General features: G+C 43.0%; 46 protein-coding genes and 3 pseudogenes. 35 read left to right on the forward strand and 14 right to left on the reverse strand.

Going from position 1 to position 93,655, the window contains the following annotated elements:
- The 4 genes from RM049_RS20085 to RM049_RS20100 form a co-directional block, all read left to right on the forward strand.
- Nucleotides 1-196 (forward strand): hypothetical protein (locus RM049_RS20085; RefSeq protein ID WP_322705400.1); only part of this gene is annotated, 196 nt, incomplete at its 5' end.
- 40 nt (nt 197-236) lie between these two features.
- Nucleotides 237-476 carry a hypothetical protein gene (locus RM049_RS20090; protein ID WP_322699613.1) on the forward strand — a complete coding sequence of 80 codons (240 nt, stop codon included), beginning with the start codon at nt 237-239 and terminating at the stop codon, nt 474-476.
- Nucleotides 477-598: 122 nt separating this feature from the next.
- Complete coding sequence (locus RM049_RS20095; RefSeq protein ID WP_322705401.1) at nt 599-7,531, forward strand: protein kinase domain-containing protein; 6,933 nt, start codon at nt 599-601, stop codon at nt 7,529-7,531.
- Nucleotides 7,518-8,147, forward strand: a complete 630-nt coding sequence (locus RM049_RS20100) for a response regulator transcription factor (RefSeq protein WP_322705402.1) — start codon at nt 7,518-7,520, stop codon at nt 8,145-8,147. Before RM049_RS20095 ends, RM049_RS20100 begins: the two co-directional genes overlap by 14 nt.
- A 66-nt stretch (nt 8,148-8,213) precedes the next feature.
- On the opposite strand, the gene RM049_RS20105 is transcribed toward RM049_RS20100, so the two are convergent.
- On the reverse strand, nt 8,214-8,633 hold the full coding sequence (locus RM049_RS20105; protein WP_322705403.1) for a hypothetical protein: 420 nt from the start codon (nt 8,631-8,633) through the stop codon (nt 8,214-8,216).
- A 527-nt stretch (nt 8,634-9,160) separates the two neighbouring features.
- Here RM049_RS20105 and RM049_RS20110 point away from each other — a divergent pair.
- From RM049_RS20110 to RM049_RS20200, 19 genes are all read left to right on the forward strand, one after another.
- Complete coding sequence (locus RM049_RS20110; RefSeq protein WP_322705404.1) at nt 9,161-9,766, forward strand: DsbA family protein; 606 nt, start codon at nt 9,161-9,163, stop codon at nt 9,764-9,766.
- 281 nt (nt 9,767-10,047) lie between these two features.
- On the forward strand, nt 10,048-12,825 hold the full coding sequence (locus tag RM049_RS20115) for a PAS domain-containing protein (protein ID WP_322705405.1): 2,778 nt from the start codon (nt 10,048-10,050) through the stop codon (nt 12,823-12,825).
- An 8-nt stretch (nt 12,826-12,833) separates the two neighbouring features.
- Nucleotides 12,834-13,463: a response regulator transcription factor gene (locus tag RM049_RS20120; RefSeq protein WP_322705406.1), complete on the forward strand. Its 630-nt coding sequence runs from the start codon at nt 12,834-12,836 to the stop codon at nt 13,461-13,463.
- A gap of 271 nt (nt 13,464-13,734) precedes the next feature.
- A complete protein-coding gene (locus RM049_RS20125; protein WP_322705407.1) occupies nt 13,735-14,016 on the forward strand; it encodes a hypothetical protein in 282 nt (93 codons plus the stop codon).
- Nucleotides 14,017-14,303: 287 nt separating this feature from the next.
- Complete coding sequence (locus tag RM049_RS20130; RefSeq protein WP_322705408.1) at nt 14,304-14,861, forward strand: DsbA family protein; 558 nt, start codon at nt 14,304-14,306, stop codon at nt 14,859-14,861.
- A gap of 114 nt (nt 14,862-14,975) precedes the next feature.
- A complete protein-coding gene (locus RM049_RS20135; RefSeq protein ID WP_322705409.1) occupies nt 14,976-15,788 on the forward strand; it encodes an alpha/beta hydrolase in 813 nt (270 codons plus the stop codon).
- A gap of 145 nt (nt 15,789-15,933) precedes the next feature.
- Nucleotides 15,934-17,511, forward strand: a complete 1,578-nt coding sequence (locus tag RM049_RS20140; protein WP_322705410.1) for a GMC family oxidoreductase — start codon at nt 15,934-15,936, stop codon at nt 17,509-17,511.
- Nucleotides 17,512-17,634: 123 nt separating this feature from the next.
- The gene (locus tag RM049_RS20145) at nt 17,635-18,096 is read left to right on the forward strand and encodes a cupin domain-containing protein (protein ID WP_322674599.1); all 462 of its coding nucleotides are present in this window, start codon (nt 17,635-17,637) and stop codon (nt 18,094-18,096) included.
- Between the two features lie 31 nt (nt 18,097-18,127).
- Nucleotides 18,128-18,256 carry a hypothetical protein gene (locus tag RM049_RS20150; RefSeq protein ID WP_322674598.1) on the forward strand — a complete coding sequence of 43 codons (129 nt, stop codon included), beginning with the start codon at nt 18,128-18,130 and terminating at the stop codon, nt 18,254-18,256.
- 41 nt (nt 18,257-18,297) lie between these two features.
- Nucleotides 18,298-19,047 carry a glucose 1-dehydrogenase gene (locus RM049_RS20155; RefSeq protein WP_322705411.1) on the forward strand — a complete coding sequence of 250 codons (750 nt, stop codon included), beginning with the start codon at nt 18,298-18,300 and terminating at the stop codon, nt 19,045-19,047.
- Between the two features lie 37 nt (nt 19,048-19,084).
- The gene (locus RM049_RS20160; protein ID WP_322705412.1) at nt 19,085-19,939 is read left to right on the forward strand and encodes an alpha/beta hydrolase; all 855 of its coding nucleotides are present in this window, start codon (nt 19,085-19,087) and stop codon (nt 19,937-19,939) included.
- A 659-nt stretch (nt 19,940-20,598) separates the two neighbouring features.
- Nucleotides 20,599-22,038, forward strand: a complete 1,440-nt coding sequence (locus tag RM049_RS20165; RefSeq protein WP_322705413.1) for an NAD(P)/FAD-dependent oxidoreductase — start codon at nt 20,599-20,601, stop codon at nt 22,036-22,038.
- A gap of 165 nt (nt 22,039-22,203) precedes the next feature.
- On the forward strand, nt 22,204-23,196 hold the full coding sequence (locus RM049_RS20170) for an alpha/beta hydrolase (RefSeq protein WP_322705414.1): 993 nt from the start codon (nt 22,204-22,206) through the stop codon (nt 23,194-23,196).
- Nucleotides 23,197-23,535: 339 nt separating this feature from the next.
- The gene (locus RM049_RS20175; RefSeq protein ID WP_322705415.1) at nt 23,536-23,931 is read left to right on the forward strand and encodes a DUF6130 family protein; all 396 of its coding nucleotides are present in this window, start codon (nt 23,536-23,538) and stop codon (nt 23,929-23,931) included.
- A gap of 227 nt (nt 23,932-24,158) precedes the next feature.
- Complete coding sequence (locus RM049_RS20180) at nt 24,159-24,698, forward strand: nuclear transport factor 2 family protein (protein WP_322705416.1); 540 nt, start codon at nt 24,159-24,161, stop codon at nt 24,696-24,698.
- Between the two features lie 86 nt (nt 24,699-24,784).
- Complete coding sequence (locus tag RM049_RS20185; protein ID WP_322705417.1) at nt 24,785-25,189, forward strand: DUF302 domain-containing protein; 405 nt, start codon at nt 24,785-24,787, stop codon at nt 25,187-25,189.
- 221 nt (nt 25,190-25,410) lie between these two features.
- On the forward strand, nt 25,411-25,902 hold the full coding sequence (locus RM049_RS20190; RefSeq protein WP_322705418.1) for a hypothetical protein: 492 nt from the start codon (nt 25,411-25,413) through the stop codon (nt 25,900-25,902).
- Nucleotides 25,903-26,051: 149 nt separating this feature from the next.
- On the forward strand, nt 26,052-27,446 hold the full coding sequence (locus RM049_RS20195; protein ID WP_322705419.1) for a mercuric reductase: 1,395 nt from the start codon (nt 26,052-26,054) through the stop codon (nt 27,444-27,446).
- Between the two features lie 77 nt (nt 27,447-27,523).
- Entirely contained in the window at nt 27,524-28,474 is a 951-nt protein-coding gene (locus RM049_RS20200) for an L-lactate dehydrogenase (protein ID WP_322705420.1), read from the forward strand.
- A gap of 456 nt (nt 28,475-28,930) precedes the next feature.
- Here the strand turns inward: RM049_RS20200 and tehA are convergent, their stop codons facing one another.
- From tehA to RM049_RS20230, 6 genes are all read right to left on the reverse strand, one after another.
- Nucleotides 28,931-29,908 (reverse strand): dicarboxylate transporter/tellurite-resistance protein TehA, encoded by a 978-nt coding sequence (tehA, locus tag RM049_RS20205; protein WP_322705421.1) that lies wholly within the window; start codon nt 29,906-29,908, stop codon nt 28,931-28,933.
- A gap of 180 nt (nt 29,909-30,088) precedes the next feature.
- Entirely contained in the window at nt 30,089-31,036 is a 948-nt protein-coding gene (locus RM049_RS20210) for a class I fructose-bisphosphate aldolase (protein ID WP_322705422.1), read from the reverse strand.
- A gap of 134 nt (nt 31,037-31,170) precedes the next feature.
- The gene (gnd, locus tag RM049_RS20215; RefSeq protein ID WP_322705423.1) at nt 31,171-32,199 is read right to left on the reverse strand and encodes a phosphogluconate dehydrogenase (NAD(+)-dependent, decarboxylating); all 1,029 of its coding nucleotides are present in this window, start codon (nt 32,197-32,199) and stop codon (nt 31,171-31,173) included.
- 81 nt (nt 32,200-32,280) lie between these two features.
- Complete coding sequence (locus RM049_RS20220; protein WP_322705424.1) at nt 32,281-32,748, reverse strand: hypothetical protein; 468 nt, start codon at nt 32,746-32,748, stop codon at nt 32,281-32,283.
- Between the two features lie 194 nt (nt 32,749-32,942).
- Nucleotides 32,943-34,232, reverse strand: a complete 1,290-nt coding sequence (locus tag RM049_RS20225) for an NAD(P)/FAD-dependent oxidoreductase (RefSeq protein WP_322705425.1) — start codon at nt 34,230-34,232, stop codon at nt 32,943-32,945.
- A gap of 130 nt (nt 34,233-34,362) precedes the next feature.
- Nucleotides 34,363-34,650: a hypothetical protein gene (locus tag RM049_RS20230; RefSeq protein WP_322705426.1), complete on the reverse strand. Its 288-nt coding sequence runs from the start codon at nt 34,648-34,650 to the stop codon at nt 34,363-34,365.
- Between the two features lie 773 nt (nt 34,651-35,423).
- On the opposite strand from RM049_RS20230, the pseudogene RM049_RS20235 reads away from it, so the two are divergent.
- The 10 genes and pseudogenes from RM049_RS20235 to RM049_RS39345 form a co-directional block, all read left to right on the forward strand.
- Nucleotides 35,424-35,546: pseudogene (locus tag RM049_RS20235) on the forward strand (IS630 family transposase); the annotation flags it as partial.
- 418 nt (nt 35,547-35,964) lie between these two features.
- A complete protein-coding gene (locus RM049_RS20240) occupies nt 35,965-37,638 on the forward strand; it encodes an efflux RND transporter periplasmic adaptor subunit (protein WP_322705427.1) in 1,674 nt (557 codons plus the stop codon).
- Between the two features lie 50 nt (nt 37,639-37,688).
- Entirely contained in the window at nt 37,689-40,865 is a 3,177-nt protein-coding gene (locus RM049_RS20245) for an efflux RND transporter permease subunit (protein WP_322705428.1), read from the forward strand.
- A gap of 166 nt (nt 40,866-41,031) precedes the next feature.
- Nucleotides 41,032-41,148: pseudogene (locus RM049_RS20250) on the forward strand (CemA family protein); the annotation flags it as partial.
- A gap of 369 nt (nt 41,149-41,517) precedes the next feature.
- The gene (locus RM049_RS20255) at nt 41,518-42,003 is read left to right on the forward strand and encodes a hypothetical protein (RefSeq protein ID WP_322705429.1); all 486 of its coding nucleotides are present in this window, start codon (nt 41,518-41,520) and stop codon (nt 42,001-42,003) included.
- Nucleotides 42,004-42,034: 31 nt separating this feature from the next.
- A complete protein-coding gene (rppA, locus tag RM049_RS20260) occupies nt 42,035-42,772 on the forward strand; it encodes a two-component system response regulator RppA (protein WP_322705430.1) in 738 nt (245 codons plus the stop codon).
- The gene (rppB, locus tag RM049_RS20265) at nt 42,750-44,147 is read left to right on the forward strand and encodes a two-component system sensor histidine kinase RppB (RefSeq protein ID WP_322705431.1); all 1,398 of its coding nucleotides are present in this window, start codon (nt 42,750-42,752) and stop codon (nt 44,145-44,147) included. Before rppA ends, rppB begins: the two co-directional genes overlap by 23 nt.
- A gap of 391 nt (nt 44,148-44,538) precedes the next feature.
- Nucleotides 44,539-44,772, forward strand: coding sequence for a hypothetical protein (locus RM049_RS20270; protein ID WP_322705432.1), 234 nt, complete (start codon nt 44,539-44,541; stop codon nt 44,770-44,772).
- A gap of 133 nt (nt 44,773-44,905) precedes the next feature.
- On the forward strand, nt 44,906-45,130 hold the full coding sequence (locus tag RM049_RS20275) for a hypothetical protein (protein ID WP_322705433.1): 225 nt from the start codon (nt 44,906-44,908) through the stop codon (nt 45,128-45,130).
- Nucleotides 45,131-45,639: 509 nt separating this feature from the next.
- Nucleotides 45,640-45,756: pseudogene (locus tag RM049_RS39345) on the forward strand (ATP-binding protein); the annotation flags it as partial.
- A gap of 214 nt (nt 45,757-45,970) precedes the next feature.
- On the opposite strand, the gene RM049_RS20280 reads toward RM049_RS39345, so the two are convergent.
- The 7 genes from RM049_RS20280 to RM049_RS20310 form a co-directional block, all read right to left on the reverse strand.
- Nucleotides 45,971-48,007: an ABC transporter ATP-binding protein/permease gene (locus RM049_RS20280; protein WP_322705434.1), complete on the reverse strand. Its 2,037-nt coding sequence runs from the start codon at nt 48,005-48,007 to the stop codon at nt 45,971-45,973.
- A gap of 180 nt (nt 48,008-48,187) precedes the next feature.
- Complete coding sequence (locus RM049_RS20285; RefSeq protein WP_322705435.1) at nt 48,188-49,027, reverse strand: phytanoyl-CoA dioxygenase family protein; 840 nt, start codon at nt 49,025-49,027, stop codon at nt 48,188-48,190.
- 66 nt (nt 49,028-49,093) lie between these two features.
- Nucleotides 49,094-57,829 carry a non-ribosomal peptide synthetase gene (locus tag RM049_RS20290; RefSeq protein WP_322705436.1) on the reverse strand — a complete coding sequence of 2,912 codons (8,736 nt, stop codon included), beginning with the start codon at nt 57,827-57,829 and terminating at the stop codon, nt 49,094-49,096.
- On the reverse strand, nt 57,826-67,746 hold the full coding sequence (locus tag RM049_RS20295; protein WP_322705437.1) for a non-ribosomal peptide synthetase: 9,921 nt from the start codon (nt 67,744-67,746) through the stop codon (nt 57,826-57,828). The genes RM049_RS20290 and RM049_RS20295 overlap by 4 nt, the downstream gene beginning before the upstream one ends.
- Before the next feature lie 58 nt (nt 67,747-67,804).
- The gene (locus RM049_RS20300) at nt 67,805-72,055 is read right to left on the reverse strand and encodes a beta-ketoacyl synthase N-terminal-like domain-containing protein (protein WP_322705438.1); all 4,251 of its coding nucleotides are present in this window, start codon (nt 72,053-72,055) and stop codon (nt 67,805-67,807) included.
- Between the two features lie 2 nt (nt 72,056-72,057).
- Complete coding sequence (locus RM049_RS20305; RefSeq protein WP_322705439.1) at nt 72,058-83,097, reverse strand: non-ribosomal peptide synthetase; 11,040 nt, start codon at nt 83,095-83,097, stop codon at nt 72,058-72,060.
- Nucleotides 83,094-89,822, reverse strand: coding sequence for a type I polyketide synthase (locus tag RM049_RS20310; protein WP_322705440.1), 6,729 nt, complete (start codon nt 89,820-89,822; stop codon nt 83,094-83,096). Before RM049_RS20310 ends, RM049_RS20305 begins: the two co-directional genes overlap by 4 nt.
- 893 nt (nt 89,823-90,715) lie before the next feature.
- Between RM049_RS20310 and RM049_RS20315 the strand changes: the two genes are divergently transcribed.
- Nucleotides 90,716-92,422 carry a CheR family methyltransferase gene (locus RM049_RS20315; RefSeq protein WP_322705441.1) on the forward strand — a complete coding sequence of 569 codons (1,707 nt, stop codon included), beginning with the start codon at nt 90,716-90,718 and terminating at the stop codon, nt 92,420-92,422.
- Nucleotides 92,412-93,497 carry a chemotaxis protein CheW gene (locus RM049_RS20320; RefSeq protein ID WP_322705442.1) on the forward strand — a complete coding sequence of 362 codons (1,086 nt, stop codon included), beginning with the start codon at nt 92,412-92,414 and terminating at the stop codon, nt 93,495-93,497. The genes RM049_RS20315 and RM049_RS20320 overlap by 11 nt, the downstream gene beginning before the upstream one ends.
- Nucleotides 93,498-93,655: the final 158 nt, after the last annotated feature.

Here is a 93,655-nt window from a genome sequence, read left to right on the forward strand (position 1 = left end):
GAATAAAGCTGTACTGAGTTTTTTTCACGCAATCAAATATGAGTCCTATATAAAAATTACGTGTATTTCCGGGCTGATGGGGCTGGGTGGGGGGAAGGTGAAAAGCTGCGGACGCGTAAATGCCTTGATTGTAGCAATGTTCAGCTATTTACATAAGTTGAAAAAACAATCGCTAATAAATGTTCAGTGCGGTTAAAATTGTGATTTCTTAATATTGCAACAATTATTGTTGCAACATGAAGCCATTGTGGAGAATTCCCATAATCTTAACTGCGATCGCTGGAGCTATCATCACTGACGTTGGTAATTGCGATGCCTGCGGCGGGCTACGCCTACGCATCAATCGGGTGTATTCTAGTGGGCTGGAGGAATCGGTACAGAAGTTTTTGGAGTCGTTAGGAAAGCTGAATCGGGCTTATTTGACGGCGTTGGAAGAAAAAGTGTTGAATGTTTTGAAGTCAAAAATTAAAGTTTAGTTATCAATCTCTTATTTCATCAAACTTATTCTCGATGGGAGCAAACAGCAAGTAATAATTCTCAGAATAAGAATTGCTGTATAGTTTAAGTTATGCCAGATCATACTCTCAAGAGTTGCTCTATGATTGCTCTACCTGGTATTGCCATTCAAAACAAGATATATGAAAGTTCTAACTCTCTAGTTTATCGGGGCATCAGAGACGATGGAGTAGCGATCGCCGTAAAAATGCTAAAGCTTGATTATCCTTCTCCTCAAGAACTAACCCGCTACAGACAGGAATATAAAATTACCCGTTCCCTGACAGTGGAGGGAGTGGTGAAGGCATACAGTCAGCAAGACTATCAACGCACTCTGGTGATTATCTTAGAAGATTTTGGGGGAGAGTCCCTAGAGAAATGGATGCAAAAGCGTCCAGATATTTTCTGCCCCATGCCTTTATCGACTTTTCTTGATCTTGCGATCGCTCTCACCGACATTCTAGGCAGAATCCATGCAGCCAATATCATTCATAAAGATATCAACCCTGGAAACATAGTCCTTAATCTAGATACTGGAGTTGTCAAAATTATTGACTTTGGAATTGCTACCCAATTTAACCGCACGAATCCGACTTTCAAAAGTCCTCATGTTTTAGAAGGGACACTCGCATACCTATCTCCAGAGCAAACCGGGCGGATGAACCGTTTACTCGATTACCGCACCGATTTTTACTCCCTTGGTGTGACATTTTACGAACTGCTCACCGGACAACTACCATTTCCCACCACAGACGTGCTGGAGCTAGTCCATTGTCATATTGCCAAACATCCTATTCCGCCTCATGAAATAAATACAACAATTCCCAAGCCAGTTTCAGATATCATTCTCAAACTGATGGCGAAAAATGCAGAAAATCGCTATCAAAGTGCTTGGGGAATCAAAGCGGATTTAGAAATCTGTGCTGAACAATTAGCAGAAATCGGTCAAATCTCTAGTATTCAACTGGCGCTTCAAGACGTTTCGGGTCAGTTTCAAATTTCCCAAAAACTGTATGGACGGGATAAGGAAGTTGCAATGTTACTGGCGGCGTTTGATCGTGTAGCCTGTCCAGAGTCAAATCGCGTTGCTTCTTTACCAAACAATTCAGAAACAACTTCACAAAGGGAACAAACAGGCAAATCAAAATTCCAAGTCGAAATGATGTTGGTATCTGGCTATGCGGGAGTAGGTAAATCTGCGTTAGTGCAAGAAATCTATAAACCAATCACCCAAAAGCGCGGCTATTTTATCTCTGGGAAGTTCGATCAATTTGGGCGCAATATTCCCTACAGTGCGATCGCAGATGCTCTGCAAAAATTGGTACAGCAATTGCTCAGTGAACCAGACGAACAAGTGCAACAGTGGCGATCGCTCTTACTTACAGCTTTGGGAAACAACGCACAAATCATCATTGATGCGATCCCCGAAGTTGAATTAATTATCGGCAAGCAGTCGCCTGTACCAGAAGTGGGAGCAACCGAAGCTCAAAATCGCTTTCATCGGATTTTTGGGCAATTTGTGCGGGTGTTTTGTTCAAAAAAACATCCCCTTACGATCTTCTTAGATGATTTGCAGTGGATAGACTCAACAACGCTGAAGTTAATCGAGTTGATGCTACTGGATGAGCAAACCAAATCACTATTTTTAATTGGAGCCTATCGAGATAATGAAGTAAATCCAACGCATCCATTAGCATTAATGCTAGAGAGAGTGCGAAAACAAGGGGCAGTGCTTCAAGAAATTATCTTAGCACCCTTAACTCTTGAGCCGTTGAGTCAGTTGATTGCCGAGACGCTACATCGAAATGCAGACATCGTTCGTCCATTAGCTGAGTTGATGTTGCGTAAAACTGAGGGCAATCCCTTCTTTGTCAGTGAATTTTTGAGAATGCTGCATAGCGAAAATCTGCTGACATTTGATGCACAAAACTTATGCTGGCAATGGAACATAGCTGATATTCAAGCCCAGGATATTACCGATAATGTGGTGGAGTTACTACTGATTCAGTTAAATAAATTACCAAAAAACACACAGCAAATTCTCCAGTTAGCAGCTTGTATCGGTGCTGAATTTAATTTAGATACGTTGTCGATTGTTTGCGATCGACCACATGAAACGGTTTTTCAAGATTTACTAACAGCCATACAAGGTGGATTAATTCAACCACTATCTGAATTAGATGAAAACTTGTTAATTCAAGAGTATAAGTTCTTGCACGATCGCGTGCAACAAGCCTCATACACCTTAATCGATGAGTCGCAAAAGCAAATTGTTCATTTACAAATTGGTCGCAATCTCCTCCAAAAAACTTTGCTAGAGAGACTATCAGACCGACTGTTTGAAATTGTCGATCATCTTAATCATGGAATTGAGCTTGTCACAGATCGACTAGAACGCAATGAAATTGCTAGATTAAATTTAATCGCAGGACAAAAAGCAAAAGCTGCGATCGCCTATAGTGTGGCTCAAAACTATTTAGCCAGAGGTAGAGCATGGCTGGCAGACTCCAGTTGGCAAACTAACTATGAACTGACCTTAGAATTATATACCCAAACAACAGAAGTCGCGTATTTGTGTGGCGAGTTTGAGCAGGTAGAATCCTGGGCGGCGATCGTTCTGCAAGCAGCCAAAACGGTTCTCGACATCGTGAAAGTTTACGAAGTCAAAATTCAAACTGACATCGCGCAGAACCAGCCATTAGAAGCAATCAACACTGGATTGCAAGTTTTACAGCAACTGGGAATCAGTTTTCCTGAAACGCCAACTCAGTCAGACATTCAGCTTGAGCTAGATGCGATCGCATCACTCATTGGCGAGAAGCCAATCGAGGAATTGCTCCATTTGCCGGAAATGACCGAACCGGAGAAGTTGGCGGCGATGCGAATCTTATCAAGCATCACGATCGCTGCCTATGTTGCGGCTCCTGATTTGATGCCTCTGCTTGTGTCTAAACAAGTAAACTTATCAATTCAATCTGGTAATGCTGTTGTATCTCCCTTTGCCTATGCTTTTTACGGATTAATTCTTTGTGGAACGAGTGGGAACATTGAGATTGGGTACGAGTTTGGACAACTTGCTCTAAATCTATTGTCACACCTTAATGTTCATTCTCTCAGAGCTAGAACATTACTCATTGTGAATAACTTTATTATTCATTGGAAAAAGCATATTAAAAACACAATCCAGCCCTTGCTAGAAGCCTACCAAAAAGGTTTAGAAGTTGGAGATTTAGAGTTTGCTGCTTATTGTGCTCATTGTTATTGCTTCCAATTCTACGCAGTTGGAAATGAACTCGTAGAAGTTGAGCGCGAGATGACGAAATACAATCAAGCAATTCGTCAAATCAAACAGAAAACGGCGCTAACCTGGAACCAAATATATCATCAGGCGATCGCAAATTTGATGGGCTTTTCGGTCAGCCCAACTCGCCTAGTTGGCGAATTCTACAATGAAGAAAATGGATTGCCACAACATGAAACAGCAAATGATGGAACGTCAACCTTTGATGTCTATTTCAATAAACTTATCCTGTGTTACCTATTTTCTGAATACGCTCAGGCAGTTGAAAACTCAACCATAGCAGAACGTTATTTAATCCGAATAACAGGCACACCTGTTGCTCCTTTTTACTATCTATATGATGCGCTGGCAAGACTCGCCATATACTCTGAAAGCGGCACTCAAGTGCAGGCAGAAATCTTGAAAAAAGTTACGGTTAGTCAGGAGAAAATGAAGCAATGGGCACAGTATGCGCCAATGAATTGTTTGCATAAATATCATCTGGTGCAAGCAGAGACTGCACGAGTTCTCAGTCAGTGGTTTGAAGCAGAGGAATTCTATGAACAAGCAATTCAAGGAGCCAGGGAAAATGAATATATCCAGGAAGAGGCGTTAGCATACGAGTTAGCTGCTAAACATTATCTGGTGCGAGGTCGGCAAAAGATCGCCCAAACCTACATGAAAGAAGCTCACTACTGCTATGAACGGTGGGGAGCAACTGCGAAAGTGAGAGATTTAGAAGCTCGCTATCCGCAGTTCTTTCCTCATTTATCCAGCGTGGCTTCCACACCAATCTGCACTACTGCTGAAACCACTTCTAATACCTCACACATCGCTTTTGATTTAACGGCAGTAATGAAGGCAACTCAGGCGATTTCGAGCGAAATTGAACTAGATCGGCTGCTCCGTTCCTTGATGAAGATATTAATCGAAAATGCTGGCGCACAAACAGGATTTTTGATTTTAGAGAACTCAGGAAAATGGGTGATTGAAGCTTCTAGTGAACTTAATGAGGGTGAGAATGTCTATGCTACACAAGTGCTGCAATCTATCCCACCTGCAAATCATCTACCTGAATCAATTATTAATTATGTTATTCGTACTCATGAATCTGTCATCTTAAATGATGCTACTCGTGAAGGTAATTTTATTAATGAGCCATATATTCAACAGAATCAAACTCAATCAATTTTATGTTTACCTCTGCTCAATCAAGGTAAGCTAGTGGGCGTGTTGTATCTAGAAAATAAATTAGCGGCTGGAGCATTTACACCAGATCGAGTCTCCGTTCGCGCAAGCGTGCCGGAGGCATTAGGAGACGCTACGCGATCGCAAGTTCTGAATCTACTTTCTACTCAAGCAGCGATCGCAATTGAGAATGCCAAACTCTACTCAAAGCTCCGCGCTAGCGAAAGTCAGATGACTCAATTTTTAGAAGCGATTCCAGTGGGAATTGGCATTATTGACGCGACAGGTCGCCCTTACTATGTCAATCAGCGGGGAATTGAGCTTATGGGTAAAGGCGTCGATCCTGCTGCGACACCGGAACAACTTTCAGAAATTTATCAATTTTACGTGACGGGAACGGATAAAATCTATCCGTCAGAGAGACTGCCAATTATCCGGGCGTTGAGTGGCGAACGCACCAGGACTGACGATATAGATATTCGCCAAAACAACGCAACTATTTCATCTGAGGCATGGGGAACTCCAGTCTTTGACGAACAGGGCAATGTGGTTTATGCGATCGCAGCCTTTCAAGATATCACAGAGCGCAAACAAACCGAACATCTCTTAGCCAATTACAATCGTACCCTGGAGCAACAAGTAGCCCAACGAACGGCAGCTTTACAGCAAAGTGAAGCAGAATTGCGCCATCGGGAACAGGAATTACGACTGATTGCCAATGCTCTACCAGTGCTGATCGGCTATGTAGATGCCAATCGATGTTATCAATTCATCAACCATACCTATGAGGTCTGGTTTAATCGTAGCCGCAATGAAATTCTGGGCAACCCTGTTCGCCAACTTCTCGGTGAGGCGGTTTATCAACGAGTTGAGCCGTACATTAATCTGGTGTTTACAGGGCAAACGGTATCTCTAGAAACAGAGATCCCTTTTCCACTTGGCAAGCGATGCCTCAACGCGACCTTGATCCCTGATTTCGATGACAATGCTCAAGTGAGAGGCTTCTACAGCCTCATGACAGATATTAGCGAACGCAAACACGCAGAAGAAGTGTTGCGTCAGTCCGAGGCTCAATTTCGGGAACAGGCAATCCTCTCCGATTTTCGCGCCGATGTGGATAGTGCCTTGGCTCAAAGTGCTAGTTTGCCCTTGATACTGCATCGCTGTGCCCAAGCCGTTGTTAAGCACTTTAATGCGGCATTTGCTCGGATTTGGACGCTAAATAAAGACAATAATGTTTTGGAGTTACAAGCCAGTGTGGGGATGTATACCCGTCTTGACGGTGAATACAGTCGAATTCCTGTAGGTAGCCTCAAAGTTGGACGAATTGCTCAAGAACGCAGTCCTCTGTTGACTAACAATGTGTTTGATGAATCATCCATTGATAAAGAATGGGCAAAACGAGAAGGCATGGTGGCATTTGCGGGCTATCCGATACTGCTGGATGAGCAGCTTGTTGGCGTGATAGGGATGTTTACTCGACATCCCATTCCGTCGTCCAACTTTGAGGCGTTGGAGTTTTCAGCCCGCGAGATTGCATTAGGAATTAGACGCAAACAGGCAGAAGAAGCGTTGCAAGCCTCCGAAGCAGAACTTCGGGCGCTCTTTTGTGCAATGCCCGATCCGCTTTTGGTAGTAAATGCAGAAGGGCGGATTTTGAGAGCAAGCCTGATCGAGTCAGAGAAATTATCTAACCCGATTGACGAACAGGTGGGTCGAACATTTTCCGAGATTTTTGAGCGATCGCAAGCCGATACATTTCTTGCCTGTATTCGGCAAGCATTAAGCACTCAGCAGCCCCTAACGGTTGAGTATAGCTCGATCGTGGGAGGGTGGAAAACCTGGTTTGCAACTCGCATCTCGCCCATCTCAGAACATTCTGTCATTTGGCTGGCAAGAGATATCAGCGATCGCAAACGAGCTGAAGAAGCCTCGATTCTAGAAGAACGCAATCACATGGCACGGGAAATTCACGACACTTTAGCCCAAGCGTTTACAGGTATTATCATTCATGCTCGCTCTGCCGCCAATAAGGTAACGGCAGACCCAGAAAAAGCGCAAACTCTCCTGACTCAGATCCTCGACTTAGCCCGTTCTGGGCTTGCGGAGGCACGTCGTTCAGTAGAGGCACTACACCGCCCATACCTTTTAGAGAGCAGTAACTTACAGGATGCCTTAAGCCATCTTACTGCTCAATTAGACTCCTCGATCGCAACCCAAATCGTCTACGAAGTCATGGGTACGCCCTATCCCCTATCCTCCGATCTGGAAAATAATCTGTTTCGGATTGGGCAGGAAGCTTTGACAAATGCAATCAAACATGCTATTGCAAGTAAAATCCACATTGAACTGATCTATGAACCGACCCAATGCAGCTTGCGAATTAAAGACGATGGGCAGGGATTTAATGTAGAAAACCAGGCGATGCGGAATGGCTTTGGTCTACTGGGGATGGCAGAACGGGCTGAACGCATTAGAGCTAAATTAAAGATTCAAAGTGACTTAGAGCAAGGGACAGAAATCGCGGTATCCATTAATCGGGGATTAAGTCAGCATGAATCAGCCTAGTAGCATTCGCGTTCTGGTTGTGGACGATCATCCTGTTGTCCGCCAGGGTTTGATCGGAATGTTAGAGGAGGCTCCAGATATTGTCATTGTTGGTCAGGGGCGAAATGGGCATGAGGCGATCGCAGTTTTTCAGCAACAGCAACCTGATGTGACTTTGATGGATTTACGGATGCCTGAGATGGGAGGTGTTCAGGCGATTACTGTTATTTGCAATGAATTTCCCAATGCCCGAATTATTGTGCTGACCACGTATGACACCGATGAAGAGATTTACCGAGGATTACGAGCCGGGGCAAAGGGGTATTTACTGAAGGACTCTGAGCCAGAGGAACTATTGACAGCAATTCGGACAGTGACCAAGGGACAACAGTATATTCCCATCAACGTGGCTGCCAAGCTAGTCCAACGGATGACTGCTCCAGAACTGAGCGATCGTGAGTTAGAAGTTCTCCAGTTAGTCGGGCAGGGAATGAGCAACCAGGAAATTAGCACTGCTCTCAATATTAGTGAAAGTACAGTGAAAACTCATATCAACCGAATTTTAAGCAAGCTAGATGTCAAAGATCGCACCCAAGCAGCCATTATTGCGTTGAAACGCGGAATTGCTAGCTTGTGAACTACCTACACCGACCTTATGGCTGCCTAACGAACCGACGTTCAGCGGCCGGTTAGCCGCAGCAAGTCATGCCACCTGATAGAACTCCTGCGCCTGTCGGAGGGCGGGCCCGACCGAGAAGTCGGCGAAGTCGCAGTCACATCGGGCGATGTACTCCAACGCATCCTGTGCCGGGTCACTGCCGTGGGCGCGGAGGAACTCCTTGGTCTGCTTCAAACCCGCTCCACATAGGAACTGGACATCAATCCCGCAGTGTGTATCGAAGTTGCAGGACTTCGCCTCCCAAACCAACAGGGAGTCTTCGACCACACCCAGCGAGAAAAGCTGGGCGCACAGGAGGCGCATCAGGAACTGGTCGCCGACCTCATTGGCCTCAAGTCGGATCTGCTCACGCAGTGCCGCGACAATCGCCGGGCGGTCGGCGTGCTTCGCCGGAAGCCCAAAGCGCCTCAGCGCCTCGTTGACACCTTTCCAACCGTCATCCATCACGCTGCCTAACTATTTATTATGCGGAAACTTTCTATATAACATTCATATTCGGGTATTATAGGGAATTTTCCGTATAACTATTTTAAGAGGGTGTTTAAAAAATTATGTAGGGTGCAAAAAAGCTCTCTAGGTATAAGCTGTGAATGGATAATAAACTTTTCTCTGTTTCCCCTGCGGGGAAATTTGGTCAAAGGACTGTCTTCAACTCACAGGCAATTCATCTCATCACTTCCGCTTTGCGGTAAGTGAGAGCCTTCTCGCTCTTTAAGGTAAAAGCAAAGATGGTACTTCTGCCTGGGTTAACCATCATATTTTAGTCTGTGAGGCAATCAAACCTGAGTTTGATTCGTTTTACTCCCTCAAATTGACTCATCCTCAATCATTTTGTTGATTAAAATACAGACCCTGAATTGACGACAAGTCTAAGCAAGTCTCATACATTAAACTCATACAAACGATTATAGGCTTGAAGGAAAGAAATTTCAGAGTGCACACGATGAATCTCTTTTCCTCAAAGATTTAGAATGAGCGATGTTATTCCTGACGACACACCTGGCGACCCTTGCGGTAACTGCGAAGCAGAGCGCAATCAATTAGTTGTACCTCCTTCTGAGCAAGACCATCGACAAGGATCGTTGAATGCTCGCGTTGTGCTTGTTGAGTATGGGGATTATCAGTGTCCCCAATGTAGTGAACTTTATACCTCAATTCAGGCAATTCAACGCCACCTTGAGGCGACCTTATCCGGGAGAGATTCTCTATGCTTTGTATTCCGACATTTTCCTCAACCTCAAATCCATCCTCAAGCTCAAAAAGCAGCAGCAGCGACAGAAGCAGCAGCAGCACAAGGGCAGTTTTGGCAGATGCACGAGATGTTATTGAAGCATCATCAAGAGCTAGAAGATGGGTATTTAGCAGAATACGCTGACAATTTAGGGCTTGATGTAACTCAGTTTATTCGAGAGATTGCCCAAAAAGTGCATGTCGATCGCATCAATCAAGACATTGCTAGCGGAATGGATAGTGGGGTAGTTAACACTCCAGCTTTATTTATCAATGGTGTGCGTTATAGAGACGCTTTAGAGCTTGAGCCGCTACTTGTTGCGATCATTGGAGCTTCTCATGGCTAGTATTTTCTTAAGAAGGCAGAAGTACAAAGGCAGAGGGCAGAAGGGAATCCCCATAAATAAATTTAGGGGATTTAACTTTTGACACAGTAAATATGCGCTGCGCCACTCGTTATACAAATTTATTTATTTTTTCATAAATAAATTTAGGGGCTTGTGTCCCTTGATTGCAGAGGGCAAAAATTGTATTTCTTCCTTCTGCCTCCTGCCTCCTGCCCTCTGCCTTTCTTTGGTCAATAAATGGACTAACGTGCGCGAACTGCCATAAATGAGGAATCTGATTGATGAGCAGTCTTCTCAAGCAAGTTGTAGCTCAAGTTTCCAGAACGGTGCCATTACAGACGGTTTTGATTGTGCCGTTTGTGCTGCAAACTTTGGTGACAGTCGGCTTAGTGGGGTATTTTTCCTTCCAAAATAGACAGGAAGCCATCAACGATCTCGCCAGTCAACTGCGGCGCGAACTGACGAACCGGATCGAAGGCAAACTACAAACCTATACCGAGATACCCCATAACATCAATCGGCTCAATGCCAGCACCTTCGCTCAGGGAAAAATTGACCCTAGCGCAGTCAAAGGTGAGTTTCCACTCTGGCAGCAAATTCAGATTTATCCAATGGTGAGTGATATCTACTGTGGCGATCGCAAAGGTTCTCTTCTAGGGGTGCGACGTAGCCCTGGCGATCGCTCAATTGAACTGCGGTCGAGTAATGTTGCTACAGATCGTCAACTCTACGGCTACAGCCTCGATCGCAATGGTCAGCGAGACCAGTTAATCAGTCAAGGCAACAAAGCTTTCGATGCGCGGGTTCGTCCCTGGTATAAAGCAGCAGTGACGGCAGGCGAACCAATCTGGAGTGGAATTTATGCCGACTTTGCTAGCCAGTTGCCAACGATCACCGCCAGTACGCCTGTCTATAGCACTGCCGATCGAGCGCTGTTGGGAGTCTGCGCCACCGATGTATTTCTGCCTAATGAGATGAGCCGTTTTTTGGCTAGCCTGCAAATTGGCAAGAAAGGCATCGCCTTTATTCTAGAGCGATCGGGGCAACTGGTTGCCACCTCCACCGGAGAGGCGATCATAAGTGGTGGGGCGGCAGCAAATCGATTGTCCGCAGTTGAGAGCCGTAACCCAACCGTCCGAGCTACTGCTGCCTATTTGCGCGAGCATTTCAGCGATTTGTGGCAGATCCAGACTGCGGAACAGCTTGATTTTAATTTTGATGGTAGGCGGCAGTTGCTTCAGGTGATGCCATTTAAAGATACTCGTGGGCTAGACTGGCTGATTGTCACGGTGTTGCCTGAATCCGATTTCATGGCCAAGATTAATCAAAGCATCCGCACGACGATTCTGCTTTGTGTTGCGGTTTTGCTGCTTGGCATTGCAATCTGCATTTTGATTGCCCGATGGATCGCTAAACCGATTGTCAGCGTCAGTCAATCGGCAAAAGCGCTAGCAGACGGTGCATGGAATCAGACGGTAGAAATTGAGCGATCGGGGGATTTGGGCGAACTGGCTCGATCGTTCAACCAGATGGCACAGCAGCTTCAAATCGCATTTGCCAAAATGGAGTCTTTAAATCAGACCCTCGCCCAAAGTGAAACCCGCCTCCAGAAAATTTTAGAGTCGGTTCCGGTAGGAATTGTAGTTATGGATGCAACAGGCCGCCCTTATTACGCAAATCAGAAGGCAATCCAACTCTTGGGCAAGGGCGTGCTGCCGTCTGTCACCCCAGAGCAAATTGCCGAGGTCTATCAACTCTATGTGGCAGGAACCGATCGCCCCTACCCAACCGAACAACTGATGATTAGGCGAGCGCTAAACGGCGAACAGGGCAGTGTGGATGATATCGAAATTCGCCAGGGGAATCGCATCATTCCGATCGAAAGTTGGGGAACTCCAATTTTTGATGAGTCTGGTAACATTCTGTATGCGATCGCAGCCTTTCAAGACATCACCGAACGTAAACAAGCAGAGAAGCTTTTAGCAGAATACAATCGCACCCTAGAGCAACAAGTTGCCCAACGAACGACAGCATTGCAGGCAAACGAAGCAGAGCTACGCGGTGTCTACGAGGAGCTTCGCTTACAGGAGCAGGAATTAAGACTGATTGCCGACGCTCTACCCGTTCTGATTAGCTACGTCGATGCCAATCGCTGCTTTCAATTTATCAACCGTACATACGAGGTTTGGTTCAACCGTAGCCGCGATCAAATTTTGGGCAACCCTGTTCGTCAACTGCTCGGTGAGGCGGTTTATGAACGGGTTGAGCCGTATATTAATCAGGTTTTTGCAGGGCAAACTGTCCCTCTAGAAGCAGAAATCCCTTTTCCTGATGATAAGCGGTGCATCAGCGCCACCTTTATTCCTGATTTCGATGACAATGCTCAGGTAAGAGGTTTCTACAGTCTCATGACAGACATTAGCGATCGCAAACGAGCTGAACACACTTCTATCTTAGAAGAACGCAACCGGATAGCGCGAGAAATTCATGATACACTAGCTCAATCTTTCACAGGTATTCTGCTTCAAGTTGGAGCAGCAACACAAGTGCTGGCGGATGACCCGGAAGCAACCCAAGTACATCTGGAAATGATTGAGGAACTAGCACGCGCTGGGCTAGCAGGGACACGGCGATCCGTATCAGCACTCCGTCCGCGGCTACTAGAAGAAGGTAATTTAGAGAGTGCCTTGCATCGTATTGTGGCTCAAATGCGAGCAACGACCGACACGGCTCTGATTTGCGAAACTCAGGGTATAGCCTATTCCTTACCAATTGAAGTGGAGAATAACTTACTCAGAATTGGGCAGGAAGCATTAACCAATGCGGTTAAATACGCAAGTGCTGGCGAAATTCTGGTTGAGTTAGTGTACAACGAGACACAGTGTATCTTACAGATTAAAGACGATGGCAGGGGCTTTGGAGTAGGTAGCACTCCTTTGAGCGGTGGGTTTGGCTTATTAGGAATGAGCGAACGGGCAGAGCGCATTGGCGCACAACTAACGATTCAAAGCCAACCGGGTCAAGGAACAGAAATTATTGTCACTATCAATCGAGGGTGAGAGTTACAATGAGCCAATCCACTACGATTCGGGTGCTGATTGTTGACGACCATGCCATAGTCAGAAAGGGTCTAGCAACCATCATTAACCGCGATCCAGAAATGACAGCGATCGCTCAAGCTGAAGATGGGCAACAGGCGATCGCCTTGTTTCGAGAATACCAACCTGATGTCACACTAATGGATTTACGAATGCCCAAAATGGGAGGTGTTGAAGCCATTATGGCGATTTGTGCTGAATTTAAGCAGGCTCGGATCGCGGTACTCACAACCTACGATGGCGATGAAGATATCTATCGCGGTTTACAGGCGGGCGCTCAAGGCTATCTGCTTAAGGATGCTAAACCTGGCGAGCTTTTGAATGCGATTCGCGCCATTCATAATGGTCAGAAATACATTCCGCCAGAAGTGGGCGCAAAATTATTGCAGCGAATCAGCAATCCAGAACTGAGTGAACGAGAGTTGGAAGTGTTGCGTTTGATGGCACAAGGAATGGGTAATCAGGAAATTGGGACTGCTTTGATTATTGGTGAAAGTACCGTCAAATCTCATGTGAATCGGATTTTAAGCAAACTGGGCGTGAGCGATCGCACACAAGCTGTGATTACTGCTGTTAAGCGTGGGATTGTCAATTTGTAAATAAGTTGTACTCAAGTTGAAATTTGGATTCCAACTTTAGTTGGAGGCAACCTTCCATTTTGAGATGGACTGATTTATCAATCACTCTATTGAGCAAAAGTTTCAACTTTTAGAGGACGACAAGTTAGAGTTAATTGCATATATTTGTACACAAAGCCGCCAAAGCTTCAACAAAAGTATGTAAACGTTTAGTTGCTCACTGGCGGCGAAATCCTCTAGTTAATTGATGCCAAAGAATATTTAGAATTGGTAAAAAAGGCGGAATACAATTATGCATGTTTGGAATTTGGCTAAAGGTTTAGGAGTCGTAATCGTTGGCGCAATAGCTTTCTCTGGAAACTCTGCTATTGCCAAAATCAATCAGGGTGTGACTCTAGAGAATAATCTGAATGCACCTACCTTAAACACAGCGATTAAAAAGCACAATACATTAGGAGACGATGCCCTAAAAATTAATTACAGCATCAAACAAACTCAATCTCAAAATAGAAATGCTGCTCTAGATAAGAAAAAAACTTTGCTAGCAGGCTGCCGGCCATGGTGGTGTATTTAAGCCTTAGAGGATGTTTGAAAAGTATTTTTGGTAACTTCTGAGGCTCGGAAACCTAACCCCCCTAGCCCCCTTCCCTACAAGGGAATGGGAATTTCAAAGCCTCTCCTCGAAGTAGAAAGAGGCTTTGAAGAGAGGTTTCTGGTATACCTTATTACATTTCGTTAACGCACCATCTAATTTTCTTCTGAATGATTTAGACCTTTCCAAAAACTAGATTTTAGCTCAGGTAGTACAAGGATTTCAGAAGAGATCGCTGGCGATGAGCATTTTCTTTTTCGGAGGTCTCAGTGAGTTTTGAGAGCGATCGCAGTTTGTTATTCGTCCCACCTTCAACACAAGATCGCATAAAAGGTGTACTGAATGCGATTGTAGTGTTGGTGATGTATGGGGACTATCAATCTCAAGAGAGTGCAAATGTTGACAGGCTGATTAAAGTCATTGGGCGACAACTTAGTGTTTCTTTAGGGGAGAATTATTTATGTTTTATCTTCCGTCATTTTCCACAAATTCAGATTCATCCACATGCTCAAAGGGCAGCACAAGCCGCAGAAGCAGCAGCGGCTCAAGGGCAGTTTTGGCAAATGCATGAGATGCTGTTTATCTATCAACAGGAATTGGGAAATGGCTATCTAGTGGAGTATGCCAATCGTTTAGGACTTGATATTTCTCAATTTTTGCAGGATTTATCCAGGGGAAGGTATGTCAATCGGATCAATGCGGACATCGAAGGTGGACTGCGAAGTGGAGTGGAGGCTGCGCCCGCTTTGTTTATTAATGGAATTCGCTATCTCGATCGCTGGACTGTTAAGCAGATAATGGCAGCCATTGTTGCTGCAAATGATTAATGTTTTTAGTGCTTATCTTAATAAGTATTTCGGCAGAGAGTATTTCCTAACTTCTATACGGACAACAAGAACCAAAGATTTCAGCAATTTAGCAAGAATACAGAGGCGATCGCAATGATAGTTTTTACATGGAAAAAAGTTCAAAAATTGTTGCTGTGGTTATTTGCATTAAGTGTTGTCGTTGTCATATCAATGCATCCAACACCAGCCACCTCCAAGGAATTACCTCAAGCATCCAACTCTAAACCTGCGATCGTTCTCGTTCATGGGGCTTATGCTGACGGTACATCATGGCAACACGTTATTCCATTGTTGGAGAAAGATGGCTATAGAGTAACTGCTGTGCAGATTCCGCTGACCTCGCTTGCTGATGATGTGGCAACGACGAAGCGGGTGATTGATGCTCAAAAGGGTTCTGTTGTTGTAGTCGGACATTCCTATGGTGGAAATGTAATCACGGGTGCGGCGGCTGGCAATTCACAGGTGAAAGCTTTGGTTTATGTTAATGCTTTCGCACCAGATGTCGGTGAAAAGACGAGTGATTTGAATAAAAGGTACGCAGCACCTCCGATTAGTACGGCGATCGTATCTGATGCTGCAAACTTTCTCTATGTAGATCGCGGGAAGTTTCACGAATTTTTTGCCCAAGACGTATCAAAAGCTGAGGCGCGAGTAATGGCAGCAACCCAAAAGCCGATCGCCAGCGCAGCCTTTGAGCAATCAGTGAATGAAATCGCTTGGAAAACGATTCCTTCCTGGTTTATCGTGACTCAAAGCGATCGGGCCATCAATCCTGAACTTCAACGATTTATGGCTAAACGGATTAATGCTAAGACAACCGAAGTTAACTCCAGTCATGTTCCTTTTATCTCTCATCCAAAAGAAGTTACCAAAGTGATTGAAGCAGCAAGCACTGCTGTAAAGTAATCGCAATTGTAAGAGAAGCAGTTTCTCAGTACAAATAAATAGAACAGACCTAGTTATTGACTAACAGGATTTCAGCGATCGCTCTTTAAATCAGTTCATTCTTGACTCCATTTATCCATTGTAGATAACAGAGGAAGAGAACTTTATGACTAATTATGACTACATTGTAATTGGTGCAGGTTCGGCTGGTTGTGTGGTTGCCAATCGTCTAACCGAAGACTGTGACACAACCGTGTTACTCCTCGAAGCGGGCAACCCAGCTACAAAACCAGAAATTCAAATTCCGGCGCAGTGCTTTAGCCTAATAGGCTCTGAAGTAGATTGGGGTTACGTTTCTGAGCCGGAACCCTACCTGAATTACCGCAAAATGTTTTGTTCCCGTGGCAAAGTCTTGGGGGGCAGCAGTTCGATTAATTTCATGATGTATGTCCGGGGCAATCCTCAAGATTACGATCGCTGGCAGGAATTAGGAAATCCCGGTTGGTCGTACCTTGATGTCTTGCCCTATTTCAAGAAATCGGAGCAGCAGCAGCGAGGCGCGTCAGAATTTCACGGGGTTGATGGGGAGTTGAGCGTTACCGATTTGATGTCCCCTGCTGTGGTTTCCCAACGCTTTGTAGATGCCTGTGTATCAATGGGATACAACTACAATCCTGATTTTAATGGTGTACAGCAACAAGGGGTAGGACTTTATCAGTTGACGGTCAAAGATGGTAAACGGCACAGTGCTGCTGCTGCTTTTCTTCTACCCATTTTCCATCGTCCCAATTTGACTGTAACGACTGGGGCATTGGTGACGCGATTGCTGTTTGAAGGCACTCGCTGTGTGGGAGTAGAATATCTGCATGAAGGTAGGCTCCACCAGGTCAGAGTCAACCAAGAAGTGATTTTAAGTGCGGGTGCGTTTGATTCGCCCAAACTGCTAATGCTTTCTGGTATTGGGGATGCAGAATATCTGCAAGCGATGGGAATTTCTGTGATTGCAGATTTGCCGGGTGTCGGTCAAAACCTTCAGGATCACATTCTCACTTGTGTCGTTCAAGCAGCTACTCAAGATATACACCCTGCCATTACCAGTAATGGAGTTGAAGCCGGATTATTTTTGCATAGCAAAGGGAATGTGGAGGCTGCACCCGATTTGCAGTTCTTTTTCGGCCCGATTCAATTCTTGTCACCTGGTTATACTCCTGCTGATTTTGGATTTACAGGTGCAGTCTCTCTTACCCGTCTCCAAAATGTTGGCAGCGTTCGTTTGCGTTCATCTAATTTCAACGATCCACCAACCATACGGATGAATTATCTACAAAGTCAAGCTGATGTGCAGAAGTTGGTTGAGGGAGTGAAATTAATCCGCCAATTGTTTCAGAACAGTGCCTTTGATGAGTTTCGTGGCAAAGAAATTGCTCCGGGTTCCCAAATTCAGATTGATGCAGCACTCGAAGCTTACATTCGGGACACTTGCAGCACTGTATGGCATCCGGTTGGCACTTGCAAAATGGGCATTGACCCAATGGCAGTGGTAAACCCTGAACTACGGATACATGGAATTCAAGGTCTTCGTGTGGTTGATGCATCAATCATGCCAACAATTACCACAGGCAACACAAACGCACCCACTATCATGATTTCTGAGAAGGCAGCAGATTTAATTAAAGCGGAGCGTACTTCGCAAAGTGTTCTTAACAAGCTTAATGTTCAAAATCTGACACACTCATCTATTTAGGAGTTCGGAAATCTCTTTTTTCAAGAGTTTATCGGACGCTTCGCTTTAGCGCTCGGTTTCTATGACGTACTGGCATTGACGGTATGAACGCCTGCTTTATTTGAGTCGCAAGCTTGAGCATTCATGACACAATTCATTAGAAATATCTATTCCATGACACAATCGTTCTGGCTTCTTGGTTCTCGCCTCACTATCCTCGCCGATCGCACCACGACTGATGGTAAATACGACCTGATTGAAGGCTATTCTCCTCCTGGTATGCAGACTCCACCCCATCGCCATACACGCTATTCCGAACAACTTTATGTGCTCCAAGGAGAGTACACTGTCTGGCTTGGTAAAAACAAGGTTGTGCTAGGCATAGGTGAAAGTGTTCTGATTCCTATGGGCATACCCCATGTTGTTGCTACACTCGGCGATCGACCAGCTCGTGCGTTAGTCGTTTCTGCCCCCAGTGCCTTTGCTCAACTAATTGCTGCAACAGGGACGCTAAACGAGAATGAGGCACCTGATTTGGAATTGTTCATTCGCATCTCTACCGAAATTGGCGACGAAATTCTGGGTGTACCTGGAGATATCCCTTAGAGATTAGTTAGTATTCAATAAGCCTCGCATCGTGGAGACTCCAGCGAACGATCCCACTGCACCCCTACCCCCAATTACAGATGCAGATATTCAAAAGACGATCGCCCTTACTCCCCAATACGGACTGACCATTCTTCCTTCTGACTCCGCTCTCTATTAGCAACTGACTGCTTTAAACCCAACAATCGAAGGATTAGCATAATGAAAAAACTAGAAGGAAAAATCGCCCTTGTCACGGGTGGCAACAGTGGTATCGGTCTTGCCACAGCCAAACAGTTTGTTGCTGAAGGTGCCTATGTCTACATCACAGGTCGTCGCCAAGCCGAACTGGATGCTGCTGTAGAAGCCATCGGTAAAAATGTTACGGCTGTGCAGAGCGATGTTTCTAATCTAGCAGACCTCGATCGTCTGTTTGCCACCATTAAGCTTGAACTTGGACACCTCGATATCATCTTCGCTAATGCTGGCGGTGGACAAATTGCCCCACTTGGAGCAATCACTGAGGAACACTTTGACAAAACATTCAACGTAAACGTCAAAGGTTTGCTGTTCACCGTACAAAAGGCGCTGCCACTGTTACCAGAGGGCGCTTCTATTATCCTGAATGCTTCGATTACTTCTATAAAAGGTACGCCAGCTTTCAGTGTTTACAGCGCCACCAAAGCCGCCGTGAGATCGTTTGCTCGGAATTGGATACTCGATCTCAGAGAACGCAAGATCCGAGTGAATGCCATTAGCCCTGGTGTGGTTCCGACTCCTGGTTACGATCATTTGGGACTGAATGACCAGCAGTTGCAAGAATTTGTGGACAGCCAAGCCAGCACCATCCCACTGGGGCGAGTCGGCACACCCGATGAGATTGCCAAAGCTGTTGTCTTTCTCGCTTCAGATGACAGCAGCTTTGTGAACGGCATTGAGTTGTTTGTCGATGGCGGTATGGCACAGATTTGAAGTCAAAAGGTTTTGATCGCTTACAAAGAGTAATCCCATGACTACATATCGCACAGTTTCAATCGATGGTTTAGATATCTTCTACCGTGAAGCTGGTTCTCGTAATAATCCGACGATTCTGTTATTGCATGGCTTTCCAACCTCGTCCCACATGTTCCGCAATCTTATACCTGCCCTCGCTGATAAATTCCATCTCGTTGCTCCTGACTACCCTGGCTACGGCAACAGTTCGATGCCAACTGTAAATGAATTTGATTACACGTTCGATCGCTTGGCTGAGATTGTAGAGAAATTCATTGCTGCGATCGCTCTCAAAAAGTACAGCCTTTATGTGATGGATTATGGTGCGCCGATTGGCTATCGGATTGCCGCTAAATATCCAGAGCGCGTGCAATCTCTGATTGTTCAAAATGGCAATGCTTACGAGGAAGGTCTACGCGAATTCTGGGAGCCGATTAAAGCATACTGGCAAGAGCGATCGCCTGAAAATGCTGAAAAGCTCAAATATCTTGTCAGCTTAGAAGCGACGAAGTGGCAATATACCAATGGTGTTCGCAATTTAGAAGCAATTAGTCCCGATACCTGGACTATCGATCAACATTTCCTTGACCGCCCCGGCAACGGTGAGATTCAACTGGCACTGCTGTATAGCTATGGTACGAATCCACCGCTCTATCCCCAATGGCAAGAGTATTTCCGCAAACATCAACCCCCTACCCTGATTGTTTGGGGCAAGAACGACTACATTTTTCCTGCTGACGGTGCTTATCCCTACCAGCGTGACTTGAAAGACGTTGAGTTCCATCTACTCGATAGCGGACATTTTGCCCTGGAAGAGGATGGAGATGCGATCGCAAACTATATCGATCAATTTCTCACATCACGGCTGTAATCCGTTCTCACCCGATCGGTGGCAATGATGGATTATACCAATTCTCTAAAAAAATAAAAAATACCTACCTTTGTAAGGGCTTTTAGTGAAAAATTAAGGAGGATTGGTCATGGCAGCAATCGATACAGCACCGTTAGAAAACAGCCTGGGATTTCTAGCTTTAAACGATGTGGTAGCAACACGAACCCTTTTCTAGCTTCTGGCAGTTGTTCATAACACGCTTTAGCGAATCCAAACTTGCGAATAAGAACCTAGTGGTCTGCCAACCCAAAAATGCGCTTGTGAGGTTGGGTAAAGGGAAAAGGGACGAATGGCACGCTTGTAAAGCTGAAAGCTCGTCTGGGCAGGGTGTTGGGGGTAGGGTGTTGGGTGTAGAGAAAAATCAAGAAAAGTAAATATGAGTGGGGATACAAATAAATTTCTGACTTACTACACCCACTCAGCCACACCCCACACCCAAAAGCCTTATATATAATGGGTTTGCCGTTAACAAGCGTGCCATTCGGTAAAGGGACTCATGGTAAGGGATAAAAAACATGAGTCCCTTTCACCCTTCCCCTTTACCCCGCTTGCGTTGCCTTGGCGTACTACTAGTAACAGCTTAATTGTCTACTATTCCGATTTTTTCATCCATCGCAACGATATCTGAGGAGATCGACATGACAACAACGAGCAATTTCGATTTTGCTGCCCGCGAGGCACTACGCCTGCTCGGTCCCGATCCCGAAAACTGGGTACCCGATCGCCCTGGCATCGATCATAATGTCACTATCATAGGTGGCAGCGGTAGCGGTAGCACCTTTGTATTTGCGCTACGACGTGCTGGGATCGGTCGCGTGACGGAGATTGATGCAGCCGATGACGAGGATCATGCAGGCGTGTGGTTGACGCGAGCGCGGATGAGAACGCTCCGCACACCGAAACATCTGCCTGGCCCAGAACTAGGCATCCCAGAATTGTCCTTTCAAGCCTGGTACGAAGCGCGGCACGGTGCGGCAGCCTACGCGAAGATCGATCGCATTGGGCGAGTGACTTGGGCTGAGTACCTCAGTTGGTATCGGCACTTCCTGGGTATTCAGGTTCGTTACCAGACGAAGTTGGTGCGGATTGAACCAGTCGCAGGTTTCTTCCGCCTACACCTTGAGGTAAACGGTGTCCCACAGGTAGAGACTACACGCAAAATTATCTTCGCCAATGGCGTGGCTGGCACGGGTGGCCCGAACATACCTCCAATACTGGCTGACTTACCCCGCACGTTGTACGCACATACCGCCGATGCCATCGATTTTGAAGCACTGCGCGGTAAGACTGTGGCGGTGCTAGGTGCGGCGGCTTCAGCTTTCGATGCAGCAGGAGTGGCGCTGGAATCGGGAGCTAAGGCAGTACATCTATTTGTACGGCGATCGGCGATCGCATCTCTGTCAGTCCTTCGGATACGGGATTACCCTGGTGCTTACGACAACTATCCTCAACTACCCGATGCAGCCCGTTGGCTCCAGGCTTGGCGCTTTCATCAAGCAGGCACCGCGCCACCCCCGAACTCGATTGAGCGAGCGATCGCTTTCCCGAACTTTCACATCCATCTATCTGCACCTTGGAAATCGGCACGGAAACTGGGCGAACGCATTGCCATCCAGGTGAACGATGATGTTTTCGAGTTTGATTTTGCGATCGCTGGCACTGGTTACTTCGTTGACCCAACCAAGCGTCCCGAACTAGCCGACTTTGCCCAGCATATTGCCCTCTGGCGCGATCGCTACCAGCCACCAGAAGGCCTACGCGACGACGGTTTGGGGGCACATCCTTACCTTGGTAGCGCCCACGAATACCAAGAAAAAGTACCTGGCACTGCCCCTTATCTGAAAGACATTCACGTATTTAATCCTGCTGGTTTGGTCAGCTTCGGATTGCCAGTTGGTGACATCCATAGCATCCGCCGCGACGTACCTGCAATAGTATCGCGCATCAGTCACGACTTGTTCTTTGAGGACTGGGCGCATCATGAGGCACGTATCACAGGCGATATTGCCCCCGATTTTGAGGACTCGCTCTATGCTGCTGCGGTGTGGAAACAACCGATCGAGGCAGCGACCCGCTAGGTCGACAACCTTTTCACCAGTAACAAATAATTCCGGCTCTTAAACGATGTCAGTAGAAAGCGATCGCCATTTCACGATCGCTGCCGGTCGAGCATCACTGTTAAACCAATTCACTTAACAGTGTCATTCCAACAGATTGTTTACTAATTATCAAAGGAGAATGTCATGGTTGCTCAAGTAAATTCACAAGCAAAGATTTTGGAAGTTGCAGACGATCCACGTCTTTCTAAAGGAGTGAAGGCATTTTTGAAAGTGCTGAACTCAGGAGGTGTGCCTCTAGAGACATTACCTCCACTCGAAGCGCGTCAAGTTCTCGTGGATGCACAGGCTTCCGTTCCAGTAGACCTTTCAGGTATTGAAGAATCTGAGAAAACAATTACTGCTGACGGTTATTCGATTACGCTCAATATCGTGCGACCGGAAGGCGTCAAAGGTACATTGCCTGTTTTCATCTTTATTCATGGTGGGGGTTGGATACTGGGTGATTACCCAACACATAAGCGCATGGTGCGCGATCTGGTTGTGCTTTCAGGGTTTGCAGGGGTCTTTGTCAACTACACGCGCACGCCAGATGCTCAATATCCACAGGCGATCAATGAGATTTATGCTGCGACCAAATGGGTTGCCGAGCATGGTGAGGAAATTGGGGTGGATGGCAAGAATTTGGCAGTGGTCGGCAACAGTGTCGGCGGAAATATGACAGCTGTCACTGCTTTGAAGGCAAAAGAAAACGGAGGGCCACACATCAAGCTACACATCATGATGTGGCCGATCGTCGATGCCGATTTTGAAACGAATTCTTATCATCAATTCGGCGACAAACGATACCTAACCGTACCCACGATGAAGTGGATGTATGACCTGTACATCCCTGACCCAGAAAAGCGCAAAGACATTTACGCATCTCCCTTACAAGCGACGGTTGAGCAACTCAAAGGCTTGCCTCCAGCATTAATTGCGGTTGCGGAGAGCGATATTTTGCATGACGAAGGCACAGCCTACGGACGCAAGCTCGATGAAGCTGGGGTAGAGGTGACAACAGTGCAGTACAACGGCATGATTCATGACTTTGGACTGCTCAATGGTTTAGCCGAGCTGCCAGAAGTCCGCTCTCTGTTTGTTCAAGCTGCTGCTGAATTGAAGAAACATCTGCAATAGGATGCGATCGATGTTTTTGGGGAAAGGAAAAGACGCTCTTCCATCGCTTTGCTGCTTACCGAGTTAGCGCAGGGGAAAAGGGTAAAGCAGAATGGCACTAAGTTAAGACACAGCCCTTGCTGTAACTGGTTCCCAGCCTGGAGGCTGGGAACCCATTCTGGGAGGCTCTGCCTCCTCTTTCTTGACGAGAGGCAGCAGCCCATTCTGAATACATTCCCAGTCTTCAGACTGGGAACGAGACTAAACAAGCCTTTGGGCTTTTCTTTGTACCATTCGACTCTGCGCCGTTTCACCTTTAAATGGATCGTAATACAAACTACTCTCAGGTAATTACCTGCTATGAACAGCCACACACCGAGCGCTAGGGACATTATTGGATCATCACCGTTGATTGCGATTGAAAACGAAGCACCACCCAAGCTGATTGTCGATCCACCGCTTCCCGAACCACTGGCACAGGGACGCGTCTTTATCCAGTACCGGACGGAGAATTTGCGCGTGTTGCCGGTGTTCGGCAAAGGTGCCCTCGAAGTATCGCCGCGCATCGGTCATATCCATATCACCGTTGACGATGCGCCGTGGCACTTTGTAGATTCCAGTGGGGAAACGATCATCCTAGTCGGACTAGAACCTGGCGTACACAAGGTGCTGATCGAACTAGCTGACCCCACGCACAAAGTAATCACTAGCGAAACTGTAGAGTTCACGCTGCCCGATTTTAAGAAATCATCATGAAAAAACTAGAGGGAAAAATCGCAGTTGTGACGGGGGCTTCTGCAGAAACGCTGCACATTGCGGGTGGTAGTCGTCGATCTGTATTAAACTGCTTTTGAGGTAATTCGGCCGGCACGTACTTACAGCAAAATTCAGAATCCAGAATTAAAACAGGATTCATACCTGACTTTGGGACGCGAGTTTGTGTACTCCACCAACTTGAAATCTGCTGTAATTTTAATCTAATCATGCTGAGACGTTGGCAAAGCCTCTCGGAACGAGAATCGCCATCATATCACTTACATACTATGAACAACCCTGAAAATTCTCGACTACCCCTGCCGCCTTTTGATAATGAATCCGCTATCCAAAAAGTCCGAATTGCAGAGGATGCTTGGAACACACGTAACCCTGAACTAGTATCACTCGCTTACACGTCGGATAGCATTTGGCGCAACCGCTCAGAATTTTTATCTGGTCGTGAGGCGATCGTTCAGTTCTTGACACGTAAGTGGCTTAAAGAATTGGACTACCGTCTGATCAAAGAGCTTTGGGCTTTTCAAGACAACCGTATTGCTGTCCGATTTGCTTACGAATGGCATGATGATTCCGGCAACTGGTTCCGTTCCTATGGCAATGAGAATTGGGAGTTTGACGAACATGGATTCATGCGATGGCGTATTGCCAGCATCAACGACCTGCCAATTCACCAAAGCGAACGCAAATACCACTGGATACTAGGTCGTCGTCCTGACGATCACCCCGAATTGTCAGACCTTAATCTTTGAAAATCACCCCGAATTGTCAGACCTCAATCTTTGAAAAGCCCAACGGCTATATCACCTAGTTTTTATCCTACAAGAAATCCACTGCTATGAATGCAAACAACGGCATCATTAGCCAGCTTAGTCAATATTCAGTGCCTGTAACCATTGATCGATTAGAAGCCGTCCTTGAAGTAAAAGGCATCACCATTTTTGCCCGTATCGATCAACAGGCTGAAGCCGAAAAAGTCGGACTAAGCCTGTGTCCTACACAGTTGTTGCTGTTTGGCAACCCGAAAGCTGGAACTTCCCTCATGGTGGCAGAAGCAACGATCGCCCTGGATTTACCCCTGAAACTACTGGCATGGGAAGCGACTGACGGCAAGGTGTGGGTGAGTTACAACAATCCTAATTACTTAAAACAGCGATTTTCTCTCTCGGATGAGTTGGTGAAAAATATCGCTATCATTGCACCTTTAATCAATCAAGCACTTAGTTCCGCCGATCGCAAATAAGTTGCAGAATTAGCACGCGATCGCACTTTGGCGTTTTTGAAACAGTATTTAAGCAGTGGTGTCAAAGTCTGAACTGGGGTGACTACTGCTAGATAATTCGCCCACCGCGATCGCCCTGACAACTAAGATATTCTGATTCTGAATCACTGGGAAAACGCTGCATATCGCGGGTAGTTTTTAAGAAAGAGAACGGTGAAAATCAACAAGCAAGGAGAAAAACCATGAACATCAACAAGAATGACATTGCAGTAGTTGTCATCGATCCGCAAAACGATGTCTTGAACGAAAAAAGGGTTTCTTGGGATTTGGTAGGTAAGAATGTCAAACTTATTAATTTTACAAAACTTATGAAAACATCCGCGTTACTTCTTGCTCTGCCAATAAGTATCTTAGCTAATTTTTCCTTAACAGCTTCTGCTGATTCTACTGCTGGCATCATCCTGAGTACGAAATGCCGAGGCGGCTACAACGTAAATATTTGGCAGAAGTATACGAACGGTGAACTGCTTTATCGCGCCACTAGTCCCAACGGTAATTTAAGTTTGGGCAAAGGAACTAGCCAAGCGACAGAAGGTGTTCGAGTGTATAAGTTTCGGAGTGGAATTTATCAATACTGGGTGTGGGATGGCACGTTGGATAACCCGCAGTCTGGAACTTTAGAGGTGTATAAAAACAACCGTATCTTAATGAAGCAAGCTTGTAAAAAAAGTTGAATCTTCTAGCAGGTGTTATGCACTTTTTTGAAACCTAGTTAGGGCAAGCATCTTGAGTTACGATCGTTAAACCCTCTCAAGAAGCTAGTCTTTTTTGAAGTTCATAATACCTTCGAGACATCGTATTCACTTGATTAAACTCAAAGGATATGGAAGTGGACACTCAACACTATGACGATATTATTATCGGCGGCGGCAAAGCGGGTAAAACACTAGCACCAGCGTTAGTCGCTGACGGACGTAAAACCGCTCTGGTTGAACGCAGCTTAAACATGATTGGTGGCGGGTGCATTAATATTGCCTGCATTCCTACTAAAACTATGGTGGCGAGTGCCAATGTAGCAAACACAGTGCGAAATAGTGCCGCTTATGGGGTTAAAACCAATACACCCACCGTTAATTTAGCAGAGGTAATCCAACGAAAACGATCGGTTGTGCAATCTGCGCGTGAAATGAACTTGCACAATTTAGAAACGGCTCTCCATAACAACTTGATTATTGGCGAAGCAAGGTTTGTTGCTCCTAAAACAATTGAAGTAACGACGACTGAGGGGAATACTCACATACTTACTGCCGAACGCTTATTTATTAATACAGGCACACGACCGTTAATTCCAGCCATTCCCGGACTCACAGAAGTTGAGTTTTTAACAAGTGAGTCGATTATGGAGCTAGAATACCTGCCCGAACACCTGATCGTTCTCGGTAGTGGTTATATTGGTTTAGAGTTTGCCCAGATGTTTCGGCGCTTTGGCTCTCGTGTTACTGTCATTGGGCAAAATGAGCAAATCCTGTCACAGCAAGATCCAGATATAGCGATCGCAGTTCAAACACTGCTAGAACAAGATGGTATTGAATTCTTGCTGAAGGCGAAGGTGTTGAGGGTCGATCGCACTGATAATGAAATCATCCTGCAAATCCAAGTTGGCGATCGTGAAATCACCCTCAAAGGGTCGCATTTGCTCGTCGCCGTTGGTCGTGCGCCCAATACCGAGAGCTTAAATTTAGCTGCTGCTGGTGTGGCAACCGATACACGGGGATTTATTCAAGTCAACGATCGCTTAGAGACGAATATTCCGGGGATTTGGGCGTTAGGCGATATCAATGGCGGCCCGCAATACACCCATATATCGCTCGACGATTATCGCATTATCAAAGCTAATTTAATTGATGGGAGCAACCGGAGTACAAGCGATCGATTGCTTCCATCGTGTCTATTCATCGAGCCAGAACTGGCTCATGTGGGTTTGACTGAAACTGAAGCACAGCAACAAGGATATGCTATCCGCGTGGCGAAGGTGGATGCATCAGCCGTTCCTAGAGCAAGAACACTCGGTCAAACCGATGGACTTTTAAAGGCGATCGTGGATACCGAGACAGGTCGTATTCTAGGGTGTTCCCTGTTGTGTCATGAAGCAGGTGAAGTGATTTCGACGGTGCAAATGGTGATGCAAGCTCAGATGCCCTACACCGTTCTACGCGATGGTATTTTGACTCATCCCACGATGACCGAGGGGTTAAATATATTGTTTTCCAAGTTGTAAAAAGACAGCAATTGCAGACCCAAGGAATTACCAAATAAACGACATTTCACTCTTGAAGAGAAAAAAGTACATATAGCATGATGAGTAAAACATCTAAAGTCGGTATTATTGGTGCAGGTAATGTAGGCGCAGACGTTGCAAATGCTTTAGTTTTACTCGGTAGATGTGTAAGGGTTGTCCTTTTTGACCGAACCTTATCAAAAGCTGAAGGGCAAGTATGGGATATCGAAGACAGCATTCCTCTACTTAAAGAGATGGAGATTATACCATCAAATCAGTATGAGGATTTGGCTGATTCAGATATCATTATTGTGACTGCTGGGGTGCAGCCGAAACTTGGACAGACCCGATTAGATATATTGAGTGACAATGCAGAGATTATACGTTCGACAATCAAAGAATTGGATCGAGTTGCACCGAATTCAATCATAATTATCATTAGTAATCCAGTGGATGTACTCACGCGGATTGCAATCGCTACTTCTACCAGAGCAGAAAATCTAATTTTCGGTTCGGGAACTGTTCTTGATACTGCTAGACTGAGATATCAACTTGGAAAGCAACTGAATGTTGCAAAACAAGACATTCATGCTTATGTGATTGGAGAGCATGGAGACAGTCAATTTGTCGTTTGGTCTAGTGCATTTATTGGAGGAATTCTGTTAACTGAATTTCCCATACCACAAGGAGCAACGCTAGAACAAATTCAGCAAGAGTACGCACAGTTAACTCGGAAACGAGGCCATAACATTTTTGAACGCAAAGGAAATACAAGCTATGGTATATCAACAGTAGTTTGTCAGTTAGTTGATACCATCTTGCGAGATGAAAAGCAGATATTTCCTGTATCGGCTAGAGCAGATTCTAACTATGGAGTTGGCAGTGAAGTTGTTCTTGGACTTCCATGTATCATTGGCTCAAGAGGTATTGAGCGCCAACTGCTGTTATCAAGAAATACTCATGAACAACGCTTATTAGAAGAATCAGCCAACAAACTCAATGAAGCCCATGATTCTTTGCATAATTAAAATCAAATTGTAACCCTATTAAACAGCATACTCGGCATTATATCGAAACGGTTTTTAGTGAGATAATAAGTTATTTTCCTAAATCGATTTGTGCTTGTAATTTGCCAAGTTTTTTGCTGAAGCTTCAAGTATTTGTTTTGGCATTTACTCTCCAAAAAGCATTTATTTAATCAGTCAAATTTAATACATTAAAATGATTTAATGCTTTGATCTTAGCTTGACTCTAATTTCCGATCGCCCATAACACCACCGCTAATTTTTCATGTGCATTTGTTTAAATCAATGGTCACGAAGTATTCAGAATTTTATAACCCGTAACTTGGGTTATCTAGTTGCGATCGGATTTCTACAGGAATATCAATTCGAGTTGAGTAAACGAACGATTTAGTGTCATTTTGCTTAGTTGTTGCAGCCATAAGTTCTACTGCCAATATGTTCTGGAAAAATGAACGATCGTTAGCTTAGTAATTTGCCCCGCAGCAAGAGCCGCACTGTCCCTAGAGCAATACTGCCGATCGCAATATTTGCGCCAATGAATAGCAGTAGTGCCAATTCTTGCATCATTCCAGTCATGCCGCGTTCAACAAGGCGCAAGGATGCCAGCGACAAGGCGGCAATGCCAAGGGTGAATGCCCAGTAGGTAGCTGTAAAGGGTTGTTGAAACAACCACGGTAGCAGCCGCAGTAGAATCAGCCCTTGCAACAGTCCATAGCCGAAGAGGAACTGAGCAAAGGCATCGGGCTGACCACTGGTGATACTCAAATAAGCAACACAGCCAACGACAGGGGGGGCAAGTTGAATGCCCAGCGTTGGACGTAGTGGTTTAGGCAATGCTTCTAACAAGTAGAGGCGCTGCATAATCATCGACTCCAGTGCTAGCCACGAAAACAGCCCTCCTCCAAAAAACAACAGGCCCCACTCTCGATAACCGAGGGTACTAGCAACGATCGTACTGACAAAACTACCCGCGACTGTAGAGAGGTAGAGAATGGGTGTAATTATTTCTGGCTTACGTCCTCCCATCCATAGCTGACCGGAACGATACACGCCAAAGCTTAACTGACCAATTGCACCGACAACAAATAATGTGATGGCGATCGCACGAGAGTAGGGTGCGATTGCCAGCGCCACAAACATCGTAGACACAGGCACTAAGCTGATAAAGCAACACAAAATAGGATGCTCAAATTCAGCTAAGGCATCTGCTCTCGCCCACAGCCATTTACCCACATAAAGCAGCAACAACACGAGCCAGATTGCAATTGTCAGCAACATAATTGCTTCGCCAATCCAGGTAGGCAAGTGCCAAAGTTTAGCAGCTACTCGCCAGCAACTACCTAATCCTGCCAAACCCAGAATCATGCCAAAAAAGGAAGCAGGAATGATGGCACGATAATTTTTCAATAGGGTAGGCTTTGGACGTGATTTTCTCATGATCTAGCTTTCCTGGCAGCAGTAGAGAGATGCAAGCGATGAAAAAAGTCAGGCATATCGGGGTGGGGAAGATTGCTTCAAGGTGAGGAGTCGGTTCGTAATAGAGACAACAAACCCAACTTTTAGGCTGTTTTGATCGATTTCGATCGCAAACTTATCAAAACAGTCTTGATAGACAAATTAGGTCAGTGCAGGAGTGCGAATGGTCTCAGACTGTCCACTGTAAATATCCATGATTGTGTTGAGCAATCGCAGTGCATCTGGTTTGGAACGCTGGAAAGAATTGCGTCCGATTATCGAACCGAATCCATGTCCGGCATGAATGGCACGAACTTCATTGAGGAAAGCATCATCATTGTCGATCGGCCCACCCGAAAAAATGACAATCCGCCGTCCGTTAAAGGCACATTGCACCACATGATGCACTCGTTGAGATAATGTTGCGATCGGAATTTGCTCTTGCTCATACACCTTGCGGGCTGCATCCTGTTCAACGTGTTCGTTGGGCAGTTTCACTTTGATGATGTGAGCGCCCAATTGAGCCGCAATCTGAGCCGCATAGCCAATCACATCGATCGCTGTCTCACCGACTTTACTTAAACCCGATCCCCGCGCATAAGACCAAATCATCACGACCAATCCATGCCGCTTTGCTACCTCGGCACAGGCTCGAATCTGCTGATACATCTCAAACCGATGGGCTGAACCTGGATAGATAGTGAAACCGATCCCCACACATCCTAATCTCAGCGCATCCTCCACGCTGCCAGTGAGTGCTTGCGTTGGGTCTGACTCAGCTAGTAACACATCGTGATCATTGGCTTTCAGAATTAAGGGAATTTCACCTGCAAATTCTCGCGCTCCCGCTTCCAAAAATCCTAACGGTGCAGCATAGGCATTGCATCCTGCTGCGATCGCTAACTCAAAATGATAGCGAGGATCGTAGGCTGGTGGATTGGGCGCAAAACTGCTAGCTGGCCCATGCTCAAAGCCTTGATCCACAGGCAGCATAACGACTTTGCCAGTTCCAGCTAGTTTGCCATGATTCAGCAACCGGGCTAAATTAGTCAACGTTCCGGGATTGTCGCTGCCATACCAACTGAGAATTTCTTTTACTCGATGAGTCATTGTGTTTCTCCTAAAATTATTGTTTGGTAAAACTTCTTTCCTTTGGGCTTACGACATATCTATTGAGACGATCGCAAAAGGTTCAGCCGAATGAACCGAGCTTTCAACTTGAGACTGAGGTGCAGCGGCGATCGTCATGATTTTATCTCTGCTTGTTGTTCTACGTGTCCGCCAAACTGGAAACGCATGGCAGACAACAGCTTATCCGCAAAATCATTTTCGCCGCGTGAACTGAACCGTTGATACAGGGCTGCGCTGAGTACAGGGACAGGAGTGCCTTCGTCAATGGCGGCTGCGATCGCCCAGCGTCCTTCGCCTGAATCAGACACGCGCCCCCCAAAGCCTGATAGGTCTGGTTGTTCCAGGAGGGCGATCGCAGTTAGATCCAGTAGCCAGGAGGCAATTACACTGCCCCGTCGCCAAACTTCGGCAATATCAGGCAGATTCAAGTCATACTGATAGTGTTCAGGATTGCGGAGGGGGGTCGTTTCAGCATTAGCCACACGGTTTTGCTTACCTACATTGGCGTGATGCAAGATATTCAATCCTTCTGCGTAGGCTGCCATCAAGCCATATTCGATGCCATTATGCACCATCTTGACAAAATGCCCCGCCCCATTCGATCCACAGTGCAGATAGCCTTCTTCAGCCGTACCGCCCACCTTTTCCCGTCCAGCAGTACGCGGAATATCACCCCGTCCGGGAGCTAATGATTTAAAAATGGGATCGAGATACTGAACCACCATCTCAGATCCACCAATCATCATGCAATAACCACGCTCCAAACCCCACACTCCGCCACTGGTTCCCACATCTAGGTAGTGGATGCCCTTTTGCATCAGATCATTCGCCCGTCGAATATCGTCAATGTAGTAAGAGTTGCCGCCATCAATTAAGATGTCGCCAGAATCCAGTTTTGCAGCTAATTCCTTCACCATCTGCTCGGTTGGTTCTCCGGCTGGCACCATCAGCCAAATTGCACGAGGTTTATCGAGCTTCTGGACAAAATCATCTAGGCTGTAAGTGCCGATCGCCCCTTCTGATGCAAGCTGTTTCACTTTGTCGGATGTGCGATTAAACACCACACATTCATGGTTGTTTTGCAGCAGTCGCCGAACAATGTTCGCACCCATACGTCCTAGACCAATCACTCCCATCTGCATAATTTTTCTCCAATGTAATTCTCGTTTGCATACAGTCGGTTCTAATTAGGAGGCGATCGCAACTCCGTTCGATGTACTGTTTTATCGATTGATTGATTTCTCAAATGTATATAATTGTGAGTGACCCGTTCTAGTTGGGGCTGAGATGACAAATCGACTCACCCCTTGCTCCCACTTTGCGGTTGCATCAACGGTGTAAAGACTAGCGATGCCAAACTGGTTAAGGCTGCTGGGTGGAGGGGTGAAAACCAGATGAAACTTACTTCCGCGATGGTAACCGCTAATTTGAGCAAAGTTCTCACCATCATTAGACTTCAAACTTCCGTACAGTTTGCCGGCAGGATCGATAAATACGAGTATCTGCCCCTGAGAACCAACAGTACGGAAGGTTCCCGTCCAACTGCCCCGGTAGGAAAGTACATAGTCTTGAGAGGGATTAGGTTGAGCTTGGCTGACTGGAAGCGCGAAGAGAGGCTGCAAGCGTAGCAGTCCAATCATGCCAATCGTTAAGATTCCACCAACCAATCGTTTTGTTGTTCGTGTCTTCATCAGTGGTTCTCTTTAAATAGATGATCGATCGACTGTCAATCTGTCAGATCCCTCGTAACCATAGGGTTCTGAGATGATGATGGGAATCTCTTCAAAGTTTTCGCTTGGCGGCGGTGAGGAGGTTATCCACTCTAATCTAGTGGCATACACAGATGAATGAGCGATCGCTCTCGTTGTTCAACCGAAGAGAGAGGCTATTTTGCGGTGGTTTCTGACTTCATCTTGGGTCTGTGATAGCGATAGAAAGTTTCTTCCCTCAGCCATTCTGTGGTTGCCTTAAAGTCATGCAGTGGGGTGGGCAGCATTTCCAAATACACTGCACTGCGAATTAGATCGCCAGGTTTGCCAGTTATCTGCAATTTGTCAAACAAGCTTGCTACCCCATTTCCTAAACCCAATTTCATTAGCGTACCCCGAAGACTCACATGGGCTGGGCTAGGGGATGCTCCTTTAGCAAGGGCAATCAAATTGTGAGCAATGCTCGCACCTTGCTGATATGCCACCTGGGCTAGAGCCGGTAAGGGTTGTGCCTGCACGTTTGCACAATCGCCTGCGGCAAACACTTCTGGAAAATCCAGCAGTTGCAGAGTTGAGGTGACAAGCGGTAGCCCATGTTTATCCAGATGATCTGCGGGAATTTGGGACTTGAGATTTTGGATGAGTGGGTTCACGGCAGTCCCGGCTGTCCAGATGGTGGTTTGAGTCAACAGCGTTTTTATCTCAGTGCTGTTGGCAGGTTGATACTCCAGGTGGTCTTGAGCAACCGCTTTCACCCCTACGCCTAGTATCAATTCAACAGGTACTGTTCGAGTTCTGAAAGCTTGGAGAGCCTCTGACTGCAAACCCGCGTTGACATCGCCTGCGAGAATCGTCTTGCCATGATTGATTAAGACAATGCGAATCTGACGAATATCGCCGCCAAGTTGGGCGTACCAGTCGGGTAACAAATCTGCCAGGGTTGCTGCCATTTCTACCCCTGTCGGGCCTGCCCCAACGACAGCAAACGTGAGGAGCGATCGCCGTTGTATTTCGTCATCCGTTTGGCTAGCACGTTGCAAGCATTCTCGTAACTGGCGTTTTAGAGCGATCGCATTCTCTTGTGTCCGAAATGCGAATGCGTTTTTTTGTGCGCCTTCTGTTCCTAAATAACCCTGAATGCTGCCAACAGCTAAGACCAGATGACCATAAATATAATCTGAGCCAGAAGCTAACTTCAGACGTTTTTCTTGCAGGTCGATCGCCACTACTTTGTCCTGTACAAAGTTGATATCACTGCCTTGCAGCAACTCTTTATAAGTCGGACAAACGGCATCTTCTGACAATTCACCTGTCAATAGTTCATACAACATTGGCTTGAAAACAAACCGTTCTTGTGGATCGATCAAAATGATCGAGTGCAAGTCTTGCTGATGACGCAGATGCAAGGCTGTAAAAAGACCTGCAAAGCCTGCTCCGATAATCACTGTGGGGCGAGAAGAATTCATTTTAGAAAGTGGTTAATAAACAGCAGCAAGCAATTTAACCAACGGCTTAACTAGTCCAAACAAATTACCAGATGGGAAAAGTCTTCATTTACACAGGCGGTTTCTGCTTTCACATGAGATGGAAAAATATTCACAGCTTCGTGTTTGTCTGACATAGATTTGACTCTAACTCTCGCTCAGCCAACGTTTCAATAGTAAGGATTTGGCTGGATTCCGGTTCTATGGCTCGAATTGCAATTGTTTCAGCGTGGTTGTTGCCATCAGCTTGAACAGGATTTGCGTGTTGAAGCAATCTAGCAACCTCTTGGGCTACAGCAGTGAGTGCATGATTAATAGGAGAATTTCCAAAAAAGTTACTCTGAATTGGAACTTTGGAATACTCAAAATTATCTTCAACTAGTAATGGCATACGTGTCATAAAATTATCCTCAACGAAATATTGATTGAGATTACTGACTCAATTAGTAGACGATCTAAGCTGTTTGAAATACTGAGAAATTATTCTGTTGCCATTCGACCATGAATAAGAATCAATAGCACAATTTAACTGACGATGACGTAAAGCCGATCGTGCTGTTGCCAAAACACGAACATTGATGCGAGCAATGTACACTTGTTTAGATATATCAGGCAGGAATTGGGAAATATCAGGTCACGGTCAAGGCTAACTGATACTATATGTTCAGTATCAGCGTTGAGCATACAACCCTCTTCTTACTCTCTTTGTGTCAAATAAACTGAAATGTTGTAACGAAATTGCTCTCAATATTTGCCTGAATTAAATATATACAATTAACTCTAACTTGTCGTCCACTTAAAGTTGAAACTTTTGTACAATACAATGATTGATGAATCAGTCCATATATCAATGTAAGGTTAGCTCCAACTAAGGTTGGAATCTAAATTCATACTAAAGTTCAACACTTAGAGCTTGTCAAGAAACAACTTTTACATTTTAAGCTATAGATGATAGACTCAAGCGATAGCTTGTTGGTATGGCAAAAAGTAGACATGGCAACCTTAGAGCCTGTCAAGAAACAACTTTTACAAGTCTTAGAGAATATTGAGGTTTGATGAGATAGTGTAATTCCATTCGCCATGAAATTCATGTGGTGTAATTTGCACAGTTGCTATAGCAATCTGGAATCATTCATGAGAAAATACGGAAGAACTAGTAAGTAGTTTAAATGACTAAAAAGAGAATTTTACTTTTTTTGTCATTCTTTCTCTGTGGTCAAGGAGTTATTTGAGTTAGCAATCAATTGTCAAATTTTTGACTTCCCTAAGCTGCATGAATATAGTGTTTTCTCATGAATGATTTAGGATTGCTATATCTACAGAAATCCAAAAGTCTCTATATTCTGTGTACTTTATACTTATTGAAAATCTGTAATGTTTAAAACATAAATATAGTTTAAATCTCATATAGTAATTTTAGTTGATTTATCAGAAAAAACCTTTGAATACCTATAGGTACTTATTTTATGTTTACGTATTTTCTCAGGTTTTAATTTGGATTGCTATAGTTTTTCCTAATAACGATCGCCATTAAAAATTTCACCCAAATTTCATATCGATATGAAACACTAAAAAAGGAGTACTATTCAAACTCCTTAAATTACTCACAAAAGCAATGTAACTAGCTAAAGAAAGCGGTAGTCCAAATTTGCACATTAAATGCCAACATCCAAAGGCGATTCTGCTTTCTCACTAACTTAGGACACAACAAGCTATGGGAATCTCTAATTTGTTTCAATCTTCTACTCCACTGCGTTATGTTTCATTGACAATGTTGATGTTACTACTAAGTACTCCTACTACTGTTTTAGCTGGTGGTGGTCATGACCACAGTGGCAGCAGTTCCTTTCAGGCAGGAGGCGAATCGACGGGTTCTGTGGAAGTCGATGCAGAAACCGCAAAACTGTTAGGAGTTAAGGTAGAACCAGTGCAACGCCAACGATTAGCGATTGGTATTAAAACTACTGGACAGATTGAAACTTTGCCTAGCCAGCAAGTAGAAGTCACCACCCCAATTCAAGGAGTAAAAGTAGTTGAACTGTTGGTAGAACCAGGCGCACTAGTAAAGAAAGGTCAACCCGTCGCCATTCTAACTAGTCCTGATTTAGTGGAACTGCGAGTTAACTCTCAGGAAAAACTGGCACAAGGTCAGGCTGATTTACAGCAGGCTGAAGCTGACTTGAGGTTAGCACAACAAAACCGCGATCGCTATCAACAAATAGCCGACGCTGAAATCGCCCAAGCCCAAAGCCAAGTGGCATTTGCTCAAGAAAAGTATGAGAAAGATCGAGTGTTAGCTACTGAAGGTGCTTTGGCACGTCGCAACGCTCTAGAATCTCAAACCCAGCTAGCAGAAGCTAAAGCTAAACTAACTACAGCCAACAGCCGCCGCGATGTCATTGCGTCTGAAAATCAGCTAAAGCGCGCTCAGGCAGCAGTTAGTCTAGCAAAGTCAAATATTAATCGCAGCAGTGCTATTTATGAAACGCGGCTGCTACAACTAGGAAACAGCGCTAATGCTAAAGGGCTAATTACAGTAACAGCTCCGATTTCCGGCAAGGTTGTTGACAGGGAAGTTACTATCGGCCAATCGTTTGAGGACGCAGGTGGCAAGTTGATGACGATTGTAGATGATAGTCGGGTGTTTGCCACAGCGAATATTTATGAAAAAGATTTAGGCAAGGTAAGAACAGGTCAACCCTTAAGGATGAAGGTTGCTAGCGTACCTAATCAAACCTTTACAGGCAGAATTACACGAATTGGCTCAGTAGTGGCAGGAGAAACACGAGTAGTACCAGTACAAACCGAAATCAATAATGCCAGAGGACAGCTCAAACCCGGAATGTTTGCCGAACTTGAAGTTTTAACAGACCAGACATCTACAGCTACTTTGGTAATTCCCAATTCTGCTGTAGTGGATGCAAATAATAAGAAATTGGTTTATGTGCGAAACGGTAATGCTTTCCAATCAGTTGAAGTTGAGTTAGGACAAACCTCTGGAGATTTAATTGAGATTAAAAGTGGTTTATTTGAGGGAGATTCAGTAGTTACTCAACGTGCGCCACAACTTTATGCACAATCGTTGAAGGGTGGTAGTAAAGAAGAAAATCACGAAGAAGGTGATTCGCACTCTGAAGAAACCGAAGCTAAACCTAACACTTTACCAATACCCTTATGGTTGCTAGGTGCAGGGGGAGGATTAGGCATTGCTATCGTAGCTTTCATGGGGGGTAGCTTCTGGTCTAGCCGTCGTATCCGTTCCGGTCTAGTACCAGTAAATGATGGTTTTAATTATGAAACCGAGGTTTATATCGATAACCACAAACAACCAACTGCCTCTATGTCTGCCGAAGAATATGAAAAATCACATCGTTCAGATAGTCATTAACATTTCGTGAAAACAAAACCAAAAATTAGCAATCAACAATTTAATAAATAATGATTAGTGCAGTCGCTAAATGGGTAATTGCTCGACGCTGGTTAGTAGTAATTGCAGCATTTATTTCCACAGCAATCATATTATTTAATACCATCCCGCAAATGCCGCTGGATCTTTTTCCCAACTTCGCACCTCCCCAGATCGAAATTGAAACAGAAGCTCCTGGACTCGCTCCTGAAGAAATAGAATCTTTGGTGACATTACCAATTGAAAGCTCAATCAACGGTACACCAGGGATTAACTCAGTTCGTTCTTCCTCTTCAGCAGGACTTTCTGTAGTCAGAGTTGTTTTTGGCTGGGGAACAGATATCTATCAAGCCCGCCAGTTGATACAAGAACGACTGCAACAAGCAGCGAATAAGCTACCCGAAGGAATTGAAACACCTAGACTTGCTCCGATTAGTTCGCCTATCGGCACTGTATTAAAATATGCTTTCACAGTAGAAAATGAGGGAGAAAACCAAAACCTCAAATCCACAATCGATTTGATGGAAGTACGCCGCATCATTGATTGGCAAGTGACAAACCGCCTTTTAGGAGTCCCTGGCGTTAGTCAAGTGTTAGTGTATGGCGGTGATGTGCGTCAGTATCAAGTATTAGTAGATCCGAACAAACTCAGAGCTTTTAATGTATCCTTACAGCAAGTATCTGAAGCAGTACAGGGAGCAAATGTCAATGCTCCTGGTGGCTTTTTAATCACACCTGATAAGCAAACTTTGATTCGGGGAATAGGGCGAATTGAATCTCTGAACGATCTAAAACAATCTGTAATTGTTGCCCGTCAAGGAACGCCTGTGCGGTTGGGAGATGTTGCCGACATTCAAATTGGCGGTGCGATTAAAATTGGCGATGGTAGCTTAAATGGCAAAGATGCTGTAGTGGTGATGGTAAATAAACAACCCCTAGCTGATACTCCTACCGTTACCCATGCCATTGAAACTGCAATGACAGAGTTGCAAGCAGGTTTACCGAAAGGAGTAAAGGTAACACAAACCTTCCGTCAAGCAGATTATATTGATGCTTCAGTAGAAAATGTCAGATCCGCCTTGATGGAAGGTAGTATTATTGCCGCAATTATCCTCATTCCTTTTTTGATGAATTGGCGGACTCTGGGAGTTGTGCTGTTGAATTTTGCCCTAACTTTTATATTTTCATTGCAAGTATTATCTTTTTTGGGTTTAGGGCTAAATACAATGACTTTGGGAGGATTAGCCGTAGCCATTGGGACAGCGATTGATGATGCGATTGTCTATGCGGAAAATATTGTTCGTCTATTGCGACAAAATAAGTCCTCTTCCAAACCTCGTCCAGTATTAGAAATTGTTTTTGCAGGAGTACAAGAAGTCCAGGAATCTCTAATTGGGGCAACTTTAATTACGATTGTTGTTTTTTCTCCAGTATTTGCCCTCGCAGGTGTAGAAGGTCGAATTTTTGGCCCAATGGGCATAACTTATCTAGTAGTGGTCATGGTTTCCAGTTTAGAATCATTACTGATAAGTCCGGCATTGTGTGCGATTTTACTTCCACAGGAAAAAATGCCGTTAAAAGAACCATTAATACCCCGAATTTTCAAGCGGTTATATTATCCTTGTTTAGATTTTGCTATCCACAGTCCCGTGATGATTATCTCTGTGGCTGTGGCGGGAATGGTAGCGGCAATAGTGATTTTTCCAGCTTTAGGACGGGCTTTTTTACCAGAGTTTCAAGAAACAACTTTGGTCAATACTTTAGCTCTTTATCCAGGCTCATCTTTAGAAGCTACTAACAGTGCCGCCTTTGTATTGGAGACTAAACTAAAAGATGATTCCAGATTAAAATATGTGCAATTACGGGCAGGACGCGCCCCTAATGACCCAGATGCAGCACCCGTAAATCTCGCTCACCTCGATATTGGCTTGAGCGACCAAGGAATGGAGAAACGTCAAGAAACAGTAGAATGGTTGCGAGAAGAATTTAATCAAGTACCGGGTGCAGCTGCCAATATTGGTGGATTTATTTCCCACAGAATTGATGAAATATTATCCGGGGTCAGAAGTCAAATCGCTGTGAAAATATTTGGCTCAGATTTAGAAGAACTCCGCCGAATTGGTAAACAAGTTGAAGGTGTAATGTCATCTGTTTCTGGACTGGTGGATTTACAATTAGAACCGCAAGTTCCCATCGAACAGATGCAAATAAAATTTGACCGCGTTGCTGCATCACGTTATGGTTTAACTGTTGGGAAACTATCTGAAATAATTGAAACTGCGCTCAATGGCAAAGTGGTATCGCAAGTTTTGGAGCAGCAACAAAGTTTTGATTTAGTGGTGTGGTTACAACCACAATACCGGAATAATTTACAAACAATTGAAAATTTATTAGTTGATATCCCTTCTGTTGGGGGAGATGCAGAGGCAAATAAAATTCCTTTAGCTAAGGTGGCTAAAGTTACTTATGGTACTGGGCCTAATACTATTAACCGGGAAAATGTCTCTCGTCTAATTGTAGTATCTGCGAATGCTCAAGGTAGAGATTTGCGATCGCTAGTCAATGAAATTCAAAACAAAGTCAAGTCCCAAGTGCAATTGCGCTCTGGTTACTTTATTCAATATGGGGGTCAATTTGAAGCCGAAGAAAGAGCATCACAAAATATTTTGATTTTCAGTGGCATTTCCTTCGTAGTAATTACGGTATTAATGTATCTTTCTGTCAAATCTATTGCTTCTACAGCAATGATTATGATTAACTTGCCCATCGCTTTAGTCGGAGGTGTAATTGCTGTAGCATTAACAGGAGGCGTTGTCTCAGTTGCTTCCTTAGTAGGTTTTGTGACTTTATTTGGTGTAGCTACTCGCAACGGACTGCTTTTAGTAGACAATTACATAACTAAATTTGATAGCGGAATGTCGTTAAAAGAAATCCTTCTAGCCGGGTCAATGGAGCGACTCAATGCTATTTTGATGACATCATTTACTTCGGCTTTGGGATTAGTACCATTAGTCATTGCAGTAGGGCCAGGTAAAGAAGTTTTGCAACCACTTTCGATAGTAGTTTTGGGTGGTTTGTTTACTTCTACAGCTTTAACCTTGATAGTTTTACCGGCTTTATATTCTAAATTTGGCAAATTTTTATTGCCTCAGAAAAATCCAGCCTTTGTGGAGGATAGAAAAGTTACTAATTCTATTTTAGAAAATTAATTTTCTCTATTCAAGTCCTTTTAAAATTTTTACATTACCATTCTGTACTTTCTGAAAAAGCAGCAGGTGAGTATAAAGTTGCTATTCTGTCTGATATCAATGCTGAAAAGGTGAACGGTCGCTTTACCTTTAAACGATAATTAACAGCAAGTGGTAGCAATAATCTTTAGTTATTGATACTGTCCCAGTGGTCATGGATACAGTTTTTAAATATTAGATGTTCCGCTACCTCAATCGCAGTTCTCCTTCATCTGTTGCCACTTACCATAACATGAATGAATAATTTTTATAAATATATCTAACTTTCTACAAATACAAAAAATACTATATTTCTGTCAATTTGTCACATAATGACAACAACTTTAAATACTAATACTTTGCTTCTTCAACTGTTTGTCAATATCGTTATATTCTAAAACGAAGTTAGAGAGAGCTTTGAATCTATAACCAGACTATAAAAAAGTATACGTTTACGAAACCGTTACGGCTCCATCAAAAATCCTTATTTATTTTTATTTTTAAAAAATTCCTTGAACTAGCTAAAATTTCACCCAAATTTCATCTCACTTTGTCAAGCTATTAAGAGGTAACATCTTTCCCCGAAGATGATTCTGATAATTAATGGATATAGTGAGGTAATCATCAGAGCGTAATGAATAGAAAATTGATACACACTACGATTTTAGCCTTAAGTATGGCAGTTTTAGTTCCAGCTACTTATGCAAATTCTACACCACAATCTAGTAACTTTCCTCACGTTATTAGCTTAGGGGAATCTCCTCAAGGGATTCGCCACTGGAGAATTCTCAGACATACTTTAAAAATAGCAGTTCCCCAAAACAGCAAGGCTATTTCTCAGCTAATAATCGAAGCTCCAGCTAACATTGTTCTTAGAGAAAGTATTGATGTGTCCGAGGAATATGGTAAAGAAATTGCGGCAAAAGTTTCTATTCAAGGCAAAAAAGGTACGCTAGAGTTTGCTGAGTCAGTCGCTCCTGGAACTATCATCATCGTAGAAATGAAAAATGTTAAAAAAATAGCAATGACCACTAGTGATAAGTTCTACAAGATATCTACAATTTTCGCTGGTATGAATGTAGAGTTACCAATTGGTGTCGTTCAATTGCGTGTAATTTAATGAACAAGTTGCTAAGATACATCTGTTGATTATGAAAGTTTTGCTAGTGGAAGATGAGCCAGATTTGGGTGCATCGATTCAGCGAAAGTTGAGTAAAGAAAGATATATTGTTGACTGGGTTTTGGATGGAAATGAAGCCTGGATTTATCTAGAACATGATTGGACTCAATATACACTGGCAATTTTTGATTGGTTGCTGCCGGGAATGTCAGGTTTAGAACTGTGCAAGCGTTTAAGGGATCGGGGCAACGCTTTACCAGTACTAATGTTAACCGCTAAAGATAGCATGGCAGATAAGGTTGCTGGACTAGACGCAGGGGCTGATGACTATCTGATCAAGCCGTTTGGCATGGCAGAACTACTGGCACGGTTGCGGGCTTTGCAAAGGCGAGCTTCCTTTGGAGGTGCAACACTTACACCCCAGTTCCAGCCTTTACAATTGCACGTTGGTGGCCTTATCCTAGATTGCGGTAATTGTACAGTTTCTCGTCAGTATTCTAATGGGGAAAATAAGGTAATTTATTTAACAAAAAAGGAATTTCAATTATTAGAGTACTTGATGAAACGTCCTAATACAGTTATTACTCGCGACCAGATTTTGAATCATCTGTATGCTTTTAGTGCAGAACGCGTTAGTAATGTAGTAGCAGCTCAAATCCGACTTTTGCGACGTAAATTATCGGAGTATGGTTGTGATGGGCTAATCGAAACAATCCCTAGTATGGGCTATCGTTTCAATCCTGGCAATGCAAATTCGACTATTTCGTAAGACTCGCTGGCAATTGGCTACCTGGTATGCGGTAGTTATGGCTTTAATTCTGTCCTTATGCGGTTTCGTGGTTTATGAGGTAATTATTGATGCTTATGTGGTTTCTATCAACCGGGAACTGGAATCGGTAGCGGGTACACTTCATGATGTAATTGAACCAAATTTGAAACAACCTGGTATTACAGAGCCAGTTTTTCGGCAGGTTTTACCGAATATTTGTTTAGCCCAGTCCAGTTGTTCTACCCAAAAGATCCTTCGGCACGGTAAAACCACCCCTGATGAACACGGTATTTTTAGTCCTGTATACAAAGATAAGCAATATTACATCCGTTTTGTCGATGGTTCAGGACGGTTAATTGCAGTGGCAGGTTTCCAAGCGGATGAATTGCCACCGACTGTGCTTCCCCAAGTTTGGCAAACACTCAAAGACTTACAGGGTAATCGTTACAGTCAAAAGTCTTTACTGCTGCACACTCAAGATAATCAATATTGGGGCTATATTCAGGTAGGGCGCAGTTTAAATGACCTTGATAATCGTCTCGCGGCTTTGAAAGTAATTTTGGCGCTAGGATTGCCAATTACGGTATTGTTAGTTGGTGGTTCTAGTTGGTGGCTGGCAGGGTTAGCAATGCGACCAATTGACTCTTCGTATAAACAAATGCAACAGTTTACGTCTGATGCCTCTCATGAGTTGCGTACTCCTCTAGCAGCGATTAATGCAACGGTAGAAACTTTATTTGATATGGAGTATCTATCTGAGGAGGCGCGAGATATTTTGGCATCTATTCAACGTCAAAATTATCGACTAGCTGAATTAGTTCAGGATATGCTGTTACTGTCTCGATTGGAACAGCAAACGCAGGCGACACAACAAATACATTGCTGTTTGAATATTTTGATTAATGACCTCTTGGAAGAATTTTCAGCGTTAGCGGCTGCGGCTTCTTTGCAGCTAACATCTTTGGTGTTATGTCAAGAGCTTTTATACGTAATGGGAGATGAAGACCAACTGTTACGTGTACTTTCTAATCTAATTGCTAATGCTATTCAATACACCCCTGCTGGCGGTTATGTAACTGTCATCCTCAAACGCACCAACAGTCATGCTGTAATTGAAGTTCAAGATACAGGTATTGGCATTGCATCGCACGAGCAAAAGTGGATTTTTGACCGTTTTTATCGAGTGAACAGCGATCGCTCACGTCGTACTGGTGGATCTGGATTAGGATTAGCGATCGCGCAAGCAATTGTTCAGGCTCATGGAGGTAGTATACAGGTGCAAAGCCAAGTTGGTAAAGGTAGCTCCTTTATCGTTCACTTACCCTTGACAGAAAAACAGAAGCAACTGACCTGTCTATCAACAGATGAAAATTGAATACCCTCCTAAAAAAAGTTAAGTTTGACAACTTGTCTTTTGACGTAGGCTATAGCTTGTGTGAAAGTTCCAAATAAAATGCCATATCTATTAAAAATCTTTAATATTTAGATGCGTTGCCCTGTAATGATAGCAGACACTAATTTTATCCTTAGTGATGCTAAATTTTCATCATCTTATTAATCCTTCAGACTTAAATTATTGGATTTCTCGTTACTTCAATCGCAGTTTTTTTTAGACTTGGTTACTTACCGCAACATTAACGAATTATTTTTTGAATCATTCAAAATTTCATCCTAATTTCATCATGACCTGTCAAACTTATTATGTAAACCTTTGTTTAATACAAAACCTGCAATTATTTAACATAATAACTACTTAACAATTCAAGATGAATAAAATATTGATTTACACAATTATGGTGTTTGCCTTTACTCCCGCAGCTTCCATTTCATTTAGTCATGCCAATGCTAAGGAGACTAATATTGATAATAATTTGCAATATCCTACCAATAGCTGGCGTTTAGTTAAGCATACCTTTCGGCTAAACATCCCCCAAAATAAAAACGCTCTTTCTCAACTTATTATTGAAACTCCATCTATAGGAATCCGGTTTGATTTTTGAAACGATCTACGTAGTCAGGGAACAGGGAATAGGGAATAGGGTACAGGAAAGAAGGCTTTCTAAGATGTACTGAGTTTTTTCAGAAATCAAATATGAGTCCTATACTGTAGCAGTAAGTAATGACATTGATGCCTTGGATGTGAATGGTCAAAAAATTAATACTAATATTTCCGTAAATGGCAGACAAATTATTATAGAGTTCCCTGAAAAGGTTATTTTTAACAATAAACTTTTAGTTAATTTTAATAAAGTTCAACAACTAGTTACTGGGCCAGCTTCGGTATACCATTTTTCAGCAAAAGTTGTTGATAGTGAGGTAGAAATCCCCCTTGGTGTAGCTCAATTTCCTACATTTTAATATTTAGATTTTCATATTAATCAAAAATTTCATCTCTTTTAATTAGAACCGTAACTAAGGCAATGGCTGAATATAATTATAGTTGCAAGTAATCCTAATATAATATTTAAAATGTCTTGATTGCAGATTTGAGTGATTAGTATTGTGGGTTACTACTGCTATGTAGAAAGTCTTCAAATTTATTAGACTTCTTTTCATGTCTCGCCGCTATCTTGGGATTGAAATACAGCATTATTATCATTAACTATATAAAATATCTGGGGATTACTAGGGGCGATCGCTAGAATGGCACGCTTGTAAAGCTGAAAGCTCGTGTAGGCAGGGTGTTGGGGGTAGGGTGTAGGGTGTAGGGGAAAATTAAGAAAACAAAATATCGAGTATGAACATAAATATTTTCCTTCTTCACTACACCCACTCAGCCACACCCCACACCCAAAAGCCTTATAGGTAATGGGTTTGGCGTTAACAAGCGTGCCATTCGGGCGATCGCTACGAGGTAACGGTTTTTTTTAAATCGCAACGAATATAATGCTGTAATTAAAGTTCAAGATACAGGTATTGAAATTCCAGAACACGAACTTAAGCGAATTTTCGATCGTTTTTATCGGGTGAGTAGTGTCAGGAGCGATCGCCTCATACCAACCACAAGATTTTCTCTGGGCTGGGTGTTGGGGGTAGGGTGTCGGGTGTCGGGAAAAATCAAGAAAAGTAAATATGAGTGGGGATACAAATAAATTTCTGACTCACTACACCCACTCAGCCACACCCCACACCTAAAAGCCTGATATATAATGGGTTTACCGTTATCAAGCGTGCCATTCGACTCTTATCCAGTCCGCTTTATAACTTTTTTGTCACCCCTTCAACCCATTTCCACACCTTTAAGTCTTTGTCATAGTGGCAGGTCAAGCCGTCCCTAGTAGTGATAGACTCACCTTTACTTGCCTTACTTCTAATCGTCTTAATGGAATAGAAGGTTAAGTCAGTCATTTCTTTATGAGAAAGTCCTATACTTTTAGCTTTTTGAGTCAATATTTCTGATTGATTTTGGGATTCATTGTTAGGCAAACTGTCTATAGTAATGCGAGTATTTTCAGTAGAGTTCTGGATAATTGTTTTTTGATTTTGATAATCTTGCACCGTCAAAAGTTGCCAACTGGAATCTTGTGAAAGTTCCAGAACCCAATGATGATAATTAAATAGACTTTCTCTATGCCCAACGCTAATAAACGTTGTTTTTGTTGCTTGTAATTGTTGATATAAACTTCCTTCATTTTTTAAATCCAAAGCACTTGTTGCTTCATCTAATATGGTGAACCTTGGATGAGTCACTAACAGGCGTGCGAAAGCGAGGCGTTGTTGCTCTCCCAGCGATAATATATTTTCCCAAGGAACTTCAGTATCAAAACCTTCAACTCGACTTAACAAGTTTTGCAGGTTTACTTGTTGCAAAACTTCTTTGAGTTCTGCGTCGGTCATTTGACGATTAGTTTTAGGATAGAGTAACTGTTGGCGCAAAGTTCCCAAAATGATATAAGGACGCTGGGGTAGGAATAAGACTTCTTTTAGGGAAGGACGCACTAGACGACCAGTTCCTGCGTTCCATAAACCTGCGATCGCTCTCAACAGAGAACTCTTTCCTCGACCACTCGGCCCTACAATTAATAAACCTTCTCCAGGCTGAACGTTTAATGACAAGTCTTCGACGATTACCTGCTCATAGTTTGGTGTTTGTAAGGTGACATGCTCAAAAGCGAAATGATTCTCTTCTATTGTTTTAATAGTACTGACATTCTCTGGTTCTTTAGTTACTGCTTCTAAGGCATCCGAGAACTCAGATAAACGCTCAACATAACTAGAAAATCGCCCAGAAACGCCAAATTCAGCGATTAATTCTTCCACAGCACTAGCAAACATATAGCAAGCTGTAGTAGCTTGTCCAATTTCTCCAAAATCCATATCACCTCTAATAAATAAAGGTGCGAGTACTAAAAGCGTAAAAAATTCAATTCCAGCACGGTATCCTCGGTTAAAAATTGCTTGATTTCTCTCCCAATTAATTTTTTGTTTAGCATTTTTTATCAGATTAATAAATCGGCGTTGAATTATATTCAGTTCCTGTTCTTCTCCTTGAAAAAAAGCTATCGACTCAGCATGATTGCGCACATGAGTTAGACAATAATTATAATTAGCTTTAGATTCGATTTCCGCTTGATTAATATTAATCAATTCTTGATTTAAGTAAACACCAATTAAATTGCCTATAACTGTATAGATAATTAAAACAACAGCTATTTGTTGAGAAATTGTCCAGACAATTATTATAAAAGTCATCATTTCCAGTATTTTTTCTAGAAAAATAGCTGAAAAACTGAGGGCACTACTGGTAATTGGTTCAATTTCTTGAGCTAAACGTTGATCTGGATTATCAATATCGACTTTAAAGTTAATTTTGTAATAAGCACGATTGTGCAAATATTTATTTAAAATATGCTTATTAAGCCATTGATACCAATCAATAGCAATTTGGTTTCTAATAAATTTAGAAAATCCTATTGAAAGCGTTATCAATACAAGTCCAACACCATAGATTAAGAGAATATCAATAAATTTAGAATAGTCTTTTTCTTGAATAATAACATCAACTAAATAGCGGTGAACAAAACTATTAAAAGTATTTGCACCTACAACGGCAATTATTAGTAATATTAGGAGAATGAGCATTCCCCAGGCACGAATAACATCTGAAAAAGCTCTTTCTCCTGGCTTTGTTGGATACCAGTAAGGGCCAGCGATCGCTTTTACATCTTCCCAAAATTGAATAAAATCTGAGAAAGCATTTTTTGAGGGTTTAGCTTGAATAACTTGGGGTGCCATATTTTATAAATAAGCTGCAATCTTTAAGTTAACTTTAATGCTTTTTAGTGTTGAATAATCAGTAATCACTACCGTAGAAAATCTCCTTCATAATTATTTGAGTAGTTTCCACCCTTTGGGGGCTAGAGGGGATCGCAAGACTTTGAAAACATCCTCTAGCCTCTCGTCTTGTAGGTTAAATCAGAACTTTGTCGCTTGAAGCTTTAGTGGCTTGTGGTCGCGGCTTACCAAAAATTCTGGTCTGGGTTGCCCTTTGAAGGTTGGTATATTGTTGATACTGTTATAGGTAATAATCAACAGCCTGCGATCGTAGGGAGAAATATTAGGTGCTGATCCGTGGACTAAATTACAGTGAAAGAAGAGGACAGAACCTGAAGGGCCTTTTGGTGCGACGATACCTTTTTCATCAGCTAGCTTGGCGATCGTTTCTTTATCGAGGGAATACTTGAGAGCCGCACTTACATTAGATTTCCAGTCTTTTTCTTGACCGTTAACTTCAGATGATTTTATTTGTCCCAAGTGGAAAAGGCTCTCTTTATGAGAACCTGGAATGAAATAGACAGGCCCATTAAACTCATTACACTCATCTAAGAAAACTGCAACATTCAAGGCTTTTGGAGATGGCATTCCATCTTCTTCATCCCAAAATACAAAGTCTTGATGCCACGGCCATAAATCTCCGCCAAAAGCTGCTTTAAAGTTAATTTTAAATTGGTAAACATATACATCGCTATTGAGAATTTCATAAGCAGATGTTAAAAGGCTAGGGTGACGAGTTAAGGCATTAAAAGTCTCTGAATCGAGGTGGCATCCATGAAGGGCACGCACTGTTGTGTTGTCTTTTTCTAATATCCGCCCTGGCGTATCTTTTACTATCAAATCTTCAACAGCAACGTGCATTGCCTCAACTTCTTTTTGAGAGAAAAGCTCTGGGATAAATAATAGCCCATTCTCTCTATAATCCTTTATTTGCTCTGCTGTTAATGTTACGGTTTTTTCGATTGAATTGGTGTATAACATAACTATTGTTTTGATGGTGTAAATTAACTAAGTAAATTGAATTAATATTGCCAAACTTGGGCAGGCTTATACCTCATCATCTGTAGCTTTCTGTGCTTGTTCAATACAAGCTTGCAAACGTTCTGCTAATATCTGAACGTGGGGCTGATTTATCATCGTTACATGATTGCCTGGAACAAAATGGACATCTACTGGTTCGTCAGAAAAATTTCCCCAGCCCCAAGTTAAATCCTGCAAAATTTCAGCAGGTACTTCACTATTAGACTCATCAACAGTAGCAGTTTCACTAGCACGTAAGAGGGTAATTCGGCTGGAATAAAACTGTTGTGGTACATAACTAACTAAGCAGTTATTTTTGAGAAATTGCACCTTATTATTAAGCTGCGTAATTTCATCATCGGGGGGCAGAAGATCGGCATCTTTTAGTCGTTCGAGAACGTATTTCAGCTGATCTTCCCAAACCAAAGATTCAAGAGTATTGGTAGAAATATTCAAGTTCTTGGCGTAAACAACTTCGATCGCACGCGCAAATTCAAACAACCATTTACCGTTATCCCAATCAAAACCCATTGGCTTTTCCTGATAAAACGGTGCTTTGGTATCAAGAATGGCAACTAAAGCAACCTTATGACCTTTGTCAAGTAACTGCTGCGCTATTTCAAAAGCTAATTTACCGCCAAAAGAATGCCCTGCCAAAAAATACGGCCCCTGCGGTTGGATAGCTAAGAGTGCTTGAATATACTGGGTGGCTACATCCTCAACGGAGGTAATTGGTTCATCTCCTTTACAAAGAGCATCTGCTTGAAAACTGTAAAATGGTTGGTCTGAACCCAGACAACGGGCTAAGTTGTACAGGTAAAAGGGATCGCCAGCCGCCCCTGGAAGACAAAACAGAGGTGGTTTAGAACCGTGGGACTGAATTGCTACTAAGGGAGATTTAGTTAAGAAGTTGGAATCCGCTTGTATAACAGTCGCCAATTGTTCAACAGTGGGATTTTGGTATAAGCTAGCGATCGCAATATCCTTACCAAACTGCTGTTTAATTTGCGCCATTAAGTAAGGCGTTAAAAGCGAGTGACCACCAAGGTCAAAGAAGTTATCTTGTACTCCTACCCTGTCAACTTTCAAAATCCTTGACCAGATTTGTGTTAGTTGCAGTTCTACTTGGCTACGTGGCGCAACAAATTTGTCTGCGTCACTGCTGTCAAAAGGTTCTTGCAATGCACGCCGATCTACCTTACCGTTGGGTGTTAGGGGCAAGGAATCCAGAATAACTATTACTGGGATCATGTAAGCTGGCAGTTTTGCTTTTAAGAACTGACGCAGTTGGCTAAGTGTCGGTACACATTGTTCATGGGGTACTACATAGGCGACTAAACGTTTACTTCGGCTTACCTCGGCTCCGCTCGGCACAAGTCGCTCAGTACAAGTATCACCTGGGGTATCTTCCCAGACAATGGCGACAGTTGTTTGAATTTCTGGATGTTGATTGAGTACAGTTTCAATTTCTCCGGGTTCAACCCGAAATCCCCGAATTTTCACCTGATGGTCAATACGACCCAAAAATTCAATATTGCCATCTGGTAAATAGCGGGCTAAATCCCCAGTTTTATACAAGAATTCAGAATGAGAAAATTGGCCTTCTCTATCTCCCCTGCTTCGACAAAAGGGATTGGGGATAAATTTTTGCTTCGTTAATTCAGGACGGTTAAAGTAACCGTTAGCCAATCCAACGCCGCCTATGTACAGTTCACCAGTAACACCAATGGGGACGGGTTGGAAATTACTATCGACAATGTACATTTGTGTATTGTCAATAGGTTTTCCTATAGGCGGATAAGCAGGCCAAGTATTTGGTGTACCTGAGAAAGTAAAAGCTGTTACCACATGGGTTTCCGAAGGGCCGTAATGGTTATGAAGCGAACAATTTTCTAAGTTATTAAATAAATTAACAATTGGTCGATTTACTTGCAGTTGTTCGCCAGTAGTGATAATTTCTGTGAGATTTTTGAACAAATGTTTTTGCTGTCCGTATACCTCTGCCAATTGCTGAAGCACAACAACTGGAAGAATCACCTTCTGTATAGGTTTGCTTGCCAGGAAGTGAATTAAACTGTCCAAATCCAAACGCACAGCTTCGGGAACTATAAATAGCGTTCCACCAGAACACCAAGCGGCGAACATTTCGTGAATGCTGGCATCAAAACTTAATGATGCAAATTGAAGAACTCCAACTCCTGTTTGTAGTGTAGCTAAATGCCATTGAATCAAATTAGTGATTGCTCGATTGGGCAAAGCTACACCTTTTGGTTTACCTGTAGAACCAGAGGTAAATATTACGTAAACTAAGTTATTAGCTTCTACATGAGTAACGAGATTTTCTTGGCTCCATTGAGAAATTACTGCCCAGTCAGTATCTAAACAAACCTTGTACTGAGCGCAGCCGAAGTGAAGCTCTCCTTGATGTTCAGGTAGTTTGCTAATAAGTTGCTTTTGGGTAAGCAGTACCTTTACCTGGGTATCTTCGAGCATAAAGTGCAACCGCTCAATCGGATAGTCTGGGTCAAGTGGCACATAAGCACCACCAGCCTTCAGAATCCCCAAAAGCCCGACGACCATTTCTAATGAGCGTTCAACACACAATCCAACTAGCACATCTGGTTTTACGCCCAAGGACTTCAGGTAGTGTGCTAACTGATTTGCCCGACAATTCAATTCGTAGTAGGTAAGTTGTTGATTCTCAAACTCTACCGCTACTGCATCTGGAGTACGTTCTACTTGTTCCTCAAACAACTGATGGATACATTTATCAATTGGGTCATCCGTCTGAGTATCGTTCCATTCAGCTAATAACTGATGCTGTTCCCTTGGTGTTATCAGTGGCAAATGGGCGATTTGTTGCTGTGGGTTAGCTATAATTCCCTCAAGCAATGTTTGGAAATGACCTAACAAACGAGCGATCGCACCATCATCAAATCGGCTCGTATCATAGTTAATCTTCACCAACAATTGCTTACCAGGAGCAGCAATTACAGTTAGAGGATAATTGGTTTGTTCAATGCTGTGAATACTTTCTATAGAGAAACTGTGATTGTGCGATTGTACTGCCTCATCCACAGGATAATTCTCGAAGACAACAATGCTCTCAAACAAAGGCGTTCCTCTAGAAACTTCGCTCCACCCTTGAATATCTACCAATGAATTATATGAGTATTGCTCAGACTCTACTTGTTGTGTTTGTAAATCCTTCAACAAAGTCAAGACTTGGGTATCATCTCCAACTTGAACTCGCACTGGCAAGGTGTTAATAAATATTCCTACCATTGACTCAATGCCGACAAGAGACGGCGGACGACCAGAAACAGTAGCACCAAAAACTACATCTTTTTCTTGGTTGTAGCGACTTAGTAGTAATGCCCAAGTCGCTTGCACTAAATTATTTATCGTTAGTTGCTGCTGCCGTGCAAAAGTCTGTAGGGCAGCTGTCGCTTGCTCTGTCAGTTGGATTTGTTGTTCGCTGTAACTAGAATTTAACTGCTGTCGTTTTGACGATGGTTTATCAACTGTCAAAGAAGTAGGTGAGGTAAAACCTTGAAGTTTTTCTCTCCAGAATTGTTCAGCTTGGGTTAAATCTTGTTTCTGTAGCCAAGCAATATAGTTGCGGTAGTTTTGGGCTGGTTGAACGGCTACAGTTTCACCCTGAGAAATTGCTTGATAAAAATACAATAAGTCTTTGAAAACCAAAGGCATTGACCAGCCATCAAGCAATAAATGATGAGAACTCCAAACGAATTGATAACTATCTGCACTCAATTGAATCAGACCCAGGTACATCAGTGGTGCTTGATTCAGTTGGAAACCCTGTTGTCGCTGTGACTGTAAGAAAAGCTCTAATTGCTGTTGTTGCTCTTGGGTAGATAGCTGTTGCCAATCATGCCTGTTAAGGTTAATCTCCACCTGCCGATACACTACTTGAAGTGGCTGGGCTAATTGCTGCCAAACAAAAGCAGTCCGCAAGATGGAATGCCGTGCTACCACTTGCTGCCAAGCTTGCTCAAAAGCTGCTACGTTCAACTCACTTTTTAAAGTGAAACTTAACTGCTCAAAATATACTCCTGTATTTGGAGCATACAAACTTTCAAATAGCATCCCCTGTTGCATAGGAGAAAGCGGGTAAATATCTTCAATATTTTTGGAGTTAGTCTTGCCTAAACTTGCTAACAGTTGGTCTAGTTCTAGCTGTTTGAGCTTGGTTAACGGGAAATCTGAAGGTGTATACCCTCCACTCTCACCAGATGAACAATGAGCAATTAACCCTTGCAATATCTCGACAAAATCTTGCGCCAGACTTGCGATCGTGGTTTGCTGGTGAACATTCGTGCTATAAATCCACTCAATTTGCAACCGATCTCCAGTAATAATGCTGTTAATGTCTAATAAATGAGCGCGGTTGTTCTGCAAACTTTGGCTGTGTCCCGCAGCTTCGCTAGCTGGCTGTATCCAAGAAGATGTATTGAGAAGTTGATCGAATTGACCTAAATAATTGAAACTAATTTCTGCGTGCGGCAATGCCTGTAGTTGAGTAGCGATTTCTACATCTTGACTTAGATAGCGTAATAAGCCATAGCCAATTCCTTTGTTGGAAATAACCCGTAGTTGTTCTTTGACAGACTTTAAGGCATCGGCAAGATTTCCTGTAGCTCCCAGTTCTAAAACTACAGGGAAAATGGTTGTAAACCAGCCGATAGTGCGTGATAAATCCACACCATCAATAATATCTTCCCGGCCATGACCTTCTAAGTTGAACAGAACAGAGTTAGAGTTAGTCCATCTGCTCAAAACCAGCACTAAGGCAGTTAATAACACATCGTTAATCTGAGTGTTGTAAGCCTTCGGTACATCTTGCAGTAAGGCACGGGTTTGTGCCTCACTTAACGAAACCGATACTGTACTGGCTCCTTCAACAGTGTTTGCCCCTTGTGTATAGTCTACTGGGATGGAAGGAAGTGCGACACGAGATTCATTCAGCCAATAAGCCAGTTCAGATTTGAGGGCTTGTGACTGTGCATATTCGGTTAATTTATTAGACCAATCTTTGAAAGAAGTTGTTTTAGTAGGAAGTTTAATGACTTTACCTTGAGCAAGTTGCTGGTAAGCTGTTTGCAAATCCTCTAACAAAATTCGCCAAGAAACGCCATCAACTACCAAGTGGTGGATGACAATAAGTAATCGCGCTCTTTTGTCAATACCCAGATAGAAAAAGGCGACTTGCACTAGATTTTCGTAAAGATTTAAACTCGCCTGTAAAGAATTTGCCTTAGCTTCAATTGCTGCTTGTTGCTCACTCTCTGGAACTGTTGATAAGTCTATTTGAGAAAAAGCAACGCTATCAGTCACAGCAGAGTGAATTTGCTGCCAAGTAGAGTCAGACTGTATAAAACGTAAGCGCAGAGCATCGTGATGTACTAGCAATTGCTGTAATACTTGCTTTGATGGCTCTGGCTTGAGGTCAGATGGTACTGAGAGCAGAAATGATTGATTATAGTGATGCGGCTGTTGTAAATTTTGCTCAAAGAAATAGTGTTGAATTGGCGTTAGAGGTAATGTCCCCGTAACTAATCCTTGTTCTATTTGAATAACACTCTCTACGTTTGCCACTGTTGCTAACTGGGCAATTGTTTGATGTGCAAATAATTGCTTGAGACTCAGTTGCAATCCTGCTTGTTTTGCCCTGCTGATGATTTGAATACTGAGAATAGAATCTCCGCCAAGTTCAAAGAAGTTATCATGAATGCCTACTCGTTCTACTCTCAGGACTTCTGCCCAAATCTGCGCTAGTATTTCCTCGATTTGATTGCGTGGGGCTACAAAACTGACTTCCAGTTCTCCACGAGAGTCTGGTGCAGGTAAAGCACGGCGGTTTACCTTACCATTTGGCAAAAGTGGTAGGGACTCCAGCATCACAAAAGCATGAGGCATCATGTATTGTGGCAATTGCCCAGAGAGGAAGGAGCGCAACTGGTTAACTGTAGGTATCTGTCCTTGATGCGGTACTACGTAGGCGACTAGGCGTTTATCATCTGGTGTATCTTCACGGGCAATGACACAACACCCTTGTACATCATCATATTGGCTCAACCGTGCTTCGATTTCTCCCAACTCGATGCGGAAACCCCGTATTTTTACTTGATTGTCAATTCGCCCGAGGTATTCAATTGTGCCGTCAGGTAAATAATGTGCTAAATCCCCAGTTTTATAAAGGCGGGAATGTGGTTCATCGCTAAAAGGATTGGGAATGAATTTTTCTTTTGTCAACTCAGGGCGGTTGAGGTAGCCTCTTGCTAACCCAGCACCACTAATGTGCAGTTCTCCTGCTACACCAATGGGTACTGGTTGGAGATACTCGTCTAAGATGTAGATTTGCGTGTTGGCGATTGGGCGACCGATGGGAACAACTTGTCGCTCAATTCCTTGGTTGCAAGTCCAGAAGGTTGCATCAATACAAGCTTCCGTCGGCCCATAGAGATTGTGCAAGTTCATATTCAGATTACTTAACACGTTCTCTTGCACAACAACAGGTAAAGCTTCACCTCCGCAGAAGATTTGTTTGAGGGAGTGACAAGTTTCGAGTCCCCCTTGTTCTATGAGTATTTGTAATAAGGATGGTATAAATTGAACAGTAGTGACCTGCTCTTGAGCAATTAATTCTAATAGGTAAGAAGCGTCAGCATGACCTCCTGGTTGAGCTAATATCAGCTTTCCGCCTACTAACAAAGGAGCGTAGAATTCCCAAACTGAGGCATCAAAGCTAAAGGGAGTTTTCTGTAGCACTTTGTCTTCTTCAGTCAGGGAGAATGTTGTTTGCATCCAGAACATATGATTGCAAAGGTTGCGGTGCGAAAGCATCACTCCTTTAGGCTTTCCGGTAGAACCAGAGGTATAAATTACATAAGCCAAGTTAGTTGTTTGTACTTTTGCGATACCTACGGTAAGCTGCGCGATCGCATTATCTTGACTTGATTGTGAAATAAATTCCCACTCAGTATCTAAACATACAACTTGCGCTTGATGCTGGGGCAACTTTTCAACGACTTGCTGTTGCGTTAGCAGTACCTTAACTTGAGCATCTTCTAGCATAAAGCTCAAGCGTTCTTGGGGATAGTCTGGGTCAAGTGGCACATAAGCCCCTCCCGCTTTGAGAATACCCAGTAGTCCCACGACCATTTCTAAAGAACGCTCTACACAAATACCCACCAGTGTATCTGGTTTTACACCCAAAGACTGCAAGTAATGAGCCAACTGGTTAGCGCGATAATTCAATTGCTGGTAAGTCAGTTGTTGATTGTCAAAGATAACTGCTACAGCATTGGGGGTACGCTCTACTTGCTCCTCAAATAACTGATGGATACACTTATCAAAAGGATAATCTGCCTGAGTATCGTTCCATTCAACTAATAATTGCTGTTGCTCAACTTGTGACAACAAAGGTAATTGCGAAATTCGCTCCTTGGGATTAGCTACAATCCCTGAAAGCAAATTCACAAAATGCCCAGTTATCCGCTCGATTGTGCTGGCATCAAACAAGTCAGTGCTATACTCCCAAACACCCACTAATCCAGCACCTGAGTTGTACATTGATAAACTCAAGTCAAACTTAGTAGTTGTGCTTTGTGCTGTTAAAGGACTGATAGTTAAGCCTGCAAGCTCTAGTTCCGACATTGGCGCATTTTGGAGTGCAAACATCACTTGGAACAGTGGTGTATGACTGAGATTCCGTTCTGGCTGTAATGCCTCAACTAACATTTCAAAAGGCAAATCCTGATGATTATATGCTCCTAGAGCTATTTCCCGAACGCGTTCAAGTAATTCGCTAAAAGTGGGGTTGTCTGCCAAGCTGGTACGCATGACTAAGGTATTGACAAAAAAGCCAATTAACCCTTCTATTTCAGAGCGATCGCGGTTGGCGATCGGTGTTCCGACCAAGATATCTGATTGTCCAGTGTAGCGGTAAAGTAGGATATCAAAGGCTGTTAACAGAGTCATAAAGAGAGTACAACCTCTCTCCTGGCTCAGTTTTGTCAGTCTATTAGTCAACTCAACTGAAAGCGTAAATTCTTGAGTTGTGCCTGTGAAAGTCTGCACAGCAGGTCTTGGTCGGTCTGTAGGTAACGGCAATAAAGCTGGTGCATCTTTTAGTTGTTGTTGCCAGTAATTCAGTTGAGTTTGCAGTACATCCCCTTGCAACCAATCTTTCTGCCATAAGGCGAAATCTGCGTACTGAATCGGTAGAGGTGCTAAAGGTGACGGCTGACCTTGAGAATAAGCCTTATACAGTGTTGCTAGTTCAGAGACAAACACACCCATTGACCAGCCATCAGAAACCACATGGTGCATACACACTAACAAGATGTGTTCTGTCTGGGACAGGACTACTAATGTTGCTCTGATTAATGCTCCCTTTGCTAAATCAAACGGTTGAATAGCTTGTTGTTGCACCAATTTCTGTGTAGCAATTTCTTGTTCGCTTGGTGATAGATTTTGCCACTCAAGAACTGAGACTTTCCAATTCGTTTGTGTGTGAATGATTTGTATTGGTTGTTCATCAACAGTGACGAAGTTGGTGCGTAACGCTTCATGGCGATCGATAATTTCTTGTAAGCTTTGTTCTAAGGCAGCCCGATTGAGATTTCCGGCTAGACGCAAAGCTAAGGGGATGTTGTATGTAGAACTGTTCGGCTCTAACTGGTCTAAAAACCACAAACGCTGTTGAGCATAAGATAGGGGTAATTCTTCAGTAATCATCTCTTGCTCCTTGGTAGAATGCGTGGAACAGTTAAGTCTAAGTTTTGTTGCTGTAACTTCCCGATAGATTGCGCTAGTTCAGCTATGGTTGCAACATTGAATAATTCGCTTAAAGAGAGTTGGACTTTAAAGCGATCGCGGATGCGTGAAACTAGTTGAGTTGCAAGTAGCGAGTGTCCGCCAAGTTCAAAGAAGTTATCATGAATTCCTACTTGCTCTAATCCCAGCACTTGTGACCACATTTGTGCCAGTGTTTCTTCTATTGGTGTGCGCGGGGCAACATATTTATCTGAAATTTCGCTTTTTAAATCCGGTATGGGCAAAGCACGGCGATCTACCTTGCCGTTAGGAGTTAGCGGCAATGACTCCAAGATGACAACAGCATTTGGCATCATGTAGTCTGGTAATTTTGTTTTCAAGAATTGCCGCAGTTCGCTGCCTAAAGTGGGTGTACAGTCCTGATGCGCTACCACATAGGCAACTAAGCGTTTATCACCTCTATTATCTTCACGGAGGATGACGCAAGATGCTTGCACATCACCATGTTGGCTCAGGACTGTTTCGATTTCTGACAATTCAATGCGGAAACCGCGCATTTTTACTTGGTTGTCAATACGTCCCAAGTATTCAATATTGCCATCAGGTAAATAGCGTGCTTTATCGCCAGTTTTGTAGAGGCACGAATAGCGGTCAGAACTAAAAGGGTTGGGAATAAATTTCTGTTGTGTTAACTCTGGTCGGTTAAGATATTCCCTTGCTTGACCATCACCTCCAATATAAATTTCTCCTGGTACACCAACGCCCACGGGCTGTAGTTGGGAATTTAACAAATAGATTTGCGTGTTGGAAATTGGTTGACCGATGGGAATAGTTTTAGCGTTTTCGGGTACATCCTGCACCAAATACCAAGAAGTAAATGTTGTATTCTCTGTTGGCCCATAAACGTGGAGTAGTCGCTGCGGCGCACCATTTTTCAATACTTCTTTGACCCATTTCGGCTCGACAGCTTCACCGCCGAATAGAAGATGCCGTAGTGGATGGAAAGCACAAGGGACTTCTTGAGCAATTTGATTGAACAAGGCAGTTGTCAAAAATAACACGCTGATACCTTGTGCTTGAATAAAGGTTGCAAAGTCTTGTGGCGAAAGTGCCAAATCTTTGCTTACCCCCACCAATCGCGCTCCGTTAAGTAGTGCGCCCCAAATTTCAAAAGTAGCAGCGTCGAAGGCGTAATTTGAGGCTTGTGCAATTACATCTTGAGCAGAAATGCTCACATAGTTGGTTTGTTTGACTAATCGAACTACACCTCGATGGAGAACGCTAACACCTTTGGGTTGACCTGTAGAACCGCTTGTGTACATTACATAAGCTAAGTTATCAGCTTTGACGCTGGTAGTTGGGTTCTGTTGTGTTTGTTGACTGATGATATCCCAGTGTGAGTCTAAGCAAACTACATTAGCTTGGCTGCCTAACTTACCAACTAGCTTTTCTTGAGTCAAGATAACTGATAGCTGAGTGTCTTCGATCATGAAGCTTAATCGCTCTTGGGGATATTCTGGATCGAGTGGCACATAAGCACCACCCGCCTTGAGAATTCCCAACATTGACACCACCATTTCTAATGAACGTTCAACGCACAACCCAACCAATACTTCTGGTTTAATCCCAAGAGTTTGGAGATAATGAGCAAGTTGATTTGCTCTGGCGTTTAACTCGGCATAAGTCAGCTGTCGATCCCCAAATATCACCGCCGTTGCATCAGGTGTTTGTTCTACTTGTGCTTCAAACAACTGGTGAATACTTTTATCTGCGGGATACTCTACTGCTGTGTTGTTCCACTCCACTAAAAGTTGATGACGCTCCTCACTAGACACAAGAGAGTGCAACTCATAGCGTCCTTGTGGCTCCTTCGCCATTGCCGCTAGAACTCTCAGATAATAATCACTAATCCTGTTAATTTGTTCGGTGGATAACTCGCAGGAATCGTACTTTAAATTCAGTGTTATGTCAGAAGAATTAGGACTGACGCTGAATTGAGCTAAGAAAGTAAAGTTTGTTTGTTCAAAAAACTTTCCACCTAGCAGTTGTAAATTATCGAGTTCCAGTAGCTGTTCGTAGACATGGAAATGGGTGAAATTAAACGCCGTCTCAAACAAAGGTTCACCACCCAAACTCCTCTGTATTTCCGCCAAAGGATAGCGACGGTGTGGCAACATTTCTCGTTCTGCTGCAAACACTTGTTGCACCAAGTCTATCCAAGTGCCTCCAGCAAATTGCAGGCGGAAGGGCAATGTATTCAGGAATAGTCCCAGAACTCGCTCACCATCATTTTGTTCAGGTCGTCCGTTAGCGGCTACCCCCGTTATTACATCTTCTTCACCACTGAGGAAATTTAATACTCGCAGATGGGCAGCCAAAAGCACACTCTTGAGTGTAGCTTCTGCGGAGTGAGCCAGCTGTTTTAAGCCAGCAAAAATCTCAGGAGCTAGATTTACCTCTTGCACACTAAGTTCTGTAACATTGGTATGTTTTGGTACAGAAGACCAGCGAGGTAATTTGGTGAAAGTGCTGTCATTTAACTTTTCACTCCAGTATCGCTGAGTTTCTGGTGAAGCGATCGCTTGTTGCTCTAAAGCTACAAAATCCCGGAACGCAATACTAAATGGCGATACATAATCTACTGATTCGCCTAAAAGTGACAAGTAACGTTTAAAAAACTCACTCATCATTGAAGCAACACTCCACCCATCAAGAATGGCATGGTGGAAGCTCAAAGACAAATTAAATGTTTCCGGTGTGCGACGATGCACAAAGAAACGCAATAGAGGAGGATGAGTCCAATCAAAATGACGTTTCTTTTCAGCTTCAAACCAAGCAGTTAAGCCTTCTTCTTGCTGAGAATGATTCAAATGACACCAATCTTCTACCTGCAAAGGAATCTCAACTTGCTGATGAACCAGTTGCAACGGAATACTAAATTTACTAAGCTCAAACGAAGTCCGCAGTACAGGGTGATGATTGATTAAATCTTGAATAGCAACTTGTAAAAGTTGAACATCAAACGGGGTTTTGAGGTGGAAACTGAAAATGTCGTGATATGTACTATCTTGGCTGTACTCACTGTGGTAAACCATTCCCATTTGCAACATAGCCAGGGGATAGGCATCCTCTACACCGTCGGGTAAATGTTCTTTGTCTGTTTCAGAAATGAGACTGAATGGTTGAGTTAATTCTAATTTTGTAGCGTCATTCTTTTGTGTTTTCAGCTCTTGGATTAGCTCGTGAATTGTTTGATGTTGGAATAGCTGTGCAAGAGAGAAACTCAAACCTTGTTCTTTAGCTTGAGACAGCACTTGAATGCTACGGATAGAATCTCCACCTAAAGCAAAGAAGTTATCATGAATACCCACCTGCTCAATACCGAGAACATTAGCCCAGATAGTGGCTAATATTTTTTCTTCTCTTGTGCTAGGCGTAACAAAAACATCTTCTAGTTCTGGTCTTGCAGTGTCAGGTACAGGTAAAGCGCGACGGTCTATCTTACCATTTGCTGTCAGTGGGAGAGCTTCTAACTGGACAAAAGCACTTGGAACCATGTAGCTTGGCAGTTGGTTGCTGAGGAAGCGACGTAGTTCTTGGATTGTCAAAGATTGCCCCACCTGCGGCACTACGTAAGCCACTAAACGTTTACTTCGACTCCGGCTCCATCGAGCGAAGTCGAGATGCTCAGTACAAGTGTCCCCCGGTTCATCTTCTCGCACCACCACCACACTTTCCCAAACATCTGGGTGAGCAGCTAGTAATGCTTCAATTTCTCCCAACTCAATGCGGAAACCACGAATCTTGACTTGATTATCAATTCGCCCCAAATACTCTAACTCGCCATTGGGCAAATACCGTGCTAAGTCCCCTGTTTTATATAGTCGCGCTTTGTCGTAGTTGCTAAAAGGATGAGAAATAAAGCGTTCTGCTGTCAGTTCTGGACGATTCAGATAACCGCGCGCCACCCCAGCACCACCAACGTACATCTCACCAGGAACGCCAATTGGTACTGGCTGTTTATATTCGTCCAGCACATACACCTTGAGGTCAGGTATCGGACGACCTATAATACTGGCTGTGTGATTTAAATCTTCCTTGCTCAATGGACGATAAGTGACGTGTACAGTAGTTTCCGTAATCCCGTACATATTCACTAATTGGGGTGAGGTGTCGCCATGTCGCTCAAACCAAGGCTGTAAGCTCTTGATTTCTAAGGCTTCTCCACCGAAAATTACCAAGCGTAAGTTTAAATCACTAGTGGTTAAACTTGACTGTTCAGCTTGAATTAATTGGCGGAAGGCAGAAGGTGTTTGATTGAGAATTGTGACTTGCTCTTGAGCTAATAACTGATAGAAGGATTCGGGCGATCGCGTCACTAAATACGGAACTACTACCAGTCGTCCACCATACAGCAATGCGCCCCAAATTTCCCACACGGAAAAGTCGAATGCATAAGAGTGGAACATTGTCCACACATCATCTTGACTAAAGTGATACCAAGAATCTGTGGCTGCAAACAGACGCACTACATTTGAGTGGTTGACTAAAGTGCCTTTTGGTTGACCTGTTGAGCCTGATGTGTAGATGACATAAGCTAAGTTATCAGTTGTAGAGCCACTAACTGGATTGTCTTCACTTTCTGTAGATATATCTTCCCAGTCTCGATCTAAGCAGAATACACGGGCGGTATGTTCCGGTAAGCTAGTGAGCAATTTCTTTTGAGTCAACAGTATCTGCACCTGTGAATCATTGAGCATATATGCCAAACGGTCAGTAGGGTAGTCTGGGTCAAGTGGCACATAAGCCCCACCTGCCTTAAGAATCCCTAACAGCCCTACCACCATTTCTAAAGAGCGTTCTACACACAACCCAACCAGCGTATCTCCTTCCACACCCAATGAGCGCAAGTAATGAGCCAACTGGTTAGCGCGACAATTCAACTGGTGATAGGTAAGTTGTTGATTTTCAAATACAACTGCTACTGCATTTGGGGTACGCCCAACCTGTTCTTCAAACAACTCATAGATACACTTATCCTGAGAATAATCCGCCTGAGTATCGTTCCACTCTACTAATAACTGTTGTTGCTCAGGTTGTGTCAGCAGTGATAATTGAGAAATGCGCTCAGTAGGGTTAGAAACGATACTTTCCAGCAAGGTTACAAAATGCCCACTCATCCGCTCAATTGTGCTGGCATCAAATAAGTCAGTACTGTACTCCCATACACCCACCATTCCAGTACTTGTACTGAGCGTAGTCGAAGTAGGAGTGTTCTGCATTAATAAAGACAAATCAAACTTAGCTGTTGCGCTTTCTGCAATCAATGGGGTGACACTTAACCCAGTCAACTCAACTTGAGACATAGGCGCATTCTGGAGTGCAAACATCACTTGGAACAGTGGTGTATAGCTGAGGTCTCTTTGTGGCTGCAATGCCTCAACTAGCATTTCAAAAGGCAAATTCTGATGAGCATAAGCATCCATTGCCATTTCTCGAACACGAGTGAGCAATTCGCTAAAGCTGGGATTATCTGCCAAGTTACTACGCATCACTAAAGTGTTGACAAAAAAGCCAATTAACCCTTCTGTCTCACTGCGATCGCGGTTTGCAATAGGAGACCCTACTAAAATGTCTGCTACACCTGTGTAGCGATAAAGTAAAGTATCATAAGCTGCCAAGAGCGTCATGAACAAAGTTACTCCTTGCTCCTGACTCAGTTTTGTCAGCCGATTAGTTAACTCAACTGACAGTGCAAACTCTTGATATGCGCCAGCGAAAGTCTGCACCGCAGGTCTAGGCCGGTCTGTAGGTAGGGGCAATAAAGCTGGTGCGTTTGCTAGTTGCTGTTGCCAGTAACTTAGTTGGCTTTGCAGTATATCTCCTTGTAACCAGTTTCTTTGCCATAAGGCAAAATCTGTATACTGAATCGGCAATGGTGTTAAAGGTGACGGCTGACCTTGAGAATAAGCATTGTATAGTGCTGCTAATTCTTGGATAAACACACCCATTGACCAAGCATCAGACACCACATGGTGCATACACACTAACAAAATGTGTTCTGTCTCGGACAGCACTACTAATGTCGCCCGGAGTAATGCAACACTTGCCAGTTCAAAAGGCTGAATGGCTTGTTGTTGTATTAATTGCTGTGTGGCTATTTCTTGTTCGTCTGGTGGCAGATATTGCCACTCAAGAACTGAGAGCGTCCAATTCGTTTGTGTTTGAATGATTTGAGAAGGTTTTCCATTAACAGTGACGAAATTCGTGCGTAACGCTTCATGGCGATGAATAATTTCTTGTAAGCTTTGTTCTAAGGCTGCCTGATTAAAAGTTCCGGCTAGACGCAAAGCTAAGGGGATGTTGTATAAGGCAGTGTTCGGCTCTAATTGGTCTAAAAACCACAAACGCTGTTGAGCATAAGACAGTGGTAATTGAGCATTCGTCTCTCTTGGTAAGATAGGTGGTGCAGAGAGTTCTATTTTTTGTTGCTGTAACTGCTCAATTGCTTGTGCTAATTCGGCAACTGTTGCTTTGGCAAATAACTCACGCAATGGTAGTTCTAGTTTGAAAATGTTGCGAATGCGTGAAACTAGTTGCGTTGCTAGTAGCGAGTGTCCCCCAAGTTCAAAGAAGTTATCATAAACTCCTACTTGCTCCACTTTCAGCACTTGCGCCCAAATTTGTGCCAGTAGTTCTTCAATCGGAGTGCGTGGGGCTACGAATTTGTCTGAATTACTGCTGTCTACATCAGGTGCAGGTAAAGCACGGCGATCTACTTTACCACTAGGAGTCAGTGGCAAGGAATCCAACATCACAAAAGCATTAGGTACCATGTACTCTGGCAGCTTTGCTTTCAGGAATTGCCGCAGTTCGCTGATTGCCAATGTACAGTTCTGATGTGCTACCACGTAGGCAACTAAGCGTTTATCACCTGGAGTATCTTCGCGGACGATCGCACAAGATGCTTGCACATCACCATATTGGCTCAGTACTGCTTCAACCTCGCCTAACTCAATGCGGAAGCCTCGGATCTTAACCTGATTATCAATGCGTCCCAGATATTCGATGTTGCCATCTGGTAAATAGCGTGCTAAGTCCCCAGTTTTATATAATCTACTCCCTACTGTCTTCTCAAAGGGATTGGAGATAAATTTTTCTTGTGTTAACTCCCTTCGATTAAGGTAGCCCCGCGCCAAAGAGACACCACCAATGTACAATTCTCCCGGTATACCAACGGGTACAGGCTGTAGACACTTATCTAAAATGTAAATTTGTGTATTCGCGATCGGTCGTCCAATCGGAGGAAGTAACGGCCAATTCTCTATTGGATTAGCCAAAGTAAAAGTGCTGATTACATGGCTCTCTGATGGCCCGTAATGATTGTGCAAAGTACAATCAGTTAGTTTGCCCAACCACCCAGAAATAGCGGGAGTAATCTGCAACTGCTCCCCAGCAGTAATAATTTCCCTTAGATGACTATTAACTAATTCACTATCAACAGCGACTTCAGCTAATTGCTGTAAAGCAACAAAGGGAACAAACAGTCTCTCAACAGATTTTTGTTGGAGAAAACCTAACAAAGCTACTGGATCTCGGCGCAACTCTTCCGTAATTAAGAACAATGTGCCTCCCGAAAACCAGGTAGTGAATATTTCTTGGAAAGAGACATCAAAGCTAATAGGAGCAAATTGCAGCGTTTTTGCTCCAGTAGAAATTGTAGTATTTTGCAGTTGCCACAGAATCAAATTGCAAAGAGCAAGCTGATTCAGAGCTACACCTTTAGGTTGACCTGTAGAACCAGAGGTATAAATTACATATGCTAAATTAGTTGCTTGTACGCCAGGGATGAAATTATCCTGACCAGACTGGGAAATTTGTTGCCAGTCAGTATCTAAGCAGACAAGTTTTGCTTGATGCTGAGGTAGTCTCTCCTGGAGTGATTGCTGGGTCAACAACACTGAAACTTGAGCATCTTCTAACATGAAACTCAGGCGTTCAGTTGGATACTCTGGGTCAAGTGGCACATAAGCTCCACCTGCCTTGAGAATCCCTAATAGTCCCACGACCATTTCTAAGGAACGTTCCACACACAACCCGACCAATACATCGGCTTTCACTCCCAAAGACTTCAGGTAGTGCGCCAACTGATTTGCACGGTAATTTAATTGGTGGTAAGTCAGTTGTTGATTGCCAAATTCCACCGCTACAGCATTGGGTGTGCGCTTAACCTGCTCCTCAAACAACTGATGGATAGATTTATCTTTGGGATATTCAGTTTGAGTATCGTTCCATTCGACAAGTAACTGTCGTTGTTGTGCTTGTGTCAGTAGAGGCAATTGGGAAATTTGCTGTTGTGGATTAGTAACAATGCTTTCGAGCAAGGTCACAAAATGACCCGCCATCCGCTCTATGGTGGGCGCATCAAACAAGTCTGTGTTGTATTGCCACACAGTTGCCAGCCCAGAGGTAGTATTTTTAATGAATAAAGTCAAATCAAACTTGGCAATTGTTCTTTCTGTCGCTAACGGACTGACAGTTAACCCAGTAAACTCTACTTCAGACATGGGAGCATTTTCGAGGACAAACATCACCTGAAACAGTGGTGTATGGCTGAGGTCTCGTTGTGGCTGTAATGCTTTTACCAACTCCTCAAAGGGCAGGTCTGGGTGAGCAGAAGTTAAGAGTGTCAGTTGCCGCACTCGGTTCAGTAACTGTTGAAAAGTGGGGTTGCCTGACAAATCGGTACGTAATACTAAAGTGTTGACAAGAAAGCCAATTAACCCTTCAAGTTCTAAGCGATCGCGTTTAGCAATGGGTGTGCCTACTAAAATGTCATCGGAGCCTGTATAGCGATAAAGCAAGGTAGCAAATGCTGCGAACAGCGTCATGAACAGAGTAGCTCCCTCTTGCCTGGTGAAATTAGCAACTGCTTGACTCAGTTGATTTGAAAGTTCAACACTGTAGAGTGCGCCTCGGAAAGTTTGAATAGCTGGTCTTGGTCTGTCTGTGGGTAATTCTAGTAAGGTGGGAGCGTTTTTGAGTAGTTGTTTCCAATAGTCAAGCTGTGTTTCTAGTATTTCTGCTTGTAACCACTGCCGTTGCCAAATAGCAAAGTCGGCATACTGAATTGGTAGCTCAGGTAACTCTGGAGATAAGTTATTGCTAAGGGCTGAGTAAATGGTTGCTAATTCCCGCATTATCACACCCATTGACCAACCATCAAAAACAATGTGGTGTATTGTGATTAGCAAGACGTGTTCTACCTCTGTGAGTTTAAGCACAGAAGCTCGAATTAAAGGAGAATTAGCAAGGGCAAAGGGTCGAGTTGTTTCTGCTGTGGCTAATTGCTGACAAGCGATCGCTTTTTCACTTTCAGGTAAATCTGTTAAATCTATAATTGGCAGATTTAAGATTAAGCTGTCAGCAATTACTTGGACTGGCTGCTCGTTGATGGTGTCAAAGTTAGTACGTAATGCTTCGTGGCGAGAGATAATTTTGTTGAGGCTTTGCTCTAGTGCTACGACGTTCAACTGACCGTGCAGTTTTAGAGCTGCTTGTTCGTTGTAGAAGGGGTTATCTGGTTCCAACTGGTTCAATAACCAGATTTGTTCTTGGCCAAAAGACAGAGGTAAGTTCTGAGGACGATCGACTTTGATCGGGGATAAATCTGTGTTAGTAGCGATACCTCCAGTGAACTTTACTAACTCATTTTTCTGGTGCAGCAACGAAACAAGTTCTGCTTTACGGTTAACCAGTAAATTACGAGTGTCTGGTGTCAATACTCCTTTGGGGGCATTAACACGCAACTGCTCGCTCTCAACCCACAACTTCACACCCTGCTTAGTTAGATCGGCTACCAATTTTTCGATATTCACAGAAACTTACCTCCACGTCGCCTAATTCGTAATTCTTAATTAAAATTTATTTGTTTAATCAAATTGCTATTTCTTCTCTATCAATTGCACCTAAATTAATATCTGATTCTGGTTCTTTCTCCAATTTTGGTGCTATTTCAGCTATAGTAGGAAATTCAAACAGATTTGTTACAGTTAATTGAATAGAAAAAGTATTTCGTAATCTAGATACAACTTGAACCGCTATTAAAGAATCTCCTCCTAATTGAAAAAAGTTATCATGGATTCCTATCTGTTTAATTCCCAAAAATTCTTGCCAAACAATGGCAATTTTTTGCTCAATTTCATTACGAGGAGCTACATAAGCATTGGGTAAATCAGGTCTTGAATGGAGCGTAGATAATTCTTGCTGAAAAACATTCGGATTTCTTTGTAATGAAATCTCTGCTTCAAAGCCAGTTTCTTTTTGCTTATAAATTTGGCTAAATGCAGCTGATGCAGAAGCTTGAGCCATAATAATTTTATGCTCAAATGCTTCATTTTCAGGAAAAGCGGCAACTTGAACAAAATCTTGAGCGTGTAATGCATCAAACCACTGGTCTTTAATAATAAAAGGCTGACCTGGGCTGCGTCTTGTATCATTTAAAGGTTTTAATAGCAGACCCCAACTAATATCAAAGTCTATTTTCGGTTGAGTAATTTCCCACAGTAAGAGGAAGCCGCCAGGAGCTAATAAAGACCGGACATGGTAGAGTGTTTGATCTATATTTTGAGTTGCGTGCAAAACATTAGAAGCTATAACTATATCAAAGCTATGCTTCTCAAATCCTTGCTCAGTTAGTGACTTGTCTATATCTAATAACTTATATTCAACAAATGAATATTCCTTAAACTTCTGTTGCGCTTGAGTTAGAAAGGCACTACCAATATCAGTAAAAGTATAGTTGGTTTGTTGGAATGGCAACACAGGTAATAAAGCTTGTGTAGACATACCAGTACCTGCTCCGATTTCTAGCACTCTCAGATGAATCGATGGTGGCAATAATTTGACTACCTGTTCTAAGCTTGAGCGCAAGATAGAGTTGTAGTAATTCATTAAAACAGATTCTGTATGTGAACCTTTATGTTCTTTTTGGTAAACCAGTTCATTGAAAATTTCTAATGGTTCTTGTTCACCAACAACAATAGCAGCTAAATTTTCACCACAGCGTTGCACTAAATCTAAATCTACTAAAGATGAATCAGCAAACCTCACTCTGACTTCTTCTAAATATTCATCAATATCATTTTGTGAACATGGCACTAGCCCAAAAAATAATTCCTCTTGTTGCTGTAGTTGTCCTTGTTCTACTAATATTTGTAACCATCTACAGAACAATTGTTGATAGCGGGAAGAAATATGGTATTGCGTTAACAAATTCTCCAAAAAATACTTTTCTTCGGGATTACTAAAAGCCCGTAATTGCTGCAATGCATAATTTATGTAGGCTGTACATAAACTATCTAACCACTGTTTGTTTCCTTGATAGGTTAACTCGTTAAATTCTGCATTGTTCACACTTGCTTGTTTTTGACCTGCTTGTGTAAGCGATGTCCACAATTGCGATGTTGTGGGTATTTGCAACTTTTCCCAAGCTGCTTTCTGTGGAGGGTCAATCCAATAACGTTGGTGTTCAAAGGGATAAGTTGGTAAGGGAAGACGATAATACTCTTGGTGACTATAGAATCCAAACCAATCTACTTTGACACCAGTCAACCAGAGTTGACCTAATGTGGTCAATAAAACATGACTATCAGATTGCTTTTCTTGGGGATGACGTACCGAAGTTAAGACCGTTTGTGTGTCTGCTTTGTCTGGATGTCTTTTAACTAATGTAGTTAGTGTGTGTCCTGGCCCTACCTCTATTAAGACCTGCTCTGGTGTTGCTAATAATTTCTCTACACCAGAGGCAAACAATACTGTGGAACGCAGATGTTGAGCATAATAGTCAGGATTTGTGGCTTGACTGACTTTAATCCAAGTACCAGTCAGGTTAGAGATATAAGGAAGTTTTGGTGGATTTAAAGTAACTTTTTTGACTCGCTCTGCAAATGCCTCTAAGATTGGTTCCATCATTTGCGAATGGAAGGCATGGGAAGTATGCAGACGACGGCATTCAATCCCTTGAGTAGCAAGCTGACTTTGTAGTGCTTCGATTTCTGGTATGGAACCGGAAACTACACATTGCAAGGGTTGATTAATTGCTGCTAAAGAAAGTTCTGTCCCTAATAGAGATTTTACCTTGTCTGCGGGCAGGGGAATTGAAAGCATTGCTCCAGTGGGTAGTTGCTGCATCATCTGTCCGCGTGCTGCTACCAAAGATAAGGCATCTTCTAGGGAAAAAACTTCTGCTAGAGTGGCTGCTACATATTCGCCAATACTATGACCGATCGCAGCTTGTGGTTCCACTCCATAAGACTGCCATAATTTAGCTAGGGCGTATTCAATTACAAAAATAGCGGGTTGAGCAATTCCTGTTTGTTGAAGTTGCTTGGATGCTTCATCAAGCTTTTCTTCACTAGGATAAATAATATGACGTAAATCCAACCCTAGTAAAGGTTTAAGAATTTCTGAGCAATAATCAACTTGTTCTCTAAACACTGTCTCAGTTTCATAAATTTCCCGCGTCATGTTGACGTACTGAGAACCTTGTCCGGGAAACATAAAAGCAACAGGTCGTTCTGTAATTTCTGTGTAATTAGTAAAAACTTGTTTTGGATCTAAACTACTGAGAGCTTTAACAGCATCTTCTAAGTCCTGACAAACTAACATCCGTCGATAATTAAAACCCCGGCGACCGCTATTGAGGGTATAAACAACATCACTTAAGTTAACTTCTGGATGCTCTTTTAAATACACGATCAAATTAGCTGTTGCCTTCTCAAGCGCACTTGCAGTCTTAGCCGATAAACACAACAATAAATATTTATTTTTGAATTTTGAATTTTGAATTTTGAATTGAGTTGCTTCTTCTAAAATCACATGAGCATTAGTCCCTCCCATACCAAAAGAACTAACCCCAGCACGGCGAGGAGTGTTATTTGTTTTCCATTCAGTCAGGGTTGTATTGACATAAAAAGGACTGTTGGCAAAATCAATTTTGGGATTAGGTGTCTGGTAGTGCAAACTAGGAGGCAGCATTTTATGTTGCAGTGCTAATACAGTTTTAATTAAACCTGCGACACCTGCTGCTGTATCCAAATGTCCAAAGTTAGTTTTTACCGAACCAATAGCACAGAAGCCTTTTTTATCTGTAGTTTGATTAAAAGCTTGAGTTAAAGCGGCAATTTCTATCGGATCTCCTAAAGGTGTAGCTGTACCATGAGCTTCGATGTAGGAAATTGTTTCGGCATCTACGTCTGCTATAGCTTGAGCTTCTCCAATGACTGCTGCTTGACCACTGGCACTAGGCGCAGTGTAGCCAACTTTCATTGCACCATCATTATTGATGGCTGAACCTTTAATGATTGCATGGATGTGGTCGCGATCGCTTATTGCATCCTTTAATCTTTTCAACACCACAATCCCAGCACCGCTACCAGCAATTGTCCCTTGTGCCTTAGCATCAAAAGCACGGCAGTGTCCATCGGGAGAAAGGATCATCTCCGGTTGATGCAAATAACCTGTTTTTTGAGGAATGCTGATAGAAACTCCACCAGCTAAAGCTATGTCACATTCACCATTTAAGAGACTTTGACAAGCAAAGTGAACAGCAACCAAAGAAGTAGAACAGGCTGTTTGCACATTTACTGCGGGGCCAGTCAAGTTGAGTTTATATGCAACTCGTGTCGGTACAAAATCTTTATCGTTAGAGATTCCCAGTTGTAGAGGGTCAATTGTTTCTAATAATTGATGATGAGGAATGAGATTATTGAGCAAATACCTACTCATCCCCACACCACCATAAACCCCAATTAAACCATTGTAAGTTTCCGGGTCATAACCAGCTTTTTCTACAGCTTCCCAAGCTAATTCTAAAAATAGGCGTTGTTGTGGGTCTATTAACTCAGCTTCTTTTGCACTATAAGTAAAGAAATTTGCATCAAACAAATCAATATCTGATATAAAAGCACTAGCTTTTACATAATTTGGGTTATTTAGTAAATCTAGAGAAACGCCAGAATTTATTAATTCTTCATCAGTTAGCGAGGAGATAGACTCTACTCCATCACGTAGATTCTGCCAAAATGATTCGATATCTTTTGCGCCTGGAAATCTACCGGAAACAGCAATTATAGCTATTTCAGAATCATTAAATTCATTATTTTTATGAACTGAATTTATTGTCATTTTTACCTTTTTCTCTGAGAGCGATATTGTTGTCTGGATTCCAATTGTTGTTTTCTTAAAGACTTAACTTCGTTATGAGATTGAGTCCGATAATTATTTTGTTTTGTGGGTTCTTCTTGATAAAACTTAGTATTTAAGTATTGGCTCAAACTATGTATGGTTGGGTAATTAAACATATCAACTATTGACAGTTCCAGCCCCAATTCTTCTTGCAATTCGTGATTAATTTTTACCAGTAGTAACGAATGACCTCCTAGCTCAAAGAAATTATTGTAGATTCCTACCTTTTCTACTGCTAATGCTTTTTGCCAAATGCCAGCAATGATGCTTTCTACTTCTGTATTTGGCATTACATAATCTGATAGTTCCTGTTGTAAATCTGGAGCAGGCAAAGCACGACGGTCTACTTTGCCGTTGGGTGTCAGAGGTAAAGACTCCAGCATCACAAAAACATTTGGAATCATATACCCAGGCAATTTATTAGAAAGGAATTGCCGCAGTTCGCTCGTTGTGAGTGTACTTCGACTTACCTCGGCTTCGCTCGGCACAAGTCGCTCAGTACAAGTTATGTCTTTTTGCGGCACTACGTAAGCGACTAAACGCTTACTTCGACCTCTCTGCGAGACGCTACGCGAACGCTCAGTACAAGTATTACCTGGAGTTTCTTCACGAGCAATGATACAACATATCTGCACATCACTATGTTGGCTCAGAGCTGCTTCAATTTCTCCTATCTCGATGCGGAAGCCCCGAATTTTTACCTGATTGTCAATGCGCCCTATGTATTCGATATTACCATCTGGTAGATAACGCGCTAAATCCCCAGTTTTGTAGAGACGACCAGTACCAAAGGGGTTAGTAATGAATTTTTCCTGGGTTAGTTCGGGACGGTTGAGGTAGCCTCTTGCTAACCCGACACCACCAATGTGTAGTTCCCCTGGTACACCCACAGGTACGGGTTGCAAATACTCGTCTAAAATATGAATTTGTGTGTTAGCGATCGCTTTACCAATAGATATTTTCTCATCGTCATCAGTGCATTTTGCGATCGCCTTCGGCGTGGCTTTGCCAATCGTGGCGCAGACAGTAGCTTCTGTCGGGCCGTAGGCGTTGAAGAAGTTTCTACCTACAGACCATTGCTTAATTAATTCCGCAGGACAAGCTTCTCCAGCTACAATGATTGTTTGCAGTGTCGGCAGTTCTTCACTAGGCATTACTGCTAACGCCGATGGTGGTAGGGTAATATGGGTAATGCCATAATTGCGTAATTGCTCAATTAATGGCTTACCTGGCAGTAGAGAGTCTTTTGTTCCCAGATACAGCGTTGCACCCGATCCCAAAGCCATCACTACTTCCCAGATAGAAGCATCAAAACTGAAGGAAGCAAACTGGAGAATGCGGCTATGACAGTCTACGCTAAAAGTCTGAATCTGAGCTTGAGTTAAGTTGCATAGTCCTTTATGCTCAACCATCACACCTTTAGGTCTACCTGTTGAGCCAGAAGTATAGATAACATTAGCTAAATGAAAGGCTTTAACTCCACTCGTTGGGTTATCTTGATTGTTTTGCTCAATTTTTTCCCATACCTCATCCAAACAGACAAGGTTTGCTTGATGCTCAGGGAGTCTATCAATAACTTGCTGTTGAGTCAGCAGCACCGAAACTTGAGCATCTTCCAACATGAAACGCAAACGCTCAGTCGGATAATCTGGGTCAAGTGGTAGGTATGCTCCGCCTGCCTTGAGAATCCCTAACAGTCCTATCAGCATCTTTAAAGAACGCTCTACACAAATACCCACCAACACATCTGGCTTCACACCCAATGAATGCAGGTAATGAGCCAATTGATTAGCACGACAATTCAACTGCTTATAAGTCAGTTGTTCACTGCCAAACACCACAGCCACAGCATCGGGGGTACGCTGAACTTGCTCCTCAAATAACTGATGGATACACTTATCTTGAGCATAGTCCGCCTGAGTGGAATTCCATTCAACTAATAATTGATGTTGCTCAACTGCTGTAAGCAAAGGTAATTGCGAAATTTGTTGCTGTGGATTAGCAACAATACTTTCGAGCAAGGTCACAAAATGACCAGTCATTCGCTTAATGGTGCGCTCATCAAACAAATCAGTGTTATATTGCCACCACCCAACCAGTCCAGTAGTGGTGTTTTCTATTAATAAAGACACATCAAACTTAGCAGTTATTCCTTCTACTATTAATGGATTGACAGTTAACCCAGCAAAATCTACTTGCTGCATCGGTGCATTCTGGAGGGAAAACGCCACTTGGAACAGTGGTGCATGACTGAGATCCCTCTCTGGTCGTAATATTTCCACTAGCATTTCAAATGGCAAATCTTGATGAGTATAAGCTCCTAAAGCCATTTCCCGAACACGAGCCAGTAATTCGCTAAAGCTCGGATTACCTGCCAAATTGGTACGCATCACTAAGGTATTGACAAAAAAGCCAATTAACCCTTCTATTTCACTGCGATCGCGGTTCGCAATAGGAGACCCCACCAAAATATCTTCTTGCCCTGTGTAGCGGTAAAGTAGGATATCATAAGCTGCCAAGAGCGTCATGAACAAGGTAGTTCCTTGCTCCTGGCTCAGTTTTGTTAGTCTATTAGTCAACTCAACTGACAGTGTAAACTGTAGATTTGCGCCATTGAATGTCTGCACAGCAGGTCTTGGTCGGTCTGTAGGCAGTGATAATAAAGCTGGTGCATCTTTGAGTTGTTGTTGCCAGTACGAGAGTTGATTTTGTAGTACATCTCCTTGCAACCAGTTTCTTTGCCATAAGGCAAAATCTGCATACTGAATCGGCAATGGTGTTAAGGATGACGGCTTACCTTGAGAATAAGCATCGTACAGCATCGCTAGTTCTTGAACAAACACATCCATTGACCAGCCATCAGAGACAATGTGGTGCATACACACTAATAAGGCGTGTTCTGTCTCGGACAGCACAAGTAACTTCGCCCTAACTAATGGTTCAGTTGCTAGGTTAAAAGATTGAATAGCTTGTTGTTGCGCTAATTGCTGTAAAGAACTTTCTTGCTCGATTGTAGGTAAATGCGTTAAATCAACAACTGATACTATTCCCTGTTCCCTAATAACTTGAGTTGGTTGCCCATCAACAATGACGAAGTTTGTGCGTAAAGCTTCGTGGCGATGAATAATTTCTTGCAAACTTTGTTCCAAAGCAGCCTGATTAAGATTTCCCGTTAGACGCAAAGCTAAGGGTATGTTGTATAAACCACTGTTCGGCTCTAACTGGTCTAAAAACCATAGCCTTGTTTGGGCATAAGACAGAGGTAATTCTGCATTACTTGCTCTTGGTAAGATGGGTGATGCTGTTAGTTCTAAGTCTTGTACTGAGGGACTTGTGCCGAGCGGAGTCGAGGTAAGTCGAAGTATTTGTTGCTGCAACGGTTGAATATTTTGGGACAACTCTGCAACTGTTGGTGCAGCAAATAAGCTACGCAATGGTAATTCTACTTTAAAAATGTTGCGAATGCGTGAAAGCAGTTGCGTTACTAGTAGTGAGTGTCCCCCAAGTTCAAAGAAGTTGTCATGTATACCGACTTTCTCTACTTTCAGCACTTGCGCCCAAATTTGTGTCAGTATTTCTTCAATTGGCGTGCGTGGAGCTACATATTTTTCTAGCAGTGTGCTGTTGAAGTCTGGTTTTGGTAAAACACGGCGGTCTACTTTGCCATTGACAGTCAAGGGCAAGGATTCCAGCAGCACAAAAGCACTTGGCATCATGTAAGTAGGTAGCTTCTTTTGTAGAAAGCGGCGAACCTCACTAACTAATAAACTCGAATTGCTCCAGGTCGGTTGCATAAGATTGCAGACTAACTTGCTTCTCTGCTCCTCTGGTTGGTACTGCTTTAGAGATGGTCGTCTGGCATAGATATTGTAGAGTCCAGTATCTTCTAGTAAAGCATCCTGCTCAATAATTAGGTCGTATCCATGTTCTTTGAGCAGGGCTACAATCTCCTCCAACCTACCATTGATGTTATGAACTTCCACAACTATCTGCTGGATCTTTTGCCAATCTTCTTGCTGGATGCCTGAAAGCACATCCTGCTCACTTTTCTCAACGTCGATTTTTAGCAAATCGATCCTTTCAACGCCATGTTCAGCAATCACATCAGAAATTGTTCTTAACTGACAAACGAATTGCTGACTCTGCAATCTTTCTGCTAACAGTTCATCAATTGCCCCATCGGAGATTTCTGGATCGTTTAATACAGTACTTTGTTGTTTAAGCAAAAAGGATTTGATCGTCTCTCGCTCTTGAGTAGCATCAGCAAAGCGCCCGGAAATCACAGAAACCTGGGGATAATATGTAAACGTATCAGTCTTTGTCTCGCTGGAAAGACCAAGATTAAACAGTTTGACATTTAAGCTATAGCTCTGGGTATTTATGCGTAGCACGTCAAAAACAGGCGGAATTGGCTCAAATGCGTAAATAGAAACATCTTTACATATTTGACCCGCGAAGAGTGCGAACATACCGATATTGGCACCGACATCAAAGATGCAATCTCCTTCATTGATAGTGATGTCATGTTTTAAATAAGCCTGTTCTTCCCAAACTTCTTTGTAGACGAATTCTGTCTCGTTTTTATTGAGGTGGGCAATCATCATGCCATTCGGCAATTCATAGAGTAACCCGTCACTAAGCAGACCTTTATTTTTAAAACGAAGTATTTGTAAAATTGGAAAAGCATAGTTTTGGTCGGGGACAATATATGCTACCAGACGTTTATTGTCAGGATCGTCCTCTTGGAGGATTACCACAGTTTCGCCTACAGCCAGATGTTGTGTTAACGCTGCCTCAATTTCTCCCAACTCAATGCGGAAGCCCCGAATCTTAACTTGATTGTCGATACGTCCTAAATACTCTAACTCGCCATTGGGCAAATACCGCGTTAAGTCCCCTGTTTTGTATAGTCGCGCTTGAGGATTGTTGCTAAAAGGATGAGAGATAAACCGTTGTCGTGTCAGTTCAGGACGATTCAAATAACCGCGTGTCACCCCAGCACCACCAACATACATTTCACCAGGAACGCCAATCGGTAATGGCTGTTTGTATTCATCCAGTACATACACCTCAAGGTCAGGTATCGGACGACCAATCACACTGGCTGTGCCATTTAAATCGGCTTTGCTCAAGGGACGATAGGTGACGTGTACGGTGGTTTCTGTAATCCCGTACATATTCACTAATTGAGGTCTTGTGTCCCCGTGACGTTCAAACCAAGGCTGTAAACTCCTGATTTCTAAGGCTTCACCACCAAAAATTACCAAGCGTAAGTTCAATTTTCCAGCAGTTATTCCTGACTGTTCTGCTTGAATTAACTGGTAGAAAGCGGAAGGCGTTTGATTGAGAACTGTGACTTTTTCTTCACACAATAACTGATAGAAAGATTCAGGCGATCGCGTTACCAAGTAAGGCACAACTACCAGTCGTCCACCATACAGCAGTGCGCCCCAAATTTCCCACACAGAGAAATCGAAAGCATAAGAGTGGAACATTGTCCAGACATCATCTTGATTAAAGTGATACCAAGAGTTTGTCGCGGCAAATAAGCGAACTACATTTGAGTGGTTGACTAAAACGCCCTTGGGCTTACCTGTGGAACCGGAAGTGTAAATGACGTATGCTAGGTTATCAGGTGTTACAGTGTTACCCAAATTTGACTCTTTGTTTTGAGCAATTTTTTCCCAATCGGAGTCTAAGCAGACGATACGCGCCTGATGTTTGAGCAGAGATTCTACTAATTGCTGTTGGGTTAACAGTACTGAAAGTTGAGCGTCTTCTAACATAAAGCTCAAACGTTCTTGGGGATATACTGGGTCAAGCGGCACATAAGCACCACCTGCCTTGAGAATCCCAAGCAGTCCTACCACCATCTCTAAAGAGCGTTCTACACACAACCCCACTAGTACATCTGCTCCTACACCCAATGATTTAAGGTAGTGCGCTAACTGGTTTGCACGACAATTCAACTCGTGATAGGTGAGTTGTTGATGATCAAACACCACTGCTACGGCATCTGGAGTACGTTCTACCTGCTCCTCAAATAATTGATGGACACACTTATCTATTGGATAATCAACCTGTGTATCATTCCACTCAACGAGTAACTGTTGTTGTTCAGGTTGTGTCAACAATGGTAATTGTGAAATTCGCTCCTCTGGATTTGCCACAATTCCTGCAAGCAACGTCACAAAATGACCCGTTATTCGCTCAATGGTGCGCTCATCAAACAAATCAGTGTTGTACTCCCACAACCCTACCAGTCCAGTACTTGTACTGAGCGTAGTCGTTCGCGCAGCGTCTCGTAGAGAAGTAGCAGTGTTTTGGATGATTAAAGTTAAATCAACCCTTGCTGTTGTGCCTTTTATGGGCAATGGACTGACTGTTAGCCCAGCCATATCTACTCCAGACATGACGGCATTCTCAAGTGTAAACATCACTTGGAACAATGGTGTATGGCTAAGATTCCGTTCTGGCTGCAATGCTTCAACTAGCATTTCAAATGGCAAATCTTGATGAGCGTAGGCATCCATTGCCATTTCGCGGACACGACCAAGTAATTCGCTAAAGCTCGGATTGCCTGCCAGATTAGTACGCATCACTAAAGGGTTGACAAAAAAGCCAATTAACCCTTCAAATTCAGAGCGATCGCGGTTTGCAATGGGAGATCCCACCAAAATATCTTCTTGCCCTGTGTAGCGGTAAAGTAAGGTATCATAAGCTGCCAACAGTGTCATAAACAAAGTACAACCTTGCTCTTGGCTCAGTTTTATCAGCCTATGACTTAACTCTACTGAGAGTGTAAATTCTTGAGTTGCGCCAGCGAAAGTCTGCACCGCAGGTCTTGGTCGGTCTGTTGGTAGGGACAATAAAGCTGGTGCGTTTGCTAGTTGCTGTTGCCAGTAATTCAGTTGGCGTTGCAGTACATTCCCTTGCAGCCACTGTCTCTGCCAAATTGCGAAATCTGCATACTGTAACGTCAGTGGTACTAATGGAGAGGGCCGACCTTGAGCATAAGCATTGTACAGCGCTGCTAATTCAGAGACAAACATATTCATTGACCAGCCATCAGAGACAACGTGGTGCATACACATTAACAATATGTGTTCTGTCTCGGACAGCACTACTAATGTCGCCCTAATTAATGCTCCCTGGCTCAAGTCAAACGGTTCAATAGTGTTTTGTTGAACTAACTTTTGTGTGGCTATTGCTTGTTCTGTTGCAGATAAATGCTGACACTCAACAACTGAAACTTTCCAATTCGTTTCTGTTTGAATAATTTGAGTTGGTTGTTCGTTAACTGTAATGAAGTTGGTGCGTAAGGCTTCGTGGCGATGAATAATCTCTTGTAAGCTTTGTTCTAGACCAGCTCGATTGAGATTTCCCACTAGGCGCAAAGCTATAGGAATATTATAGAAGGGGCTGTTTGGCTCGAACTGGTCTAAAAACCACAGACGCTGTTGAGCATAAGACAGTGGTAATTCTGCATCCTTTGTTCTTGGTAAAATAGGCGGCGAAGTTAGTTCTAAGTCTTGTACTGAGCGACTTGTGCCGAGCGGAGTCGAGGTAAGTCGAAGTATTTGTTGCTGTAACTGCCCAATTGATTGGGCTAATTCAGCTACTGTCGCTCTTGCAAATAACTCACGTAATGCCAGTTCTACTTTAAAGCTGGTACGAATGCGTGAAAGCAGTTGAGTTGCTAGTAGCGAGTGTCCTCCCAGTTCAAAGAAGTTATCATGTATGCCTACCTGCTCTACTTTTAGGACTTCTGCCCAAATCTGTGCCAGCATTTCTTCCATTGGAGTGCGCGGGGCGACAAATTTTTCTAGCAGTGTGCTGTCTAATTCTGGTTTTGGCAGGGCGCGACGATCTACTTTACCGTTAGAGGTCAGGGGTAAGGATTCTAACAGCACAAAAGCACTGGGTACCATGTACTCTGGGAGCTTTGCCTTTAAAAACTGACGCAGTTCTGGGACTGTGGGAGATTGTTCCACCTGCGGCACTACATAAGCAACTAAACGTTTACTTCGACTCCGCTCAGTACAAGTGTCGCCTGGTTCATCCTCTTGCACCAACACCGCACTTTCCCAAATGGCAGGGTGAGAAGCCAGTAATGTCTCAATTTCTCCCAACTCAATGCGGAAACCGCGAATCTTGACTTGGTTATCAATGCGTCCTAAATATTCTAAATCGCCATTGGGCAAATACCTTGCTAAGTCCCCGGTTTTATATAATTTTGACTGATTAAATACGTTAGAAATAAACCTTTGTTTCGTCAATTCTGGACGATTGAGATAACCACGCGTCACTCCAGCGCCACCCACATACATTTCACCCCTGACACCAATTGGCACTGGCTGAAAATATTCATCTAATATATACACCTGAAGATCGGGTATCGTACGACCAATAACACTAGCACTGTGATTTAAATCAGCTTTGCTCAGTGGGCGATAAGTGACGTGTACAGTCGTTTCCGTAATCCCGTACATATTCACTAATTGCGGTAAAGTGTCGCCGTGTCTGTCAAACCAAGGCTGTAAGCTCTTGATTTCTAAAGCTTCACCACCGAAAATCACTAAGCGTAGATTCAATTCCCCAGCAGTTATTCCTGACTGTTCAGCTTGAATTAATTGGCGGAAGGCCGAAGGCGTTTGATTGAGAACTGTAACTTTTTCTTGACACAATAACTTGTAGAAAGATTCGGGCGATCGCGTCACCAAGTAAGGCACAACTACCAGTCGCCCACCATACAGCAATGCGCCCCAAATTTCCCACACGGAAAAGTCGAATGCATAAGAGTGGAACATTGTCCACACATCATCTTGACTAAAGTGATACCAAGAATCCGTGGCTGCAAACAGACGCACTACATTTGAGTGATTGACTAAAACGCCCTTGGGCTTACCTGTGGAACCAGAAGTATAGATGATATACGCTAAATTATCGGCTGTTGCGGTGTTATCCAGATTTGATTCGCACTCTTGAGCAATTTTTTCCCAGTCGCTGTCTAAGCAAACAAGATGCGCCTGATGTTGAGGAATAGAGTCTACTAATTGCTGTTGAGTTAATATCACCTTAACTTGAGCGTCTTCTAACATAAAGCTTAAACGCTCAGTTGGATACTCTGGGTCAAGTGGTAGGTATGCACCACCTGCCTTGAGAATACCTAGTATTCCCACAATGGTGTAGAGCGATGCCTCCGGCAACGTCTTCGACGAACGCTCCACACACAAACCAACTAGGGTATCTGATTTTACACCTAATGAACGCAAGTAATGTGCCAACTGGTTAGCGCGACAGTTCAACTGATGGTAAGTGAGTTGTTCATCTTCATACACAACTGCTACAGCATTGGGTGTACGCTCTACCTGCGCCTCAAACAACTGATGGATACACTTATCCTGAGAATAATCCGCCTGAGTATTGTTCCACTCTACTAATAACTGCTGTTGCTCAGGTTGTGTCAACAGGGGTAATTGCGAAATATTTTGCTGTGGATTTGCTACAATCCCTTCAAGCAATGTCACAAAATGCCCCGCCATCCGCTCGATAGTACTGGCATCAAAAAGGTCAGTGTTGTACTTGAAAATCCCAGCTAAAGAAGAATTTCCTTCTGCAATCGTCAGATTTAGATCGAACTGACCATCCATCTGGGGTACTTCAAAAGGTTTGAGTTTTAATACTTCTTTATCTACTTCACCTCCTAACCAAAGTTGTTGCGTATGCTCAAACTGCCGCAAGTTCTGGAGAAGGAAGTTAAATACAGCCTGAAAAATAGGAGAGCGGCTCAGATCGCGCTGTGGCTGCAATCGCTCTACCAGTAGAGCAAAAGGAAAATCTTGATGCGCTATAGCTTCTGATACTGTTCTTCCAACTTGAATCAGAAACTCTTGAAAACTGGGATTTCCTGACAAACTTGCCCTTATGACCACAGGATCGACAAAATAGCCAACTAGCGGCATAAATTCAGGTTGAGTTCTACCTGAAGTGGGAGCGCCGACCAGAATATCCTCTTGTCCCGTATAACGATACAAGAGAACCTGAAATGCAGCTAGCAGAACTATGTATTGAGATATGCCTTCTGTTTGAGCTAGCCCTTTGAGTTCTTCTGTGAGTTTTTGAGGTATTTTGAAATTATAAGAAGCGCCGTTGTAGGTTTGTATGGGTGGCCTTGGTCTATCTATTGGCAAGTTAAGTACAGGTAATTCTCCTGCCAGTTTTTGCTGCCAATAGTTCCAAAGTTTTTCTCCTTGAACACTGGTTAATAATTCTCTTTGCCAACGAACGTAATCTATATAAGAGTGATCTAAAGGAATAAGAGTTGGCTGAACACCTGACTCTAATGCAACATAGACCGTTATCAACTCTTCTATTATTAATAGAATAGACCAAGCATCAACAGCAATATGATGTACGGTCATTAACAATATATGTTCTTGTTGTGAGCGAGTGAACAAACGCACTCGCATCATTGAGTCGTTTTCGATGTTGAAAGGTTGTTGGTGTTCTTGAAGAACTCCTTCCTCCAAATCCTGTTCTCTCCAGTCACAGGAATTTATCTGTTGAAAGTCTGTGAACTCAGTTTGATGAATCTGCTGAACAACATTATTACCTTGCTTAAAAAATTTACTACGCAACTGCGGATGGCGGTCAAAAATAACTTGGAAACTTTTTTGTAAAGTCCTAACATTTACAGGAGAACATATACGGCACGCAAAGGATACGTTATAGGCGGAACTTTCAGGTGCTAGTTGCCACAAAAACCACAGTGCTTGTTGACCGTAGGACAGAGGATAAATATTTAAAATATCTGGGCGATCGCGCAGTAAATATAAAATTTCAGTTTTATGTTGTTGGAGTTGAGCAATTACATCAGGAGTCAACAAACTTTCAGAACCATCTATTAGTAATTTTTCTCCATCATGGTTCAACTCAAGTCCTTGAAAAGAAAGGTTTTGTAAAAATTCTAATAAATTCATAACTCTATCCTAATCTTCTTGCTATTTTTGATATTGACTAGTTGAGGTAGCTCATTATTATGCTGAATTTCTTTAGCAGATTCGTTATCAGAATCTAAATCTAATTCTTGTATTAAATAATCAGTTAGCAACTCTACATTAGGATACTCAAAAACTAAATTTATTGGCAAAGAACATTTTAAAGTCTTTTGTAAATGATTTTTCAAGTCTAAAGAAGTTAGCGAATCCATACCTAGCTCGAAAAACTTTTTGTGTAAATCTATTGGTTCTGATTGCCAACCGAGGACTTTGGCTACTGCTGAACAAATACGATCCTGCAAAAGGTTTCGACGTTTGGTAATATTTGTTTTCTTTAATTCTTCAACCAAATCATGTTGCACAACCACAGTTTTTACTGAAGTTTCGATAAAGTTAGCAAACAACGGCGAAACTGAAGTTGATTTTTCCAAAAACTGCACCCAATTAATGGGCATAACTGCAACTTGGGTTGAGGATTGATACAGTAATTTATCGAGAGCAGCTAATCCCTGTTCTGGGGTAAATGTTCCAATACCCCGCGTTTTTGTTTGCTCATCTAGCTGACGCTGTGCAAAGGCTCCTATTTGCGACCAAGCGCCCCAATTGATACTCAAACCTGGTAATCCCTGAGCCTGACGATGATACGCTAAAGCATCAATAAAAGCATTGGCTGCTGCATGATTGGATTGACCTGGATTACCAATTAAAGAAGCTATAGAAGAAAACATCACAAAGAAGTCTAAATCCTGCTTCTGAGTTAAAGTATGCAGATGCCAGGCTCCTTGTACCTTTGGAGCCAAAACTTTTGCAAAGCGTTGCCAGTTCTGTTGTTGTATAACGCCATCATCCAAAACACCAACAGAATGAATAATTCCTCGCAGTGGTGGTAAAGTTTGCTCAATTTCTCTTAGTAATTTTGCGATTTGTTCGATATCAGACACATCTGCCTGAACAACTTTTACTTGAGCGCCAGCTTGTTCTAATTCTTGAAGTTGTTCATTAACAGCAAGACTTGCAGGACTACGCCCAACTAGCACCAAATGTCTTGCTCCCTGCTGTACCATCCAATGAGCTACCAATAAACCCAAACCACCCATACCGCCAGTTATCAGGTAGGTACTATCCTCACGGAACCTTAGCGGCTTGTGTGCTGCTGTTTCTATGTCGTCTTTAGACTGGTAACGAACTAATCTGGCGACATAACGTAGCCGATCTCTGAAGGCAACGTGGTCTTCTTTTATGGGAAACCACATTTCTTCAAATAAGGCTTGCATCACTTCAGCATCTGCTTTTGGAGACAAATCTACTTGCACACAGTTGAGTTCTGGATGTTCTGTAGCAATTACCCTTGCCATTCCCCACAAGCTTGATTGAGCTACTCCTTCTAGGTTGGTAATTGCCACTGCTTCTTGAGTTACTAACCAGAGACGAGGATGAGTCAAGAAATTAACCCCTGTTAATGCCTGAACTAAATGCAGAGTGCTTCCACACCCTAGCAAAGATGCCGTAGCTAAATCGGCTGTGGTGAGTTCTGCGGCTTTAACTGTATCTAAACTCCAGCAATGAACGACACCATACAAAGGCAAGGTGCTATTAATTGCCTGCAATAGCTTTTGATAATGTTGTGGATCGCTTGGGTTAATTTTGAACTGTTGTGGCGCTAATTGTTCATATTCCTCGCCGGCGAACACCAATGTACAAACTTGTGAGTGAGCATCTAGCTTTTGTGCTAACTGTTGCGCTATACCTAACCGATCTGCGAATAACAGCCAATGTTTTGGCTCAATTTGTACTGGCTCATTTGGCGGTGCTACTTGTGCCAGCATCACCATTGCTGAAGACTGTTGAGATGGTGATAGATTAACTGTGCTTGTAAACCCAGTTTCTTGCAATATTTTTTGCCATTGAGCAGCACTAATCAAGGGATAGTCTGGACGCAATTGCAAATCGTTAAATCGCCACCATCCTGGAGTTAAGCCAAAGATTAAGTCTACCCAACGCTGACGTTGAGTTGTTTCCAATAAAATTAATATGCCCTGTGGTGCTAATAATTGCTTGGTGTGCTTGAGGGTTTGTTGCAAATCTTCGGTAGCGTGTAAGACATTGGCAGCCACAATTACATCATATTGCTGCTTTTCAAATCCTTGATTTAAGGGGTCTTTTTCAATGTCTAATACTTGATATTTTACAAATGGAAAATCTTGGAATCTTTCTTGGGCTTTTTGGGTAAAAGAGATACTAATATCACTGAAATGATATTGGGTTTGTTCGCAGGGTAAATGTGGTAGTAGGTAAGCAGTTGTTCCACCAGTTCCGGCACCAATTTCTAATATTCTTAATCCCCGTCCAGTTGGTAAATGCTCGACAATTGAGACTAGGGTTTGTTGGGCTAAGATATTCGTCACCTTTGTCAATGGCGAATTCTCATATAACTGGGCTGTAGTTGAGTCGTTTTCGGGAAAAAGCAATTGCAATGGGTCACATTCGCCCCGTAGAACTTGGGCTAATGATGTGCCGCAACGTCCTAGTAGGATGAATTCAGCATTTGCTATTGGATATTGAGTTAATAGGGTATTTAATTTAGCTTGCGGATCGCTAACTTCTGGCTGGCGAATAACTTGCCACCCAAAATCTTTTGCCTCTAACACCCCTACTTGGGCTAACATTTCTAACAGTCGCTTGAATAGCCTTTGGTGTTTGCTGATTATACCTAATTGGTTAGCGATCGCATCTGTAGTGAAGCATTGCCCTAGCTGCGGTTTCCACCCCATTGCTATCAAGGCTTGCAGCACATAGCCAATACTGAGTGCTTCTAGCTCTCTGACTGCTGCTTCATAAAATTCTAGCTGTGGTTCAGCCATCAATTGAGAATGTTGTGGCTGAAGTTTACGACTAATTTCTGCAATTGCTGGCAGATAATCTGGAGACAGCTGCTCATTGCTAAAGCGCACTTGAGGTTGCCACTCTACTTTATATAGCCAATTCTCTAAAGAATTTTCTTTAAAGTCTAACTGGAGATTTTGTAATAAAGTGTTAGGAGTTGCTTTTTTAGCCTCAAAACCTTTGATGTCTGCAATCAACTGTCCGTTAGCGTCAAAAAGTTTAATATCTGCTAATAGCTTGTTGCTATTAGAGTTATCTGACTGCCGTTGCATTGCATGACACCATAATTGCTGATTTTGAGGACGTTGGTAAAATCGGAAACTCTCAATTGCAGAGGGTACAAAAGTGTCTTCGCTACGGAAGAAAGTGCCGATTAGTTGCAAGCAAGAGTCCAAAAGCCCTGGATATAATTGATACTTTTCTAACCCGTCTACTACTGAAAGCAATTTGAGCTTGCCTAAAGCTTCTCCTTCTTTCCAACAGATGGAATCAAGCCACTGGAAGCTGACACCATATTGAATCTGTCGCTTTTGCCAACTTTGGTAAATTTCCCCAGCAGTTATTTGTTGAGTACAGCGTGTCTGTATCTCTTGGAGTAAGACGGTTTCTAGTGTAGTATTAACGCCTTTCGTGATTTTTCCTGTGGCATGGACTAACCACTCACTTACTTGATTACTTGCGTTGGAGACTGTATCAAAGCTGATGAGTTTGAAAGATGCGTCACTCGCCTCTGGAGAAAGTACCAGCTGTACTGTGCGGACTTCGCCTTCAGGGACGACCAATGCCTGGGGGAAAACTATATTTTCTAAAAGACAGGACTCACTGGCGAAAGTCAAATCTGCTGCACCCAATAGCAAGGAGAGATGACAGGCTCCAGGTACAACAATTTGGTTATAAACTTGATGATCTAATAAAAACGGTAGGGTTTGAGTACTGAATTGAGACTCAAACACGATTTCTTTGCTTAAGGGTAACTGGAGTTTTTTGTCTAATAATGGGTGCAGCTTTGTCGAGTTTCGTTGCTCTTGATGGCGACGCGGAGTATTCTCAATCCAATAGCGCTGTCGTTGAAATTGGTAGGTCGGTAATGTAACTTTCTTGCGGGAATAATCGCGGTCAAACCCTGACCAATCTACTGCCATTCCGCCTACATATAACTCACCCAAACTAGAAAGCAGTTGTTGCCATTCTGATAATCCCGGACGCAAAGAAGGCAACCATGAACCCACGCCTTCAGGCAAGCACTCACGCCCCATACCCAACAAAATAGGTTTAGGCCCAACCTCCAAAAAGACTTCATACCCAAGCTGATGTAATGTCTGCATACTATCGGCAAACCGCACTGTTTGCCGGATGTGAGTCACCCAGTATTGAGCATTGGCGATATTCTCGTCAGCAAGTTTCCCGGTGACATTAGAAATTAATGGTATCTGGGGTTGCTTGTAGGTTATTTGACTAGCTACTTGCTCAAACTCCTTCAACATGGGTGTCATCAACGGAGAATGGAAAGCGTGGGATACTTGTAAGCGCTTCGTTTTTACCCCCTGTATTGAAAGTTGCTGACAAATAGCAGCAATGTCTTCACTGGCTCCAGATATAACTACACTTTCGGGGCCGTTGATAGCTGCGATGCCTACGGCGGGCTTCTCTACGAGACGCTGCGCGAACGCCAACGCTACTGTGTCGTTAAATGGTGCTATAATCTTCCGCACTCTCTCCTCACAAGCCATCAGTGAAACCATCTCGCCACCAGAAGGCAACTGCTGCATCAACTGTCCGCGATAGGCAATGAGTTTGAGTCCATCTTCTAAGCTAAAAACGCCAGCCACACAAGCAGCAACATATTCGCCTACACTATGACCTAATACCACATTTGGCTCAATGCCCCAAGATTTCCATAGTTGATACAGAGCATATTCAATAGCAAACAACGCTGGTTGGGTATAGGCGGTTCGATCGAGTAAATGCTCAAAAGCTTCTTGGCTAGGATACAGTACCTCTAACAGAGAATGCTCCAGATAAGGACGGAGAATTTCATCGCACTGCTCTATAGTTTGGCGGAATATGGGTTGGCGATCGTAGAGTTGGCGACCCATGTTGATATACTGGGAGCCTTGGCCAGTAAACAAGAAGGCTATTTTTGGTGGCTGTTTGCTTAGTTGACCACTAATTAAGCCTGCGGTGTCTTTCCCAGATGCAAAAGCAGTGAGTCGATCGATTAACTGCTCTCTAGAGTCCGCCACAATAGCAAGACGGTAGTTAAAATGCGATCGCCCAGTGTTGGCAGTGTAACAAATATCTGTTAGCGGTATCTTTAAATCGGAGCTTCTTAAATAAATTTGATATTCTTTTGCCAGTTCTTTTAAAGCGCGATCGGTTTTTGCCGAAAGTGTCATCAAGTGGCTTGGACGCTCAATTTTTGTAGCCAGCGTTTCTTCTAACACTGGTGACTCTTCTAGGATTACATGGGCATTAACACCCCCAAAACCAAAGGAACTTACACCTGCTCGTCTAGGAATAATTTTTCCTTCTTTTGTCTTTAAATGTTGCCAGTCTTCTGTTTTTTTAACTATATAAAATGGACTACCATCTAACTTAATTCGGGGGTTTAATTCCTGAAAATTATTTATTCCTGGCAATTTTTTATATTTCATTGCCAATAAGATTTTTATGACTCCAGCAATACCTGCTGCTGATTCTAAATGTCCAATATTTGTTTTTACCGAACCTAATCCACAATAGTTTTCTGTAGTGGGTTCAATAGCATAGTGCTGATACAGTTGTGTATATGCCCGTTTTAAACCATTAATTTCAATTGGGTCACCTAATGGCGTACCTGTTCCATGAGCTTCTATATAAGATACAGTATCAGGTTGAATATTTGCTTTTATATATGCGGCTCTCACAACTTTTGATTGGGAATAAGCATTAGGAGAAGTTAAAGTTCGGGCATGACCACCATGATTTATGGCGCTTCCTTTAACTATTCCATAAATATAATTTTTATCTTCAACTGCTTTTTTTAAAGGTTTTAATAAAATGACACCTGCGCCTTCACCTCGCACATAACCATCTGCTTTGGCATCAAAGGCTTTGCATTTGCCTTCAGGTGATAACATCCCCAATTTGCTGAAAGATATATAGCTAGTTAGTGTACACAATACACTGACACCACCAACTAATGCCATTTCACATTCATTTTGATTAAGCGCATTTACAGCTTGATGAATTGCCACAAGTGAGCTAGAACAAGCAGTGTCTACAGGAATACTAGGGCCATGAAAGTTGAAAAAATAGGAAATTCGATTAGGGATAATACAAGTATATGTACCTGTAGAATTATATCCTTCAATGACTTCGCCCTTATCTTGTAATTCTTTATAATCGAAATTACAAACGCCAATAAAAACACCAACATTATTTCCTGATAATTCTAATGGTGAATAGCCAGCATCTTCAATGCATGACCAACTCAGTTCTAGCATCAACCTTTGTTGGGGGTCTATTCGATTAGCTTCACGAGCTGATGTCTGAAAAAAATTTGCGTCAAATTTATCTATATCTTCGATAAATCCTCCCCATTTGCTATTACTTGTATTAGGAATTTCAATATTTGAAGAATAAAAATTCTCAAGATTCCAACGCTCTTGAGGTATCTCTGTTATACTATCCGTTCCTTGTTCTAGATTTTTCCAAAACTCGTTATAATTGTTTGCTCCTGGAAACCTACACGCCATACCAACGATGGCGATCGCCTCTGTTTGAATGTTAAACGATGACAAATCACGATCAAAATTATCTATTATTTCAGTCTCATTGTTCATCTTTAAATTTTAATAAATATTGGTTTAATTATTTAATTACTTATACTTCAAAATATCAGTTTTATAAAGGAAATGCAATGGACAATTAAGACACCTAAGTGGACAATTAAGACACCTAAGTGGACAGTTAAGACAGTTAAGCGGAAAGTTAAGACAGTTAAGACACTTAAGCGGAAAGTTAAGACAGTTAAAAATTTAATAAATAATAATTAGTAGCGGGCGTCGTATAATATTAAGTATGAATTGAGGCTCTCTACTTTCAGTAGTCCGATAAAAAATATCCTACATATGTGTAAGCACGGGAGACAGTGCAATCGCCACTCCTGCGCAGTGACGCTCCTGCATGGCTAACGCTCAGGAGAAAGGAGAAACCCTTCCACATGGCTGGCTCGACTTGACGATCCACCAGTTACTTTCAGAGCTTCTCCGACTTTCCCTTTTTAATTCGTTCATAAAACCCAATACTGCTTAATAAATTTTATACTAACTTCTAGATTAAAATTAATTATAGATTTAATTAATACAGCGTATTAATATTTTGTTATAGATATTTTTTGAAGTAATCCTCAAACTACGCACCCATAAACCCTTTGAAGTATCTCATCAGGGTTAATTGTCATGTTTTATCAGTACTGCTAATGTTAATAAAATAACTTTAGGCTGAGATATGTGTTTTAGCGATCGCTTGTTTTTTGCCTGACCTCACAAAATCGCGTTGCTCCTGGGAGTGAGGTCAGTCACGACAACTTGCTCAAGGCAGTGAAAGTCTGTAGATGCATTCTCCGTATTTACTTATCTTTACATAGTTTGGTTTTTTCGCGCCGACTTACTAAATCCAAATCAAGAGATTGAAATGGGAAACCTAAGCGTATTGGCTCGAAAATTATATAGTGATGAATCAAACGCTCGGCGATCGCCCCATTTTATTTGAATCCAATTCTCAACACAGTGATGACTTTATTTTGTTACAGATGGTCGATCTGATTGCTGATACATTCGGCATTCACATCAAACCACAGTATCAAGATAGATTAAAGAAAAATCTTTTAACTCGCATCCGGGCGCTAGGATTATGCTCACTCAATGATTACTATCAGTTCTTGGTAGCAAATCAATTAGTTCCTGGTGCGAAAGAGTGGCAAGAACTAATCTCTTTACTCACTGTCACTGAAACTTATTTTTTTCGGGATCAGGGGCAGATGTCGCTGCTCAAAAATCAGCTGCTCCCAGAGTTAATCGAGCGCAAACGGGAGCTTAGTTTAACTCAGTACAACGCTGCTAATGGAGAATTTTCTCGGCCGACATTACGGCTTTGGAGTGCCGGGTGTTCGACTGGTGAAGAAGCTTACTCACTTGCCATTCTAGTGAAAGAACTAATCCCTGACAATCAGATATGGGACATTCTGATTTTAGGCACAGATATTAATCAACCCGCGATCGCCCTGGCTCAACAAGGAATTTACAGCGATTGGTCTTTTCGGACAACCACTGAAGAAATCAAAAATCGCTACTTTCGATCCCACAAAAAAGGTTGGAAAATCGATCCTGCTATTCAAGCAATGGTTACATTTCAACCTGGAAACCTGATGCAGGATAACTTTCTTGCTTACGCGTCTAGCATTCACAATTTCGATTTGATTATTTGCCGCAATGTGTTTATTTATTTTGACTTCGACGCGATCGCACAAATTATAAGCAAGTTTTACTGCTCTCTGACACCAGGAGGTTTTCTGCTCACAGGCCACACGGAATTATACGGACAAAAAACTGAACCGTTTCAAATCAAAAATTTTCCCCAATCTGCGGTTTATCAAAGACATACCTCACTCGACGAGCAGAGCAAAGTCTTGAATACCATAACACCTGCTGCCATTGAGAGCAGGGAAACCGAAATTTCTTACCCCTCTCTCACGGTTTGGTTAACAAAGTTATCTGTTGAGGCGAGCAGGGAAAGAAGAGAAGCAGGGGAAGAGAAATTGTTTAATATTAATAACTCTCTTCCCTCCCCTGCCTCCCCTGCACCCCCTGCCTCCCCTGCTTATCCGAACCATCCCTCTCTCCCAAGCTTGGAGACAGGCTTCGACGTGAGCGCAAACACCCAAAGTCTTTTAGATGCAGCCAAGGAATCGCTTATTCAAGAAGCTTATGCCGATGTCATTCAAATAGCCCAACAAGTGATTGCTCTTGCCCCCCAAGACTTTCAGGCATATTGTTTGATGGCAGAAGCTTACGCGAATTTTGGCGATTACTCCCAGGCGAATCAGGCGTGTCAGCAGGCACTCCAGATCAGCCCATTGGCGATCGAACCCTATCATTTATTGGCTCAAATCGCCGAAGAGCAAGGAGATCGCGACAGTGCCAAATTATTTTTAAAACGTATTATTTATCTCGCTCCTAATTCTGTTACTGCTCACCTGGAATTGGGTTCTATATACGAACAAGAGGGAAATGAAAAACAGGCTCAAAAAACCTGGCGATCGCTTCTAGAAATTTTGCAAAATCTACCCCAAGAAGCGATCGATTCCCATAACCAGCAAACCACTGCTGAATTAAAAGCACACGTTCTTAAGCACTTAAATCGAACTACTTATGAGCCATGAATCTTATTTAATGTTTAAACTCAATCATTCACGCTATGGCATTCCAGCTACAGCCGTGCAAGAACTCTTCTTTCTGCCAGAAGTGACTGCGATCGCACAAACTCCCAGCACAATTTTAGGCGTAATTAACCTGCGAGGGAAGTTTCTGCCCGTGATGGATTTATATCACCGTTTAGAACAAGCACGTCCCCCTTTTCAATTGACTGACAGCATGATTGTCCTAGAGTGGCAAACTCAACGAATCGGAATCATCGTCAATCAAGTGGATAGCGTACAAGCGATCGCACCCGATCGGATCGCTGCCAATGTTTGCGATCGATCGAAAGAGAGTTTGCCGGATAGATTGGTGGCTGGCATTGCCAATGTTGAGGAGGGCATCGTTACATTGCTCAATCCCGAACTGTTGGTGGAACACGCCTTTATAGAGACTGTTTTCAATCTAAATTCTGATTTTAACAACGGCTCAGTCAATGATGCACTAAAACATTCCTCTGATTCAGCCCTAAATCAGGGCTTATACGCTCATTTTGATTCGCAAGAGCGACAGATTTTGCAAGAGCGAACTGAAACTCTGCGGTGTTCGATTGATAACGAAGATTCGGCGTCGCTTTTACCTCTAGCGGTTGTGGGGTTGGCGGGTGAGTACTTTGGGTTTGGCTTGGAAACGGTGCATGAGTTTACCGAGATTCATAAGATTACCTCGATTCCCTGCTGTCCGCCGCACATTGTTGGCAACATCAACTTGCGGGGCGAAATTGTCACCTTAATTAACATCAATGGTGTAGTCGATCTGCCCATAAATGGAGTGCGATCGCCTACGGCGGGGCGTAGCCCATCGCATCAGCAAGCCGTTGTCGTGCGTCTGGAGCAACGAGTGGCGGGCATTGCCGTAGATGACATTTTTGATGTGACGTATATCCATCCCTCCCAAATGATCGCGGCTCCAATTGCCCTGCATTCTGCCAAAGACGACTATCTCCAGGGTGTCGCACCTTATCGCGATCGGATGATGAGCATCATCAATTTATCTAAATTGCTCACCTCTGAGGTGTTAGTTGTCAATGAAGAAGTCTAAGAGGATGTTTGAAAAGTCCTCTTGTTGGTATCGAAAAGTTATAGATCCCCCTAAATCCCCCTTAAGAAGGGGGACTTTGATTCCAGTTCCCCCCTTTTTAAGGCTACCGTGTACACACAAGTTATCGAATTACTACCAGTTCTCGAATTACCCCACCC

It is taken from the genome of Nostoc sp. DedQUE04 (assembly GCF_034530995.1).
Classification (GTDB): Bacteria; Cyanobacteriota; Cyanobacteriia; order Cyanobacteriales; family Nostocaceae; genus Nostoc.

What these genes read in the sequence shown, in the direction of transcription:
- RM049_RS20090 (WP_322699613.1), top strand. Translation starts at nt 237, where the DNA reads ATGAAGCCATTGTGGAGAATTCCCATAATCTTAACTGCGATCGCTGGA.
- RM049_RS20095 (WP_322705401.1), top strand. Translation starts at nt 599, where the DNA reads ATGATTGCTCTACCTGGTATTGCCATTCAAAACAAGATATATGAAAGT.
- RM049_RS20100 (WP_322705402.1), top strand. Translation starts at nt 7,518, where the DNA reads ATGAATCAGCCTAGTAGCATTCGCGTTCTGGTTGTGGACGATCATCCT.
- RM049_RS20105 (WP_322705403.1), bottom strand. Translation starts at nt 8,633, where the DNA reads ATGGATGACGGTTGGAAAGGTGTCAACGAGGCGCTGAGGCGCTTTGGG.
- RM049_RS20110 (WP_322705404.1), top strand. Translation starts at nt 9,161, where the DNA reads ATGAGCGATGTTATTCCTGACGACACACCTGGCGACCCTTGCGGTAAC.
- RM049_RS20115 (WP_322705405.1), top strand. Translation starts at nt 10,048, where the DNA reads ATGAGCAGTCTTCTCAAGCAAGTTGTAGCTCAAGTTTCCAGAACGGTG.
- RM049_RS20120 (WP_322705406.1), top strand. Translation starts at nt 12,834, where the DNA reads ATGAGCCAATCCACTACGATTCGGGTGCTGATTGTTGACGACCATGCC.
- RM049_RS20125 (WP_322705407.1), top strand. Translation starts at nt 13,735, where the DNA reads ATGCATGTTTGGAATTTGGCTAAAGGTTTAGGAGTCGTAATCGTTGGC.
- RM049_RS20135 (WP_322705409.1), top strand. Translation starts at nt 14,976, where the DNA reads ATGATAGTTTTTACATGGAAAAAAGTTCAAAAATTGTTGCTGTGGTTA.
- RM049_RS20140 (WP_322705410.1), top strand. Translation starts at nt 15,934, where the DNA reads ATGACTAATTATGACTACATTGTAATTGGTGCAGGTTCGGCTGGTTGT.
- RM049_RS20145 (WP_322674599.1), top strand. Translation starts at nt 17,635, where the DNA reads ATGACACAATTCATTAGAAATATCTATTCCATGACACAATCGTTCTGG.
- RM049_RS20155 (WP_322705411.1), top strand. Translation starts at nt 18,298, where the DNA reads ATGAAAAAACTAGAAGGAAAAATCGCCCTTGTCACGGGTGGCAACAGT.
- RM049_RS20160 (WP_322705412.1), top strand. Translation starts at nt 19,085, where the DNA reads ATGACTACATATCGCACAGTTTCAATCGATGGTTTAGATATCTTCTAC.
- RM049_RS20165 (WP_322705413.1), top strand. Translation starts at nt 20,599, where the DNA reads ATGACAACAACGAGCAATTTCGATTTTGCTGCCCGCGAGGCACTACGC.
- RM049_RS20170 (WP_322705414.1), top strand. Translation starts at nt 22,204, where the DNA reads ATGGTTGCTCAAGTAAATTCACAAGCAAAGATTTTGGAAGTTGCAGAC.
- RM049_RS20175 (WP_322705415.1), top strand. Translation starts at nt 23,536, where the DNA reads ATGAACAGCCACACACCGAGCGCTAGGGACATTATTGGATCATCACCG.
- RM049_RS20180 (WP_322705416.1), top strand. Translation starts at nt 24,159, where the DNA reads ATGCTGAGACGTTGGCAAAGCCTCTCGGAACGAGAATCGCCATCATAT.
- RM049_RS20185 (WP_322705417.1), top strand. Translation starts at nt 24,785, where the DNA reads ATGAATGCAAACAACGGCATCATTAGCCAGCTTAGTCAATATTCAGTG.
- RM049_RS20190 (WP_322705418.1), top strand. Translation starts at nt 25,411, where the DNA reads ATGAACATCAACAAGAATGACATTGCAGTAGTTGTCATCGATCCGCAA.
- RM049_RS20195 (WP_322705419.1), top strand. Translation starts at nt 26,052, where the DNA reads ATGGAAGTGGACACTCAACACTATGACGATATTATTATCGGCGGCGGC.
- RM049_RS20200 (WP_322705420.1), top strand. Translation starts at nt 27,524, where the DNA reads ATGATGAGTAAAACATCTAAAGTCGGTATTATTGGTGCAGGTAATGTA.
- tehA (WP_322705421.1), bottom strand. Translation starts at nt 29,908, where the DNA reads ATGAGAAAATCACGTCCAAAGCCTACCCTATTGAAAAATTATCGTGCC.
- RM049_RS20210 (WP_322705422.1), bottom strand. Translation starts at nt 31,036, where the DNA reads ATGACTCATCGAGTAAAAGAAATTCTCAGTTGGTATGGCAGCGACAAT.
- gnd (WP_322705423.1), bottom strand. Translation starts at nt 32,199, where the DNA reads ATGCAGATGGGAGTGATTGGTCTAGGACGTATGGGTGCGAACATTGTT.
- RM049_RS20220 (WP_322705424.1), bottom strand. Translation starts at nt 32,748, where the DNA reads ATGAAGACACGAACAACAAAACGATTGGTTGGTGGAATCTTAACGATT.
- RM049_RS20225 (WP_322705425.1), bottom strand. Translation starts at nt 34,232, where the DNA reads ATGAATTCTTCTCGCCCCACAGTGATTATCGGAGCAGGCTTTGCAGGT.
- RM049_RS20230 (WP_322705426.1), bottom strand. Translation starts at nt 34,650, where the DNA reads ATGACACGTATGCCATTACTAGTTGAAGATAATTTTGAGTATTCCAAA.
- RM049_RS20240 (WP_322705427.1), top strand. Translation starts at nt 35,965, where the DNA reads ATGGGAATCTCTAATTTGTTTCAATCTTCTACTCCACTGCGTTATGTT.
- RM049_RS20245 (WP_322705428.1), top strand. Translation starts at nt 37,689, where the DNA reads ATGATTAGTGCAGTCGCTAAATGGGTAATTGCTCGACGCTGGTTAGTA.
- RM049_RS20255 (WP_322705429.1), top strand. Translation starts at nt 41,518, where the DNA reads ATGAATAGAAAATTGATACACACTACGATTTTAGCCTTAAGTATGGCA.
- rppA (WP_322705430.1), top strand. Translation starts at nt 42,035, where the DNA reads ATGAAAGTTTTGCTAGTGGAAGATGAGCCAGATTTGGGTGCATCGATT.
- rppB (WP_322705431.1), top strand. Translation starts at nt 42,750, where the DNA reads ATGCAAATTCGACTATTTCGTAAGACTCGCTGGCAATTGGCTACCTGG.
- RM049_RS20270 (WP_322705432.1), top strand. Translation starts at nt 44,539, where the DNA reads ATGAATAAAATATTGATTTACACAATTATGGTGTTTGCCTTTACTCCC.
- RM049_RS20280 (WP_322705434.1), bottom strand. Translation starts at nt 48,007, where the DNA reads ATGGCACCCCAAGTTATTCAAGCTAAACCCTCAAAAAATGCTTTCTCA.
- RM049_RS20285 (WP_322705435.1), bottom strand. Translation starts at nt 49,027, where the DNA reads ATGTTATACACCAATTCAATCGAAAAAACCGTAACATTAACAGCAGAG.
- RM049_RS20290 (WP_322705436.1), bottom strand. Translation starts at nt 57,829, where the DNA reads ATGATTACTGAAGAATTACCCCTATCTTATGCTCAACAGCGTTTGTGG.
- RM049_RS20300 (WP_322705438.1), bottom strand. Translation starts at nt 72,055, where the DNA reads ATGACAATAAATTCAGTTCATAAAAATAATGAATTTAATGATTCTGAA.
- RM049_RS20305 (WP_322705439.1), bottom strand. Translation starts at nt 83,097, where the DNA reads ATGAATTTATTAGAATTTTTACAAAACCTTTCTTTTCAAGGACTTGAG.
- RM049_RS20310 (WP_322705440.1), bottom strand. Translation starts at nt 89,822, where the DNA reads ATGAACAATGAGACTGAAATAATAGATAATTTTGATCGTGATTTGTCA.
- RM049_RS20315 (WP_322705441.1), top strand. Translation starts at nt 90,716, where the DNA reads ATGAATCAAACGCTCGGCGATCGCCCCATTTTATTTGAATCCAATTCT.
- RM049_RS20320 (WP_322705442.1), top strand. Translation starts at nt 92,412, where the DNA reads ATGAGCCATGAATCTTATTTAATGTTTAAACTCAATCATTCACGCTAT.